Origin of the sequence: Aeromonas sp. QDB11 (assembly GCF_027705265.1) — a bacterium.
Taxonomy (GTDB): domain Bacteria; phylum Pseudomonadota; class Gammaproteobacteria; order Enterobacterales; family Aeromonadaceae; genus Aeromonas; species Aeromonas allosaccharophila.
Genome location: NZ_JAPDBM010000005.1, coordinates 1 through 109,750 on the forward strand (window position 1 = coordinate 1; position 109,750 = coordinate 109,750).

Genomic DNA, 109,750 nt, shown 5'->3' on the forward strand with positions numbered 1-109,750 from the left:
CACAGGCCTATAAGTATTTGTTTTGTAGGCAAAAAACTATTTTTAATTTTTAACAAAATGTTCACGATCTCGCCCTGGGTATTGTTGGGGGCTTGTATGGCCACCCTGTCTGGCTGTGGTGGCTCAGATGATAACAAATCAACCACAGCGACCAGCGTTGCTCCTGTTTCCCATGTTGCAACAACACTTAAAGCAGGCATTGCCCTACCGCAGCCAGGGGTTTACCAGACGACGCTGCTTACGCGCGATGATCCGCACCAGACATTGGTTAATTTCGCCGGTTTGGCAATCGTTTACCCACAGCGTGATGCGCAGCTGCGTTGGGATATCTGGGCCGATGATGGCGCCGTGGCTACCTGGTGGCTTGGTCAGGCCGGAATGCAGTCTGATAGCACAGAGCCATCGACGCTGACGTTGACGCGCATTAGCAGAAATAGAGTGGCAGACAGTGCTGTTTTGACGCGGGATGATTCAGGTACGCAGCTCGTGCCATCGAATTACCAGAGACAAAGCAGTGTCCCCAGTCAGGTCATTATCAAAACCATGCCCGTCATCAAGGCAGAGGGTGAGCGGGTCAGATATTCTGCATTTGACCTTTCGAGTACCGGAACCACGGTATATCACAATTGGAATGGCCAGGTTGGTATTACAGCAGTCAACACAACGAATATTAAGTCAGAGACATGGTTGAACGTAAATGGCTTGGCAACCGATATGTTAGGTAATACCGAGCTGACTAATAACGATGGTAAATTGACCATCGTTATGGAACTGCCATCAGCAGGTTGCACATTATTCGCTGAGGGCGAGAAAGAGCGCGATCACGCATTGAGTAAACTTACGTTTACCGGATTCGAGAAATGCAAATTTGTTGAATTTAATGATGCCAACTGGAGCCAGAGTGATTATAAAAACACGGCGGGTTTGGCACAGGTAAAAGACACGGCTACCGCATATATTGCCGAGTTTAACGATGCGAATAATAAGAACACAGTAGTTATTGGATTCCCCGAGCTGGATGGGGTCATATTTACTCTGAAAAAGGGATAAACATCCCGTCAGTCATATTCCATGGGGTGCAATAGCACCTCATGGGATTTTTTATCCGTTCTCTTGCCGATTGATAACGGTGTTTCTGTCGGGCATCAGGCTATCGGCACATCAGCGAGTCGTCAGATCCGTTGCCAGGGGCACTTTGTGTGAACAATCTTGTTGGTCAGAATGGCTGACGGATCAGCGGAAGTGATTACCCATATCGTTTATCCTGCCAAGAAAGATGTGATTCTTTCACTATCGGAGAGGTCGTATCTGTTGTTGAATGGGGCGAGAGTGGCCATTTGCCGTGCCACTGACTGCATGGCGAATGGGTCGCCCGGAGCAATCATGTCGCAAGAGGTTGTATGCGAACACTGAGTGAACTCGATTTGAACCTGCTGGTGGTGTTCAAATATCTGATGGCTGAACGCAGCGCCAAGGGTGCGGCTACGCTGCTCGGTGTCACGCCTTCCACTGTGAGCAAGTCGCTTGCCAAATTACGGCTCTGGTTTGGCGATCCGCTGTTTGTGCGGGGACGTAAAGAGTTGCAGCCCACCAATCTGGCCTTTGCCCTGGAAGAAGAGCTGAAACTCTGGTTTCCCCTTACCGAACGGATCGCGTCACTCAATAGCGAGGCGATCCCCGATGGCGCCCGTTTCAGTCTGGTGATGCAATCCCCGTTCTACAACAGCTTGCTCAGTGATTTGCCGATGGCCATCCATGAGAAGTACCCCAACTCTGTGGTCAAAATGCTGGGATGGAACCGCAACTCCCTCAATGACGTTGTCAACGGTGATGCGGATCTGGGGGTCTGTGTCCGCGAGAGTTATAGCCGTTCTCAGCTCAAGCTGAGTAATCTGCCCTATTACATCGATCATGAAGTGCTGTTTTGCGATCGGCCTGTGGTCTTCCTGCGCAAGGATCACCCCCTGCTTCAGCAGGAGTGGTCAATGGAGAATTTTCTCAATTGCCCTCATAGCAGCGTGGTGCTGGAGGTCAAGGAGACCTGGGGGCTGGATTTGCTGCTGGAGGATGAGGGACTGATCCGTAAAGTCCCGGTCATGGTCTCCAGCTTTGAGCAGTCATTGCACATCGCATCCCAGCCTGACAACAATCTGATCGCGGTCGCCCCCTCTTATTGCGCCGGACATGCAGCGAAATATCATCCCAATCTGATCACCAGACCACTGCCCCTGTCTGAAGCGCTTTATCAGCAACTGGAGCTCACCTTTATCCTGCTGTGGCATAAACGTCACAATCAGGATGCCAAGGTGTTGTGGTTGCTCAATGAGATACGACGACTCTATCACCGGGAGTCGATGCCCGTGGGCAGCCAATAATGGGAGCCGGAGCAAGATGCTCCGGCTTTTTTTGTTGCGTGGTGGCGTGATTGGTCGAGCGTTAACCTCATTTATTCAGAAGGTGCTCCATTCGGCGCCGCACATACACAAATGGGCATCAACTGCACGTCTCGTGTGAAGCTCTTTGCACGAAAAAAATTCATGTAGTTTCATTAGAAAACTTCACTTATTAACACTTTTAAAGTGTGATCAACCATTAAGTTCCTGTATTTCCAGTGATATAGCATGGCAACCTTCGATATGGCGGTGTTAAACAGAGCCCGCATGAGGAGATCCTCTGCGGAGCGGGTGAGCCAGCCTCACCGGTCGCCAGTGGTTGCGTTTGTGCCATGCCCCGGCTATCCGTCGTGTGCGTCGGATCAGAGGAGAGTAAGCATCAAGGTTGATGAACCGGCTTGAGTGAAGGGATGCAGCAAAGGTGAAGCCCGGAGCCCGTAACGGCACAGGGCGACGCCATTCACCCATCCCCCCGATAACCCGTGATTGCACCGGCTAGATGAAAATCACCTTTCATCGAACGGGGCGCGTGCGCCCGAAAATATCCAGATTGGCAGGCTGATTGCGCTTCCCGTTATGGCAATGACGGAAGGGAAAATAGTGCGGCAGCCACCACCAAATTAATAAAAATAAACCTCAATAAAGGCAGGTTAATATGCGTCCAGCAACAGCACCTACGGGGTTGTTACAACAACCCAAACCCTTCTTCATGATCTTTTTCGTCGAACTCTGGGAGCGATTCGGTTATTACGGCGTGCAGGGGATCCTGGCGGTCTTCTTCGTACAGCAACTGGGATTTTCCCAAGAGCAATCCTTTATTACCTTCGGTGCTTTCTCGGCGCTGGTATATGGCCTGATCTCGGTCGGTGGCTATGTCGGCGACCATGTGCTCGGCACCAAGCGCACCATGGTACTCGGGGCTATCGTGTTGGTAATCGGTTACTTCATGACCGGTCTCTCTATCTATAATCCCGACCTGATCTTCTACGCGTTGGGCACTATCGCGGTCGGTAACTGCCTGTTCAAGGCCAATCCGGCCAGCCTGTTGTCAAAATGCTACCAGCCAAAAGATCCGCGGCTGGATGGGGCTTTTACCCTGTTCTATATGTCGATCAATATCGGCTCCCTTATTTCCCTCTCGCTCGCGCCGGTGATTGCCGATCATTACGGCTATACCGTGACTTATAACCTGTGCGGGGTCGGCTTGATTATTGCGCTGCTCACCTTCTTTGCCTGCCGCAATATGGTCAAGGATATCGGCTCCGAGCCGGATCACCTGCCGCTCAATTACAGCAAGTTGCTGCTGGTAATCGCGGGCTCGGTGGCCATGGTGTTTTTCTGTGCCTGGCTGATGCACCACGTGGTGATCGCCAACATGGTGCTGATGACAGTGACTGTCGCCGTGGTGATCGTCTTTTTTCGCGAGGCGTTCAAGCTCGACAGCGTCGGCCGCAACAAGATGTATGTGGCCTTCGTACTGATGCTGGAGGCAGTGCTCTTCTACGTGCTGTACGCCCAGATGCCGACGTCTCTCAACTTCTTTGCCATCAACAACATGCATCACGAGATGCTGGGCATGAGCGTCAACCCCATCAGCTTCCAGGCGCTCAACCCCTTCTGGGTGGTGGTGGGCAGCCCGGTGCTGGCGCTGATCTATACCCGGATGGGCAGCAAGGGGCGGGATCTCACCATGCCGCTCAAGTTTACCCTCGGGATGTTCTTCTGCTCGCTGGGTTTCCTGACCGCGGCCGCCTCCGGCTGGTGGTTTGCTGATGAACAGGGGCTCACTTCCCCCTGGTTTATGGTGCTTATCTATCTGTTCCAGAGTATCGGTGAGCTGATGATCAGCGCCCTGGGGCTGGCCATGGTGGCCGCGCTGGTACCGCAACGGTTGATGGGTTTCATTCTCGGGATGTGGTTCCTGACCCAGGCGATGGCATCCCTGCTGGGGGGCTATGTGGCGACCTTTACCGCCATGCCGGAAGGGATGACGGATCCGCTGCAGACCCTGCCAATTTACACCGGTGTGTTTGGCAAGATCGGGATGGCGACCCTGCTGATTGCGGTCGTGATGGGGCTGATGGTGCCCTGGCTTAACCGGATGATGAATGCGACGCCGACAGAGGCCGAAGGGCTGGTGCCTGGTCAGTCACAGGCGTAATAGGAAGATAGTGCGAGACAAGGCAAGGGCGGCGACCCTTGCCTTGTTGTTGATGGCTTAGTTGTACTGCTCTTCCATCCAGGCTTCGACGATCAGTTGTGCCGATACCCCGTCCACACTGCCCTTTTCCAGCGCGCGATAGCCGCCCCGCTCAAACAACCGGGCACGGGCATCGGTGGTGGTGAGTCGCTCATCCTTGAACTCCACCGGCTTGCCGAAGCGGCCATGCAGCCGGTTGCCGAATTTGCGGGCCCGTACCGTGATCTCCTGATCGGTGCCATCCATGTTCAGCGGCAGGCCGACCACCAGCAGGTCCGGTTGCCACTCCTTGAGCAGCTTCTCAATCTCGTCCCAGTTGGGGATGCCGTCGTTGGCCTTGAGGGCGCGCAGAGGCTGGGCAGTGCCAGTCAGCTCCTGACCGATGGCGACGCCAATGCTCTTGGTGCCATAGTCAAAGCCCATGATGCTGCGTGATGACATGAAAAAAATCCTCGAAATGCAACGCCAGATGCGTTGCAGGGGTTAGCTGTGACCGATATCGCTGGAGAGGTGAACCGGGTTCACTCCTATGCTGGCGGCGGCTTGCTGCCAACGTTTGTGAATGGGGGTCTTGAACACCAGATCCGGATTGGGGGGGATCACCAGCCAGGCGCCATCGACCAGCTCCTGTTCCAGCTGACCGGCGCTCCAGCCCGCATAGCCAAGGGCTACCAGCCAATGGGTGGGTGCTTCGCTCGTGCCCAGGGTTTCCAGTATATCCTTGGATGTAGTCACCATCATTTCATCCCCCACCTGCAGGGTGGAGTTGAAACCGGGGCGGAAGCTGTGCAGCACGAAGCCGCGATCGGCGTGAACCGGCCCCCCCTGCAATACCGGTTGCTTGAGCTCCGGACTGGCGGGCGGGTTGAGTTTGAGCTGGGTCAGCATGGTTTCCAGCGACATCTCGACCGGAATGTTGACCACCAGCCCCATGGCGCCCTCTTCGTTGTGCTCGCACAGATAGACCAGCGAACGCTCGAAGTAGGGATCCGTCAGGCTTGGCATGGCAAGCAGGAAGTGATTTTGCAGTGTTTGCATAGAGGCCAAATAGTGCAAAGGTCGTTGGGAAGTGAATAGGGCAATTATGGCAGTTCATCACTTTGGGCAAAACCGCTTTTTATCGGGCGCGTCGTGCCCACTCACCAAAAGGTGTGGGAGAGAAGACCATGGAAGGTATTTCAATCAGGCAGAAGTTGATCCTGGGTTGTGTGGTGCCGCTGTTGGCACTGCTGGCGCTGTTGGTGGGCGCGAGTCAGGCGATGTCCCAGCTGATGACGGGGATGAACGCCATGTATCAGGGGGAGGTAGTACAGCTCAAGGAGCTCAAACAGATTGCCGATCTCTACGCGGTCAAGGTGATCGATGCGGCCAACAAGGCCAATGTGGGGGGGATTGCGCCCGCCCAGGCCAAGGCCGACATGCTGCAGGCGCAGCAGGAGATCGCCCGCATCTGGCAGCAATACAGCGGACAGGAGCGGAGCCCGTCCGAACAGCAGGAGGCTGCGCGGGTGCAGGCGCTGTTCGGCGCCGCGGATCAGCAGATTGCCGCCGTGGTGGCGGTGCTGGATCAGATGCAGGGGGCGGCGCGGGATCAGCTTTCGGCCCGCATCATGCCCCTCTACGGGGTGATCGATCCGGTTAGTGACGGGGTAAGCTCGCTGGTGGAGTTCCAGCTCAAAGAGGCGGAGCAGAACATCGGCGAGCTCAACGATCTCAGGCAGCAGCTGTTCCGGCTCTTTATCGTGCTGTTTCTGGTGGGGGCAGCCTGTGTACTCTTCTTCGGCGTCTGGGCCGGACGCAGCGTCAGCCAGCCGTTGGCGGCCATGGGGCAGGTGCTGCGCGGAATGCAGCGGGATCTCGACCTGAGCCAGCAGGCGCCGGTCTTGCGCAAGGACGAGATGGGGGCGCTGGCTCAATCGCTTAATCTGGTGATCAGCCACTTTCGCGGCTTGATTAACCAGATCAACGAGATGGCGGAGCACCTTGCCAAGGAGTCTGCTCGCCTGGCTCATATCGGGGTCGAGAGTCGTCAGCGCTTTGCCCGGCAACAGGGGGAGACCGATCAGACCGCCACCGCCATGAACCAGATGAGCGCAACGGTGGCCGAGGTGGCCAACAGCTCCTCCGGCGCGGCGGATGCGGCCCGTGTGGCGGACGAGAGTGCCCGCCACGGCCATCTGGTGGTGGAGGATGCCATCGCCCGGATGTCGGCGCTGTCGTCCCATATTCAAGACACGGCGGCGATGATCACCCAGCTGGCCGACGACAGTCGCGATATCAGCAGCGTGATGGATGCCATTCGCGGCATCGCCGAGCAGACCAACCTGCTGGCGCTCAATGCGGCGATAGAGGCAGCGCGGGCAGGGGATCAGGGGCGCGGGTTTGCGGTGGTGGCCGACGAGGTGCGTACCCTCTCCCAGCGAACCCAGCGCTCGACCGAAGAGATTGGCAAGACCATCGTCAAGTTGCAGCAGGGGGCCAATGATGCGGCCAGCAGCATGGTGCGCGGGCTGGATCAGGTGGAGGAGTCCAACCGTACCGTGCTCGCCTGCGGCAAGGCCCTTGGCGAAATTGTCAGTTCGGTGGAGGTGATCAACGAGATGAACACCCATATCGCCACCGCCGCAGAGGAGCAGAGCAAGGTGGCGGAGGAGATCACCCGCAACGTGGTCAATATCGCCCATATTGCTACCGAATCGACGGCGGCGGCCTCCGAACTGAACCAGAGTTGCCACGAGCTGGAGCAGCTATCGAGCGATCTCAAGCAGAAGGTGGGGCAGTTCCGCTGTTAAGCCTTCATACCAACGCACACAGCAGGAAACAGAAGAGGCGGCCCCGGGGCCGCCTCTTGTTATGAACCTCTAGCCGGTGCTGGTTCAGCCTTTCGCCAGTCGACGCTCGATGGCGTCCATCAGCATGCCGGTGATGTGCACGTCGAAAGCCGCTTCAATCTCGCGAATGCAGGTCGGGCTGGTGACGTTAATCTCGGTCAGGCGATCGCCGATGATGTCGAGACCGACGAAGATGAGACCCTTTGCTTTCAGGGCCGGGCCGACCGCACGGGCGATGGCCCAGTCGGCTTCACTCAGGGGGCGCGCCTCGCCACGGCCACCAGCCGCCAGATTGCCACGGGTCTCCCCCTGCGCCGGAATGCGCGCCAGGCAGTAAGGCACCGGTTCACCGTCCACCACCAGCACCCGCTTGTCGCCATCCTTGATGGCGGGCAGATAGGTCTGCGCCATGCAGTACTGGCTGCCGTGGGCGGTCAGGGTTTCGATAATCACGCCGACGTTGGCGTCATCTTCCTTCATGCGGAAGATGGAGGCGCCGCCCATGCCGTCCAGCGGCTTGAGGATCACGTCCTTGTGCTTCGCGTGGAAGGCGCGCAGCTTGTCGGCGCGGCGGGTCACCAGCGTGGTCGGGGTGTGCTCGGCAAACCAGGCGGTGTAGAGCTTCTCGTTGGCGTCACGCAGGCTCTGCGGCTTGTTGACGATGAGGCAACCCTCATCCTCGGCCCGCTCCAGCATGTAGGTGGCGTAGATAAATTCGGTGTCGAACGGCGGATCCTTGCGCATCAGGATCACATCGAGGTTGGAGAGGGGCTGATCCACCACCTCGCCCAGCGTGTACCAGTCGGCATAGTCATATTTGACGGTGAGCGGGCGCATGGTGCCAAAGGCGCGACCGGCTTCCATGTAGAGATCCTTCATCTCCAGATAGAACAGCTCATAGCCGCGCTTTTGCGCCTCTTCGAGCATGGCAAAGCTGGAATCTTTCTTGATGTTGATGGCCGAGATGGGGTCCATCACGATGCCGAGTTTAATGGTCATCCGAGTTTCCTTCTTGTGGCTCGATTGCGAGTGAGTTTCTTAAAACCTGTTCAAGGTCTGTCACGAGAGGTCGTCAGCAAGGTAAAGAGCAGCGCATGAGCCTTGATCACGACCTCGCAGTAAGACATTGGACTGGTTTCAAGCGAGATCGCCAAAACGGCACTGCAGCGCAGTGATCGCCGTCAGGGCGGCAGTCTCGGTGCGCAGCACCCGCGGCCCCAGCAGCATCTCTTTGAAATCTTCCTGCACGGTACGGGCGATCTCGTCGCTCGACAATCCCCCTTCCGGGCCAATCAGCAGGCGCACGCCGTGCTCGGGAACGGGCAGGGTGTTGATGCTGTACTCGGCGCGCGGGTGCAGGTTGAGCTTGAGCTCCCTGGTCTCTTCCGCCAGCCAGGCGTCCAGCTCCATCGGCATGCGCACCTCGGGCACCACGTTGCGGCCGCACTGTTCGCAGGCGCTGATCACCACCTTCTGCCACTGCTCGCGCTTCTTCTCCAGCCGATCGGCTGGCAGCTTGACGCCGCAGCGTTCGGAGAAGAGCGGGGTGATGCAGGTGACGCCCAGCTCCACCGATTTCTGGATGGTGAAGTCCATCTTGTCGCCACGGCTGATCACCTGACCGAGATGAATGGCGAAGGGGGACTCCACCGATTGGGCATCGCAGCGGTCGATGGTCACTTCAACCGACTTTTTGCCGACGCTGGCGATGGTGGCGGGATATTGATTGCCATCGCCGTTGAACAGCTCGAGCTGTTGGCCAGGCTGCATGCGCAGTACCCGGCCGATATGGTTGGCGCCGTCTTCCGACAGGGCGATGGTCTGGCCAACTTGCAGGGTGGCCGATTCATAGATACGTGGAATGCGCATGGCTGATTGTCAGTCTCTTGCTTGGAAACCCTTCATATCCTGCTGTGAGGCTGCGAGCAAGGCTCACGCGGCAGCGGGGAAGGGCTTCATGATAGGAGGGGCGATCCCCCTCCCTGGTCAAATGGGGTTATTGGCACTGCTTTTCAATAAAGGGATTGGTATTGCCCTGCAGCGTGCCGATGCGGCGGTTGCGCTCGCACTCCCAGCCTTCTGCCGGGTACTGCCTGTCCCAAGCTTCAAACAGTTTACGCTGTTGCGCCGCCAGACGCAGCCCATACTGCTGGCTCATGTAGAGGTAGGCGCGGGCGATCTGGCCCCGTACCGGCCCCTTGGGCGGTTGCACCCGACGATCCTTGAAATCCACCAGCATCTGGCACTGGCCGTACTGATCCGGCTTGCCGTTCCAGTCGGAGAAACGGTAGTTGGCCCGATCGCCGTTCACCTCGCCGATGGCGGGGAACAGGTTGTGCATGTCCCCCTCCATCTTGTTGAACTCGGGGCTCGCTTTTTCGCAGTTCTTGCGACCGCCATCCTGCCAGCACTGCAGCTGGTGGCCGAACTCCCAGGCGGGGACCACGTGCTCCCACTCGATGCGGGCGGCGCGCTTGGGCTGCTTGCGCGGCTCGTAGCCGCAGCTGGCGAGATCCGGGCTCATCTTCTTGCCCTGATAGTCGATATCGCAGCCGCAGTAGAAGGTAGTGACTGCTGGCTGGCTGCGATAGAGCTTCACCAGATCCTGTTTGGCTTCGCGAAAGGTCTGGGCGTGCAGGGTCGCGCTGAGCAGCGGTAAACCGGCCAGCAGGGTCAGGGCGAGGGAGGAGATGAAACGCATGGGATTCCTTGCAAACGGGATGATTGACGAACGATGGCGGGCACCCTACCACAGGGGTGCGACACACGCTGGCTTACTGCTCTGGCTCCGGCTGTTCCCGCTCCAGCGGCTGCTTGCAGCGGCGACAGTGATAGCGGGCCTCGCCACGCACCACCTTGTTGTGGCGGCGTATCGACAGCTGATGCTGCTGGCAGTGGCAGCGATAGGGCACGGTGCGCTGCGCCAATACCGCCAGATCGAAGCTGTGGGTGGTTCTGGGTTCAAGGCCGAACACCTCCCGCATCACCGACTGCCACTGCTTGCCGTGAGGCAACACCCGGTTTTTGCCACGCCCTTCACCGCTATGTTCACCCCAAAGGGCGTGAACCAGCAGATGGGCCACCTCGTGGGGCACCACCTCATCCAGAAACGCCTGTTGGTTGGCCTGATAGAGGGCAGGATTGAAGCGCAGCTCCCAGGTTTGCAGCCGCGCCGAACCCGCCGCCCGGCCCCGCATATTGCAGTAGATCCGCGGGCGGGGGAAGGTGCGGCCAAGGCGCGCCTCGGCCTGCACAAAACAGGCTTCTACGCGTTGTTGCAGCAGGGCGACAAGCTGGGCAGGGGTGGCAGACATCAACATCTCGTCAGGTAGCGGATAAGCAAAAGGGGAGCCAGGCTCCCCTTTTATCACAACAGCGAGCCTTACAGGCCAGCGGCGGAACGCAGCAGTTCGGCCTTGTCGGTCTGCTCCCACGGGAACTCGTCGCGACCGAAGTGACCGTAGGCAGCAGTGGCCTGGTAGATCGGGCGCTTCAGATCCAGCATCTGGATCAGGCCATACGGACGCAGCTCGAAGTGCTCGCGAACCAGCTTGACCAGCAGATCCTCGGCGACCTTGGCAGTGCCGAAGGTCTCGACGCTGATGGAGGTCGGCTCGGCCACGCCGATGGCGTAGGAGATCTGGATTTCACAGCGATCGGCCAGACCGGCGGCCACGATGTTTTTGGCAACGTAGCGGGCGGCGTAGGCAGCAGAGCGGTCAACCTTGGACGGATCCTTACCGGAGAAGGCGCCACCACCGTGACGAGCCATGCCGCCGTAGGTATCGACGATGATCTTGCGACCAGTCAGACCACAGTCACCCATCGGGCCGCCGATAACGAAACGGCCGGTCGGGTTGATGAAGTATTTGGTGTCCTTGTTGACCCACTCGGCCGGCAGCACCGGCTTGATGATCTCTTCGCGTACCGCTTCAACCAGATCTTTGTGGCTGATGGATTCGGCGTGCTGGGTAGAGAGCACCACGGCATCGACACCGATGATCTTGCCTGCGTCGTCGTAGGCGAAGGTCAGCTGGCTCTTGGCATCCGGACGCAGCCACGGCAGGGTGCCGTTCTTGCGCACTTCAGCCTGACGCTTCACCAGCAGGTGAGAGTAGGTGATGGGGGCGGGCATCAGCACGTCGGTTTCGTTGGTGGCGTAGCCGAACATCAGGCCCTGGTCGCCCGCGCCCTGTTCCAGCGGATCGCTGCGGTCAACACCCTGGTTGATATCCGGGGACTGCTTGCCGATGGCGTTCAGCACGGCGCAGGAGTCAGCGTCGAAGCCCATGTCGGAGTGGGTGTAGCCGATTTCACGCACGGTATCACGCACGATCTCTTCGATATCAACCCAGGCAGAGGTGGTTACTTCGCCGGCCACCATGACCATACCGGTCTTGACCAGGGTCTCACAGGCGACACGGGCCTTGGTATCTTGCTTGAGGATGGCGTCCAGTACCGCATCGGAGATCTGGTCCGCAATCTTGTCGGGATGGCCTTCGGAGACCGACTCGGAAGTAAACAGCTTTGCCATGATGGGAGTCTCAGCTTGTCTGGGTTATCGCCACAGCAATAACCGGGTGAATGGGATGGTGTAGAGGTATCTACATCTGGACGTCTATTTTAATTAGCGCCCCCCGCGATTGCCAGCACTATTTTGTCGTAGCATCGCAAGCCAGCTACTAATGGCTCCTTACTATCCCCAAGGGGGTGGAAATCAAACGTTTGCATCTATCCTCTTTGGTCAAAAGCAGCCAAGAAAAGCGATTGTCCTCCCAAAGCCACTTTATTCGTCCAGATAACATTTGCACGCCGCGCGCCCTGCTGGGACAATAACGCGCCTTAATCTTGGCCATCAAATGAAGCAATCGCAGGAGATTCAGATGCCTTCTCGTAAAGAGCTTGCCAATGCCATTCGTGCATTGAGTATGGATGCCGTTCAAAAAGCCAACTCCGGTCACCCGGGCGCCCCCATGGGAATGGCGGATATCGCCGAAGTGCTGTGGCGTAGCCACCTCAAACATAACCCGAACAACCCCAAGTGGGCAGACCGCGACCGTTTCATTCTCTCCAACGGCCACGGCTCCATGCTGCTGTACTCCCTGCTGCATCTCTCCGGTTATGACCTCTCCATCGACGATCTGAAAAACTTCCGCCAACTGCACTCTCGCACCCCGGGTCACCCGGAGTACGGTTATGCACCGGGCGTTGAAACCACCACTGGCCCGCTGGGTCAGGGCATCACCAACGCCGTTGGTATGGCGATCGCAGAAAAAGCCATGGCTGAGCAGTTCAACCAGCCGGGCCACGACATCGTTGACCACTACACCTACGCCTTTATGGGCGACGGCTGCCTGATGGAAGGTATCTCCCACGAAGCGTGCTCCCTGGCAGGTACCCTGCAACTGGGCAAGCTGATCGCGTTCTGGGATGACAACGGTATCTCCATCGACGGTCATGTTGAAGGCTGGTTCACCGACGACACCGTCAAGCGTTTCGAAGCCTACGGCTGGCACGTTATCCCGGCTGTTGACGGTCACAGCCCGGAAGCCATCAATGCCGCCATCGAAGCCGCCAAGGCCGAGACCGGCAAGCCGACCCTGATCTGCTGCCGCACCATCATCGGTTACGGTTCACCGAACAAATCCGGTTCTCACGACTGCCACGGCTCACCGCTGGGCAACGACGAGATCGCCGCTGCTCGCGCGTTCCTGAAGTGGGACCACGCACCGTTCGTTATCCCGGCCGACATCGCTGCCGAGTGGAACGGTCAGGAGAAGGGCGCCAAGCTGGAAGCCGACTGGGCTGCCAAGTTCGCTGCCTATGAAGCCGCTCACCCGACCCTGGCTGCCGAGTTCAAGCGCCGCACCACTGGCGAACTGCCTGCCAACTGGGCTGCCGAATCTGCCAAGATCATCGAAACCCTGCAAGCCAACCCGGCCAAGATCGCGACCCGTAAAGCATCCCAGAACTCTCTGGAAGCGTTCGGCAAGCTGCTGCCGGAGTTCATGGGTGGTTCTGCCGACCTGGCCCCGTCCAACCTGACCATGTGGTCCGGTTCCAAGTCCCTGACCAACGACGATGCCTCCGGCAACTACATCCACTACGGTGTACGCGAGTTCGGCATGTCCGCCATCATGAACGGTATCGCCCTGCACGGTGGTTTCATCCCCTACGGCGCCACCTTCATGATGTTCATGGAGTATGCCCGCAACGCCCTGCGCATGGCCGCCCTGATGAAGCAGCGCGTCATCTTCGTTTACACCCACGACTCCATCGGTCTGGGTGAAGATGGCCCGACTCACCAGCCGGTTGAGCAGATCGCGTCCCTGCGTCTGACCCCGAACATGAGCACCTGGCGTCCGTGTGACCAGGTTGAATCCGCGATCGCCTGGAAGCACGCCATCGAGCGTACCGACGGTCCGACTTCCCTGATCTTCTCCCGTCAGAACCTGGCCCAGATGGACCGTACTGCTCAGCAACTGGCCGACACCGCCAAGGGTGGCTACGTGCTGAAGGATTGCGCCGGTACCCCTGAGCTGATCCTGATCGCCACCGGTTCCGAAGTGGAGCTGGCCGTTGCCGCTTACGAGCAGCTGACTGCCAAGGGCCGTGCCGTGCGCGTGGTCTCTCTGCCTTGTACCGATGTGTTCGACGCTCAATCCGCCGAGTACAAAGAGTCCGTCCTGCCGTCTTCCGTCACCAAGCGCGTGGCCATCGAAGCCGGCATCGCTGACTACTGGTACAAGTACGTCGGTTTCGGCGGCAAGATCATCGGTATGACCACCTTCGGTGAGTCTGCACCGGCGGAGCTGCTGTTCAAGGAATTTGGCTTTACCGTGGAAAACGTGGTTGCGACCGCAGAGTCCCTGTAATCGCTGAATATTGGGCCACTTTGGCCCAATATCCGGAATAAGAAAACGCCCCCCATCGCAAGATAGGGGGCGTTTTTTTGTAGAGATATAGTTGGTGGCTTACGAGGTTGTAGGTAAGTTTTCAATATCTATTAGTTTTTTATTATCGAATGAATCAGCAACATAAGACGACTTTATGTGGAATCTAACTTGCCTGTCATTAATTTATAAAATATTGTGGGTGCCAAGTAGTAATCCAATATGCATGCAATGTGAATGTTAGGCGTCACTGTTTTGTGAGAAAATCATGGTGGATGAGTACAAAGGTAAGCAGATTCAACAAACAATTGTTGTCGCCGATCTTCTTAATGGTCGAACGGTGACAACTATGCAACAAGCATATCTGCTAACCGAAGCAGATTTTCTACGTTTGAAAGGTAGCCCACCTGTTACTGCCGCGATTGCAACAATAATATTTTCCGGTGTAATTGGTTATATTGTGAGTCTAGGCCCTAAAATAGCCAATATATTTAATGGGGGGGCATCAGAGCTCACATCTGGTGAAATAAATACAATTCTTGTTGGTACCACTATATCTATAGTTTTATATGCAGTAGGTTTTTTCTGTCCTAACGATAAGAAGAAGCTTATGAATAAAATATCGAAGCATTTTGATGATGCGAAACCATCCTCACATATTGTGGGAGAGCAGAAATGATTACTCGTACTACATTGCCTAAAACCTATAAACCGTATCAGAAACTAACGGTATGTAGCAATATTCTTCTGGGTGGCGGACATCTAGTTGTTATTGGTGAGGTGTTACCACTATTAGTCGGAAGTAGCAATGAAGGTCCTAAAGTATGGTTGCAAGCTCCTACTGACAAAAGTGGTAAACAGTATATTCCACTTGTTACGGCATCAGTTGCATCAAATTCAGCGGTTGGAATTGTCAGTAACAAGGATGGTCTATCTATTTCTATTGGTGGTGTACATGTAGTTAATATTAAACAAGTTAATGACAGCACAGCAGTGATTGACCAGTTAGATCTTCGTCCGATAGGGTTCAACATCTATGGAAAAAAATCTTCGCTTACCGCTGGTGGGATAAATCTATCGAGTAATACTTTTAGTGGTGGTGGTTCACTACTAGCCTTTGGAGATGGTTGATAATTAGCCTGTAGGTTCGATTAGCGAAGCGTAATCGGACGTTTGCGTTCTTTAAGACGATGCCATAAAAATAATGCCCCACATGTTACATAAAAAGAGACCGGCTATCAGCCGGTCTCTTTTTATTATTTAAAACAAATCTTACGCCTGCGGCGGGGTACTTTCGGCGTTGGACATCACCGCATCAATTTGCACCAGGGCACCGGCGGGCAGTTCACTGACCCCGAATACGGTGCGGGCAGGCAGATAGCCCGGGAAGTATTTGGTGTAGACGGCGTTGACCGCATCCAGATCGGCGATATTGCCGAGTTGGATATTCACCTTGACGATATCGTCCATCACATGGCCGATGCTCTCCACAATCGCCTTGATATTGCTCAGGCACTGGGCGGTCTGCTCTTTGACACAACCAGTCAGGATCTTGCCGGTGGTGGGGTCAATCGGCAGCTGCGCAGAGAGATGGTTGTAGTGAGAGAAGGCGACAGTCTGGCAATGGAGCGGGCTACGCGGTGCCTTGTCAGTATTGCGGGCGCTGATCACCAGATTGTGTCTGTCTTCCACCAGTTGCGGCGGGGTGCCGTCACCGTGGGAGATGACCGCATCCATCTGCACCCGTGCCCCCATGGGCAGGGCGGCGGCACTGACCACCGAGCGGGCGGGCAGATAGGCGACGGCGCGGGCGATGGCGGAGTCGGGGAAGAAGGTGGTGTAGATCTCGTTGACGCCCTCCAGATCGGCCAGGTCGGTCAGATAGACGGTGACCTTGACGATATCGTCAAACGGCACGTCGATGCTCTCCAGTACGTGCTTGATGTTGCGCAGGCACTGACCCGCCTGCTCCTTGATGCCACCGGCGACCAGCTGGCCCGAGGCGGCCTCGACCGGCAGTTGGGCGCCGATATTGTTGTAGTGGGAGAAGGCCACGGTATGGGTGGAGAGCGGATTGTGCGGCGCCTTGTCACTATTGCGGGCCAGCTTAATCAGCGGGCAGGGGGCTTGCGGGAAGGTGCCTTCGCCGTTGGAGATGATGGCATCGATCTGCACCAGCGCGCCCAGCGGCAGGGCGGCGACGGCGAGGGTGGTGCGGGTCGGCAGATAGCCCGGGAAGAATTCGCGATAGACGGCGTTGACCGCCTCCAGATCCGCCATCTCTTTCAGGAAGATGGTCGCTTTGACCATATCGTCCATCACATGGCCGATGCTCTCGATGATTGCCTTGAGGTTGCTCAGGCACTGTCTGGCCTGCGCAGTGACATCGCCACTCACCATCTTGCCGGTGGCCGGATCGACTGGCAGCTGGGCGGAGATATTGTTGTAATGGGAGAACGCCACCGTTTGGGTGCAGGGGCCCAGATCCTGGGGTGCATGGGGGGTATTTCTTGCCGACTTGATGATGGTGCCACTCATAGATATGCCTCTTTTTAATATTTGTTGTTAATTCAGGTACAGGTTGACCCCATCTTGTTGTGCGCCATGGCCACTGCGCCAGCGGCGGCATCCCCGGTTATTATTTGTGATCCACTCAATAGTTGAGAGGGATAAGAGAGGAAGAGACAGGGTAGATATTTCAGACAGGGCGATTCTATGAGTGGTTATCAGGGGTTGCAAACCACGGATTGCATTTCTATGAGATGGCTCAATGCTCGCAAATTTAATGTGATTGCTATTCAATTCACGCTGAATAGTCACCCGTTTGCCCGCCAATGGCCCTGCATCGAGCAGTAGCCCAGTCAGGGCGGGTGTTGGGGCGCAAGCCTTGGCAGAACAGGGCTGTGAATAAAGGGTTAACGCCATGCATCAGCCTGCCAGCAAACGGCATTGCGGTGCATAGATATGTACTTTGTGTTTTTTTAATCCTCTATCTTCAATCGTGAAAATATGCTAGCTGCCATTTATGTTGCAACGGCTAAAGATGTGGCTGGAATATAATTCAAATATTTGCATGAGCGGCAAATTGATAATTATCTGGCAGTCACAGTATGGCCGCAGATGTGAGGCGATTTTAGCTCGCGATATATAGCGAGATATTCCATAAGATTGCAGCGAAAAATATGGGCCTCATGGTGCATGATGGAAAGCACAGGAAAATGGCGGGGTTGTCATGGCGGGTTGTCATGGAGAGTTGGAGGGCAGGGTGAGCGAGCCATTCAGGCCGAGCTTTCACAAACCCGAGCGCAAAACCGACCCGAAAAAGCGCCGCCCCGATAAAGCAATAGCGCGCCATCCAACGCAACAGCCCCGAACTTGGTCAGATCGGGGCTGCTGTGGGTCTATGAGAGGGCGAACGACCGCGCTTGGCAGGGGTTATCCCACGGGATAGAGCGCCCCCAGCACGGCTGGACGGCTGGCGCCGGTCACGGCGGGCAGGTTGCCCGGCTTGCGATGGATAAAGCACATCGCCAGCCAGGCAAAGGCAGCGCCTTCCACCCAGTCGGGGGCCAATCCCAGCTCGGCAGTGCTGGCGATGCGCCATGCAGGCAGCAGGCTGGCCAGCTCTTTCAGTAGCTGTGCGTTATGGGCGCCGCCGCCGCAGACAAACAGCTCGGCTTTCGGCTGGCTGGCACCGACTGACTCTGGCCGAGCGGGCAGTTGGCGGGCGATGCTGTGGCAGGTGAGCGCCTGCAGGGTACGCTGCACATCCACGGGGGCGTAGTCTGTGCCTGCCAGCTCGCCATCGAGCCAATCGAGGGTGAACATCTCCCGTCCGGTGCTCTTGGGGGCGGGGGCGGCGAAATAGGGGTGAGCCAGCAGCGTGTCCAGCAGCGCCGGGACAGGCTTGCCGCTGGCTGCCCATTGGCCTCCGGCGTCATAGCTGCCGCCGTGCGGTTGATGGCGGCGATACCAGCCATCGAGCAGGGTGTTGGCCGGGCCGGTATCAAAACCATACACCCCGCCCGGATTGCCCGGCAGTACCGAGATATTGGCGATACCGCCGAGGTTCAGCACCACCCGAAGGGCGCCGGGCTTGGCAAACAGCGCCTGATGGAAGGCGGGCACCAGCGGCGCCCCCTGACCGCCGAGGGCCATATCCATGGTGCGAAAATCGGCGATCACATCGATGCCGGTCAGGGCGGCCAGCAGGGCTGCGTTGCCGATCTGCAGGGTAAAGCCAAGCTGGGGGCGGTGGCGGATGGTCTGGCCGTGGCTGCCGATGGCGCGAATATCGGCGGGCGTGAGGCTCGCCTTGGCCAGCAGCGCGTGGGTCGCTGCGGCAAACTCCTGTGCAATCAGATTGTCGGCCACCCCCATACGGTCGATTTCGTTGTCGCTCGGGGTGCAGAGGGCATGCAGCGTGCGGGCGGTCTCTTGCGGCCAGGGGTGACAAAGCGCGGCTTCGACCCGCAGTTCATCTCCGTCGATCATCACCAGTACGGCGTCGATACCGTCCATGCTGGTGCCTGACATCAATCCGATATAGCGTTCAGCCATTGGCTCTCCTCACTTGCTGGCCGGGATACTCCGGTTCTCGACACCCATCCGATATGGCGCTCAGCCATGCGCTCACTTCAATCGGTTTGCCAGGCGCGGGCTCAATAAAAGGGGGCTGGCAGGGCCTTCACCCTGCCAGCCCTGATGGCTCAGTTGCCGCGACTATCCCGCCTGTTCTGGGCCAGTTGCAGCTCGGGCTTGTCGAGTTTGGCCAGTTGCGGCATCGCCAGCTTCCTGAAGTTGGCCAGCTCGCGCCCGCTCAGGGTCTCTGCCTGCGGCAGGGTGAGGGTGCGCGGGTTCTTGTGAATGCCGCCCACCACAAATTCATAGTGCAGGTGCGGGCCGGTGACGCGGCCGGTGCCACCCAGGGTGCCGATGGTCTGCCCCTGCTTCACCCGCTGCCCCTTGTTGACGGTGCGTTTGGAGAGGTGCAGGTACTTGGTCACATAGTTGCCGGCATGCTTGATAAAGACATAGTTGCCGTTGAACTGGTTGTAACCGGCGGCCACCACGCTGCCGGAGCCCGCCGCCATGATGGGGGTGCCCACCGGCGCCACATAGTCGATGCCGTTGTGGGGGCGGATCTTGCCGGTCACCGGATGGAGGCGGCGCGGGTTGAAGTTGGAGCTGATGTATTTGAAGTTGACCGGCGCACGCAGGAAGCTCTTGCGCATCGCCTTCCCTTCCGGGGTGTAGTAGTTGCCATCTTCATTGAGCACGGCGCGGTAGGCGGTACCCTGGTTGACGAACTCGGCGGCCAGAATATCGCCAGAGGCAACCCGCTCGTCGTCGCGGAACTTGTCTTCGTAGACCACCCGGAAGCTGTCGCCCGGTTGCAAGTCCTGGGCAAAGTCGATGTCCCAGCCGAAGATGGCGGCGAGATCCATGATCTGGTCTTCGGTCATCCCCGCGTCCACCGCGGCGCCCCAGAAGCTGGAGCGGATCTCGCCCTTGCTCACCTGTTCGCGGGTGTCGAGGGCGATCTTGACGTTGCGGGCGACAAATTCCTCATCCTTACGGCTCACCTTGAGCGCCTGCTCCAGACTGTGGGGGTAATAGAGGCTGTTTAGCTCGCCATCTTCGGTGAGCTTGAAGGTGAGCTCCTGACCCGGTTGTAGCATCCGCAGGGGATCGCTGCCATCGAGCTGGTCGATCAGGTGCAGATCCGTGGTGCTCAGGCCAATGCGCTGGAAGATCACCCCCATGTTGTCGCCACGGCGCACCTTCACCTGCTTGGTGATGTAGCGCGGCTTGGGCGGGGGCACGGGCTGAGCGGCCTCGGCCGTCAGCTCGTCGTTCAGTGCGTTGTCGTTAGCCGGTTCCCGCAGGGCAATCTCGTTGCCGTTTTCATCGACCCGTGTTGCTACCGCCTGTTCGCTTGGCCAAGCAGCCAGCATCATGATCATGATGCTCAAAATCAGCACCATCTTGCGGTGCCAGTGGGGGAGGGAGTTGAAGGCGTGCCAAATAACCATGGAAAGTTGATGAAGTCGGGCAGAATGGACGGATTTTACAGCCTTTCCAATTGGCCCGCCATTCCAGTAATATGTTTGGCCCTGTGGAATCGTGATTGGAGAGTCAAAAAATGTCCCAGCTCGAGGTGGCGCTAGCCGAGATCAAGCGCGGAGCGGAAGAAATTCTGGTTGAAGAAGAACTTGTCGCCAAGTTGAAGGAAGGGCGCCCGCTGCGCATCAAGTTGGGCATGGACCCGACGGCCCCCGACATTCACCTGGGTCATACCGTGATCCTCAACAAGCTGAAGACCTTCCAGGATCTGGGCCACGAGATCATCCTGCTGATCGGCGATTTCACTGCCATGGTGGGTGACCCCTCCGGCAAGAACAGCACCCGTCCGCCGCTCTCCGAAGAGGCCATCAAGCATAACGCCCTCACCTATGCGGAGCAGGCGTTCAAGATCCTCGATCCCAAGAAGACCCGCATCGAGTACAACTCCAGCTGGCTGGGCGAGCTGGGCGCGACCGGCATGATCAAGCTGGCGGCCAAGCAGACCGTGGCCCGCATGATGGAGCGCGACGACTTCAAAAAGCGCTACACCGGCGGCCAATCCATCGCGATTCACGAATTCCTCTATCCGCTGCTGCAAGGCTATGACTCGGTCGCGCTGAAGGCGGACGTCGAGCTCGGCGGTACCGATCAGAAGTTCAACCTGCTGATGGGCCGCGAGCTGCAAAAAGATGCCGGCATGGCCGCCCAGTGCGTGCTGATGATGCCGCTGCTGGTGGGTCTGGATGGCGTCAAGAAGATGTCCAAATCCGCCGCCAACTACATCGGCGTACACGATGCCCCGGGCGAGATGTTCGGCAAGATCATGTCCATCACCGACGATCTGATGTGGAACTACTACGAGCTGCTCTCCTTCCGTCCGCTGGCTGAAATCGAAGGGTTCAAGGCGGGCATCGCTGCCGGCACCCTCAACCCGCGCGACGTGAAGATCTGGCTGGCCAAAGAGATCATCACCCGCTATCACGACGAAGCGGCGGCCGAAGCGGCCCACGAAGATTTCACCCAGCGTTTCTCCAAGAACGCCATTCCGGACGAAATGCCGGAAGTCGAGTTGGCACTGGAAGGCGAAGGGCTGGCCATTGCCAACCTGCTGAAAGAGGCCGATCTGGTGGCCACCACCTCCGAAGCGCTGCGGATGATCAAGCAGGGCGCGGTCAAGGTGGATGGCGAGAAGCTGGAAGATGGCAAGGCGCTGATTGGTGCCGGTACCGCCGTCTATCAGGTTGGCAAGCGCAAGTTTGCCCGCGTGACCGTCAAGTAAGCCCTGATCGCTCAGTTCGCGCTGACTGGTCATCCAGTCTGATGCGTTGCATAAGAGAAGCCTCCCTTGCGGAGGCTTCTCTGTATGTACGATATAGGCGGGAAGCGCAGATAACAAAACCGGCATCAGGGGATGCCGGTTTTTTTATTGTTTTGCGGGATTAGTGGCCTTAGCGGGCCAGCTGGACGGTGGCGCGCGCGTTGGCCGGTTGCGGACGGCGCCTGGCTTTTGGTGCGCAGGCCACTTTCAGGCGCAGCCACTCGCGCCACAGCAGCCAGCAGAGCGGCAGGGTGAGCAGCAGCACGGTGGCGGGCTGGGCCATCAGTACGCCGTCACGCCCCCACTGTTGCGGCAGCAGGAAGATCAGCGGTAGCAGCAGCACGGTTTTGGCGATGGAGATGAGCAGCGCCTGACGGGTGCGGGCCATGGATTGCAGCAGCACGATGCCAAACATGATGATCCCCTCCAGCGGAATGGCGCCGAGGTTGAGGGTCAGGCTGCTGATGGCGGCGGCCAGCAGTTCGGGATCCTTGTCGCCGGTATAGAGCATGGCGACCTGTCCCGGCAGCAGTTGGATGGTGAGCCACACCAGCATGCCGTAGATAAAGGTGAACTTGAGCCCCATCTCCATCAGGTACTTGAGGTTGCGATGGCGCTTGGCCCCCGCCGCCTTGCTGATGAGCGGCTGAATGCCGAACGCCAGCCCCTGCAGAATGACGATAAAGACCGCTTCGGTGTAACCGGCCACGGTAAAGCCCGCCAGATCCTTCACATTGCCATACACCATCAATTGGCTGTTGTGCAGCATCAGCAACAGGCCGAGGTTGAACTGGGCAATCAGGCTTGGCAGGCCGGTAAAGAGCAGGTTCGGCATGGCGGGGATATTGGGCACCAGATCCCGCCAGCTGAGGCGCAGCCGCGCCCAGGGGGTAAAGAAGTAGCCAAGGCCGATCAGGCTCACGGCGCCTTCTGCCATCAGGGTGGCTTGCGCGGTGCCGATCAATCCCAGCCCCAGCCGACCCACCATGATGTAGTTGAGGATGATGTTGAGCACGGCGCCGCTGCTCACCAGCACCATGGCCAGTTTCGGGCGGCCATCGTTGCGCAGCAGATAGGGGACCGCCAGATTGCTGGCCAGCAGCAGGGTGCCGCCGCCAATCCAGGTGAGGTAGTCACTCGCCTGTTTCCAGGTCTCGGTGCCCTGTTCAATCCCCAGCCCCAGCAGGATATCGGTGTGGGTGTAATAGAGCAGACCCGGCGCAATGATCCCGAGTCCGGCCAGCAGCCAGAGGGCGTTGACCAGTGCCTGACGGGCCAGCGTGTCGTTTTTCGCCCCTTGCTGGAAGGAGATGGCGGTGGCCGCCCCCATGCTGATCATGGCGGCCAGACCAATCAGCACCATGATGACCGGATAGACCAGATTGATCCCGGCGAGGCCAGCGGCACCGACATAGTGGCCGACGAAGATGCCGTCGACGAGGTAGTAGGCCCCCGAGACCAGCATGGCAAGAATGGAGGGGAGGGCATAAGCCCAGAAGCGACGGGTCATGGCCCGTTGCCGCAGTGTTAAATAGGCAGACATATCTGTTCTCTCGGGGAGCTCGAATATCGAACAGCTAGTCTAGATTAATACTTATTTGGTGATAATCAGGGTTTCACTTGATGAATTGCTGAGTGTCGCTCATTAATCCGGGATGTTGGTAGTGAGCCTTGAGCATGTCGATCAGGATGCGCAGGCCACTGCCCAGCTGGTGCCGACTGGGATAGAAGAGGTAGAAACCGGCAAAGGTGGGGCACCAGGGCTCCAGCACGGTGAGCAGTTTCCCCTCCGCGACCTTTTGACTCACCTCCTCTGCCAGACAGTAGGCCAGCCCCAGCCCCGCCTCGGCGGCACCGAGATAGAGTGCCGGGGTGCTGGTGGTGAGTGGCCCGGTCACCTCGATCTCCAGCATGTTGCCATCGGCGGCAAAGGCCCAGCGATAGTGATGGTGCGGGGTGAGGCGATAACCGATGCAGGCGTGGCGGCTCAGCTCGCTCGGGTGCTCCGGCGTACCGTGCTCGGCCAGATAGGCGGGGGAGCCCACCACCAGATAGCGCTGGGGCGAGCCAAGGGGAATCCCGATCATCTCCTTGGGCAGCAAGTCTCCGTAAAAGAGTGCCGCATCATACCCATCTTCAATCAGCCGGGGCATCAGCTCCTGCTCCACCACCTCCACCTGCATTCTGGGATAACGGCGTAGATAGTCGATCAGCACCGGAGCCAGCAGGCTGTCGATGGCGCCACGGGGGGCGCAGAGCTTGAGTCGACCCACCGGCTCGTCGCTGTTGCGGGCCAGCTCGCTGAGCGCCTCTTCCAGCGTATTGAGGGTGGGGAGCAGCTGCTTGAGCAGCCGCTGGCCCGCGTCGGTCGGCACCACGGCGCGGGTGCTGCGGTTGAGCAGCCGCACCCCCAGCCGCGCCTCCAGTCCTTTCAGGCTATGGCTGAGGGCCGAGGCGGAGACCCCGAGTTCGAGGGCGGCTTTGCTGAAACTGCGGTGGCGGGCGACGGCGGCAAACACCGCCAGTTCGGCGAGATCGGTACGGGTAATGGTCATCATCAATCAACAAAAAGGCGTGAATCCCAAGGGTACGCCATGGGCGTGCTGCACACAATCCGTGCGGAATGGATGGGTTGTTGCGTAAATGTAGCGGCTCGCAGGCCATTGATTCCAGTGAAACTAAGTTGAATTGTTAAAAAAAACTCACAATAAGGCGCTTCTAGTGTGATCTTGGTCGTCCGAAAGGCGACCCGAATCAAACTTTGGTTGATTAATTCAAAAAAACGCTGTGATTAATAGGGGCATTTAATTAAAGTCAGCCCATCAAGAGTGGTGCGCGTTAATCGGTTGTTAAGTGAGACGGGCGCCGACCCTCAGGGTCAAAATCTCGCACTGTTGTTTGTTGCGGTCTTGTTGTCACAAGGAGTGATGGCCAGGTTGCCGGGGTGCGAGAGGTTAATAACAAGGATGGACAGCAGGCGTTCCAGGGAGAGGGAACCGGGCCAAGGGCCCGAACAAACAAGAATCCCATTTTTCCTAGATGACAGGAACAACATATGTCTGACATGAATATTGCAGCTGATGGTCGTTTAGCCAGCAACACTTCCCGTGGCATCAACAAGGCCGATGTGGTCTGGATGCTGGGTCTGTACGGTACCGCGATCGGTGCCGGTGTGCTCTTCCTGCCAATCAACGCCGGTGTAGGTGGCCTGTGGCCGCTGGTTGCCATGTTGATCCTGGCCCTGCCGCTGACTTTCTTTGCTCACCGTGGTCTGGCCCGCTTCGTGCTGTCCGGCTCTACCCGTGATGGCGACATCACTGAAGTAGTAGAAGAGCACTTCGGCAAGACCGCAGGCAAATTCATCACCCTGCTCTACTTCTTTGCCATCTACCCGATCGTACTGATGTATTCAGTCGCCATCACCAACACCGTCGAGAGCGTGATTGTTCACCAGCTGGGCATGTCTGCACCTCCCCGTGCCGTCCTGTCACTGGCGCTGATCCTCGGTCTGATGGCAGTTGTTCGTCTGGGCGGCCAGGTTATCGTCAAAGCGATGAGCGTGCTGGTATTCCCGTTCGTGATCACCCTGATGGGCCTGGCGTTCTACCTGATCCCGCATTGGAATGGTGCCATCATCACTGAAGCTCCGGCTCTGTCCGACGCCTTCAACGGTGACTTCATCAAGACCCTGTGGCTGGCTATCCCGGTTATGGTGTTCTCCTTCAACCACTCCCCGATCATCTCCTCCTTCGCGGTGGATAACAAAGGTCGTTACGGTGAAGGTGCCGAGAAGAAGTGCAGCAACATCCTGCTGGGCGCTCACGTCATGATGGTAATGACCGTTATGTTCTTCGTATTCAGCTGCGTACTGAGCCTCTCCCCGGCTGACCTGGCTGCTGCCAAAGAACAGAACATCTCCATCCTGTCCTACCTGGCCAACCACTTCGACAACGCGGTTATCGCCACTGTGGCTCCGTTGATCGCCATGGTTGCCATCAGCAAATCCTTCCTGGGTCACTACCTGGGTGCGCAAGAAGGCATGAACGGCCTGATGGCCAAGGCGCTGCGTGAAAAGGGCAAGAACGTTGACACCAAGCAACTGAACAAAATCACTGCCGTGTTCATGATCCTGACCACCTGGGCCATCGCCACCATCAACCCGAGCATCCTCGGCATGATCGAAGACCTGGGCGGCCCGATCATCGCAATGCTGCTGTTCCTGATGCCGATGTACGCCATCGCCAAGGTTCCTGCCATGCGCAAATACGCTGGCAACATCAGCAACGGCTTCGTGACCCTGATTGGCCTGATCGCCATGTCCGGTATCATCTACAAGCTGATTGCCTGATAACTCCGGTTAATCCTTGTGAAAAAGCCGCCTCGTTCGAGGCGGCTTTTTTTATGGCCGGGATTCATGGCTGGGCGTTGTCGATATTCTCCGACTGCCAAAGGGCGTAACCCTTGCCGGAGGCCGTGGTGGCCAGGTCGATCTGCATCAGGTCATTGCCGATGACGAAGGTGCCGGTGTAGTGGGCACGCAGATCCTGCGCCAAATCCTTCACCGAGATCTGGCCGTTGAGGCCGATATGGCTGAACACGGTCAGCGCCGGTTTGGCTTCGTTCATTACCCGGGCCGCTTGCTCGGGGGAGGCGAGGTGACCGGCGATCGCCTTGTAGCCGGGGTTGGCCTTCATCCGGGCGGCGGAGGTCATGGAGACGCAGTGCACCAGCAGATCGGCCCCCTTGGCCTGCTTCACCACTTCGGGGCTGTAGCGGGTATCGCCAGAGAGCACCACGCTGTGGCCGTGGTAGTCGATGCGATAGCCGAACGATGGCTTGATGTTGACCCCGTGGTCGTTGTCAAAGGCGGTCACCTTGACCCCATCCTGGTCGTAGACCACCCCGGCGGTGACCTCGTGGCTATTGATCTCCACCCCGTCCAGCGGCGTTCCCTCATCTTTGACCCGGGTGGCGATGTCGGTGGCGTAGGCCTGCTGCAAGCCACGGGCGAGGGCGGTGATGCCTTTGGGGCCGTAGAGTTCCATTGGCGCGTGGCGCTGGCCATAGGCCGGTTGCAGCCAGCCGGTCAGCCAGAGATCCGCCAGCCCGTTGGTGTGGTCGGAGTGAAAGTGGGTGAGGAAGAAGGCGTTGACCCGGCCGATGGGGATATGCAGCTGCCACAGGCGAGTGGCGGAGTTGCGGCCAAAATCGAACACCAGCTTCTGGTTGCCCGCCTCGACGAGGGTGCTGTAGCCGCCGCGACTGATCTGGGGCACCGGGGTGCCGGTGCCGAGCAGGCTGACCCGGAAGATATCGGGCTGGGCCTTGCTCAGGGTTACGGTGGCAGGGGCGGGAGTCTGATCGTGGTCGTTGATAAAGCTGCTCTCGGCAGCCTGACTGACACCGGTGGCGAGCAGACCGACCAGTAGCGCGGCCAGATAGGTACTTTTCATGGAGAGTTATCCTGTGGGGAGGGAATGGCATCACTCTATTGGTAACTAAAAGATAGATAAATTGGCTAAAATCTATTTCTTAATAAACTTTTGGTTGTTAATAAGAGGCCTGGCAGCGGGCCGCATAGCCCTGAAAAGCGGGCAAAGGAGGGGTTTTGGACCGATTGACCAGTATGCGCATCTTCACCCGGGTGGTGGAGCTGGGTTCATACAGCGCGGTGGCGAGCGAGCAGGGGATCAGCCCCCAGATGGTGGGCAAGCATGTGCAGGGACTGGAGCAGTGGCTGGGGGGCAAGCTGTTTCACAAAACCACCCGCCAGCAAGCCCTCACCGAGCTGGGGCTGCTGTTTCTTGCCCGCTGCGAGCGGGTACTGGAGGAGCTGGCGCTGACCGAATCGCTCACCCAGAACCTGCTGACCGAGCCTGCCGGTCGACTGCGCATCGCCGCTCCCCTCAGCTTTGGTCACCACCGGCTGGTACCGCTGCTGCCTGCCTTCCTCGAGCGTTACCCCAAGCTGGATCTGGATCTGCAGCTTACCCCGCGCTGGGTCGATCTGGTGGAGGAAGGGTTCGACGCCGCCATCCGTACCCTGCGCCCGCAGGATGAGGCGCTCATTGCCCGCCCGCTGCTGACCCAGCACTACCGCCTCTGCGCGGCGCCAGACTACCTCAATCGCCACGGCGTGCCCCGTCATCCGGCCGATCTCGCCCGCCACCAGTGTCTGCATGGCAACTGGGGGGAGCACGAGCGTTGGCAGTTTGTCGGGGGCGATGGCCAGAGCGAGGAGGTGCGGGTCGCCTCGCGCCTGCGCATCAACCACTGGCCAGCGCTGCTGACGGCAGCGCTGGCAGGGGCCGGCATCACTTTGCAGCCAGCCGAACAGGTGCGTGACCATATCGTCGCGGGGCGTCTGCTGCCGCTGCTTGGCCGCTGCTTGGCCGCTATCAGAGCCCGGCCAAGACCCTCTACTTTATCTACCCGGCAGCGCGGCGGCAGGTGCTCAAGATCACCCTGCTGGGGGATTTTCTGGCCGAATCCCTGCAAGCTGAGTCCGAGCCTGAATAAAAGGCTGCATATTTTCGCCACCGCGCTTAACCATCGTACTTAACAAAGGGGCGGGACAGGCCTAACATGGCCCGACACTTGGCTATTAATCGGGACAAAGGGATATGTCTGCGTTGAAAAAGGATCTCGGGCTCTGGCAGGGGATGGGGCTGCTCGCCACTTCGCTGCTGGGCACCGGGATCTTCGTGGTGCCGGCGACCGCCGCCTCGCTGGCGGGCGGGGCCTCGCTGTGGGCCTGGTTGCTGCTGATTGCGCTGGTGCTGCCCATTGCCTTTACCTTCGCTCGCCTTGGCCGCCGCTATCCCCATGCGGGCGGCGCGCCGCACCTGATTGGCCTCGCCTTTGGCAACGGCGCCGAGCGCTTCTCCGCCTTCCTCTTTCTGGCGGTGTTACCGGTGGGGTTGCCCGCCGCCCTGATGATCGCCGCCGGTTTCTGGCACGCCCTGTTCGAGATGGGGGAGTGGACCCTGTGGGCCATCCAGCTGCTCACCCTGCTCGGGGTATTTTTGCTGGGGCTGCGCGGGGCGCGCTCCTCCGGCAACCTGCAACTGCTGATTGCGCTCGCCATTCTGGGGCTCACCCTGCTTATCTGGTTCAAGGGGGAAGTGAGCTGGCGCGACGCAGCCCGGCCCTTGCCGAGCGCGGACGAGTGGCCTGCCATGGCCACCGCGCTGGCAGTGATGTTCTGGTGTTTCGTCGGGCTCGAGGCCTTCGCCCACATGGGGGAGGAGTTCAAGCGGCCGGAGCGGGATTACCCCATCGCCCTGCTCGGCGGGGTGCTGCTGGCGGGGCTTATCTACTGGGTACACTCGCTGGTGGTGCTCAAATATGGCCTCTATGGCGATGAGGCGAAGAATGCCACTGCCATTCCCTCCCTGCTGGCGCTGCTGTTCGGCCCCACCGCCAAGTGGCTGGTGGCGGTGCTCGGTTACCTCTCCTGCTTTGCCAGCATCAACATCTACATTCAGGGCTTTGCGCGGCTGATCTGGAGCATGGCGCGGGAAGGCAAGCTGCCCCCCTCGCTTGCCGTGCTCACCGCGCGCGGCGCGCCGCTGCGGGCGCTCACTCTGGTGCTTGCCATCTGCCTGCTCTGCATCACCCTGATCATCTGGCTGCGACTGCCGCTCGATGAGCTGATCCGCTACGCCAACGGCAACTTCGTGCTGGTCTACCTGCTCTGTATGGCGGCGGGCTGGCGCCTGCTTGGTGGGGTCGGCAAGAGTCTGGCGGGGGTGAGCGTACTGCTGTGCGCCCTGGTGCTGGTGGCGCTCGCCACTCAGGTGCTCTATGCCGTCGTGCTGAGTCTGGCTTATGGCGGTTTCTCGTTGTGGCGGCGCAGACGCCGCCGCTCGGCGTCAGATGAGCGTGTTTGTGCCATCAAGTAACCCCGAAAAAAGCCCCGCAGTCTCCAAGTGCGGGGCTTTTTGTTGCAGGTCATAGGCTGGCGGGCAGGTCGCTGCGCAAGATGGCGTAGTGGCGCAGGGAGATGAAGCCATCCCCTTTGCGTTCGCACTCCCGCGCCGTGCCTTCATAGTAAAAGCCGGCCCGCTCGAGCAGGCGGGCGGAGGGGAGGTTGGGCTCCTCCACCACCGCCACCAGCCGGTGCAGCGCGCTGGTGCGGTAAGTAAGCGGCAGCCACAGCCGCAGCGCCGCACTCATCACCCCTTTGCCCCAATGCTCGGGATAGAGCCAGTAGCCCAGCTCGGCTCGCCCGTGAGTCGGGTCGGCATCGTTATAGCCGATGGCGCCGAGCGGCTCGCCCGTGTGCCGGTCGCGAACGAGGTGCCAGGCGCCGCGGCCGGTGCGGGTCAGCTCGGCATACCAGGCCATCTGGGCCTGGCACGCCGTCAGGCTGTCGTAGCTGACGCCGTAATAGGCGACGACCCGCGGATCCGACAGGCCGCGATAGATATGGGGCAGATCGGCATCCATCACAGGGTCTAGCTGGATGACGTCCCCTTGCAGTGTGTTCATTCTCTTCTCCTTTTGGGTGGCCAACGCTGGCCCCCCGTGTCAGTAAGCGGTTGTACAGAGGTATGGCGGTATGGATCAGCGATGGCTCAAGCCCAGCAAACCGGTTAGCTGCCGCAGTTCGTTACGCCACTGCTGTTGCAGGCGCGGAGTCTGGTGGCGCGGTTTGCGGGCCAGATCGGCGGTTAGCAGGGCGTCGAGCTCATACCAGCGTGCCAGCAGCATTTCTTCATCCTCCCCTTGGCAGGTAGATCGGAGGTGCGCGGCCGCTTGCGTATCGCTGGTCGGTTGCAGAGGCGAGACCTCGGCGTCCAGCAGCTCGGCATAGGCCCGCTCGGCGCTGTGAGCCTCCTGGATGCGCCCATCCCTGATCAGCCAGAAGCGGTTGCAGCTGCGCTCGATCAGCTCCCGGTCGTGGGAGACCAGCAGCACGCCCCCCGGGAAGGCTGCAATGGCGTCGGCCAGCTCCTCCTTGCCCGCCAGATCCAGGTGGTTGGTCGGCTCGTCGAGCCAGAGCATGTGGTGGCTGCCGAGCGACAGGGCGAGAAACAGCAGCCGTGCCCGCTCTCCCCCGCTCAAGGCACGCACCTGCTGGCTGTGACGGGCATAGGGGAAACCCGCCCGGATCAGCGCCTGACGCCGCGTGGTCTCCGGCAGAGGGGCCAGCGGGTAGAGGGCGTCGCTCAGGGTGGCGTCGTCAGACAGCTGCTGCAGGGACTGATCGTAATAGGCGATGCTGGCGCCGGGGTGGCAGTACCAGCCCGCTTGCGGGCTCTGCGCGGCCAGTTCGCGCCAGCACTGGCGAAGCAGGGAGGACTTGCCGGTGCCGTTGGCACCGAGCAGGGCGACCCTGTCCCCCGCCCGCAGCCAGAGCCCTTCGGCGCGCAGCAGCGGCGGCAATGCTGGCGCTGGTGATACGTCGAGGGTCTCCAGTCGCAGCAGGGTATCGGCAGGCAGGCTCACTCCGCGCAGCTCGAGCCGCCAGGGGGTCATCGCTGCCACTTGGCTCTGCTCCTCCTGCAGGCGGGCGATGCGCTTCTCCATGGACTTGGCCTGACGCACCAGCTTCTCGTTGTCATGCTCTCGCCCCCAGATGGCGAGGCGTTTGCTGCTGGCGCTCAGGCGGTCGATCTCTTTTTGCTCGTCAGCCCGGCGCAGGCGGGTCTGCTCATCCTCGGCGGCCAGCGCCGCCCGCGCCTGGCTGCAGGGCAGGGCGAAGCGGTGGAGCTGGCCACCCTGCAGGATCAGCGTCTGCTCGGTGACCCGGTCCAGCAGACGGCCATCGTGGGAGACCAGTACGAAGGCGCCGCGCCAGCCCAGCAGAAACTGCTCGAGCCAGAGCAGGGCGGGCAGATCCAGATGGTTGCTGGGCTCATCGAGCAGCAGCAGGTTGGGTTGGCGCAGCAAGGCGCGCCCGATCTGCAGCCGACTGTGCTGGCCGCCGCTCAGCGCACTGACCGGCAGTGCGCCCTGAGCCTCCAGCTGCAGCTCGGCCAGCAGCTTGTCCACCTGCCATTCGGCGGCGGAGTCGTTGGCCAAAGCGTCAAACAGCACAGCGCGGGTGCTGAGGGTTGAGAGCCCGGCGGGCAGTTGCTGGGCCACGAACTCGCAGCGGCAGGCTGCGGCTTGCACGATCCGGCCAGCCTGAGGCGTGCGCTCGCCCGCCAGCAGCGCCAGCAGGGTGCTCTTGCCGCAGCCGTTGGCGCCAATCAGGCCGAGCCTGTCGCCTGCGCGGATGCCGAGTTCGAGATTGTCAAATAACGGAAGGTGCCCCGCACTCATCTGCAGGGAATGGGTACTCATCAGGGTTGTCATGCTCTTGCTCTCTTAAATCGCGGGATCGAGGATCCCTGTCATCAGGAGCGCTGGCGACAACGGCAGAGTCGAGAAAGGTCTCGGTATGGGGGGAGTCGGCTTTGCTCGAACCCGCTATCGCAGCGCGATGGTATGCAGGCAAGAGCAGGCAAATGTGCCGAACAGGCGGGCCGAAATGATCGGGCACGCTTGGATAACCATGTTTTACCTCCTTGTGTTTCGTTATGGCACGGTGCAGCGATTATAAGAAGAGAGCCGGACCCAGTTCAACAATTCATCATGGTGGCGGGAGGTGTCATGGGAAGGTTGCCCATATGGGCCCGCTATTCTTTTATCCCTGGCCTCAAACCCCCAGTTGGATCAACTCAGCGGCGATTTATAGCCAAAAAAAGTGGGATCCAGCTCCCGTTTTGCTTAAAGTGCTCCTTTCCGATCCCGGTGGTCGGAATGCCCGCAAGGATGCCCTTCAGACGTAAACAGGATGGCCTGGCCAGACTGACTCACAGCGATATTCACTGTTCCGGTTCCCTTTTCTGCCGCGTCCCTGCTGGCAGCGCCCTGTTCCGTTCAGTCAGTCCGGGTCTTGCGTCACTCTCATCGTGCATTGTCTCCATCTGCAGCGAGTGAATCATGAGCGAATCGGTTTTTGAGATCCACGACTGAACCCTGAGCGTTGACGACAACATGTTGTGTCGTCCCGACCGCGAGGTCTACCTCGAACCCAGACTGGTCAATCTGTTGCGGTTTCTGGCGAGCAATGCTGGCACCGTGTTTGGCCGCGATACCCTGATCAACGAGGTGTGGGACGGCGCCGAGGTGACCGATCAGGTGGTGACCCAGTCCATCTTCGAACTGCGCAAGATCCTCAAAGATGGTCGCACCGATGCGACCGACTATATCGTCACCGTGCCCAAGCGCGGCTACAAGCTGGTGGCGCCGGTGCGGCCGCTGCAGGTAGTTTCCGTGGTGATGGCGGATGAGCAGCCCGCGGCCGCGGTCAATACCGCGCTCTCCGACAACCCGACCCTCTCCGATCTGAGCCCGCCCGCGGCTGATCACGATGATGATGCACAGCCCAATGTTGCCCCTTTTCCCGCCGGGCCGCTGACCCGCGCCATCTCCAACCATGCCAAGGATGCCCGCAGCCGCTGGAAGATGGTGAGTTTCGATATCTTCGTGGCCATCGTGCTGATCGCCATTGTCAGCATGCTCAGCTACCAGCACACCAGCCCTCAGGTACACACCATGCTGGATCCCAATCTGCTGGTGTTTCGCTTCCACTCCGGCATGGATGACAACAACGAGAACGTGCGTCTGGCCGATGGCATCACCCGCGCCCTGATGGGGGAGGTAGCGGTGGCCACGCCATTGCGGGTGCAGTATGGCGCCACCAATCTGATGGGGGGCATCCTGCCCGGCAAGGAGCTGAGCGTGCGGGTCACCCGCCAGCCCCGCGGCACCTATCTCGATCTGGAGTACCGCAATATCAACACCAACCGGGTGCTGTTCAGCCACCAATACCAGCTCAGCCGCCACAATGTGCACGGGGTGTTGCAGGCGAGCAGTCAGGATCTGCTGCGCGCCCTCGACCAGCCCGATGCCGAGCCGGGGATGGGCTGGCCCACCGACGATGCCTCGCTGATGGCGCTGATGGAGGCGCAGTACTACATCAACAGCCGGGATCCGGTCGCCCTCAAGCGGGGCATCGATCTGCTGGAGCAGGCGCTGATTGCCCATCCGGATCAGCCGCTGCTGCTGGCGGAGCGCTATCTGGCGGGCGAGGCGCTGGCCACCCTGGCGGGCAAATCCGAGAGCGAGCGGCTGCAGGGGATTGGCACCCATCTCGCCAGCGTGGTGCAAAACAGCGGCGCCCTGCCAGCCCGGGTGTGGGAGGCGTTGACCCTGCAGGCGATCCTCAACGGGCAGCAACAGCAGGCCAACTATCTGCTGGAGAAGGCGGCGAGTCGCGGCCGCTCGGTGCTCTACTACATACTGCAGGGCAAGCTGGCGGAGCTGGATGGTCGCCCCGAGGCGGCGGGTGATGCCTACAGTCAGGCCTTCCTGATGGAGGCGACCGAGCAGACCTATCTGCTCTGCCAGCAGCTCGGTTTCTACAGCAATATGGAGAGCCTCACCCCGGCCCTGTTCAATGCGCTGGGCCAGAGCAAGGTGAAGCTCTTCTAACTCCGCAGTGTTGGTTTCCCCCGGTCGGTGCGGTTGCCGCCCCCATCCACAGGCTGCCTTCGGGCAGCCTGTGCTGTTTCAATATCTCTCCATCCTGCTTGTTTGCCACCGGGGATAGCCAGTGTGGCGTTGTTGAGCTGTTGTGAGCATACAATGGGTTGGTGGAACGTAAATAGAGGTCTGCTATCCCATCGTGTTGTCTACTTGGCGGGGTGCATACCCCAGTCAATTTGCTTAAGTTTTAGTGTCTCTAGGTATTGAGCAATCCAGTTAATTTGTTTGATGAGCTTGGTTTTCAATGCGGTCTCTTTATCTATCTCGACAATCGTCTGATACCCATTCCAGCTATAAAATTTAGGGTTGAAGTTTCTCCCGACTACATCACGGCTTATGGCCTTGTGATAGTGGTTGAGATACTCGGTATAGAGAACGCCCTCATGTAAGACGAACAGCTTTGGCCATGTGTTGTGCTTCTTTTCCCCGTAGAAGAAGCGGATTTGGTCACTCATTCATTTCATCTCCCTAAATGGGGAAACATGATAGATAAGCGAAGCTGAATAGCGTTTGAATCCACATAAAGGCACTACCCATTCTGTATGAGAGAGCAACATGTTGAATTAACAATGTAACTGTTTTCATTGCTTGTTAGTTACAGCGCGTCGGTTTTGCTGCTGAACGTTGTCAGTGAGTCAGGTGTTGTTATTGCTGTGTTGATGGTCGAACAGAGGGGTGAGCCGCCATTCAGGGTCATGACCCAAAGGGCGTTCAGATGGTCGCAAGGGCAGGGGGCGTAATGGGAGCCGCTTTATCCCGGGTTTATCTGGCCAAAAATATCAAGGCGGCGAGATAAGGGGGTTATCAAGGGGCAAAAATGGGGCGGCCGGATATCAAGGTTTTATCAAGGTGACGGTGTGGCCTGATGTCAATTTACTGTTTTTAAATGGTTTTTAGCAAAAATACCGAGGCGGTGAAAAAAGTTGCCTCATATTTTTATCCGTTAGCTGGTCTTTATGTTTTCCGGGGATGAGAGGCCTAGTCTGTGCCCATTCTTTGGCGGGGCGTTCCGCCAAATGTGTATGTGACGACCCGACCTTTTATAGAACCGGAGATCTTATGTCCCTAGATACGAGCAAGAAGATTGGCCTTATCGCCTGTACAGGTGTGGTGGCCGGCAACATGATGGGGAGTGGCATCGCGCTGCTGCCTTCGGCACTGGCCACCATCGGCTCCATCTCTGTCTTTAGCTGGGCAATCTGTCTGGTAGGCGCCATGGGCCTCGCCTTCGTCTTCGCCCGCCTTGCTACCAAGAACCCGCAAGAGGGTGGCCCCATCGCTTACGCTGGCGAGATCTCTCCGGTGTTCGGTTTCCAGACCGGTGTGCTTTATTACCACGCCAACTGGATCGGTAACCTGGCCATCGCCATTACCGGCGTCTCCTACCTCTCGGTTTTCTTCCCCATTCTCAACAGCCCGATCCCGGCCGCCGCTGCCACTATCGCTGCCGTCTGGATCTTCACCTTCGTCAACCTGCTGGGCGGTAGCTGGGTGAGCCGACTCTGTACCCTGGGTCTGGTGCTGATCCTGCTGCCGGTTGTCGGTACTGCGGTGATGGGCTGGGGTCATTTTGATGCCACCGTCTACAGCCAGAACTGGAACACCACCAGCGGCAGCGACCTGCATGCGGTCATCAGCGCCGTGCTGATCTGCCTCTGGTCCTTCGTCGGTGTTGAATCCGCCGCCGTCTCTTCCGGCATGGTGAAGAACCCCAAGCGCACCGTACCGCTCGCCACCATGCTGGGTACCGGTATCGCGGGTGTTATCTACATCCTCTCTACCCAGGTGATCAGCGGCATGTTCCCGGCCGGTGAAGTGGCTGCCTCCGGTGCCCCGTTTGCCATGGCCTCCTCCGCCATCTTCGGTAGCTGGTCTGCGCCGTTTGTCTCTGCCTTTACTGCCCTGGCCTGCTTCACCTCGCTGGGCTCCTGGATGATGCTGGTGGGCGAGGCGGGCAAGCGTGCCGCCAACGACGGCAACTTCCCGAAAATCTACGGCGAAGTGGACAAGAACGGCGTGGCCAAGAAGGGTCTGATCCTCGGCTCCCTGAAGATGACTGCGCTGATGATCGGCCTGACCGCCTTCACCTCCCGGTCCGCTCACGCAGCCGATCTCTTCAACGTGCTGACCACAGATGCGGTGCTGCTGACCATGCTGCCCTACTTCTACTCCAGCATTAACCTCATTCGCTTCGAGGGCATGACCTCCCGCAGCATAGGCGCGATGATCTTCTCCGGTGTGGCCTGTGTCTTCTGTCTGGTGGCCCTGATGGGTGCCAAGGGTTCCAACCTCACCGCTACCTTCGTGGTGTCGCTCATCATCCTGATGTTCTACGCCAAAAAACAGGGTCTGCGTCAGCACGATGCCCTGCTGAGCGAACAGCCCAGCAACTGATTCCCCTTTTTATCTTCCGAGCGCTCTTCACTCACCATCCCTGATGGAGAGCGCCCCTTTACGTGTGGAGCATTACGATGAATATCATTGCCATCCTCAACCACCTGGGCGTTTTCTTTAAAGAAGAACCCATTCGCCAGCTGCAAGCCTCCCTCGAGCGCAAGGGTTTCGAGGTCGTTTATCCCGTCGACGTGGCCGATCTGCTGAAACTGATCGAGAAGAACCCCCGCGTTTGCGGCGCCATCTTCGACTGGGACAAATACTCCCTGGGCCTGTGCAAAGAGATCCACGATCGCAACGAGAAGCTGCCGATCTTCGCCTTCGCCAACGACCAGTCCACCCTGGACATTCACCTGACCGACCTGCGTCTGAACGTCCACTTCTTCGAGTACCGTCTCGGCATGGCCGACGACATCGCCCTCAAGATGGGTCAGGCCACTCAGGAGTATCAGGACGCCATCCTGCCGCCGTTCACCAAGGCGCTGTTCAAGTACGTGGAAGAGGGTAAATACACCTTCTGTACCCCGGGTCACATGGGCGGCACCGCCTTCCAGATGAGCCCGGCCGGCAGCATCTTCTATGACTTCTATGGCCCGAACGCGTTCAAGGCTGACGTCTCCATCTCCATGCCGGAGCTGGGTTCCCTGCTGGATCACTCGGGTCCGCACAAGGAAGCCGAAGAGTACATCGCCCGTACCTTCAACGCCGATCGCTCCTATATCGTTACCAACGGCACCTCCACTGCCAACAAGATCGTCGGCATGTACTCAGCGCCGGCCGGCAGCACTGTGCTGGTTGACCGCAACTGCCACAAGTCGCTCACTCACCTGATGATGATGAACGACGTGACGCCGATCTACTTCCGTCCGACCCGCAACGCCTACGGCATTCTGGGCGGTATCCCGCAGAGCGAATTCAGCCGTGAGACCATAGCTGCCAAGGTCGCTGCCACCCCGGGTGCCCAGGCTCCCCGTTATGCGGTGATCACCAACTCCACCTATGATGGCCTGCTCTACAACACCGGCTTCATCAAGGAGGCGCTGGATACCCCTTACATCCACTTTGACAGTGCCTGGGTGCCTTACACCAACTTCAGCCCGATCTATGAAGGCAAGTGCGGCATGAGCGGTGAAGCCATGCCGGGCAAGGTGTTCTACGAAACCCAGTCCACCCACAAACTGCTGGCGGCCTTCTCCCAGGCCTCGATGATCCACATCAAGGGTGACGTGGAGGAGGAGACCTTCAACGAAGCCTTCATGATGCACACCTCCACCTCGCCGCAGTACGGCATAGTGGCATCGACCGAGATCTCTGCCGCCATGATGCGTGGCAACACCGGCAAGCGGCTGATCAAGGACTCCATCGATCGCGCCGTCTCCTTCCGCAAAGAGATCAAGCGTCTGCGTGATCAGAGCGAAGGCTGGTTCTTCGATGTATGGCAGCCGGACAACATCGACACTGTCGAGTGCTGGAAGCTGGATCCGAAAGATGACTGGCACGGTTTCAACGGCATCGACGATGACCACATGTACCTCGACCCCATCAAGGTCACCCTGCTGACCCCGGGTATGGGTCGTGACGGCCAGCTGCTGGAGAAGGGTATCCCTGCTTCACTGGTCTCCAAGTTCCTGGACGAGCGCGGTATCGTGGTTGAGAAGACCGGCCCGTACAACATGCTGTTCCTCTTCTCCATCGGTATCGATCAGTCCAAGGCGATGCAGCTGCTGCGCGCCCTGACCGAGTTCAAGCGTGGCTATGACCTGAATCTGACCATCAAGAGCATCCTGCCGAGCCTCTATCGTGAAGACCCGAGCTTCTACGAAGGGATGCGCATTCAGGAGCTGGCGCAGCGGATTCATGACCTGACCAGCAAGTACCGTCTGCCGGAGCTGATGTTCAAGGCGTTTGACGTGCTGCCCGAAATGAAGATGACGCCACATGCTGCATGGCAGCAGGAGCTGGCTGGCAATCTGGAAGAGGTGCCGTTGCGTGACATGGTTGATCGCATCAGCGCCAACATGATCCTGCCGTACCCGCCGGGAGTACCGCTGGTACTGCCGGGTGAAATGGTGACCCAGGATTCTCTGCCGGTGCTCGAGTTCCTCGAGATGCTGTGCGAGATCGGTGCCCACTACCCGGGCTTCGAGACCGACATCCACGGCCTCTATCGTCAGGCCGATGGCAGCTACACCGTCAAGGTGCTGCGTTAATCGACAGTGACAACCATCGAAAGTGACAATCATCGAAAGTGACAACAACGGGCCGCAAGGCCCGTTTTTCCCTCCGGAATTCCTGTTCTTATTGCGTGAGTCGCCAACCATGAAGCGAGTGCTCTCCATTCAATCCCACGTAGTCTTTGGCTGTGCCGGCAACAGCGCCGCCGTTTTTCCCATGCGTCGCCTCGGGATCGAGGTGTGGCCGATGAACACGGTGCAGTTCTCCAACCACACCCAATACCGCGAAGGCTGGCAGGGGATGGTGATGCCCGGCGGCCATATCCGTCAGCTGGTGAACGGGCTGGCGGAGATCGGTGAGCTGGCACGGTGCGATGCGATCTTGAGCGGCTACCTCGGCTCGGCCGAACAGGGGGAGGAGATCCTGGCGGCGGTGGCCAGGCTCAAGGCGCTCAATCCGGCCGCCCTCTATTTTTGTGACCCCGTGATGGGTCACCCCGACAAGGGGTGCATAGTGGCACCCGGCGTCGCCGATTTTCTGAAACACCGGGCACTGGCCTGCGCCGATATGCTGGCCCCCAATCTGCTGGAGCTGGAACAGCTCACCGGCCGCGATATCCGCAATGTGCCGGATGCCATCGAGGCGTGCCAGCAGCTGCGGGCACAAGGGGTCAAGCTGGTGATGGTCAAGCATCTGGGCAAGGCTGGCTTTGCCATGGACCGCTTCGAGATGCTGCTGGTGTGCGAGGAGGGGACGTTTCACCTCTCCCGCCCGCTCTACCCTTTTGCCCGCCATCCTATCGGGGTGGGCGATCTGCTGAGCGCCACCATGCTGGCCAATCTGCTGGCCGGTTGCAGCCCGGTGGCGGCGTTCGAGCTTACCAACGCCAGCGTGGATGCGGTGCTGGCCCGGACCTGGCTGGCAGGAGCCTACGAGCTGCAACTGGTGGCGGCCCAGCACGAGATGGCGCTGCCGCAGGTCTCCATCCGGGCGACTCGTCTCTGATCTGCGAGATAGCAATGGGTTTATGGCGGGGAAGGGGACTAATCTGGTGACCAGTAGTGTCAACGTGAAGAGGCCACCGAAGCGAGCGGTTGATCTTCAGGGTGACAAGGCGGGAGTGACGGCCAGATAGCATTGACAGCCAACCCGCCATACTCATGTTTCCACGGTTGGAGAGATATCATGCATAGCTTCAATAGACGACTGCTCTTGGTGACAACGATCCTGACGCTGACCGGTTTTGCCGGTTTCGCAACCGGCCAGACATTGCTCCCGCTTAATGGACAAAACGCCGAGCAAATTAAATCTGATGATATGGCCTGCCAAAATCAGGCGACCAGTACGACCACTCCGGCGACTGAGCAGCCTCAGGGCGGGCGGCTCGCTGGCGCGGTGAAAGGGGGGCTCGTCGGGGCTGCCGCTGCGGAGGTGCGCGGTAACCAGTATGAGGCTTACGACAGGCTCGATGACGATGTGCAGCAGGAGTATCGACAGGAGAATGCCCGGGATGCGGCCGCAGTGGGGGCCGTGATAGGCGGTCGTCACCAACGAAAAGAGCGACGTGCCGAACAGGTGGCCGCACCCGTGGCGACCACCTCTTCACAGGCTTATATCAGTTGCATGCAGGGCAAGGGTTACAGCGTCACCCCATAAACGTCTGATGGCGTGATGCTGTCGGCAAGCTCAGGCCCCGCCGGGGCCTGAGTCACCGATTATTGCGTCAGTTCTAATGCCAAGGGGCTCAGTCCTGCGGGCTCCTGAGCGCCTTGATCACATCCTCTTTGGGTTCCAGCTCCTTGACCTGATTGAAGATCTCCAGCTCCCCCTGCGGGCTGACGGTGTAGGCATCGGCATCCTGATAGCTGCCGCTGCCGGCGCTTTCGATGATGACCACCAGCTCGGGCTGTTTGTCGCCATTCAAATCGACCAGCTTCAGCTCCCGGATAAAGCCGTTGCGGGCCATCACCTTGCCATCCAGAAACTCATCCAGTGGGAACTCGGCGTTCTGGCCCGAATAGAGTCGCACGTCATAGCTGCCGATGGAGGCGGGTTCACCGGCCCCCTGCGCCACCCGAATCACCTGCCCGGAGGGGAGGGTCAGTTGCTTGCTAAATCCCTCTTCGGCTTGTGTTTGTGCTTGTGCCGCCAGCGGCAGGGTCAGCAGCCCTGCGATTATCAATGCTCTGTTCATCTTGGAACCTCTTGCTGTCTGTTGAGCGCGGGCTCCCGGGGAGCCCGCCGTGATGCTGTTACCAGATCTTCACCCGCTTCTGGGGCGGCAGATAGAGCTTGTCTTCCGGCTGGATATTGAATGCCTCATAGAAGGCGGGAATGTTCGGCACCACGCCGTTGACCCGGTACTCGGGCGGCGAGTGGGGGTCGGAGCGCAGCAGCATCTGCATCAGCTCGGGGCGATACATCCCCTTCCACACCTGCGCCCAGCCGAGGAAGAAGCGCTGTTCGCCGGTAAAGCCATCCAGCACCGGCGCCTCCTTGCCATCGAGTGACAGCTCGTAGGCCTTGTGGGCGATGGTGAGACCGCCCAGATCGCCGATGTTCTCCCCCAGGGTGAACTGGCCGTTGACGAACTGGCCGTTGATGGGCTCGAAGCGGTTGTACTGGGCCACCAGACGGCTGGTACGGAAGCGGAACTCCTTGAGATCCTGCGGCGTCCACCAGTCGCGCATCATGCCGTCGCCGTCGGATTTGGCCCCCTGATCATCAAAACCGTGGCCCATCTCGTGGCCAATGACCCCGCCGATGGCGCCATAGTTGACCGCATCATCTGCCGTCATGTCGAAGAAGGGGGGCTGCAAAATGGCCGCCGGGAAGACGATCTCGTTGTTGCTCGGGTTGTAGTAGGCGTTCACCGTCTGGGGCGACATGTGCCACTCGTCCCGGTCCACCGGCTTGCCGAGGCGCGCCAGACTGTCTGCGTATTCAAAGGCTTGCGAGCGTTGCAGGTTGCCGACCAGATCATCCGGTTTGATGGCGATGGCGCTGTAATCCTTCCACTTGTCCGGATAGCCGATCTTGGGGCGGAACTTGGCCAGCTTCTCGAGCGCCTGCGCCTTGGTCTCCGGCGACATCCAGTCCAGCTCTTCAATGCTCTGGCGATAGGCGGTGCGCAGGTTCTCCACCAGCTGCTCCATCCGCTCCTTGGCCGCTGGCGGGAAGTAGCGGGCCACATAGAGCTGGCCGACCGCTTCGCCCAGATGATCGTTCAGAACCCCGAGCGCCCGCTCCCAGCTGGCGCGCTGCTTGGGTGTGCCGCTCAGGGTGGTGCCGTAGAAGGCGAAGTTGGCCCGGTCGGTCTCGCTGTCGAGATAGGGGGCGTAGTCGGTCAGCAGTTGCCACTTGAGGTAGGCCTGCCAGTCGGCGATGGGGGTCTGGGCCATCACCTGATCCAGCGCGCTCAGATAGGTCGGCTGGCCGATGATGAGCTCCAGCTGGCCAGCAATGCCCGCGGCGTTCAGATAGGCCTGCCAGTCGAGATGCGGGGCGAGCCGCGCCAGTTCGCTGGCGGGGCGCTTGTTGTAGTTCTTCTCCCGATCCCGCAGGGCCACGTTGTCCCACTGGATGGTGGCGAGCCGGGTTTCGAGGGCCAGAATCCGTTTGGCCTTGCCGCTCGGATCAGATTCGCCGAGGCGGCTCAGCATGGCGGCGATATGCTGCTGGTACTTCTGGCGCATCGCCTGACTGTCGGGATCCTGCTTGAGGTAGTAGTCCCGATCCGGCAGCCCCAAGCCCCCTTGGTAGAGGTAGACCGCATAGCGGTCGGGGGACTTGGCATCGGCGTCGATCCAGATGCCGAACGGTGCGCCGCCGCCCATGCGACCCGACTGGGCAAAGGCGCGGGCCAGCGCGGCCTGATCACCGATCCGATCGATATCGGCCAGCGCCGGTGCCAGCGGGGTGAGCCCCTTGGCGTCACGGCTTGCCTGATCCAGATAGCTGGCGTAGAGATCGCGGATCTGCTGGGTCGGCGTGCCGGTGGCAGCCTCCTGCTTGGCCAGCCCCTCGACCAGCACCCGCACATCGGCGAGGGATTTGTCCCGCAGCATGTAGAAGGCGCCATCGGCGGGGCGATCGTCGGGGATCTTGGCGGTGGCGAGCCACTTGCCATTGACGTAGCGGAAGAAGTCATCGCCGGGTTTGACCCGGGTGTCCATATTGGCCAGCGCCAGCCCGGAGTGTTTGGCGGATTCTTGCGGTGCCTGACTGCAGCCAGCCAGCAGGGCCAGTCCAATCAGGCCGGCCAGTAAGCTCTTCTTATTGTTCATCTTGTTTGATTCCAATTCGGGTTGTTTGCTTCCCTGCCCATCTTCCTTGCTCCAACCGGTTGTGCGACCGCCTTGCGGCCAGCCTGGTGGAGGGGGCGGGCGAGCCTCACTCTAGCAGCAGGGTTGCAGCTTGATAAGCCCGACTCTGCTAAGATCGGCCGGTCCGTTTTGGGGAAGCCTATGATTTCTCATCTTTATTCTCGCTTTTGTCTGACTATGCCAGCGCCGGAAGGTTCCACCGGTTTGCTGGTGGCCTTCAGTGGCGGTCTCGACTCCACCCTGCTGCTGGTGCTGGCGGCGCAGTATGCCCGCGAGCACGGCCTGCCACTTCGCGCCCTGCACGTGCACCACGGCCTCAGCCCCCATGCCGATGAGTGGGTCGCGCACTGTGAATCCGTGTGTCAGCAATTGGCGGTGGAGCTGCTGGTCGAGAGGGTGACTTTGACCCGTGGCAATGGCGAGAGTCTGGAGGCACAGGCCCGCACAGCCCGTTACCACCGGCTGACCGCCCGGATGCGAGAGGGGGAGTGGTTGCTCACCGCCCATCATCAGGACGATCAGCTGGAGACCCTGCTGCTGGCCCTCAAGCGCGGCGCCGGACTGCGCGGGCTGGCGGGCATCTTGCCAAGCCAGCCCTTTGCCGGCGGCCTGCTGCTGCGGCCGCTGCTCGATATCAGTCGCGCCGAGCTGGCCGAGGCGGCAGCGAGCCTCCCCTTTGGCTGGGTGGAGGATGAGAGCAATCAGGATGTGAGCTATGACCGCAATTTTTTGCGCCAGCAGTTGATCCCCCAGCTCAAGGCGCGCTGGCCCGCCATGGCCCAGACCGCGGCGCGCAGCATGGCCCTGTGCGCCGAGCAGGAGGCGCTGCTGGAGGAGCTGGCCGAGAGCGACTGGCAGCTGGCGGGCGAGGGGGAGGCGCTCCATATCGGCCCGCTGCACGCCCTCTCACCGACCCGGCGCAACAACCTGCTGCGCTACTGGATCCGCCGTCAGGGGGGCGAGATGCCATCCCGCGAGCAGCTTGCCCGGCTGTGGCAGGAGGTAGCGCTGGCGCGCGGCGATGCCAATCCCCAGCTCAACTGGGGGCGCCAGAGCTGCCGCCGTTTTCAGGAACGGCTCTATCTGGTGAGTCCTGACCTGCAACCCTGCCATCAGCATCTGTCGCTGATTGTGGGCGAGCCGCTGACCCTGCCGGACGGGCTGGGTGAGCTAGTGGTGCGCATGGCGGAGCACGGGGAGGGGCTGCTGCGTGTCCCTCGGCAAGATGAGCCACTTTCGGTGCGCTTTCAGGTGGCGCCGGGGATCCCCCTTAAACCGGTGGGACGGGGCGGCAGTCGGCGGATGAAGAAGCTGCTGCAGGAGTATGGCGTGCCCTCGTGGCAGCGGGGGCGCATCCCCATCCTCTACTATGGCGAGCAGGTGGCGGCGGTGGTGGGGCTCTTTGTCTGCGACGGTTTTATGGCACAGGGGGCCGGGCTGGTGTGCCACTGGCAGGGGAGCGGTGCGGCCCCCATCCTGCCCGAGCAGGATCTCGCCTGACTTGATATCTCTGTGAGCGGGGGCTAGCCCCAAAAAAAGAAGCTCCGGTCACATGGCGCGCATGTGCCGGAGCAAAGAAGAGTTCGGGATTATTCGAGAAGGCCGGCCTTGCCGGCTTTTTTACGGGCGTAGAGGTGACTGTCGGCTGCTTCATAGAGGCTCTGCACATCGACCCCGGATTGCCAGCTGGCGGCGCCAAGGCTGCAGCCGACCGAGAAGGTGCTGAGCTCCTTGTTGGTCATCAACATATGCTGCAGTCGCAGCCAGACCGGGCGCCACGCCTCGGGTTCGGCCGGTTGCAGCAGCAGGGCAAATTCATCCCCCCCGAGCCGGAAGGCTTGATCCGTACTGCGGATACACCCCTTGAGCAGCTGGGCGAAGCGGCTCAGCACCAGATCCCCCACCGGATGGCCCCAGGTGTCATTGATCTGCTTGAAGCGATCGAGATCCAGCAGCACCAGCACCAGACCGTGGGGCTCGCGGCTATGCTGCTCGATGGCGCGGCCGATGGCCTCGTCAAAGTAGGAGCGGTTGCCAAGGCCGGTCAGGTGATCGAGCCGGACCAGCTGATCCAGTTTTTCCAGCCGCAGATAGAGGGGCAGCAGCAGGCAGAGCAGCTGATGGTATTGCATCAGTACCCGTTGCTGGCTGCCGCTCAGCGGATGCTCCAGCTCGTAGTGGAGCTGGCCGAGCAACTGGCCGTGCTGGCCGCGCAGTTCGAACGGATAGTTGTGCAGGTTGAGGGTGGCCAGCGGCGGGTGCTGGATCAGCACATGGGGCTGGCCGCAATCGAGGTAGAGACCGTGGATCCTGACAATTCTTGCCGCACGATCGGCAAAAGTTGTCAGCAAACCGCCGAGATCGCTCTGCCCCAACAACTGCTCGAGCAACTGGTTGCGTTCAACGCTGGGCAACGGTGTGAGCCGCTCCATCTGGCGAACCCACTGCTCGATGCCATGGCTAAAGCCATTAAGTGACGACGTATTTTCCATGGTCTTCCACCTGTAACACCTGACTACTGTCTCCTCCCTGCAATTGGCATGCCCAATATATCTTTCCTGACCGCCAGTTCGGCTGACTAGACTTAAGTCGATAAAAGGAGAGGGAAATTTGTACACCGACCTGTTGATCCTGCTGTTCGCCGCCGTGCTGCTGGTGGCAACTTTCCGGCGCCTCGGCTTGCCGGTGATCCTCGCCTACCTGATTGCCGGCGTGTTGCTCGGCCCCCACGGGCTGGCGGTGATCACCGGCCAGTCGATCATGCAGACCATTGCCGAGCTCGGGATCGTCTTTCTGATGTTCTCGCTGGGGCTGGAGTTCTCCCTGCCGAAATTGCTGGCGATGCGCCGGTTGGTGCTGGGGGTAGGGATGTTGCAGGTGCTGCTCACGTCACTGCTCTTTTTCGCCATCGGCTGGTGGTGGGGGCTGGGTCTGGCCCAGTCGCTGGTGGTGGCGGGGACGCTGGCGCTCTCCTCCACGGCGGTGGTGATCAAGCAGCTCGGCGAGCAGAAGCAGCTCCATACCCGCCGGGCCCAGCTCGGGGTGAGCGTGCTGCTGTTTCAGGATCTGGCGGTGGTGCCCCTGCTGGTGATGATCCCGATCCTCGCCCAGCCGGAAGTACAGGGGAGCGCCCTGGCCGCCGAGATCGCCTGGGCCACCCTCAAGGGGTTGTTTGCCTTGCTCACCCTGCTGGCGGTGGGCAAGTGGTTGCTGCCGCTGCTGTTTCACGAGGTGGCGCGGGCCCGCTCCGATGAATTGTTTGTGCTGAGCGCCCTGTTGGTGGCGCTGCTCGCCGCGTTCATGACCCATTCGCTCGGGCTGTCGATGGCGTTGGGGGCGTTTCTGGCGGGGATGATGCTGGGGGAGTCCCACTACCGTCATCAGCTGGAAGTGGACATCAAGCCCTTTCGCGACGTGCTGATGGGGCTCTTTTTTATCACCATCGGCATGGCCATGGATTGGCAGCTGGTGGCGCGGGCATGGTGGCAGGTGCTGATCTGCGTGCTGTTGCTGGTGCTGTGCAAATCCCTGCTGGTGCTGCTGGCCGGGCGGCTGATGGGGGAGCGCAAGCGTGACAGCGTGGCCGCAGGCATCATGTTGAGTCAGGTCGGCGAGTTTGGCTTTGTGCTGCTGGCACTGGCGCTCCACCACGGCCTGCTGGATCAGCAGCAGGTCTCCCTGCTGATCGGCATCGGCATCATCTCTATTGCCATGACCCCCTGGCTGGTGACCCAGGCCCATTCGCTGGCCCGAAGCCTCACCGATCCGGCGCTGCTGACCCGCTCCGAGGTGGCCCAGTCAGGCCTGAGCAAAAACCAGCACGTCATCATCGCCGGTTTTGGTCGGGCCGGGCAGACCTGTGCCCGTTTTCTCAAGATCGAGGAGATCCCCTTTCTGGCCCTCGATCTGGACCCCGAGCGGGTGAGCGAGGCCAAGCAGGCAGGAGAGCAGGTGGCCTTCGGCGATGCCAGCCGCCGCGATATTCTGCTGGCCGCCGGGCTGTTGCGGGCGCGGCTGGTGATCATCACCTTCGATGATCGCAAGCGGGTGGAGGCGATGCTGGCGCTGATCCGCGCATTGGCGGGGGAGCTCAAGGTGCTGGTGCGTACCCGGGACGACAGTTTTCTGGAGCAGTACAAGCAGGCGGGGGCGTTTGAGGTGATCCCCGAATCCCAGGAGGGGGCCCTGATGCTGGTCTCTCACCTGCTGCTCAACTGCGATATTCCTCTCGGGCGAGTGATCCGCCGGATGGAGCACGAGCGCAGCAGCCAGTATCGCTTCTTGCACGGCTTCTACTGGGGGGATCAGAGCGCCAGCAATCTGGAGGCTGATCAGCTGCTTGAACGCCTCCATCCGCTGTTGCTGCACGATCAGGCGTGGGCGGTCGGCCATGAAGTGCGCGAGTTGCCGCTCGATGAGGTGCGGATCAAGGAGGTGCAGCGTGGGGATCTGAGTCTGGAGCCCAGACCCGAGCTGGTGCTGGCGGCTGGCGATCGGCTGATCCTGTTTGGTACCGTGGTGGCGATGGAGCAGGCGGAGCAGCGTCTGCTGGAGGGGCACTGAGTCCCCTCGCGCTCATCGATCACGCCCTCGTTTACTCCCGCTCTGTTGGTTGCCCCTCGATATCGAGAAAGGCGGCGACCCGCTCCCGCTCCTGGAGGGTATCCCGATAGCCCAGCTTGATCAGCTGCTGGCAGTAACCCGGATAGAACATCAAAAAGCTGGCCAGACTGCTGGTCTCATCCCCCTTCACGCCCAATACCCGCAACAGGCGGCGCAGTTGCAGTGGCAGCTTGCGCAGATAGGCCAGCGCCATGGTGTCGAGATCCTGACTCGGTTTCAGCACGCAGGTTTCCACCCGTTTCAGCTTCAGGCGGTTGCGCTCCCGCTCCGGGATCAGGTCCAGGGTCTGGTTGATGCGCCACAATCGCTCCAGATCGGAGTTGAGGGTGTCGGTAAAGACGGTATCGAGCAGATGGCTGGCGATATTGGAGCTGGTGAGGTGGCCGTGGTGATGAGTCGGTGCCGAGTGCTCGGGTGGATCCAGGGTGATCAGCAGGATCCGCTCCGCCCCCAGATGGATGGCGGGGCTGAGCGGGCTCAGCTGGTGGATGGAGCCGTCGCCGTAGAACTTCTCGCCGATCCGGGTGGCCGGAAAGACAAAGGGCAGCGCCGAGGAGGCGAGCAGATGTTCCGATGTAAGCACGGTGCGCACCCCGCGCCGTCTCGCCCGTTCCCACGGATGGTGCTCGGCCCGCCCCTGAAAGAAGGTGGTGGAGAGACCGTCATCGTAATCCGATGCCGTGATGGCCAGCGCCTCCAGACTGCCGTAGAGGATGTTGTCATCGATGCGGTGATAGTCGATAAGCTGATCCAGCAGGCGGTGCAGCGGCGCGTTGTCAAAGAGGTGAAAGGCGTGGTTGGTGTGGGGATTGATCAGCCCCGCCGAGCCTTCGTACATCAGCCGCCACAGTAGCCGACCGGGGTGAAAATCGAAGATGTGGTGGGTCTCGAAACGGCGCCAGACCCACTCCAGCTTGCGCACCCCCAGATGAAAGCAGGAGGCGTAGCAGGCCAGCGCGGTGACATTGATGGCCCCCGCCGAGGTGCCACACAGGATGGGAAAAGGGATGCCGAGATTGCGCGGGTAGAGCTCCGCAATCGCCTTGAGGGCGCCGACCTGATAGGCGGCGCGAGCACCGCCACCGGTGAGCAACAACGCTGTATTGGGTCTGGCCATATGCTGGCGCCTTATTGTTGGCCCGAGAGGGGCGTTCCCACTGACAAGTTAACTATAAGGCGCTGTATCAAATATAAAAACGGGCGCTCGCCCGTTTTTTTCATGGCCCCCGGTCAAAGAGCACGATGAGGATTTTCCGGCCGCGCCAGCTGATCGAAAGCGGCAAATACCGGGGCGCTGGCGAGGATGCGGCCGTGGCCCAGACCCCGGGTGCTCACCAGCCGGGTATGACCATCCTGACTGGCCCGCAGGGAGTCGTCGTGAGGGGCAAATCTGTCCTCCTCGTCGTGCACGATTATCGCCGCGCCGTTGCGGCTGGCGAGCCGACCCAGCGGATCGACCGTGCTCAAGGGGTGTTGGTACTCCTGTTCAATCTCCTTGACCACCGCATCGAACAACCGGATGGAGTAGCCGGAGCGCGCCACCATGCCGTAGAGCTGGGGCACATAGTCGAGCACCGGCGAAATCAACAGCAGCGGCAGGGCATCGATACCCGGCTGACGGCTGGATAGAGTGACGGCGCCCCCCATGCTGTGGGCGATGACCCCGTGCAGCGGGCCCACTTCGCTGGCCAACCTGGTCGCCAGCTCGTCGAAGGCGCGCACGAAGCGGGGCAGGTGGCCGGTGTTGCCTGCGCTCTGGCCGTGGGCCGGATGATCGTAGGCAATGGCGGTGAAACCCTGCGCGGCGATATGGCTCATCAGCGGATAGAACTGGCTGGCGCTGCCGGACCAGCCGTGCATCAGCAGCCACAGTGGCCCCTGACCGAGCCGATAGCTGATCAGCGTCCCTTCGCTGGTATGGACGGCCTGTTTCACCAGACCGGCAGGTTCGCTGCCATTCCGCTGGTTGCGCTGGGGGGTGAGCAGCAACTTGCTGGCGGTACGCTTGGCATGGCTGGGGGCTAATCTGTGGTGCAACCGGGTGCCGATCCCCAGCAGCCATTTGCTCGGGCTGAAGCGGCGGGTGTTGAAGTAGATCTTGCTGCTCATGGTCATCCTGTGGTTTTTATGTGCGAACGGTCGTGCTTTTTTATCGGTTTTTAAAAAGTCGTGTTGAACGGATGCCAAAACATCAGCGCCAGCTGCTCAGCAGAGCGTCCACTTCGGGCCAGAAGTGGCGGGCCGGATCCTGACACAGTTCGAGGTCGTTGAACACCTGATCCGCCAGATAGAGGCCATAGAGGCGGTAAACGGCGCGCCAGGGATCCATCTCCTGTCGCCACTCGCCTGCGGCCTGACCCTGCACCACCTGACGGGCCAGATAGTCGAGCCAGAAGCGCACCAGCTGACGGGCGGCTTGCTGCACCTGGCTCTCTTGCTCATGGCCATCCTGCGCCGAGGTCCAGGCGTCGAGGAACATGCAGCGACCGGCGAAGCAGTGGTTCCAAGCCTGCCAGGCGCGCAGCAGGGCGATCAGCTTGTCATGCTGGCTCTGGTGCTCCTGCTGGCGCACCGGCTGGATCACCCGCAGCCGGAACACCTCGGCGGCGTACTCCAGCACGGCGATCTGCAGATTGTCGCGGGATTGAAAGTGGGCAAACAGGCCGCTTTTCGACATCTCGCAGGCGCTGGCCAGCGAGCCTATGGTCAGGCTCTCCAGCCCTTGCTGGCTCGCCTGCTCAAAGGCAGTCTGCAAAATGTTTTCCCGGGTCAGGCGCCCCTTGCTCATCACTCTCTCCTCGTTGGCGCTGGCAGCATAAAGTACGATCGTGCTAATTGTCGAGCAACAAATAGCCAGCATGACTGGCTATGTCGTCTCGCTGCGCGCGGGTTTCAGCTCTCCTTGATATCGAGCTGTTGCAAGGCGATGACCGCCTGAGTGCGGTTTTTGACCCCGAGCTTGCGGAAGATGGCGGTGATATGGGCCTTGATGGTCGCTTCGGAGACGTTGAGTTCCCAAGCGATCTGTTTGTTGAGGCTACCATCACGCAGCATGATCAGCACCTTGTACTGCTGAGGGGTGAGGCTGGCCAGCTTGCTGGCGAAATCGGGCCCATCTTCCGATTCGGGATGAAGCGAGATGCCTTCTGGCACCCAGTTATCTCCCCCGATCACCGTATTGAGGGCGTTGACCAGCTCCTTCATCGGCACCGATTTGGGAATAAAGCCGAGCGCCCCGAGCCGCAGCACCTGCTGGATGATGGCCGCATCTTCCGAGGCGGAGACCACCACGATGGGCAGGTCGGGATACTGGCCGCGCAGGTGGGCCAGCCCCTCGAAGCCATTGGCTCCGGGCATCTTGAGATCGAGCAGCAACAGGTCCACCTCGGGGTGCTCGCCGAGCAGGCTGGTCAGGCTGTCGATGGAGTCCGCTTCCAGCAATTGAGCGTCGTTGATGGCCATGTGCACCGCTTGGTAAAGGGCGCCCCGAAACAGGGGGTGGTCATCTGCGATGACGATGGTAAATTGGCTGTCCATATTTCGGTTAATGGCTCACATTGTTGCTAACTGATTGTTTTGAAAAATCAAACTAGCATCGCTCACCAAGAGGGTCAAACCCGCCGGTGCGCAAATGTGAAGCGACCATCGGATGTGTTGCCATCAGGGCAGACCGATTGGTCGCAGGCAACTCATGCAGGAGGCAAGAGATGGGATCCTTGGTATTGACGGTGGGCACCGGCTCCACCTGGGCGATGCGGGCGGCACTGGTGCTCGCCATGAGCGGGCTGACGTGGCAGGAGCAGGTGTTCGATCTGGAGGATGCCAAGTCGCTGGCGCGACTCAAGCGGTTGGCACCGGCCGGTCTGGTGCCCTGGCTCGAACACGATGGCGTGCGGGTTCACGACTCGCTGGCCATCGCCGAATATGTTTACGAGCTCTGTCCCGACCGTCAGCTCTATCCGGTGTCACTGGCTGAGCGGGCACTGGCTCGCAGCCTCTGCGCCGAGCTGCACGCCGGATTTCGGCAGATCCGTTCTCTGCTCCCCTTTTTCCTTGGGGCGCCAACCCGTATCGATCCTCCGGTGGAGGCGGTCGGCGAGCTGGCCCGTTTGCAGGAGCTCTGGTCGCAGGCGCGGGGCCCCTTCTACTTTGGCGAGGCGGGCATTGTCGATGCCTTCTATGCGGTGATGGCCTATCGGCTGGCCAGCTACGGCATCCTGTTGCCCGGTCAGGCCGGAGTCTATCAGCAGGCGCTGCTGGCTTGGCCCCTGTGGCAGGAGACCCTGCTCAAGGCGCGGTTGCAGTGGCCGGTGGCGGCGCGCCAGTCACAGTGAGGCATGGCAGATGGATAAACGAGAGAGGGGAGCCAGTGGCTCCCCTCTCTGTTGCTGGTGAAGGTGGCTTCGGGGTTACTGCTGCCGACCGGCAAAGACCACGACTACCTTGTCATCCCCCTTCTCCCGTACGAAGGCGTAGGGAGCATCCGAGAGTTTCTGATGGCTGCCTGCAGCCACTGCCGGATGGGCGGCGCGGAACTGGCCCAGTTGCTGCCAGTGCGTGACCAGCTCAGCCTTGTCTCCGCTGGCCAGCTCCTGCCAGTTCATGTCGGAGCGCAATGCCTGATCGAACACGCCACCATCCTTGGCCAGCCCGCGGCCTGACTCATCGCCGTAGTAGAGCTGGATGCCGCCCGGCAGCAGCATAAAGCTGTTGGCGACTCTGCGTTGCAGCGGCACATCCTGATAGTCGCCGAAGAACAACTTGGTGTCGTGGGAGCTGATATAGCTCAGCACGTTGAACTCGGGATCCTGATTGATGCGGCTGGCGTAGCTGGCATAGGTGGGCTCGGCGCCCGCCATGCACTGGGCCTGGGGCAGGGCAAACTCGCGCTGATAGTCGAAGTTGATCAGCGAATCGAAGCCGTTCTGATACCAGAAATCCTTGGCGACCCCGTGATCCCACACCTCGCCCACCATGTAGAAGGGCAGAGCGTCGAGGGCCTTGTCCGGGTTGGCGGCCTTCCACTCCTTGAGCGCAGTGGTGCCCGCCTGTTTGAGCTTGGCCCATACCTCGGGCTCCAGATGTTTGACGGTGTCGGCTCGAAAACCGTCGATGCCAAAGCGGCGCACCCAGTCGGTGTGCCAGGCGATCAGGTAGTCGCTCACGGTAGCGTCGGGCAACGCCTTGGCCTTGGTATCTTTTTTCGCCGCCAGCAGCGGCGGCAGCCCTACCTGTTTGGTCGATTCAGTGAGAAAGTCCGGCAGCCCTGCCACCGAGCCGGTGACATCGTCGGTGCCGGGCTGCGGGTAGCCGGGCAGACCGGCACGCACCCAGTCACCACTCCACCACTTGTTCCACGCTGGCGATTGATAGTCGATGAACTGGTTGTAGCCATGCCAGTTGAGGCCGCCGCTCGGGCGCCACTGGTTCCAGACGGCCGGCAGCTTGCCGCTGTTCTGGGTCAGCTCGGTGAGCCCCAGATCCTGCAAGTCGGCGAGGGTAGCGTAACCGGCATGGTTCATCACCACGTCGAGGATGATCCGCATGCCGCGCTTGTGGGCCTCGTCCACCAGAGTTTTCAGGCTCTCTTCATCGCCATAGTTGGGATCGATCTTGGTGAAATCCAGTGCCCAGTAGCCGTGGTAGGCGTAGAAGGGGAAGTTGCCCTGCTCACCACCGCCGATAAAGCCGTGTACCTGCTCCACCATGGGGGTGATCCAGATGGCGTTCATGCCGAGGCTCTTGATGTAGTCGAGCTTGGCGGTCAGCCCCTTGAAGTCGCCGCCGTGCCAGGTGGCCACCTCGTCCTGACCATCCTTCTGGCGGCCGAAGCTGTGATCATTGGCGGGATCGCCGTTGTGGAAGCGGTCGGTCAGCAGGAAGTAGACGCTCGCCTGATCCCAGCTGAACGGCGCTGGTTTGGTTGCCTTGACCGGTTCGAGCAGCAGCAGGCCGCCGCTCTCCTTGCTCGGGGTCAGAGTGAGCTTGCCCTGTTTGACCACAGCCTCCTGTTTCGAGTAAGCATCCCGCAGTCGGGTGCCGTCGGGCCAGACCCCTTGCAGGGATACCGTGACCGGGCCGCCATCCCAGCTGATGCAGGGTTCTTGTGGTGGCTGGCGTTTGAACTCGCTCTTTTTGGTCGCCCGCAGCACCTTGAGGCTGGGGGTATCCGGGTTGAAGGTGAACTGATACTCCCCTGCCAGCATTACTCGCAGGGTAAAGCTCTGCTCCTTGCTGCATTTTTCCATCGGCTGGGCGGTGCCGAAGGGGAGTGGCTTGCTCTCGCTCGGGCCAAAGCTGGTGCCGCAACTGTTGCCTGCGTCGCTGATGCGGATCTGGTGGCTCCCCTTGGCAAGGGGATGGGTCAGCTCCACCGTGCCCTTGTCCAGCGCGATCGGGGTCGCTATCGGCTGACCATCCACATAGAGGTGAACCTCGGGGGCGGCCATCGCCTGTGGGGTGAACAGAGGGGCGGCCAGCAGGGCAAGCCAGAGAGAGGATAAGTTGGGAGCGCGACGCATAAGCCATTCCTTGAGCAGGGCAGTTCGGACAAGGGCCCATTCTAGGAGCAGCAAAGCGCGCCTTGGATCGGCAAAATGCCGATTTGTGACATCAGTTCAAATGGTTACGTTTTCAAGCCGAGGAAAGTGTGATGGGGGAGGAGGTGGGACGCACAGTCGATAAAGATAGCGGCTATAAAAAATGCCGGTCAGGTGACCGGCATTTGGTGTGTCAGGCATCGTCATCACATCAGACGGTGAAGAACTTGAAGTTGACGAAGGCCACCGCGATGAAGGAGGCAACCATGCCGCTGATGCAGAGCACCGCCGGGCGGATGGCGGGCCAGCGATGAGTCAGCAGAATGATGGCCAGCAGGGTCGGGTAGAGTCCGAACATGTAGCGCGGCATGGCGTTGAGGCCGGTCATCAGCGGAATGGTGCAGCAGATGAACATCAGGGTCGCCTCGGCCCAGCGCTTCTGGCTGAACAGGTAGCCGTTCAGACACCAGCCGAAGATCACCATGATGGAGAGGTAAGCCTTGCGACCGCCCAGCTCGAAACCGCTCAGCCACCAGTCCAGCGGGCTGTCCATATAGCGACCCCAGGCCACCTGAATGTGCTTGAAGGCCATCGCATCACCGGTCAGATGATAGAGGTAGAGCATGTAGGCAAACAGGCCGAACGGGATCATCCAGAGGGTGAACACCACCTTGAAGGCGCGCTCGGTGAAGCGGAAAAACTCCCGCCAGCCATAGGCTTGCAGTGCCAGGATCAGCACCGGGAACACCATCATCACCCCCAGGTTGCGGGTACCGGAGATACAAACCCCCAGCACGGCGACCATCAGCCACTGTTCCCGATAGGCGAACAGGAACATCCCCAGCATCAGCGCCATAAAGGTCGACTCGGTATAACCGGAGACGAAATAGGCAGAGAAAGGGGAGAAGGCGAGCAGCCAGACGCCGAAGCGGGCGGTATCGTCACCCAGCTTGAGCTGACGCAGCACCAGCAGCATCAGCGGCAGGCTGGCGAAGAAGGAGGCGTTGGCCACAATGATGAGGCCGATCAGGCTCTCGACATTGAACAGGTTGGAGATGGCACCGGAGACCATCGGGTAGAGCGGCATAAAGGCCCAGTTGGCCGCATTGCCCTTGCTCAACCAGCGCGGGTAGAGGTCGTAGCCGTTTTCGATGATGCGCTGGAACCAGACGCAGTCGAACTGGCAATAGGCCTGCAGCGGGCCGATATCGGGGGAGCCATAGAGCTGGACACCGAAGTAGCCCATGCCATACAGCGCTATCCGACTCAGCATGAAGGCGGCGATGATCATCAGCCAGTCACGGCCACTGATGCGCAGTGACGGGCGATAGGGCTGTGCAGCCCCGGTGAGCGGGGCAGTATTGGTCATATCATTCATCAGGCAAAAACCCAGACGCGAGAGAGAACGTAAGTGAGGACGGTAACGGTCAGGGTGGCGATGACCACCGGCAGCAGACCGGAGAGCCCCGCAAACAGCAGGCCGCTCAGGATCAGGTTACGCACCGCCAGCGAGAAGAGGGCGACCAGCAGAAACTTGCTGGCGGCTCCCTGCTTCTGGAAGGTGATGTAGCGGTGACCAAAGAAGGAGAACCAGAACGCGATGGCAAAGGCCAGCGTGGTAACCAGGTGCTCCGAGATGGTTGGCCAGGTATGAAACAGTGCGATGGAGGTGCCAAGGTCGACGAGGGTGGCCCCCCCGCCGACAAAACCGAAACGTACCAGCCGCCAGAATTCCTCGCGGGAGATCATTGCGGCGCTTGCTCCTGCTGCTCTTGGGGATTGCTTTCAGCGTTCTGCGGTTTGGCCGCATCCTGCTTGGCATACTGGCCATAGACCCCTTCAATGAGGTAGACCGGACGCTGTTTCACTTCCACGAACATGCGGCCGATGTACTCGCCGATGATGCCGAGCGACAACAGCTGGATACCGCCGAGGAACAGCACCACGGACATCAGGGAGGCGTAACCGGGCACGTCGATGCCGAAGAAGACCACCTGGGTCACGATCTTGAGGATATACAGGAAGGCGACGAAGGAGACGCCGACACCCACATAGCTCCAGACCCGCAGCGGCCAGCTGGAGAAGCTGAGCAGACCGTCGAGGGCGAAGTTCCACAGTTTCCAGTAGTTGAACTTGGTTTCACCGGCGTGACGGGCCGGGCGCTCGTAGGGGACGCCAACGGCACGGAAACCGGCCCAGGCAAACAGACCCTTCATGAAGCGGTTGCGCTCCGGCAGCAGCTTGATCGCTTCGACCACGCGACGGTCGATCAGGCGGAAGTCACCGGCGTTCTCCGGCAGCTTGGTGCTGGTGGAGAGGGCGTTGAAGAAGCGGTAGAAGCCACCGGCCGTCACGCGTTTCATCGGGGTATCGGCGCTGCGATCGACACGGATGCCGTAGACGGTGTCATAGTCACCGGTCTGCCACAGTTTGACGAATTCCAGGATCAGGGCGGGGGGATCTTGCAGATCCACGTCCATCGGCACGATGGCGTCCCCTTTGGCCTGATGTAGACCGGCGGTCAGGGCGGCTTCTTTACCGAAGTTGCGTGCCAGGTTGACCAAGGTCACGCGCGGGTCGCGGGCGATGGCCTGCTCAACCACTTCACGGGTGCGGTCACGGCTGCCATCGTTGACGAATACAATTTCAAGCTGGTCTTTCAGCGGGGCCAGTTCGTTGTCTATCGCGTTGATGAAGGCATCGATGCTCTCTTCCTCGTTGTAAACGGGAACGACCAGAGAGAGTCGAAAATCTGGATGCGACATAAGAACGTCCTTATTTGGGATAGTTGTTTTTATAAAATGGTATTCGGGGCAAGGATCATTGGGCTACGGTCAAACGTACCGACTGCACATTGATCGGGGTCGGGGCCGAGAGCGCCAGAAAATTGGGGTGCTTGGGGTCTGCCGTGAGCGAGTCACCGGGCAGACTGAGACGGATTTCGTTGATACCCGCCTTGGCCAGTTTCACCGTGGTGGTGAAGTCGTGACCCAGCGCCACCTTCAACAGGGCTCCGGCTTGCGGGCTGTTGATGCGGGCGTGTACGGTGAGCTGATCCGGATTGGCCGCCTGTTTGGGCAGCACGAAGTAGAGACCGCCCTGACCGCTGAGCAGGGTGCCTTCATCGCTCGGCTTCTTGGCCCAGCCTTCGCTGGAGAGGAAGCGGCTAGGCTTGGTCAGATTGAGCTCGTTACCCGGCTGATAGGTCATGCTGGAGTTGTGTTCCCAGAAGCGGGTTTTGCCTTCCAGATAATAGAGTTTGTAGGCCAGGCTCACGTTGGGGTGAGCAGCCAGATAGAGGGTGTAAAGATAAAAACCGCTTAACGCCAGAATGGCAGTCAAAAAACCGAACTTTTTGTACGTCATATCACTCTCTACGCCTGACAGAATTGGTAGGCCGATGTCGCGCATATGCTAATCCAATTGCAAAAAAAGCATAGTGGATCACAAAAAAATATTTGGTCACATATTAACCCTTTTTTCCCCCTGTTCCAAACGTTGCTGTTTGCTGGTCAAACAAGGCTGGCGGGGCGCAAGTCGCCAGTGGCAAAGGGCGCTCCGGCAGGGCGTTTGGCAGATAGAGATGCTTTGCTGCGTCATTTTCTAGCGGATGCGATAGTCAGCTGGCCTCTATCGCCATTTTGCAGGGGGCGATTTATGATGACTCACCTTTTCGTCAAGGATGACCTATGAAGTGGCTCTCGCTCTCTCTGCTGTTTGGATTATGGGCGCCAATGGCCTTTGCCAAGGCGCTTTGCCCCGAGCCCATTCAGGTCGGTTACGATAACTGGCCCCCCTACCATTACTATGAGTCCGACTCACCGCAACAGGTGCGCGGTTATGCCGTCGAGGTGCTGACGGCCGTGCTCACCGCCATGCATTGCAAGGTCAACTATGTGGAGCTGCCCTGGAAGCGGGTACTGCACGAGATGGCGTTCGGCGAGATAGATATGGCAATGGAGGCGAACATCAACGATGAGCGCGCCCGTTATGCCTGGTTTTCCGACGCCTATAACCCGGGACGCACCTTGCTGTGGGTCAGCAAGGGCAGCCACTATCCCGAGCAGGATCTGGCGAGCTGGCTGGCCAAGGGGTACTCCCTCGGCGTCACCAAAGAGTACTTTTATGGGGATGAGGTAATGTCGCTGCTCGGCCGTTATGCCAAGCAGGTGAGCGCGGTGAGCGACAAGCAGAATTACGAGAAGCTGGCCCGCGGGCGCATCGACGGTTTCCTTGGCGACATGCTGGCGACACCCAGCGCCCTTAACAAGGAGGGGCTGAGTAGTCAGTTTGTTGCTCATCCCATGGTGGTGTATGAATCGCCGAGCTTTTTCATGTTTAGCAAGCGCAGTTTTTCGCCGCAGTTCTTGCAACAATTCAACCAGAGGTTAGCCGCGTTCAAGGAGACGGATGCCTATGACATTATCTGGCAACGTTATGGCCCCGGGCGCTAGCAAAGTATTGGCCGTTCACGCATCATGAGCGGCCTGAGCATCGGGTCTGCCGGTCAGGCCTGACAGAGTGAACAAACCGTTTTGAGGTATTCATGGGGATGAAGTATTGGCTGGCTCTTGCCAATCTGGTGTGGCTGGGATGTTTGCCCGCCGGCGCGGTACATGCGACCGAAGCACAAGTAGTGGTGGCGGCCAGTGAAACCGGGCATGACTGGTATCAGGGCCGTCGGGCCGAACAGGCCCGTGTCGAGCTGGAGCAGCAGTTGCAAGAGGCTGTGCTGGCTCAGCTGCACCCCGATTTTTTCACCTTGTGGAAGCGCCTGCAGGCCGCCCCTGCCGCCAAGCGTGGCGCCATCTATGATGACATTTTTGCCAAGCTGAGCCGTTTCCAGCATGCCTGGCGGGGGATGGATCTGGTCTCTCGCGAGCAGATGAAGACCCTCAAGCTCGATTTGAATCGCCCTGTGGTGACCAAGCCCGGCAGTGGTGACCTGCTCACCCAGGTGAAATCCCTGCGCCCCCAGGTGGCGGAATACGAGGCGGTGCGGGCCAAAGTGCACAAGCTGCTGGCGATGCCGATGGCCAGCAAGTGGCCGACCCTTGATATGCCGACCCTGCGGGCCGGAGAGAGCGCCGCCGAGCTTGGCCAGATCCGCGCCATGCTCAACGAGCTGGGCGACAGTGCCCCGAGCCATGGTGATCTGATTTACGATGGCGATACCGAGCAGGCCATCAAACAGTTCCAGCGTCGTCACGGCCTCACCGCTGATGGCATCATCGGCCGTCAGACCCGTTCCTGGCTCAATACCGGCCCGCAAGTGCGCGCCAGCCTGCTGCTGCGCAACCTGTGGCGTCGTGATCTGGTGGATCAGCTTGCCGCTGGCCGCTACGTGCTGGTCAATATTCCCGACTACCGCCTGAGCGTGGTGGAGTCCGGCAACGAGGTGTTCACCAGCCGGGTCATCGTCGGCAAGGAGCAGCGGGCCACTCCCATTCTGGCCAGCGAAATTCGCTCCATCGTGCTCAACCCCTCCTGGCATGTGCCGCGCTCGATCCTGAGCAAGGACATTCTGCCCAAGCTGGGCCGTGATCCTGCCTATCTCAATCGCGAGCAGTTCGAGGTGATCGACAGCGAGGGCAACCCGGTGCAGTTCACCGAAGAGGGGTGGCATCAGGCGCTGGCTGCCGGTTTCCCCTATCGCCTGCGGCAAAAACCGGGTGATCACAATGCCCTGGGGCGCTACAAGTTCTACCTGCCCAACAATGACGCTATCTATCTGCACTCCACCCCGCGCAAGGCGCTGTTCGAGCAGGGGGCGCGCGCCTTCAGTTCGGGCTGCATCCGGGTGGAACATGCGGACGATCTGGCCGAGCTGTTGCTGGCCGATTCCCGCTATCAGCCGGACAAGGTGGCCAATATCCTCAAGGAGAGCCAGACCAAATGGTTGCCGCTCACCACGCCGATCCCGGTCTTTACCGTCTACTGGAGCAGCTGGATCGACGAAAATGGTCGCCAGCAACTGCGCAACGATATCTACGGATTTGATCGGGTCAGCTTCCAGAGCCGCCTGCTGTGATCCCAGCCACAGAGTGAAAAGCCCGGCCTGTGCCGGGCTTTTCTATGGGCGATTGAGGTTTGACAGGGCCCCCCGCCGGAGGGTAGTTTCAAGCGCCTGTATGACATTCACTCAGTGAGCTTATTCACCTTTTCGCTTGAATCTGCGATGGACGAACCCCTTATGCTGGAACAAGAGATAAGTCGACGTCGCCTGTTGTTGGGAGCCGGTTGCCTGCTGGGCAGCTCGCTGATCTCCTTCCCTGCACTGGCAAGCCGCAGTACCACCGGGCGTGAACTCAGTTTCTTCAATCTCAATACCGGCGAGCGGGTGCGCGCCAGCTATTGGGAGAACGGCCACTATCTGAGCGACGGATTGGCCGAGCTCAACCACATCTTCCGCGATTACCGGCGCAATGAAGTGTTCAACATCGACAAGAAGCTGTTTGATCAGCTGTTCCTGTTGCAGCACAAGCTGGGTCGGCGCAGCGAAATTCAGCTGATCTCCGGCTATCGCGCTCCGGCCACCAATCGCCAGAAGCGTCACAAGAGCCGCGGCGTGGCCAAGCACAGCTACCACACCCTGGGGCAGGCGGTGGATGTGCGGATCCCCGGCGTACAGCTGGCTCATCTGCGCAAGGCGGCCCTCAATCTCAAGGTGGGTGGCGTCGGCTACTATCCCCGTGACAACTTCGTTCACCTCGATACTGGCCCGGTTCGCAGCTGGTAAAGGGGTTGGCAAGCTGCCAAGCTCTTCCCACCAGTGAGGAGATAGCGATGAAAAAGATAGTGATTGGCGGCCTGATCGCCCTGTTGTTGACCGGTTGCAGCAAGCTCAACCGTGAAAATTACGACCAGTTGAAGATGGGGATGAGTTACGCCGAGGCCAGCACCATTCTGGGCAAGGCGGAGCGTTGTGATGATGCCTTGGGCACTACCAGCTGCCTCTGGGGCGGGGAAGGGAAGAACATCAAGATCCGCTTTATCGCCGACAAGGCGACCTTCTTCAGCTCGGAAGGGATTAACTGAGTTGCAGACCGTCCATGAAAAAAGCGCCGCTCGGGCGCTTTTTTGTTGCTCGCAATCCAACCTGCCTCGCCAGAAGCTGGCGTACTCAGTGGGTGGCGTACTGGTAGTTGAAGGTGGGCAATCCCCACTTGAAGCGAACCGCCAGCAGCCGCAGCACAAAGCCGATGCCGATGGCGCCGAAAGCCGCCCAGTCGTTGGGCAGGCCCTGATCCAGTGCCAGACAGTAGAGCGCGGCGGTGATCAGCGAAATGGCGGCATAGAGCTCGCGGCGAAACACCAGCGGAATGCGCTGGCAGAGCAGATCCCGCAGGACGCCGCCGAAGGCCCCCGTCACCACTGCCATGATGCAGGCAATACCGGCACCGTGGCCCATATCCAGCGCACGAGCCGCGCCGAAGATGGAGAAGACCACTAGCCCCAGCGCATCGAGCGCCATGAACAGCTTGCCGAGATAGCGCATCAGGGGGGCGGAAACCACCCCCGCCATCGCAGCGGCGGCAACCAGCAGCACATATTCCGGATGCTCAATCCAGAGCAGCGGATAGTGGCCCAGCAGCACATCGCGAATGGTACCGCCACCGATGGCCGTCGCCGAGGCGATGATCACCACCCCAAACAGATCCATCCGTCGCCGACCCGCGGCCAGCGCGCCGGTCATCCCTTCGGCCACCAGGCCCACCAAGAAGAGTGCATGTAACATGAGATATCCCAGGGAACGAGAAAGGCACGCATCCTACCAACTCGTGTCATATGGGACAAGCGTTCGAATACATGCATTAATTTAATTCATGCTAAATGCGAAAAAGGCACCGTTTCGGGTGCCTTTTTCTAATCAATGTTCAAGGATTAGCGGCCTAACTGCTGCTGCCGGTAGTGATCGACCCACATGGCGGTGGCGCCACAGATGGCAACCGGCATCACAAAGAGGTTCACCACCGGAATGGCGGAGAAGAGGGTGACCAGGGCGCCGAAGCTCAGGCACTTGCCACGGCGCTGCTTCAAGGCATCGCGCATGGTGATGAAGCTTATCTTGTGGTTGTCGAACGGATAGTCGATGTACTGGATCGCCATCATCCAGGCGCTGAACAGGAACCAGAGCACCGGCGCCAGGGTCTGGCCCACCACCGGGATCAGGAACAGGATCAGGCAGCCGATGGCCTTGGGCAGGTAATACTTCAGCTTGGTCCATTCGCGGCCGAAGGTGCGCGGCACATCCTTGACGATATCCAGCATGCCGCTGTCATTGGCGGGTTGGCCGGTGAGGATCTGCTCTACTTTCTCCGCCAGCAGGCCGTTGAAGGGGGCGGCTACCCAGTTGGCGACCGAGCTGAAGATAAAGGAGAACACCACCAGGATGGTGATGAGGGCGATGGGCCACAGCAGGTAATCCAGCCAGTCGAGCCAGGCGGGGATCTGCTGATGGAGCCAGGCGAACAGGCCGTCGAGCTGCAGCAGCAGGGCGTAGAAGGCCCCGGCGAACAGCACGAAGTTGACCAGCAGGGGGATCAGCACAAAGGTGCGGATGCCCGGTTGGCGAATAAGGGAAAACCCGCGCAGGAAGTAGTCTGCACCGCTGATTGAATCTTTGACCATATGGGGTGATTGGCTCATGTGAGCTCCATCTATGCATGGGAGAACTGCCAGCATATTACAAACAAGCCTTTGATTTGGTAAAGTCGCCGACTATTCCTTATTTCGTGCCGTGGCGACTGAAAATCGGGCATTGGATGGGGATGATGCCTGCATATTACAAACAAAGCCGGGTCTGGATTTGGTAAAATCCCCTGCCCGCCTCCTCTTTATTTAGCCACTGATACAGGTCGCCATGCGTCTGAAACTGATCAAACTCGCCGGCTTCAAGTCGTTCGTCGAGCCGACCCGCATCGAACTGTCGGCTGACATGACTGCCGTGGTGGGCCCCAATGGCTGTGGCAAATCCAACGTCATCGATGCGGTGCGCTGGGTGCTGGGGGAGAGCTCCGCCCGCCATCTGCGCGGCGAGAACATGACCGATGTCATCTTCAACGGCTCCATTAACCGCAGTGCGCACGGGCGCGCCTCGGTCGAGCTGGTGTTCGACAATCCCCACAACCGGGTGCCCGGCGAGTTCGGCCGCTTTACCGAGATCTCGGTGCGCCGCGAAGTGCTGCGTGACGGCACCAACCACTATCAAATCAACGGCCAGAAGTGCCGCCGCAAGGATGTCACCGACCTCTTCCTCGGCACCGGCCTTGGCCCCCGCAGCTACGCCATCATCGAGCAGGGCACCGTCAGCCGACTGGTGGAGTCACGCCCGGCCGACCTCAAACTCTTTATGGAAGAAGCGGCCGGGGTCTCCCGTTACAAGGAGCGGCGCCGCGAGACCGAGCAGCGCATTCGCCACACCCTGGAGAACCTGGAGCGGCTCGGCGATATTCGCGGCGAGCTGGGCTCGCGCCTTGACCACCTCAAAGCCCAGGCCGAGACCGCCGAGCGCTACAAACAGCTCAAGAGTCGTTCGCGCGCCGCCCGCGCCGAGCTGATTGGCTCCGAGTTGTGGGCGCTGGAGACGCGCCTTGGCGAGGCCAAAACCGAACTGGCGCAGGCCGAGCAGGCGCTGGCGGCGCTCGATGCCAAGCGCACCGCCGATGAGGGGCGCCACGTCACCCTGTCGGTCGCCAGACAAGAGGCGCAAGCCGAGCAGGCGAGCCGCCAGCAACAGATTTTTCTCGGCGGCCAGGCCATCGCCCGCCTCGAACAGCAACAGCTGCACCAGAGTGAACTGGGGCGTGACTGGCAGGCCCGTGCTCAGGCGCTGGGCGAGCGGATCGCTACCCGCAAGGCGCAGCTTGCCAGCCAGCAGGATCAGCTGGCCGAAGGGGTATTGCGCGCCGAGCAGGAGAGCGCCCGGCTGGAGCAGTGTGAGCAGTTGCTCACCGAGCAGCAGGAGGCCCGCCAGCAGGCCAGCGAGGGGCTGGAGCAGGCTCGCCTGCGCCAGCAGCAGTGGCAACAACAGTTGGCCGGGTTGCAGGGGCAGCTCAACCAGACCCGCACCCGCTTGGGTGGCCTGCAGGAGCTGCAAGCCAAGACCCGGCTGGCCCGTCTCAAGCTGGAAGATGAGCGAGCGGGCCCCCTCGGCGCAGAGGCCGACGATCTGCAACCGGCCCTCGATGATTTGAGCGGTCAGCTGGAGCTGACGCGGGCCGCCACTGGCGAGCTGACCGAGCAGCTGGCGCAGGCAGTCGATGCCCATGAACAACTCAAGCAGCAGCATGGCCAGCAGCTGAGCCTGCAGCGGGAGTTGGAGGCGCGGCTGGCGACCCTGGATCAGATCCTCGGGGAGCAGATGAAAGGGGCGACCCTGGCCGATCGGCTGCAGGTTGCCCCCGAGTGGGCAACGGCGCTCGATAAAGTGCTCGGCCGCTGGCTCATCGCGACCCCGGCGGACGAGTGCAATCTGGCGCAAGAGGGACTCTGGATTGGCCCGGCGCAACCGGCGGTTGCCGGTACCCTGGCGGCGCAACTGGGCGGCGAGCACATTCCCGCCTTTCTCAATGCCATCTGGCTGGTGGAGAGCCGGGAGGCGGCATTGGCCCGCCAGCCAAGCCTTGCGGCCGGTGAGTCGGTACTGACTCCTGCTGGCGACTGGCTGGGGCCAAACTGGGCAGATCTGGGGCAGGGCGCGGCGCTTGGCACCATGGCGCTGCTCGGTGAGCGTGAGCGGTTGCATACCGAGCAGGAGAAGGTTGCCGCGGGGCTGGCGCAGCTGAGTGAGCAACTTGTGGCTGCCGATGCCCGGCGTGCCCAGCTTGCCAGTGCGCAGGAGTTGTCGCAGCGAACCTTGCGCGAGCAAGAGCAGAAATGGCAACAACTGCGCGAAGCCTGGATCCTGCAACAGGGTCAGCGCCAGGAGCGGTTGCAGCGGCTCGGTCAGCTCGGCGAAGAGCTGATCCGGCTCGATCAGGAGCAGGCCGAAGAGGCACAGCGGCTGGCCAGCGCCCGTGAGCAACTGGAGCTCGATGAGGCGCGCCTTGCCGAGTTGCAGGAGCAGGGGGAGCCGCTGACACAAGCGCTGCAGGTCGCTCAGGATCAGCTGACCCGCTGCGAGCGGGCGGTCGACGAGGCCCGTGTGCGCCGCGAGCAGCAGCAAGCAGCCTGCCAGCGTTTGCAACTGGAGCTGGGCAATCTGCGCCAACTCATTACTCTGGGTGAAGAGGAACTGGCGAGGCTCGGACTGGAGCTGGCCGGGCTGAAAGGGCCGGATAGCGAGGCGGTGCCGGATCTGGCGCCCCTGCTGGCCGAGCAGCGCAATCTGGAGGCGCAGCAACTCGCCTGCCATCAACGGCTGACCGAGCTGGAGCGCCAATTGAGCGAGCTGGATCAGGCCAGAAGTGCCGATCACAAGCAGCTGGTCGTATTGCAGGAGAAGCTGGCAACCCTGCGCCTTGAGCGCGAACGCAACCTCACCCGTCGACAGGGACTGCACGAGCAGTTCGAAGAGCTGGGGGTGAGACTGGTGGATCTCGATCAGGCGGTGCTGATCGCCGCAGATCGCAGCAAGCTGCGCCAGGAGATCCAGACCCTGGAGGCGCAAGTGGAAGCGCTTGGCGCCATCAACCTGGCGGCGCTGGAGGAGTATGAAGAGGCGAAAACCCGGTCAACCTATCTCGAAAATCAGTGTCAGGATCTCGAGCAAGCACTGGAAACCTTGAGCCAAGCCATTAAAAGAATTGATAAAGAGACACAAATACGGTTCCGGGACACTTTCGATAAGGTCAACGAAGATTTAAAATCCCTGTTTCCAAAAGTGTTCGGTGGGGGCAGTGCCTGGCTTGAGTTGACCTCCGATGATCTTTTGGAGGCCGGAGTGAGCATCATGGCGAGACCTCCGGGTAAGAAGAATGCTACCATTGCCCTGCTTTCCGGGGGGGAGAAGGCGTTAACCGCGCTTGCGCTGGTTTTTGCCATCTTCAGACTCAACCCAGCACCTTTTTGTCTGCTGGATGAGGTGGATGCACCGCTCGATGAAGTGAACGTCGGTCGCTTCTGTTCTCTTGTCAAAGAGATGTCGAGCACAGTACAGTTCGTTTACATCAGTCATAATAAGGTCTCCATGGAGATGGCTGAGCAGCTGGTTGGCGTCACGATGCAAGAGCCCGGGGTTTCTCGCATTGTGTCGGTCGATATCGGTGAAGCCGTCGCTTTGGCTGAGCAAAACTAGAAAGAGAAGCAGCTAATGCAGGAATTGCGTTACATCTTGGTTGCCCTGGGCGGTATTGCTATTGCGGCATTGCTCATTCACGGGTTGTGGAGCAACAGAAAAAATCGTCAGGCACCGATCAAAGAGAAACCGATTGGACGGATGGACTCCAAGTCGCGGGATCGTGACAACGACGCCTTCGACAGCGATGGCATCGGCCAGGTGCGCGTGGTCAGTGGTGGCCGTCGTGCCGAGCCCAAGCTGCGTAGCGAAGAGAGCCGCCAGCCGGAACTCGCTCGTCGCCCCGCCGTCCCTGCCTTTGATGATGAAGATGACGAGGACGATCTGCCGCCGCCCGTAGTGCGCAAGCCTGCTGCCCGTCCGGTTCCGCCGCCTCCTGTCTATGAAGAAGAGGAAGCGTTCGACGAACCGCAGCCCGAGGAGATCGACGAGGCACCTGCCGCACCGGTGCGCAAGCCTGCACAGGTCAATCGTCGTACCCCGGTCTACCGTTCCCGTGCCCAGCGCGAGCCCATGATGCAGTCGTTGGACGACGAGCCGCTGGTCGAGCCCGCCTACGCGACCGCCCCGACCTTCGGTGCCCGTGCCGAGACAGCTCGTACCGCTGACACCGTTCGTGCCGAGCCGGTGCGCGCTCCCGAGCCGGAATATCAGCCGCAGCCCCGTCATGTGGCCCCCGAGCCTGTTTATGAAGAGCCGGTCTATGTGGCACCTGCTCCGGTGGTTGAAGAGCCGCGCATGGCGCCCCAACCGGTCGAGAAGATCTGGCAGGATGTCTATGTCATCAACCTGATGGGCCGTCCGGGTCACGACTTGCAAGGTGCAACCCTGCTCTCGTCCCTGATGGCGCTGGGCTTCAAGTTTGGCGAGATGGATATTTTCCACCGTCACGAAGATCCCAACGGCAAGGGTGAAGTGCTCTTCTCCATGATCAACATGGTCAAGCCGGGCACCTTCAACCCGTACCGGATGGAACAGTTCACCACACCGGGTGTTTCCCTGTTCATGCAGTTGCCGCTGCGCAGCAACGCCGCGTTTGCCTTCGAGGACATGCTGCAGGCTGCCGATCAGCTGGCCAGCGATCTCGATGCCATGCTGACAGATATGGATCGCAGCCCGTTGAGCGACGAGACCATTGCCCGTTACCGTCACGAGCTGGCTGCCTACGAGGCCAGTCGCGACTAATACGCCATGCGGGTCGAGTGAAGAAAAAGTGCGGTACCCTGGTACCGCATTTTTGTTTCTACCCCGGCCGGATGTTCAATCACACTTCGAGACTTTTTCATGAGCGACACCCTCTCCCGCCACCGTCAATTGTGTGAACTGCTTACCGAATATGGTCATCAGTACTATGTACTGGATAACCCCACAGTGCCGGATGCCGAATACGATCGCCTGATGCGCGAACTGATTGCGCTGGAAGCCGAGCACCCCGAGCTGAAAACCCCGGCGTCCCCCAGCGTGCGGGTCGGCGGCCAGCCGCTGACGGCGTTCAGTCAGGTGCGCCACGAGATCCCAATGCTCAGTCTGGATAACGTCTTTAGCAGCGAAGAGCTGCAGGCGTTCGAACAGCGGATGAGCGATCGCCTCAAGCGTGAGGTGCGTTTCACCTTCTGCTGCGAGCCCAAGCTCGATGGTCTGGCGGTGAGCCTGCTCTATGTTGATGGCCAGCTGGTGCAGGCGGCCACCCGTGGCGATGGCACCACCGGTGAGGAGATCACCGAGAACGTGCGCACCATCAAGGCCATTCCGCTCGCCCTGCGTGGCACCGGCTGGCCTGCCCGGCTTGAGGTGCGTGGCGAAGTCTTTATGCCCAAAGCCGGTTTCGAGGCGATGAACGCCAGGGCATTGGCCGCGGGCGAGAAGGTATTCGTCAACCCGCGCAACGCCGCCGCAGGCAGCCTGCGTCAGCTCGATTCACGCATCACCGCCAGCCGTCCTCTGAGCTTTTATGCCTATGGCGTGGGGGTGGGGGGCGAGCAGTTGGGTGATTCCCACTTTGGTCGCCTTCATCAGCTCAAGGAGTGGGGGCTGCCGCTCAGTCCCGAGGTGAAGCTCAAAGAGGGTGCCGCCGGTTGTCAGGCGTTCCACGACGACATTCTGGCTCGTCGTGGCGAGCTCCCTTACGAGATCGACGGCGTGGTCTACAAGGTGGATGCCATCGCCCTGCAGGAAGAGCTGGGCTTTGTGGCCCGCGCGCCGCGCTGGGCGACCGCTCACAAGTTCCCGGCTCAGGAGGAGATGACGGAGCTTGAAAATGTCGAGTTTCAGGTCGGCCGCACCGGCGCCGTGACTCCGGTAGCCAAGCTTAAACCGGTGTTTGTCGGCGGCGTCACCGTCTCCAACGCCACCTTGCACAATGCTGACGAGATTGAGCGCCTCGGTGTGATGATCGGCGATACCGTGATCGTGCGTCGGGCCGGTGACGTGATCCCGCAGATCGTCGCCGTGGTGGAGGCGCAGCGCCCAAGCGATGCCCGTGCGATCCTCTTTCCGACCGAGTGTCCGGTCTGTGGCTCTGCGGTCGAGCGGCTGGAAGGGGAGGCGGTTGCCCGCTGCTCCGGTGGCCTGTTCTGCGAGGCGCAGCGCAAGGAGGCGATCAAGCACTTCGCCGCCCGTCGCGCCATGGATGTGGATGGCCTTGGCGACAAGATAGTCGAGCAACTGGTGGACAAGGGACTGGTGAAGACCCCCGCCGACCTGTTCAGCCTCAACGCCATTCAGCTGGCCGGTCTTGAGCGGATGGGGCAAAAATCGGCCCTCAATCTGGTGGCTGCCATCGATGCGGCCCGCAGCACCACCCTGCCGCGCTTCCTGTTTGCCTTGGGGATCCGCGAAGTCGGGGAGGCGACCGCCTTGAACCTCGCCAACCACTTCCTCACGCTGGATGCCTTGCGCGCCGCCTCGGTGGAGCAACTGCTGACAGTCGCCGATGTGGGCGAGGTGGTGGCCAAGCATGTTTACTACTTCCTGCGTCAGCCGCACAACGTGGAGGTGCTGGAGGCCCTGCTTGCAGCCGGTATCCACTGGCCGGCCATCGAGAAGAAGGAAGCAAGCGATCAGCCTTTTGCCGGCAAGACCTTCGTGCTGACCGGTACGCTGACTACTTTGTCGCGCAACGATGCCAAGGCGGCGCTGCAGGCGCTGGGTGCCAAGGTGGCGGGGTCGGTATCTGCCAAGACCGATGTGCTGGTTGCGGGGGAAGCAGCGGGTTCCAAGCTGACCAAGGCGCAGGAGCTCGGCATCACCATCTGGACCGAAGAGGAGCTGCAACGGGCGTTGCAGGGCTGAATAGCCCTCACCAAGCCTGCTAACAGCAGCACCCGATAAAAGAGAACCCGGCATGGCCGGGTTCTCTTTTTGTTGTAGGGCAGTCACTCACTCGCGCCAGAGGATCTTGTGGCGCCATTTGTCGGGCACGGTGAGCTGCCAGCGGGCCAGTTCGCTCTTGCTGAAGACATACTCGCCGCGCAGGGCCGCGCGCGGGGAGAGGGTGCGGGGCAGGGTGCCTGCCAGTATGGTGTTGATCAGGGAAGCGGCTTGCAGCCCCTGATCGTGGCCGTCCAGCACCAGCCCGCCGATGGCCATACCCTTGCCGACGGTAAACTCCCAAAAGCAGAAAACGGGTACCGGACTGTTGGCACTGGTCCACTCCAGCACTGTCTGTTCGCTCACATGCTTGCCCTGCTCGTCGATGAGCGTGTGGTAGAGGCCGAGGAAGATCGCCTGATAGCCACTCTTCCTGGCGTTGAGCACCGCCTCCTGCCACAGGCCGTAGTCACCAAGCAACTGGCTGTTGACCCGGGTCTTGCCGACCCGCAGTTCGGTCTGGGTCTTGAATTCATCCTCGATGGCGGTGAGCGCCACGTTGCTGGAATCAAACAGCACCAGCGCTTTGTCGAGTCTCCCCATCAGCTGGCTCATCTCGCTGATGTTGCGTTTGAGCAGTGGCCGCTCCAGCACGCCGGTGATCTTGGGGTGGCCGACAAAGCCCTTGAGGCGCGGGTTCTCGTTCATGCCGAGAAACACCACCGGGGTGCCCAGCGAAGCGATCTCGTTGGCCAGATAGTTGATGGCATTGTCATCGCCCAGCACCACCAGATCCGGTTTGCTCTTGAGATAGAAGGCGATGGCCTGCTGGGCAATGTCGTCAAACTCCTCCCGCGGGTGACGCTTGGTATCCATATAGAAGTGGGAGATCTTGTGTTCCCCCTGCAAACCATTGAGCAGCCCTTCGTTGTAGCTTTGGTCCCACAGGTATTCGGGATGGTAGCTGCTGATCACCAGAATGTGGGCGGCCCGGAGCGGCAGGGCGAGGGTGGCAAGCAGTAGCAACAGCAGGGAGGTGCGCATGGGTTATCCCTTGTCGAGCGGAAGAGTGTACTTACTCAGTATGGGTGGTTTTGGTTGGCGCTGTCATCTCGAAACCGGTGTGGTGGGGGGCGATTTTTTTTCGGCTGGGCGGATCGGACGCCAGCCCGCACCACGCTTGAGATTGGATTTGATTGGGGCTTTTTATGGTTGGTCGTGAACTGTCCCGCTCGCTGAAAAACCTGTTCTGGATCAAGAAATGAGGCTGCGCTTTGGTGCCTAATAGACACCACATATAGGGATGCATTCGTTTTTAATCCCTATATGTTGTGTTATTAAGCTGTGTATAAGCTGTTCCCTTCCTATCTTCAGCCCAGGCTTGTCAAGCCTCGGCTGAATTTATTTGCGTCCAGGACGAGATGCCGGGAGGGGGGCCCAACAAGGGTGAGCCAGAGGCAAATGCCTGGCCTTTTAACGGGGAAAATCCATGAAACCGGTTGTGATCAAACGTGACGGATGTCGCGCACCATTCAATGCCCAGCTGATTGCAGAGGCGGTCAGCCGAGCGGCGGAAGCGGTCAATCAGGCCAATCCGGCGCTGGCACTGCGTATTTCAAGCGCGGTCAGCCAGGAGCTGGAAGGGCGTGGTGAAGTTGATATCCACGAGATCCAGAACCGGGTTGAAAACCACCTGATGGCTTCCGACGACAAGGCCATCGCCCGTGCCTATATCGAATATCGCCACGACAGGGATCAGGCTCGCGAGGCGCGTGGCCGTCTGGCGCAGGAGATCCGTGGTCTGGTCGAGCAGACCAATGCCGCCCTGCTCAACGAGAACGCCAACAAAGACTCCAAGGTGATCCCGACCCAGCGCGACCTGCTGGCCGGTATCGTCGCCAAGCACTATGCCACCAGCCACATGCTGCCCCGTGATGTGGTTCAGGCTCACGAGAGTGGTGATCTGCACTTCCACGATCTCGACTACTCCCCCTTCTTCCCGATGTTCAACTGCATGTTGATCGATCTGAAGGGGATGCTGACCCACGGTTTCAAGATGGGCAATGCAGAGATCGATACCCCGAAATCGATCAGCACCGCCACCGCCGTAACCGCCCAGATCATCGCCCAGGTGGCGAGCCACATCTATGGCGGCACCACTATCAACCGCATCGACGAAGTGCTGGCACCCTATGTGACTATCAGCTGGCAGAAGCACCGTGAAGTGGCCGAAGAGTGGGGCATTGCCAATGTGGAAGCCTACGCCATGGCTCGCACCGAGAAAGAGTGCTACGACGCCTTCCAGTCGCTGGAGTACGAAGTCAATACCCTGCACACCGCCAACGGCCAGACGCCGTTCGTCACCTTCGGCTTTGGTCTGGGGGACAGTTGGGAGTCGCGGATGATCCAGCGCGCCATCCTCAGCAATCGCATCGCTGGCCTTGGCAAGAACAAGAAGACCGCCGTGTTCCCGAAACTGGTGTTCGCCATCAAGGATGGCCTCAACCACAAGCAGGGCGATCCCAACTACGACATCAAACAGCTGGCGCTGGAGTGTGCCTCCAAGCGGATGTATCCGGACATCCTCAACTACGACCAGGTAGTGAAGGTGACCGGCTCCTTCAAGACCCCTATGGGTTGCCGCTCCTTCCTCGGTGCCTACGAGGAGAATGGCGAGCTGATCCACGAAGGTCGCAACAACCTGGGTGTGGTGAGCCTCAACCTGCCGCGCATCGCGCTGAAATCCCGTGATGAAGCGGATTTCTGGGATCGTCTGGATGCCTCCCTGCGGGTCGCCAAGAAGGCGCTGATGTACCGCATCAGCCGTCTGGACGGGGTGAAGGCACGGGTTGCACCGATCCTCTATATGGAAGGGGCCTGCGGCGTGCGCTTGAAGGCGGACGACAACGTCAGCGAGATCTTCAAGAACGGTCGTGCCTCCATTTCCCTCGGTTATATCGGGGTTCACGAGACCATCAACGCGCTGTTTGGTGACAAGGTGCACCTGTTTGACAGCGCCGAGCTGCAACAGAAGGCCATCGCCATCATCGCCCGTCTCAAGGCGGCCATCGACGAGTGGAAGGATGAGACTGGCTACGGTTTCAGCCTCTACTCCACCCCGAGCGAGAACCTCTGCACCCGTTTCTGCCGCATCGATGCCAAGGAGTTTGGCGTGGTATCCGGCGTGACCGACAAGGGTTACTACACCAACAGCTTCCACCTCGATGTGGAGAAGCAGGTCAACCCGTACGACAAGCTGGACTTCGAGGCGCCCTATCCGCCCATCGCCAGCGGCGGCTTCATCTGCTACGGCGAGTACCCCAATATCCAGCACAACCTGGAAGCGCTGGAGAACGTCTGGGATTACAGCTATGACAAGGTGCCCTACTACGGCACCAACACCCCCATCGACGAGTGCTACGACTGCGGCTTCACCGGCGAGTTCGAGTGTACCTCCAAGGGCTTTACCTGCCCGCGCTGCGGTAACCACGACCCCGCCAAGGTGTCGGTGACCCGCCGTGTCTGCGGCTACCTCGGCAGCCCGGATGCGCGCCCCTTCAATGCGGGCAAGCAGGAAGAAGTGAAGCGCCGCGTCAAACATATGTAAGCGCACAAGCGATGAAGAGCTGGCCCCTGACTCAAGGGGCCATTTTCATTGGAGGGCGGCAGTCATGCCGTATTCCCGTGAACGAGGCAGGAAACAAGTGATGCACTACCACCAATACTACCCGGTCGATGTGATCAACGGCCCCGGCACCCGCGCCACCCTGTTTGTCTCCGGTTGCGAGCACCAGTGCCCAGGTTGCTACAACCAGAGCACCTGGCGGCTCGATGGCGGCAAGCCGTTCGATCAGGCGATGAGCGATCGCGTCATTAGCGACCTCAACGACAGCCGGATCAAACGGCGAGGTCTGTCGCTCTCCGGCGGCGATCCGCTCCACCCGGCCAACGTACCCCACGTGCTGGCGCTGGTGAAACGGGTGCGCACCGAGTGTCCGGGCAAGGATATCTGGTGCTGGACCGGCTATTTGCTCGGCGAGCTCTCAGATGCCCAGCGCGAGCTGGTGGCCCTGCTGGATGTGCTGGTGGATGGCAAGTTTGAAAAGGAGCTGGCAGACCCGGGCCTGCTGTGGCGTGGCAGCAGCAATCAGCAGATCCACGACCTTAACGCCTGGCGTAATGCGGATGAGCGGATCCCCTGTCTGGTTTGCAGTTGAAGTCGGGGATGTTTATGGTTAGCCCATTCCAATCCTGACGACATTTTTGAAGAGGAGAGCCGAGATGAACAATCTGCTCAAGATCCTGCTGGCCATTTTTCTGCCCCCGGTGTGCGCTTTTATTCAGGTGGGTTTTAGCCTGCACTTTCTAATCAACATCGTGCTAACCCTGATGGGCGGTCTGCCGGGCATGGTGCATGCGCTCTGGCTGGTGGTGAGCGACAAGCGCGGCTGATGCCAGCGGCTGGTTAGTGAGCTCATTGACGATAAAAGGGCCAACCTCTCGGGGTTGGCCCTTTTGTTCATGTTCATACGAATACTTTTTCGTTAGGATGGGTGACTGACCAAGGGGGTGCGTGTTGAGTGCCCCGCAGTCCGGCAACAAGCACCGGCAGAGAACAAGGAGCGTTACATGAAGTGGAAAGTCGCAGTATGGTCAGGTCTGGCAGTGACACTGTTGCTGGGGTGCTCATCCCGTCAGGAGGTGGCGCACGAACGCGCTCCGATCGCTATCCCTCTCGAGCAGTTGTCCAGCTACTGGGTTCAGGAGACGCAGTGGTCATGGCTTGGCAATGACGAGCCCGCCCTGCCAGCTAAACCGGTCAAGGGGTATGTGGAAGTACGCTATCAAATCGACGCCAGCGGCACGCCGGTCAAACCGGAAGTGGTGGCGGCCGAGCCCCCCGGCGAGCTGGAGCAGAGCGCACTGGCGACCCTTTCGCGGATCCGCTACAGCCCGGCAGAGGGTAACCCGGATGCCATTCCGGTCGAGGTGATCAACCGCTTCGAGATCGAGATCAACTGATCCCCCGCCACTCTGATGCCAGAGAAACAGAGACCCCGGCCAGGCCGGGGTCACGTTTATTGTTGTTTGCAGTCGTTGTAGGCGGTCTGCCACTCGCCAGCCTGATCCCGCAGCTCGACAAAGCCCTCATCCCCCTTGTTCCACCAGACGGCCTCGTGCTCGTCTGTATAGCGGGCGCCGGAGGCCGAAATGGCCTGGGGCAGGGTGTAATCCTTGCCATCCGGCAGCGACAGCTTGATAAAGCTGAGGCTCTCGTCGGAGAGTGAGAAGTAGCGCACCTGCACCTTCTTGCCCTGCTCGCACTGGTAACTGACCGGTTCGCCACCGGTGACGGAGAGGGTATTGCCCTGATTGCAGCCGGCGAGCAGGCCGAGAGCCAGCGCACCAGCGGCCATCATATGTACTTTATTCATGATTACAGCTCCATTGGTGTCATACGGGCGTGAGCCTAACAGGTTGCCGTTATTGTGCAATCAGCGTGGCCATTCGGTGCGTCGCTGGCTGTCCGGCATACCGTCGCGGGGGTGAGGGGAGGGGCTCGGTGTTAGCAAGGCATCAGCCATCAGTGCAAGCCGAGTCGGGTTTCAAACTGGCGGATCAGAGTCTCATAGGTGCCGTTGTTCTTGATCTTCTGCAGTCCCTGCTCGAACTGTTTGGCCAGCGCCTCCCCTTGCGGATGGTGGCGGGAGAAGGCGAGCCAGAAGCCATCGGTGGAGAGTTTGCCAACCTTGACCACCTTGCCGGTCAGCTGCTTCTGCTGGATCTTCAGGTAGCCCGGCATGCCGTTCATCAGGATGTAGTCAACCCGACCGCGCACCAGCATCTCGAGGATCTGCGCATCAGATTTGGCCTGAAAGCGGGTGATCCTGGGGTTTTCCATAAAATCGGTAGGGTAGGTGTAGCCGAGCGTGATTCCCACCCGCTTGCCTTCCAGCGAGGTGAGCTTGAGATCCCGTTGTGGTTCGCTGGCGAGGGCGAAGATGGCGAGATCCTCCTCGAACATGGGGGTATCGTGCCAATGATACTGGTAGCGGTTCTCTTCGGTGATGGTGGCGTTGAAGCACCCCGCAAGTTTGCCGCTTTTCGCATCGTGCATGCAGCGGGCGAAGGGGAGGGTGCGAAACACAATCTCGATCCCTTCGGCGGCGAACACCGCCTTGACCAGCTCCGGCGCCAGCCCGCGAGGCTGGCCGCCCTCCTTGTCGCGCTCGCAATAGGGAGCCCAGTCATCCTCGGCGCCAATGATCAGCGGGGCGGCCCCGAGCGAACTGGTGGCCAGCAGCACCAGACAAACCAGCCATTTTTTTAACCACGGAACCATAGGTACACCTCATCGACAGCAGCCTTACAAGCATAGCCACACTTCTGCGCTGATCCGTGGCGGCAGGAGGACGGCAAACAAGAGAGACAAAAAAACGCCCCGGCAGGCGACGGGGCGAAAGAGAGCTCATCCATGGGCAGACAACAGTGTTTACAACAGGAAATCAGTAACCGAAGCGGGTTGCCTCGAAGCGGTTGAGCAACCGGTGGATGAGGTAGCAGGCCAGCAGGGTGGCTACGATGGCAAACAGGATGCTGCTGACCCGGTAGAGGGCGCTGAACACCAGATCGTTGCCCGGGGTGAGGTACTGGCCAAACAGGATGCCGAGGGTGGTGAGGGCGCCAAAGCCGACCCCCGAGCCGCCTGCCTCCTTGACGTGGGCATGGCTGAACAGCATGGCGCCGAGCCACAGCAGTGGAGCGACAAGCAGCAGTTGCCCTGACCAGTCATAGAGCACCAGCTGGCCGAGCAGGCCAAAGGTGACCCCCAGCAAGGTGCCCATCGCCCGTTTGCGGGCATAACTGAGGGCGCCGTTCCAGTGCATGGGGAACAGCACCAGCAGGGTGGTGGCCTGGGCCGACATGGAATCACGCAGATCAAACAGCTGAAAGGTCAGGAACGACAGGGTGGCCACGGTGGCCCCCAGCAGCGCCTCGTGGCGCATCCGGTGCGGCGCCTTGGGGGCGGGGGCCGGTTTCGGTCGTACCTCCAGGTCGGGGATCAGCGCCGTCATCAGATAGGCGATCAGCACCGACAGGATGTTCGCCCAGATATTATTGAAAATCAGATCGTTAAGATCGGTCTGTGGATAGCTGGCAAAGTGCAGCATGATGCTGAGGCTCAGCACCCCGTTGGCCCCGAACAGAAACAGGCTGCCGCGCGACATGGCAGCGAAGCGGTAGAGAAACAGCAGAAAGGCGATGGGGGTCATCAGCACCGGATGGCTGCCAAACAGCCCCCCCAGCAACCCGACTTCCACACCACAGACCACCGCCGAAGCGATAAGCTGGCGGGCGGCATGGCCATTCATCACCGGCACCATCCCCAGCAGCAGCACCGGGGTGACCGTGTAGAAGACCCCGTAACCCCAGCCAAACAGCTTGCAGAGCAGAAAGCCCGTGGTGCAGCCAAAGGCGATACGCAAACACTGACGCAGCTCGTTGCCGGTAAGGGGCCGATGCCAGAGGTGCGCGGCGTGATGAGCAGGCACGGTATTGGTAGCGACGGAGGTCGCTACGGGATTAGTAGATACCTGATTAATAGACATAATGCAGCAGGCTGAGCAGGTGGATCTGGCCCCGAGCCAGCATGGCGGTCAGGGCATTGTCCGGCAGCAGTTGCACCGTGGCCCGCGCCCCGGCTGGCAGATGGTCGGGTAACTGCTCCAGCTCGAGGTGCAGCCGCATCCGCTGGGCATCCCGAACCCAGCGATCCGACTCTACCGGCGCCGCCAGCCGACCGTTGGCATCAAACTGACCGGCACTCACCCCGGCATCCAGACTGCTCACCCGGGCAGGATAGAGCTGGCCCGGCTCGCCATCGAAGGCGACCAGTGCGCGGGTTTGCTCACCGACATGGCGCAGGCTCTTCTCGCGAAAATCGGCGATCACATCGACCTGCTCCGACACCAGCGCCAGCAGCGGGCTGCCCGCGCTGGCGATACTGCCCGGTTTGAGCTGCAGGTTGGTGATGGTGCCATCCTGATCCGCATGAACCCGGCTATAGGCGAGCGCCAGCTCCGCTTGCGCCAGCTTGTTGCGGGCTTGGCGCAGCAACAGATTGTCGTCACCGGTCACGCCACGGCTGGCCTTGATCTGGGCCAGTTTGGCCTGACTGGCGCGCAGGTTGGCCTGAGCGCTGCGCAGGGCGCTGTCCGCCTCATCTTTTTGTTGCACTGAGACCATGTGGCGCTGGAACAGCGCATCGGTCCGCTCCGCATCCCGCCATTTCTGGCTGGCCAGCGTCTCTTTGGCGCTGATATCGGCGGCGGCAGCGGTCAGTTCGGCATCCAGTTCACGGTTCTGTTGTTCGGCCTGAGCCAAGGCCAAACGGGCCTGCTCTACCGCCAGAGCGAAGGGTTCGGGATCCAGGGTAAACAGCAGGTCCCCTTTCTTGACTTGCTGGTTGTTGTGAACGGCAACCTCGACCACCTTGCCGCTCACTTGCGGGGCAAGCTTGGTGACCACCCGGGTCGCCATCGCCTGCGGTGTGAGGGGCATCAGCAGATCGGCTACCAGAAAATAGGCGAAGAGGGCGGCAAAGCCTGCCATGGACCATTTGATCCAGCGGGTAAATTGTTGATCCGGTGTCATCTTATTCTCTCTCTGTGCTGGCATCGGGAGGGCTTGTATCGCCTCCTGCCTGTCGGTCGTGGTGCTGTTCAATCTTGCTGAGGGCGTTGGCCGAGATCCGCTGCACCGTGGCTTCAAACAGTTGCAGGGTCTGTTCGTCGATGCCCCCCAGCAGCTCGCGGCGGATATTCATGATGCGGTCGGCGATCTGATCGAGCAGAGTCTGGCCAGCCGGGGTCACGCAGACGATACGGGCGCGCTTGTCCTGACTGCAGCAGTGGCGCTCAATCAGCCCCTGCTCTTCCAGCTGGCCCAGAGTGCGCATCAGGGAGGCGAGCTCTATCTCGAGGGCTTCGGCCAGGGTCTTCTGGCTGACATGGTTCCCCATGCGGGAGAGTTTCCACAGTGCGGTCCAGCGGGGATGGGTGAGGCCAAGGGGAGCCAACTCCAGATCGGCGGCAGTACGCCATAGCCGGTGCATCCGCGCTATCTGCTCGGCGAGCGACAGCTCGCGCAACCTTTCCAGATCCGTCATCTTTTCATCCTCAATGTACTTAGCCTGCTAAGCATCTTACTTATTTAGCAGGCTAAGTAAATAGTGTGATGGCGATCGTGTTTCTGGTCGGATCTTTCGTCGGGGTCGGATGAGTAGCATTCGGGCCGCTGATATTGTTTGCTGCACTGATCCACTCGGGGCTCTTTTACCGCTCCGGATAGGATGCCGTGAATGGAGGATATTAGGCGGATATTTTCATGAAATTTTCAGGTCCGGCGAGCGGCGCTTTTTTTATCCGCTAATATTGATGGGGTTATAAAACAAGGGGGAAACGGGTTGTGGATGGATATGACAGTGGATGTGTGTATCTGGCAATTGAAACTCTGTTGAGTGACGGGGAATATGGTGCAGAGTCACATCATGGCGTGAATCGGGATGGCGCTGTCAGAAGTGCCGATATCAGTCATGATTTTGACCCCGCCAATATTCCATTATTGTTGGCAGAATAGACCTGACCGTGTGTGATCCTTGTGAGTTCAAGCCAGTGCCCTGGTATTCGCTGGCTTGACTCATCACAATATCAACGCTCTTCCTTGCGCCTCTTCTCTCGCTATTTCTCATCTCTCTGGCTGCACAAATGTGCGTGCAATCCCTGATGCCGCCTGCCGTGACGACTGCGTTATCGGGATGACATTGCCCGCTGATTATCACTCACAGGATCTGTGAGGATAAATGGTCGCAGGGTTTGTCATCTGGCTCTGTTATTTCCCCAAAGGGGAGCGATCATCAGATTGCTATTACTGCTGATCACCCAAATAACCGCCATGCGTGTCGCTCGTTTTATCTTCTTGCTTCCTTGTCGGGCCGGGTATCGATGGCGTGGTGATCTATTGAGTCGCGCAGTTTGGCGACACCATGATGTTTAAGTTTTTAATGTTTTTATATGGCTTTGCAGTCTGGCTAACCGACAGGGGCGAGGGGGATCAATAAAGTAGCGGCCACAATCACACGCAGAGTACATAACAATGAAAAACCTCTCTACCCTACAAACCACACAAGAAAAGGCCGCCTTGATGGGCGGCCAACAAATTGCCGGTATGCCGCTCTTTATATTTCTGGGGCTGGCGACCTGTGTTCTCTTTTCTGGCTGGAACGGTTCGCTGCCGCTCGGCATGGTCGGTGCGCTGGCGCTGATGTTTGTCCTGGGCACCCTGCTGACCGAGCTGGGGGAGCGGATCATGCCGATCCGTGAATATCTGGGGGGTGGCACCATCCTCGCCATCTTTGGCGGCGCCGCCCTGTTCGAATACCAGCTGCTGCCGGTGCAGGCGGGGCAGGTCATCACCAATTTCATGAAGGAGGGAGGATTTCTCAACTTCTTTATCGCCAGTCTGGTGACCGGTTCGGTGTTTGGCATGAGCAGTGCGTTGCTGAAAAATGCCGCCATGCGCTATCTGCCGGTGATCCTCGGCGGCGTGGCGCTGGCACTGCTGAGCGTTGGCTTCGTCGGCTCCCTGATGGGTTACGGCTTCAAGAATGCGGTGCTGCTGATCGGCCTGCCCATCATGGGCGGTGGCATGGGCGCCGGTGCGGTGCCTCTGGTGGAGATCCTCTCCGGCCCGATGCAGATGTCCAGTGCGGATCTCTTGTCGCGCATGGTACCGGCGGTGGTGATCGCCAATACCCTGGCCATTCTGGTGGGCTCCCTGCTGGCGCGCCTCGGTCGCCGTTACCCCTCCCTGACTGGCAACGGCAAGCTGATGGTCAAGGAAAGTAGCCAGAGTATCGCCGAGGAGCAGGTTGAAGCACCGACCCTGCAGAGTCTGGGCATGGGGCTCTTTATCAGCTCCAGCATGTTTGTGCTGGGCTCTCTGCTCGGCAACTTTATCCCCATGCACCCCTTTGCCCTGATGATTCTGGCGGTCGCCTTTATCAAGGTGAGCGGCGTACTGCCGCGCCGTTATGAGCAGGCGGCGGCTGACTGGTATCAGTTTGTGGTGAGCAACCTGACCCCTTCCCTGCTGGTGGGGATCGGTGTCGCCTACACCAGTATTCCTGAGCTGATCAGCGCCTTCTCCATCAGCTATTTCGTGCTGGTCATGGTCACCGTGATCGGTGGCGCCCTCGGCGCGGCGCTGGTGGGGCGGATGATCGGTTTCTATCCCATCGAGGCGGCCATTACCGGCGGACTCTGCATGGCCAACATGGGCGGCACCGGCGACGTGGCCGTGCTCTCGGCGGCCCAGCGGATGAAGCTGATGCCCTTTGCCCAGATCTCCTCTCGCCTCGGCGGTGCCGTGATGCTGATCCTGGCCACCGCCCTAATCTCCCTGCTTGCCTGATACCGGATTGAGGAACACATAAGATGAACGACATCATGATGGGCACCAGCCTGCCCTATGCAGAACGCAAGCGTCAGGGCGTACGAGGCCGCATGCCCCACAAGGAGGAGTCACTCTCCCAGCAGCGGCGCCGGATCTACCGCTTGGTCAGCGCCATGCAGAGCCCGTTTGATCAGCATCTGCTGTTGCGCCAGTTGCAAGAGGACAACCCGGTGCTGTTCTACGATCTGGTGCGCCACCACCTGCCGGAGCTGCTGCCGATCATCTACACCCCGGTGGTGGGGGAGGCATGTCAGCGCCACAGCGATCTCTATCTGCGCAGCCACGGGCTCTATCTCTCCTGGCACGACCGGGACGATCTCGATGACATCCTCGAGTCAGTGGAGCAGGAGGTGGACGTGATCGTCATCTCCGATGGCGAGCGGGTGCTGGGGCTTGGCGATCTTGGTATCGGCGGCATGGGGATCTGCATCGGCAAGCTGGCGCTTTACTCCGCCGCTGGCGGCATCAACCCGGCGCGCACCCTGCCGCTCTGTGTCGATGTGGGCACCAACAACCCCGAACTGCTGGAGGATGACTCCTACCTCGGCTGGCAGGCCCAGCGGATCGATGGCGAGAGCTACTACCACTTCATGGACAAGGTGGTGGCTGCCATTCGCAAGCGCTGGCCGCAGGTGGTGCTGCAGTTTGAAGACTTTGCCGGCAAGCACGCCGCCAACCTGCTGACTCGCTATCGGGACGAGCTCTGCATGTTCAACGACGATATTCAGGGCACGGCGGCGGTCGCCTCCGCCTGCGTGCTGGCCGGTCTGCAGCAGGCGGGCACCGCCCTGTGCGATGCTCCGGTGCTGATCGTCGGCGCCGGTTCTGCCGGTTGCGGCATCGCCGCCATGCTGGCCCAGCTGGCGGGCGGCAGTGGGGGGGTCTGGCTGTTTGATCAGGATGGGGTGGTCTGCAGCGATCGCTCCACGCTGACTCGTGCCCAACAGCCGTTTGCCCGCGCCGTGAACGAGGGCAACAGTTCGCTGCTGGAGACCATCCGCCAGGTGCGCCCGGCGGTGTTGATCGGGGTGTGCGGGCAGGGTGGCCTCTTTACTGGCGAGGTGTTACAGGCGATGGGGGAGGTGTGCGAGCAGCCGGTGATCCTGCCGCTCTCCAACCCGACTCGCAGCGCCGAAGCAACACCCGAGCAGGTGTGGGCTGCCACGGGTGGCCGTGCCCTGCTGGCGACCGGCAGCCCGTTTGCGCCGGTGACGGTGGCCGGTGAGCGGCGGGTGGTCTCCCAGTGCAACAACGTCTATGTCTTCCCGGGGATTGGCCTGGGGGCCTGCGCGGTCAAGGCACGCCGCATCAGCGATGGCATGTTGCTCGCCGCGGTGCGGGCAGTCGGCGCCTATCCGCTGGTGGCGGGCCGACTGCTGCCCCCGATTGAACAGGTGGGAGAGGTGGCCCGCGCCGTGGCCAGAGCGGTGGCGCTCTGTGCCCGCGAGGAGGGCCTGGCCGATTTTGCCGGTGATCCTGCACCTTTGATTGACCAGACCTGGTGGCATCCGCACTATTGGGCTGCGTCCTGACGATTTAAGGTATGTGCATGAAACTTCGCCATCAGCTGGTCACCCTCTCTCTTGGGCTCTCCCTGCTGCTGATCCTCATTCTGGGCAGCCTGCTGGCCCTCTTTATCCGTCATCTGCTGGAGAGCAATCTGCAGGATAAGGGGAGCGAAATGGCACGGGTCATGGCGGCCGATACCCGGGTGGTCGAGGCCCTGCGTCAGGGCAGTGACCCTACCCTGCGCGACTACATGGAGGCGGTCTGCAATCGCACCGATGCCACCTATATGGTGGTGACCGACGAACATGGCCGCCGTCTCAGCCACCCCAACCCCGAGCTGGTGGGACAGAAGTTCCGTGGTGAGGATATCTGGCCCGCGCTGCAGGAGCGGCGCAGCTACTGCTCCAAGGATCGGGGTACCATGGGGCCGGCGATCCGCTGCTTCTCTCCGGTGGTGGGCAGTGACGGGCGCGTCATGGGGGCCGTGGTGGTGGGTTACCTGATGCAGCAGGTGGAGGGTATCTACATGGCGCGGGTGGCCCTGCTCGTCTGCGCTATCGTGGCGGTGCTGGGATGCGGCCTGCTGCTGGCGCTCTGGGTGCAATATCTGCTGCGCAAGACCCTGCTCGATCTGGAGCCGGAGGCGATCGTGCGCCGCTTCACCCTGCAGGATCTGGTGCTGGAGCACATCACCGAGGGGGTGATCGCGCTCGATAGCAGCGGCAACATCAACATGATCAACAGCACCGCCAGTTATCAGTTGCGGCTGCCAGGTACCGGGCGTCACGCCCTGCTGGGGCAGTCGCTGGCGGAGCTGGTGCCGCCGCTGCGCCCCTGTCTGGAGCAGGAGGCGGGGGAGGTGAGCTTCACCATTCAGGGGGAGTCCTTCGTCGGCCGCTGGCAGGCGGTGCAGGGCAAGGCGCCGGGGCGGCTGCTGATCTTCAGTCGTCCGGAGGTGGCCGCCAGTCTGGGAGTACAGGTGACTCATCTGCGCCAGTACGCCGAGATGCTGCGGATGCAGAGCCACGAGTTTGCCAACAAGCTGAGCAGCCTCTCCGGCCTGTTGCAGCTGGGTCACGTGGATCAGGCGGTGGAGTTGATCCAGCAGGAGAACGAAGCGTGCCAGACCATGTTGCAGGAGTTGCTGCGGCTGATCGACAACAAGCCGGTGGCGGGGCTGATCCTCGGCAAGTTCAGCCGGGCCCGCGAGCTGGGGGTGACCCTGGAGCTCGATCCCGACTCGGCGCTTGCGGAGTATCCGGCCTCGGTCTCTGCCGATCTCATCACGCTGATTGGCAACCTGCTGGATAACGGTTTGCAGGCGGCTTGGCGCAACCGCCAGCAGCGGCCGCCGCGGGTGCTGCTCTCTCTCTGTGATGTGGGGCGGCGACTGGTGATCGAGGTGGAGGATAGTGGCGAGGGGGTCGACGAAGCGCTGGCCGATCACCTGTTCGATTACGGGGTGAGTCGCCAGAGCGGCGATCACGGGGTCGGCCTGTTCCTGGTCAAGGAGACCGTGGCGCGGCGCGAGGGTGTGATAGAATGGCGGCGAACTGCCGAGCAGACCACACTGTTTGGTATCTACTTGAATAAAAACCAATTAATGTGAGCCATGGACCCAATAATCACGCTTGTTATTGAAGATGACGATCGGATCGGTGCCATCTTGTCAGAGCTGGTGGCGGCAACATCCGGTTTCTCCCTCCTGGGGCGGGCCGGCACCCTGGCCCAAGCCGATGCCATGATGGCTGGCGTGGTGCCCCAACTGCTGCTGGTGGATGTCTCTCTGCCCGATGGCTCGGGCCTCGAGTGGGTGAGCCGCCTGCGCAGCCACAATCGCGAGGCCTACGTCATCATGGTCACCGCCTCGCGCGATGTGGAGACCATCCAGCAGGCCCTCAATCTGGGGGTCCATGACTATGTCATCAAACCACTGAGGTTGTTTCGCATCCAGCAGAGTCTGGACGAGATCCTGCAACTGCACAGCAGGCTGTGCGAGCGGGGACGGCTGGAGCAGGACGATCTCGACAAGCTGCTGGGCAAGGGGGGTCGCTCCCAGATCAAGGAGATGCGCGTCACCCCCAAGGGGATCGACAGCATTACCCTGCGTCAGGTGCTGGATCTGCTGGCGGGTGAGCCGGAGAACGTCTTCTCTACCGACACGGTGGCGCTGCGCTTGTCGCTCAGTCGTACCACGGCGCGCCGTTATCTGGAGTATCTGGAGTCGGAAGACCGGGTCGATGTGGATCTCAACTACGGTCAGCGGGGGCGACCGGAGCGGCGCTATCGCTGGCGCCGGGCGGGGTGAGCCTCAGGTTGATGCCAACATGCACGTGAAAACAACAAGGGAGCCAGCGGCTCCCTTGTTGTTTCTGGACGTTGTTCGTTCTCACGCAGCTTCCCGTTCGACCACCGGCGCACGTCTCTTCAGTTGGGAGGCCATCACCCCGCCCAGGATGAGACCCCCGCCCAGCAGGTGATAGCCGTGGATCGGCTCCCCCAGACTGATGACGGCGATCAGCGCCGTACAGAGTGGCAGCAGGTTCATAAAGACCGAGGTGCGCTCGGCCCCCATGCAGGCGAGGCCGCGCATCCAGCAGTAGGCCGCCAGCAGGGACGACGCGAGCCCGGCGAACAGCACCAGCCCCCACCCTTCGGCGGGCACCGCCAGCGAATCGGCACTCAGAGCAACTGGCACCAGCAGCAATACTGCCAGCAGGATCTGCATATAGAGGTTGAGCCAGGGGCCGAACGGCAGTTGCCAGCGGCGGATCAGCAGCCCGTAGAGGGCATAGCTGACAGAGCCCAGCAGCATCATGCCATCACCGGGGTTGATGCCGTTCTGCAACAGCGCCAGCGGTTGGCCCTGGCTCAGCAGCCAGAACACCCCGAACAGCGAGATGCTCATGCCTGCCAGCGCCTGTTTACCGGGACGCTGACCGAAGAAGATGGCGCCGAGCAGCAGAGTCAGCATCGGGATCAGCGAGCCGATCACCCCCATGTTGGTGGCCGAGGTACTGTGGGCGGCGTAATAGGCCAGACACTGGAACAGCACCATGCCCAGCGCCGCCAGCACCAGCAGCTTGCCAAACCAGGGGCGGATCTCGCTGCGGCGTCGCCACAACTGGGGCAGGCAGAAGGGGGTCAGTGCCAGCGCGGCAATGACCCAGCGATAGAAGGAGATGGCTGCCGGATCGAGCACGCTGGCCGCTGCCTTGGAGACCACGGTATTGGTGGCCCAGATCAGCACCGCCATCAGCGGAAAGAGCAGGGGGGAAAAGATTCGCATCAGAGGCTCCTTATTGTCAGGCTGGCAAGTCTACCCTTGTCTTTCTATTGGCAAGTAGCGTAAAAAAGACAGATGATCCCGCAGAAAGGACAACCTGTCATGGTGGCTCACCACTACCATTCCACCGATAGCGAGCTGCCAGCCCCCAATCCGCTCTATTTTCGTTATCAGCAGTTGCGAGCCGACAGCATCACCTCGCTTCACTCCCATCCCTGGGGGCAGCTCAGCATGATCAGCCTGGGGGTGATGGAGATGGAGCTGGGGGCACAGCGGTTGGTGGCGCCCGCCGACTACCTAATCTGGGTGCCGGCGGATCTCGATCACACCGCCTACAACGAACAGGCCCTCGATTACACCTCGATCTACGTTAGCCACGAATGGTCGGCCAGATTGCCGCCAGAGCCGAGATTGCTGCTGATGACCCCGCTGATCCGCGCCCTGCTGAGCGATTTTTGCGAACGGCGGGTAGGTCATATGATGGATGAGTGGGATCAACGGCAGGCCGAACTACTGGTGGCGCGACTGGCGCGTACCCGCTGTCAGGAGAGCTACCTGCCGATGAGTCAGGACAAGCTGCTGGCCCCCATGCTGGCGGTGCTGCATCATGACCCGGCCGATCCCCGCACCTTGGCCCAGTGGGCCGGGCAACTTCATACCACCGAGCGCACCCTGGCACGCCGCTGCCTGCGGGAGCTGGGGATGAACTTTGGCCAGTGGCGGGCGCGGTTGCGGCTGCTCAAGGCGCTGGCCTGGCTCAAGGGCGACCTGCCCATTCAGGAGATCAGCTGGCGGCTCGGTTATGGCTCCACTTCGGCCTTTATCGCCATGTTCAACCGGGAGCTGGGCTGTTCCCCCCAGCGTTATCGCCAGCAGCTCGGGAGTAAAAAGGGGCTGTGATTCAAAATGATGAGGGCGCCTGCAGGCGCCCTGTAGATCCAACTATTGAGGAGTTTTCTGCCATGTCACAACACATAGGTGCATTGACCCTGCTGGTCGCCGATTACGATCAGGCCATTCGCTTTTTTACCGAGGGACTTGGCTTCGCGCTCTTGGAAGATACCCGGCTAGATGAACCGGGCAAACCGGGCAAGCGCTGGGTGCGGGTTGCCCCCAAAGGTGCCCCCGGTTCCGCGCTGCTGCTGGCGCAAGCGGCCAATGCGCAGCAGCAGGCCGCCATCGGCCAGCAGGGCGGCGGTCGGGTGTTCCTGTTTCTCGAGACCGATGACTTCTGGGGGGATTACCAGCGCATGCTGGCGTACGGTGTGCATTTTTGTGAACAGCCCCGCGACGAGCCTTACGGCACCGTTGTGGTGTTCGAGGACATCAGTGGCAACCGCTGGGACTTGCTGCAACGCGCTGCTGCCAACTGAATCTGAAAACGTTTATCATCCCGCCTGTCATAAAGTCATAAAAGTGTCACAGAAAGTTCTAATAATTGGCGCACCCATCTTCACAGAGGAGAGAGAAGGGAATGGCTAAGCGAATTCTGGTGGTCGAGGACGAAGCACCGATCCGCGAAATGCTCTGCTTCGTGCTGGAGCAGAAGGGATATGAGACGATTGAAGCGGAAGATTACGCCGATGGACTGGCGAAGGTGCGCGAACCCTACCCCGAACTCATCGTGCTGGACTGGATGATGCCGGGCGGCAGTGGCATCCAGTTTATCAAGCAGCTCAAGCAGGATGAGGTAACGCGCCAGATCCCGGTGGTGATGCTCACCGCCCGCGGTGAAGAGGAGGACAAGGTACGTGGTCTGGAGGCTGGTGCCGATGACTACATCACCAAGCCGTTCTCGCCCAAGGAGCTGACCGCTCGCCTCCATGCGGTGATGCGCCGCGTATCGCCCACCTCGGTGGATGAGGTGATCGAGGTGCAGGGGCTGAAACTCGATCCTGTCTCCCACCGGGTCAGTGCCGAAGAGAAGGCGCTCGACATGGGACCGACCGAATTCAAGCTGCTGCACTTCTTTATGACTCACCCCGAGCGGGTCTACAGCCGTGAACAGCTGCTCAACAATGTCTGGGGTACCAATGTGTACGTCGAGGACAGAACCGTGGATGTGCATATTCGCCGCCTGCGCAAGGCGATCGAAGAGACTGGGCACGACAGATTGATCCAGACGGTGCGTGGAGCCGGATACCGCTTCTCAACCCGTCTCTAGAGGCAGTTATGTTGCAACCTTACGCCTGGCGGCGACAGTTGTGTCGAATGGCGTTTTTCTATTTGCCTTTCGCTCTGTTCGGTTGGCTGATTGATCATCTCCCCCTCTGCCTGTTGGTGGCGGCTGTGTGTCATCTGGGCTGGCACTATCGCTTCCAGAAGCGGCTGTCGGACTGGCTGTGGCACGATCGCAGCCTGGTGCCCCCCAGCGGCAGTGGCAGCTGGGAGTACATCTTCAACGGTATCTACAAGTTGCAGCAGCGTCACCGGGCCCGCCGCCGCGAGCTGGCGGGGCTGATCCGCCGCTTTCGGGAGGGGGCCGAAGCGCTGCCCGATGCCGCTGTGGTGTTTCGCACCGACGGCAGTATCCTCTGGTGCAACCGGTTGGCGGAGCAGCTGCTCGGTTTTCGCTGGCCGGAGGATGCCGGTCAGCATATTGGCAACCTCATTCGCAATCCGGCCTTTAACGCCTATCTGGGCAAGGGGGCGTATGACGAGCCGCTGGAGATGAGCTCCCCGGTCAACGAGGAGAAGTTTCTCGAGTTTCGCATCATGCCCTACGCCTCGGATCAGGCGATGCTGGTGGTGCGGGATGTCACCCGCCTGCGCAGTCTCGAGAAGACCCGCAAACACTTCGTTTCCAACGTTTCCCACGAGCTGCGCACCCCGCTGACCGTGCTCAAGGGCTATCTGGAGATGACCGAAGAGCCGCCCCCGCCCGCCATGTGGGCCAAGGCGCACAAGGTGATGATGGAGCAGACCATCCGCATGGACAATCTGGTCAATCAGCTGCTCATCCTGTCGCGTATCGAGGCGGCCCCCTCGGTGGATCTTTCCCATCTGGTGGACATGCCCGCCATGCTGGGGTTGCTGGAGCAGGAGGCGCGGGCACTCTCGGGCGATCGGGCCCACCAGATCGAATTCATGGTGCAGCCTAACCTCTTGGTGCGTGGCGATCAGGAGCAGTTGCGTAGCGCGGTCTCCAATCTGGTCTACAACGCCATCCACTACACCCCGGCGGGGCGCAAGATCAGCGTGGAGTGGCGCAAGCAGGGGGCGATGGCGCTGTTTGCCGTGAGCGACGAGGGGGAGGGGATTGCCCCCGAGCATCTGGCGCGGCTGACCGAGCGGTTCTATCGGGTCGACAAGGCCCGTTCCCGCCACACCGGCGGCTCAGGGCTCGGCCTTGCCATCGTCAAGCATGCCCTCAGTCACCACGACTGCCAGCTCGATATCGAGAGCCGGGTCGGCCTTGGCAGCCGCTTCAGCTTTCTCATTCCAGCCCGCATGGTGGTGATTAAATAGTCTTTTATGGCAATGGGTTAGCGAAGGAGAGAGGGCGGCGACAGCGGCCCTCTTTTCATTTGGTCCATCGCCTCGCCATGTCATTAAAGTGTCACATTAAATCCATAAATTTGTCACTGCCAGGTCAGATACTGGCGCCGTCTTAAGAACGGACCTTCGGTAACTTTGACCAGATAACGCCACCGAGCGACGGCCAAAGTAACGGACTGCCAATTGACGATGACCTTTTGCCACAGTGGTGAGGGCATGGAATGTAACTCAACAAACTGGTCGGCGAGATCGGCGTTGAGCAAAGTTAACACCGTGTTTATGGACTGCGTTCTGCAACCTTGGAGAGATTGGATGAAACTCAACAAACTGGCTGGTGTAATCGGATTTACCGCAGCGACTCTGTTTTCCGCCAGCACCCTGGCTTATGGCCTTGACAAGAATCTGCCAGATTACACCCCGACCAGCGGCATTTCGGGCAACCTGTCCTCTGTCGGCTCGGACACCCTGGCCAACATGATGACCTTGTGGGCCGAAGAATTTAAGCGCATGTACCCCAACGTCAACGTGCAGATCCAGGCCGCCGGTTCTTCTACCGCGCCGACTGCTCTGACCGAAGGTGTTGCCCAGTTTGGCCCGATGAGCCGCGCCATGAAGGCCGGTGAAGAGGAAGCATTCGAGAAGCGTTACGGCTACAAGCCGACTGCCATTCGCGTTGCAGTCGATGCGCTGGCGGTGTTCGTCAATAAGGACAACCCCATCAAGGGGCTGACCATGCCGCAGATCGACGCCATCTTCTCCAGCACCCTCAAGTGCGGCGAAGCCAAGGCGGCCACCAAGTGGTCTGATCTGGGTCTGGACGGCAACTGGTCCGCTAAGGATCTGCAACTGTTCGGTCGCAACTCGGTATCCGGCACCTACGGTTACTTCAAGGAGCACGCCCTGTGTAACGGCGACTTCAAGAGCGGCGTGAACGAGCAGCCGGGTTCTGCCTCCGTGGTGCAGTCTGTCTCTGCCTCCCTGAACGGCATCGGCTACTCCGGTATCGGTTATGTCACCTCCGGCGTGCGTGCCGTTCCGCTCTCCAAGGATGGCAAGACCTTCATCGAAGCCAATGCCGACAACGCCATCACCGGCAAGTATCCGCTGTCGCGCTTCCTGTATGTTTACGTGAACAAGCATCCGAACAAGCCGCTCTCCCCGATGGAGCAAGAGTTCGTCAAGATGATGCTCTCCAAAGCGGGTCAAAGCATCGTTGCCAAAGATGGCTACGTGCCGGTGCCGGCCAAGGTAGTACAGGCTGACCTGAAAAAGCTGGGTATCATATAACTGCCTGCAGTCAGTATGCCCTGATAAAACGAGCCCAAGCGGGCTCGTTTTGTTTTTGGCGGCTGTCCGTTTTGTTAATAGCGCAGGATGGATATTTTTCCGCCAGCCGGGCGCTGGCTCCCTTGCGTCGCAGGGCGGCATTTCCGAGAATAGGGCAACGTCACGGCAAAGGATCCCTTCATGATTGCGTCTCTCACCAAGTTTGGCCTGGTAGCCCTCTGCAGTTCCCTGCTGGTCGCCTGCGCCCAGTCACCGACCGGCCGCAGCCAGATGCTGCTCTACTCTCCCCAGCAGATGAGTCAGCTGGGCGCCGACTCCTTCGAGCAGATGAAGAAGCAGGAGAAGGTGAGCCAGGATGCCAAACTCAACGCCTATGTCTCCTGTGTCGCCAAGGCGGTAACCGCTCAGGTGCCGGCCAGCTATGGCATCACCAACTGGGAAGTGGTGGTGTTTGACTCCAAACAGGTCAACGCCTTCGCCCTGCCCGGTGGTAAGATCGGGGTATACAGCGGCCTGCTCAAGGTGGCCAAGAATCAGGATCAGCTGGCGACCGTCATCGGTCACGAGCTGACTCACGTGCTGGCCCAGCACTCCAACGAGCGACTCTCGCGCAGCCAGCTGGCAGGGATCGGTCTGGCGGCCGCCGACATCGCCATGGGCACCAGCGAGTATCGCGGCGCCACCATGGCGGCCCTTGGCCTCGGGGTCGAGGTCGGGGTGATGCTGCCCTATGGCCGCACCCAAGAGAGCGAAGCGGACAGACTGGGACTGGAGCTGATGGCGCGCGCCGGTTTCAATCCGGCCGAAGCCGTTCCCCTGTGGCAAAACATGAGTGCCGCCGCCGGTGGCAACACCCCGCCGCAATTGCTCTCTACCCACCCCAGCAACGAGAACCGGATTGCCGAGTTGCAGGCGCAACAGGCGCAAGTGCTGCCGCTCTATGAGCAGGCCCGCGCCAACGGTCTGGTGCCCCAATGCAAGGCATAAGCCTGCGCATGGCGCGCAGCGACGATGCCGCCGCCATGACGGTGATGCAGCGAGCCAGCTGGCTCGCTGCCTATGGCCAGGTGCTCGGTGCCGACATGCTGGCACAGCTCGATGTCACCGCCCATCTGCAGATCTGGCAGAGCCGTCTGGCCGAAGCGGGCCCAAGGCCCATGCTGCTTTGCCTTGATGAGGTGGTGATCGGCCTGCTCTACTGGCAACCCCAGCAGGAAGCGGGGCAGAGCAGCGCCCTGATCCGCGCGTTTTATCTCCATCCCGATCACTGGCGACAAGGCTATGGCAAACGGCTGTGGCAGGCGGTGGCGATGCAGATGCGCCGCGCCGGTTGCCATAGCGTCAAATTGTGGCTGCTCGATGGCAACCACATTGGCGAGGGGTTTTATCTGCGCCGCGGCTTCGTCTTTGACGGCGAGGAGCGCACCCTGATAAGCCTCGGGCAGCCCTGCCTGCAGCGACAAATGAGCCGTTTGCTCTGATCACTCTCCCGTTTTTCGCCTCCGGTCACTTTATTTTTTTTGCGAATTAATACAATGTCCCCCCAGAACAGAGTGGAATAAACACGGGCTGACAAGGGAGTGCGGGCATGTATTACGGCTTTGATATCGGTGGTACCAAGATCGCCTTCGCGGTCTATGACGGTGCATTGAACCTCTGCCATGAGGAGCGCATGAGCACCCCCGGCAACGATTACGAGGGGTTGCAGCAGTTGATCCGCTCCCGGGTTGAGCAGGCAGATGCCCGCTTCGGCGCACGGGGCTCGGTCGGCATCGGTTTCCCCGGCGTCATCAACAGCCACGATCACAGCATAGTGGCGGCCAACCTGCCCTCCATCAATGGTCGCCATCTGGGCGCCGATCTGGCCGAGCTGCTGGAACGGCCGGTCAAGGTGGATAACGACGCCAACTGCTTCCTCTGGTCCGAAGTGCATCAGGGCGCCGCCGACGGCGCAGGCAGTGCGCTCGGCGTCACCATCGGCACCGGTATCGGCGGCGCCGTCTATCTGGCGGGCAAGCTTATTCAGGGGCGTAACTGGCTGGCTGGCGAGATTGGTCACTACCCCTTGCCTGCGACCATGCTGATGAAGTACCCCGAGTTGCCCCGTCCCCGTTGCGGCTGCGGCCGTCTGGTCTGTTTTGAAACCTATGCATCCGGCACCGGTCTGGAGCGTCTCTATCACCATTTCCATGGCCAGCGCGCCACGGGTCACCAGATTGTGGGACGCTTCGAGGCCCATGAGCCCCACGCAGTCGAGACCGTCGACTGCTGGCTGGAGATCATGGCTGCCGGGCTTGCTACTGCCATTTCGGTGATTGATCCCGAGGTGGTGGTGTTGGGGGGCGGCCTGAGCGGCCTGCCCGCCCTCTATGAACAGTTGCCGCTGCGTCTGCCCGGTCACTTGCTGCCCGGGGTCGCCCTGCCCGAGATCCGTCAGGCCCGCTTCGGCGGCGCCGGTGGTGTGCGCGGCGCAGCCTTGCTCAATCTATGAGATCAGATGTGGGGTCTGATCTCCCCGAAAAAGGAGTCCTCATGACCCGTCTTGAAATCTGTATCGACAACCTGGAATCCCTCTTCACCGCCCAGCAATCCGGGGCGGATCGCATCGAGCTCTGCTCTGCGCTGGGTCTGGGTGGCCTGACCCCCTCCTATGGCTTTATGCAGCTGGCTGCCCGCCACGCCACTGTGCCGGTGTACGCCATGATCCGCCCGCGCGCCGGAGATTTTTGCTTCAACGACGGCGAGTTCGAGATGATGCTGCTGGATATCGCCGCGGCGCGCGCTGCGGGCCTGCAAGGGGTGGTGGTCGGTTTGTTGGATGAGGAGGGGCGGGTGCCTGCCGCCAAGCTCAAACAGCTGGTGGATGCAGCCGGCCCGTTGGGGGTCACCTTCCATCGCGCCATCGACCTCTCCTCCGACTGGCGCCTCGATCTGGAGACCATAGTCGCCGCCGGTTGCGAGCGCATTCTGAGTTCCGGTCATGCGGCCACTGCGCTGGCCGGGCTGGAAACCCTGCAGGAGATGCATCAGGTGTTGGCGGGCCGTGCCAGCCTGATGCCGGGCGCCGGGGTCAATGCCGACAACGTGCGCACCATCATCGAGTTCACCGGAGTGAGCGAAGTGCATATGTCCGGCATGGGCTGGCGCGGGGGCATGGTGCCCCATGGTGTCAATATGGGCACCTCGGACGATGGCCGGGTCAATATCACCGAGGGTGCCAAAGTGGCCGCGGTGCGTGCTTTGCTCGACAAGGCGTGAGGAACGCAGCGCGGTTGCATGGTGTCCCTCCGTATGGCGTCAACATGGGCACCTCGGACGACGGTCGGGTCAATATCACCGATGGCGCCAAGGTCGCAGCTGTCAGAGCCTTGCTGGATCGCGGTTAAGCAGTTCGCCGCCGTTGGGCGGCGTTCATCCGCTTCTTGTGTGAAGTTCCTCCCACTGACGGGGAAATCAGGGGGGCCTCCGGCAGCACCCCGGCCAAAAGTCTGATATTATCCCGCCTCTTTACTACATGGATCTGGAGCAACATCTCAATGTCCCAATACGACTCTATCGAACAGAAGGCCAGCTATGGCATCGGCCGCAACATGGGTGATCAGCTGGCGCAGCAAGCTTTCGCCGGTCTGGATATCCCGGCCCTGCAACAAGGCCTGGCAGATGCCCTGAATGGTCTGGAGTTCGCGGTCAGCCGTGACGATATCAATGATGCCTTCCAGGTGATCACTGCGCGTATGCAAGAAGAGCAGGAAGCCGTTGCCAAGGCCGCAGCTGCTGACGGCGAAGCCTTCCTGGCTGACAACGCCAAGCGCGACGACGTAAACGTGACCGATTCCGGTCTGCAGTACGAAGTGCTGGTCGAAGGCAACGGTGCCGTTCCGGTAGCCGGTCAGTCAGTTCGCGTGCACTACCACGGTACCTTCACCCACGGTGGTGTATTCGACAGCTCCGTCGCCCGTGGCCAGCCGGCCGAGTTCCCGGTAACCGGCGTGATCGCTGGTTGGGTTGAAGCACTGCAGATGATGCCGGTTGGTTCCAAGTGGAAGCTCTACATCCCCCACGATCTGGCCTACGGTGCTCGTGGCGCGGGTTCCATCCCGCCTTACTCTGCACTGGTATTTGAAGTCGAGCTGCTGGACATCCTGTGATCCTGCTGGTTTGATGCAAACGGCGACCCTCGGGTCGCCGTTTGTTTTTGGTGCGATCTGATAGCCAGTATGTGTCGCAGCCAACGGGCTGTGGAGCAGAAAATGGCGACTCTTTTGCGCCATTGACTGGTTTATTCAGCAACGGGAACAGGCATACTGCGACTCATGCGACCGGAGAGGAGAACCCGATGAGCAAGAAGATGAATAAGGTAGCGGGGCTGGCCCTGTTGCTGCTGAGCATTCCGGCCAGTGCCGATGCCATGCGCTGCAAGAATGCGCTTATTACCGAGGGCGACACCACCGCCGAGATGCTGCTCAAGTGCGGTGAGCCTATGCTGCGCGAAGAGCTCAACCGCAACGAGGAGAACCAGTTTGGCAACCTGGTGCAGGTCAAATATGGCGAACGCTGGACCTACAACTTCGGCAAGAACGAGTTCATGCGCTTCGTCACGGTGCGCAACGGTATCATCACCGACATCGAAAACGGCCCGCGCGGCGACTAGCCGGCGGGCAAAGCATGGATGCACAACAGACAGTAGGGCAAGACCCTTTGACTCACATGTCCGGCAAGGGTTCGTTGTGACGAAGCTGGCTGACGGCCTGATTGATCTGGCGGGCCAGCCTCAGCCGCTGGCGGCAGGTCAAGCCATGGAGGCTGATCCTGCCTGCGTTGAATTCAAATGTCCCCAGCGACTCGATGGCAAAATAGCCTCGGTGAAAGCTCTTGATGTAGCGAGCGATCTGTCGTGGGGATAACTGCTTGAACACCTTCATCACATGGTTTCCTGATTGCCGGGACAGGGCACACTATGGTGTCGGTCGATGACACCGAGATGACGGTTTATAAAGATTTGCATGAATCCTCATTCTGGCGAAGGGCACCATAAAAAGGGCCGCCACGGCAGAAAAAGTAGTGCCATGACAACGAGCAGCACCGATATACTGCGGGCTTGAATGGAACAAACGAAAGGGCCTGGGCGTGGAATGGGTTGATGTGGTGGACGGGAATAACCGGGTGATTGGCGTGGCCGAGCGAGCCAAGGTGCGGCGGGAGAATCTCTGCCATCGCGCCAGCTATATTCTGGTGCTCGACGACGCGGATCGGATCCTGGTGCAGCGACGCACCCTCAGCAAGGATTTCTGCCCTGGCATGCTGGATGCCTGCGCCGGTGGTGTGGTCACCACCGGTGAGGAGATGGAGCCCTCCGCCCGCCGCGAGCTGGCCGAGGAGTTGGGCATTGCCGATGTCCCCCTGCAGGGCTTTGGCAGCTTTTATGCCGAAGGGGAGGGCTATCGGGTCTGGGGCGGTCTCTTCAGTTGCCGCTATCAGGGGCCGCTGCAGTTGCAGGCCGAAGAGGTGAGCGCGGTACACTGGATGAGCCTTGCCGAGATTGCCGAGCGCGCCAGCGAATTTACCCCCGATTCCCTGCTCGCCATCGCCACCTGGCAGGCGAGACGCTGACAAGCGTCAGACATTTTTCTCGCCAGAGACAAAACGGGCAGCCTGATGGCTGCCCGTTTGCATTTGTACATTTGTGCATTTGTCTAGGTGGCTACACCAGCTTGAGGCGCCGGTTGGTGCGTCCGCACGCGCTGTGCTTGGCGAGCCAGTGACCTTGCCAGTCGGTGACCAGCCGCAGCAGCGGATACTCCAGATCGAGCCGGGTCACCACCAGCTGGCCTGTTTCATCGCCACTCACGGGATTGCCGCTGGCGGGATCGATGATTTCGACGATGCAGCTCTCGTTGACGATAAAACCCTGACCGGGCTGGCTCTCGTAGGCCACTACCCCCACATCCTGCCACACCAGACAGTTGAGGGCCGCAATGCCGTGAACGGCGCGCAGTGGTGCGGTTTCAGGATGGGTGGCTTCGCACAGCAGGGCGCGGCGCAGCGAGTCGGTGGGGATCTCCGCCGCCTCGGCAGCTTCCAGCAGGTCGAGCAGGGTCACCAACGGACCAACGTAGCCGGTAGGTTGATAGCGCAGCAGCGCCTCCAGCTGGCGCTGGGTATCGTGTGGCCCGCAGGGCACCACGGGGGCGCCCAGCTGGCGGGCGCCGTTATCGAAGATAAAGGCGGTGGGGCCGGCGTGATAGTCGTGGCCGTTGAGCATCACTTCCCCTGCCTTGAAACCGGCGGCAAACAGCGCCCGGGCGGCGCCCCACCAGTCTGCCCCGGCATACTCGGGGATGGCCAGCTGGCCCGGACAGGAGAAGACCCGCAGCGCCTGACTGGCCGGACGGCCGGTGAGACCGGCGAAGGGGGGGTGAGCCTGCTGGGCAGCAAACAGCTCTGTGGTGTCGAGCAGCGGCAGGGTGGCCAGCTCTGACAGATCCTCGAGGTGACATTGGCGATAGGCGCTGGAGTAACCGGCGCAGTATTGACTGACATGGGTAAGCTGATGATTGAGCTGGTCCAGTTGCTGTTGTTCGCGCAGGGCGGGGGGACGAATTTCCAGACCATCGTAGTAGTGTTGCATGGGGCCTCCTGGCGCCGTGAAACCTGCTCAAGAGTAGTCTGCCCGAGCGGAAAATGCCCGTCCGCCATCGGTGATCCGGCTCACGGTTCCGGTTGGGATGGCTCATCACATCGGGTTAAACTGGCGACTTTCCACCACGACTCAGGATGAGAAGCCATGATTGCTGTCGGACAACCCCTGCCTGCGGGCGAATTTACCTTTATTACCCCGGAGGGCAAGCAGCTGCGGGATAGCCACACGCTGTTCGCTGGTAAAAAAGTGGTGCTGTTTGCGGTGCCTGGCGCTTTTACTCCCACCTGTTCCAATGCCCATCTGCCTGGTTACGTGGTGCTGGCCGATCAGTTCATGGCCAAAGGGGTGGATGCCATCTGCTGTCTGTCGGTCAACGACGCCTTCGTGATGCGGGCCTGGCAGACGGCCCAGAATGCTGAGGCCATCACCATGCTGGCGGATGGTGATGGCCGCTGGAGCCAGGCGCTGGGTCTGGCCAAGGATACCGGCGCCTTTGGCGGCATCCGCGCCCAGCGCTTTGCGTTGATCGCCAACGATGGCGTGGTCGAGCAGCTGTTTGTGGAGGTGCCCGGCAAGTTCGAAGTCTCCGATGCCGCGAGCCTGCTGGCCGCGTTGTGAAATGTTAATCACGGTTTGATTTCCCCTTGAATTGGGAAATGGCATCGCTACACTGGGCGCCACTTTCCCATGGTGCCGGCAGGGTTTGCTGGCGCTCCTGTTTGCTGACGAAGAGATGAAGATCCTATGACCCTGGCTTTTGTTGCCCTGATTGCCGGACTGGCGCTGCTGGTCTGGAGTGCTGACAAGTTTGTCGATGGTGCCGCCGCCACCGCCCGTTATGCGGGGATGCCGCCGCTGCTGATCGGCATGGTGATCATCGGTTTTGGCACGTCGGCACCGGAGATGGTGGTCTCGGCGCTGGCGGCCTCCCAGGGCAATCCCGGCTTGGCGCTCGGCAACGCCTATGGCTCCAACATCACCAATATCGCGCTGATCCTGGGTCTGACCGCCCTGATTAGCCCTATCGCGGTGGCCTCTCAGGTGGTGCGCAAGGAGATCCCGATCCTGCTCGGCATTACCCTGCTCTCCGGCGCCCTGCTGATGGATGGTCATCTGGGTCGGATGGATGCGGCTATTCTCGGCGTCGTCTTCGTTGCCCTGATGGGCTGGTCCATCCGGGCTGGCATGAATGGCAAGGGAGATGCGCTGGATAGCGAGACCGCCGAGGATATCGAGAGTGAGGGGATGTCCCTCAAGAGCGCCATTATCTGGTTGGTTGTCGGGCTGGTGTTGCTGATCGGCGCATCCCGCTTGCTGGTGTGGGGGGCGGTGACCATCGCTCAGGCGCTCGGCATCAGCGATCTGGTGATTGGCCTCACCATTGTGGCGGTCGGGACCTCGCTGCCTGAGCTGGCGTCATCGCTGATCGCGATTCGCAAGAATGAGCATGATCTGGCGCTCGGCAACGTGATTGGCTCCAACCTGTTCAACACCCTGGCGGTGGTGGGGATTGCGGCAGCGATTCACCCGCTCGACGTGGCGTCCGAGGTGCTCACCCGTGACTGGAGCATCATGATGGGGCTGACCCTGTTGCTGCTGGTAATGTGTCTGGGCCGCAAGGGGCGGGGGCGGATCAACCGGCTGGAGGGGGGCGTGCTGCTGGCCTGCTTCGTCGCCTATACCGGTTGGTTGCTGACCAGCCAGTTTATCTGAATTGGCGTTGGTGAAATGAGAGAGGGGGAAGCTTGAGCTTCCCCCTCTTGTTTTTGCTCCGTGAGCCTGTTGGCTGGTGAGCGGTGTGCTCAGGCCACTGCCACCAGCTTTTGCCCCTTCTGGCTGCTGTCCAGAATGAGGATGCTCGCCTTGGGGAAGAAGTTGAAGGTGGAGGCCGAGGCCCAGGTGTAGGCCCCCATCACCTTGCCCACCACCAGCTCGCCGATAGCCAGATCCGGCAGCATGATCCCTTCGCGGATTACGTCCACGCTGTCGCAGGTGGGGCCGGAGAGCACCGAGTTATGCTGCTCGCCGCTGGCATAGGGGGTGCTCACCGGATAGGTGACGTGGTCATAGAGTTGGCCGTTGTAGCTGCCGTAGAGGCCGTCATCCAGGTAGTACCAGATCTTGTCGCCACGGTGGGCCTTGCCCATCACGCTGGCGACCGAGGTCATGGCCGGTGCGCTGATAAAGCGGCCCGGTTCGGCAATTTTCTGCACGGTGGCGGGCAACTTGGCCAGCGCCTCGCGGATCGGCGCGCAGAAGCCGTCGATATCGAACTCGCCGCCCTCATAGTCGACCGGGAAACCGCCGCCGATATCCAGCACCCAGGGCTTGAGCCCAAGCGCCCAGGCCTGCTCCATGATCTCGCGGCAGGCGTCGATGGCTTGCACATGGCGGCGGGCGTGCGGCACCTGGGAGCCGACGTGGAACGACAGCCCCATTACCTTGATCCCCTTGGCGTGCGCCAGTTGCAGCAGCGGCAGCGCCTGCTCCGGGGTGCAGCCGAATTTCTTGGAGAGATCGACCTTGGTCTCGGGGTTCGGGAAGCTGACCCGCAGCAGCAGTTTCACTTCGTCCTTGTAGGGAATGAACTTCTCCAGCTCCAGCGGGTTGTCATAGACAAACACAGTGCAGCCGAACTCCAGCGCATAGCGGATATCGCTGTCGCGCTTGATGGGATGGGTATGAATGCAACGTCCCGGGCGAACCCCCTGACTGCGCACCAGATCCACTTCGCCATTGGTGGCCAGATCGAAACAGGCCCCCTCTTCCTTCAAGACAGAGACCACGGCCTCGTGGGGCAGGGGCTTGAGTGCATAGTGCAATCGTACATCGGGCAGGGCGGCGGCCAGCGCCCGATACTGTTTGCGGACGGCTGCCTTGTCGAGCAGCAGCAGGGGGGAGCCGAATTGTTCAACCAGCTGACGGTAATCTTGTGCGACCACATCTTTTGCAACCAGGGTCTCGTTCATTCTCTTTTGGTCATCCTTAGGGGGCGTGATATGCCCAAGCCATATGCGATTGAACCGGCGACGGCCGGGTCAGGCGAGCGGTCCGGTGGGACCAACCGAACACAGTGCATAAATTGATGGCAAAGTGCTTGGTTATGCGCCGGATTATCGGCTTATTGATTCTGTGTGCAAGCATTTTGATTGGATATGTTGGCAAGAATTTCTTGGCGAAACGAGAGGGAGCACTGTTCTCTATCCGGTACTTTTTCCGTTTGGGCCGCATGTCATCTGCGAGCGCCTAACTTGTTGATAGTTAACTAACATTTAACATCATCACCGATGTTCCGGTGGCAACAAAAAAAGTACAAACGGGGATGGCCAAGTGCGAGACAGCTCACATTTTTTGGATTAACATGCCAGCTTCCTAATCCAAACTAGTTCGGATGAAGGTAGCAGGAGAGCGATGGGGGACCATCCACCGAAGAAGTGAATCTTTCAGGTACCGGGCAACCGGTGTGGACTGCTACTGGACGATACTCTGGAGAGACCCGTTAAATCGGGCGCCGAAGGAGCAAGGCACCATGACGACCCGCAAGGGCAGGCTGGCGCCGGAAACTCTCAGGCAAAAGGACAGAGGGGATGGGATGGTTGTACCTGAGCTTGGAACTGTTCACGATCTGTAACGAGAGGTCGTCAGCAAGGTAAAGAGCAGCGCAAGAACCGGAGTGTATGTAAATACATGAGGCTTCCGAGCAGCGCATGAGCCTTGATCACGGCCTCGCAGTAAGAGTGTGAACACGTTCTTGGCCTGCATCCGATCGCCTCTGGCCGATCGCGACACCTATGGGAAGATCATCCTTCTCCTCCTTAATCTTTGTTTTTTAAGGAGGATGCATGTCATCAATTCAATCGGCGTTAACCGCCATCGATAGTTTTATCTGGGGTCCACCCCTGCTGATCCTGCTGGTCGGGACCGGTATCTATCTCACCCTGCGTCTGGGTCTGCTGCAGATTGTGCGCTTGCCGCTCGCCCTGAGGCTGGTCTTCGGTCGCGATCAGGGGCATGGCAAGCAGGGGGATGTCTCCAGCTTCGGTGCCCTCTGCACCGCCCTCTCTGCCACCATTGGTACCGGCAACATCGTCGGGGTTGCCACCGCCATCAAGCTCGGCGGCCCCGGTGCCCTGTTCTGGATGTGGATGGCGGCGCTGTTCGGCATGGCCACCAAGTACGCCGAGTGCCTGCTGGCGGTCAAATACCGCGAGCAGGATGCCAACGGCCAGATGGCTGGTGGCCCCATGTACTATCTGGAGAAGGGGCTCGGTTCCAAGCCGCTCGCCAAGCTGTTTGCCCTGTTCGGTATCGGCGTGGCCTTCTTCGGCATCGGTACCTTCCCACAGGTCAATGCCATCTCCGACGCCATGAGCCTCTCCTTCTCGGTGCCCCGTGAAGCGACCGCCGTGGTGCTGACCCTGATCGTGGCGCTGGTGACTCTGGGGGGGATCAAGTCCATCTCCAGCGTGTCGAGCAAAGTCGTGCCCTTCATGGCCATCTTCTACATCGTCGCCTGCCTCGGCGTGCTGGTGAACAACGCCAGCGCCCTGCCCGATGCCGTTATGCTGGTGATCGAGAGTGCCTTTACTGGCCATGCGGCGACCGGCGGCTTCGTCGGTGCCAGCATCATGTTGGCCATTCAGTCCGGGGTGGCGCGCGGTGTCTTCTCCAACGAGTCAGGGTTGGGCTCTGCACCCATCGCGGCGGCGGCGGCCAAAACCGATTCGTGCGTGGAGCAGGGGCTGGTCTCCATGACAGGTACCTTCATCGACACCATCATCATCTGCACCATGACCGGCCTGACCCTGGTGGTCACAGGCGTGTGGAGCGGCGATGCAAGCGGTGCGGCCATGACCAGTCTGGCCTTTGCCCAGGGGCTCGATGCTCATGTCGGCCAGTATCTGGTGAGCATTGGCCTGCTGTTCTTCGCCTTTACCACCATCCTTGGCTGGAACTACTACGGCGAGCGCTGCACCGAATATCTGTTCGGGGTGAAGGCAATCAAGCCCTATCGTCTGGTCTATCTGGCGCTGGTGGCGAGCGGTGCTTTCCTCCATCTGGACATGATTTGGCTCCTGGCCGATATCGTTAACGGCCTGATGGCGGTGCCCAACCTCATCGGCCTGATTGGCCTGCGCCATGTGGTGATCGCCGAGACCCGCGCCTACTTTAGCCGGGATCTGGATAGCGAAGCCGAGCCGGAGCCGCAGACGGCTTGAGCGCCTCAACCCGTTTCACGTGTCCATTGAAAAGAACAAGCCACGACTCCGGTCGTGGCTTTTTTTGTGCGCCGTGTCTATGGATGGTTACTTTCCCTCTCCCTTCGGGATAAGGTCAGGATGAGGAGGATAGCCCCTCGCTCAGCAGGCTATCCAGACGTGCTCGCACTTTCTCTACCAGTGCCTGATCGCTACCGCGCCAATCGATGCAGCTTGCCAGCGTGGTGGAGGTTCCCGTCATAAAGCGCAGTTCGCCGCCCGCCAGTTCGTAGAAGCGGCTCGCCATCTTGGTACCTTCATCCACATCACCGGCCACCAGCAGCATGGCTTGTGCCAGCACGGCACCCTGGTGATCCTGCCCCGGCGCCAGCCAGCGCTGGGCGGTGCCGGTGATCTTGCGTCCCCCGATCACCAGATTGTACTGGCCATCGCAAAAGGAGCCGGGCACGAAGTCGTAGCTTCCCGCAAGACCGTATTCCGCCAACAGGGTCAGTAGCGGCGCCCCCAGCAGCCGGTAGTAGTGGGCGAGATCTGTGGTGGTGCGGGGCAGTAGCAGGGAGAGGTTGAGAATGCCCGCACCGTGGGGCACGGCGGTGCCACCGCTATCGCGCACATGCACCGGCCAACCTTCAGCGGCTAGCTGCTTGCAGGCGGCTTCGTAATGGGGGAGCCGGGTATCCTTGCGAGTGACAATCAGGCATTGGGGTGCCTGCCAGAGGTGAGCGCGGGGCTGGCCGTCATGGGCACAGTCGCGCAGCCAGCACTGCTCTTGCGCCAGTATCTGTGCGGGTGAAGCGGTATCGGGGAGGGGGGAGAGCAGGCGGTAGGGCATGGCAGCATCCTCAAAAAGGCTGCCCAGCACACTACCCGTGGCGACTGACAAGGTAAAGCCCCGCAGTGCGGGGCTTGGATTTGCTGGCGGTGGGCGATGTCTCAGGAGTGACGCGCTTCGCGCTTTGGCAGCAGCAGGTTGAGCACGATGGCGGTGATGCCACCGGTGGCGACGCCGTAGGAGAGTACGCTTCTGGCCAGCTCCGGCAGGTGTTGCAGCACTTCCGGCACCTGTGCGACCCCCAGTCCCATGGCGAGCGATACCGCCAGGATCATCAGGGCGCGGCGATCCAGTTCCTCGCGGGCGATGATGCGCACCCCGGCGGCGGCGATGGTGCCGAACATCACGATAGTGGCGCCGCCCAGCACGGGCTCGGGGATCTGCTGTACCAGACTGGCGACCGCCGGGAATAGGCCGAGCAGCGCCAGCATGGCGGCGATAAAGAGCCCGACGTGACGGCTGGCGACGCCGGTCAGCTGAATGACGCCGTTGTTCTGGGCGAAGGTGGACATGGGGAAGGTGGAGAAGACCGCCGCCAGCATGGAGTTGGCACCATCGGCCAGCACGCCACCCTTGATCCGTTCCATATAGACAGGCCCTTCCAGCGGCTCGCCGGAGATATCCGAGGTGGCGGTCATGTCGCCGATCGCTTCGAGCGCCGTCACCACGAAGATGATGGCGAGCGGCACGAACAGCTGCCAGTCAAAGCCGAGACCGTAGTGGAGCGGAATGGGCACCATCACCAGCGGACCATCGAAGGTGGGGGGGCTCACTTTGCCCAGCAGCAGCGCCGCGGCATAGCCTGCCAGCATGGCGATCATGATGGCGGAGAGGCGCAGCCAGGGGTTGCGGCTGCGTTGCAGCAACACTATGAGGCCGAGCACCAGCAGGGAGAGGAAGAGGTTGGTGTGGCTGGCGAAGCTGCCATCAGAGAGGGCCGCATAACCGCCGCCCATGCTGATCAGCCCCACCTTGATCAGGGTCAGGCCGATCAACAGCACCACGATGCCGGTGACCAGCGGGGTGATGATCCGTTTCACCAGATGGAGGAAGCGACTCATCACTACGATGGTCAGAGCGGCGGCCAGCATGGTGCCGAACAGGGTGCCCAGCAGATCCTCGGTGGGCATGGCAGCCTGTTTGAGGGCGAGACCGGAGGCGATGATGGGGCCGAGGAAGTTGAAGCTGGTGCCCTGTACCGAGAGCAGGCCGGAACCGATGGGGCCGAAGCGGCGGGTCTGGATGAAGGAGGCGATGCCGGACATGACCAGCGACATGGAGACGATATAACGGGTGTCGGCGGCAGGGAGGCCGAGGGCATTGGCGATAATCAGGGGCGGGGTAATGATGGCGACAAACATGGCGAGCATATGCTGCAGGGCGGCGAACAGGGTTTGGGGCAGGGGCGGTACATCGTCTATGCCGTAGACCAGTTCGCTATGGGCTCGCCTGGGGGGATGTGCCTCCGGGGTGATGCGTTTGGCAGCAGCCTGTTCCATAAGTACCTCGAATTGTGTGGGGAGGGGGGAGAAAATTGGGCGCTATTGTAGAGATTGAAATGGCGCTGACCAGCGCTAATTATGCGAAAAAAGGTTTATTTTTTGATGGGTTGAAACGTTTGCGCGTGGCGATTATCATCTGTCGGTTTGTGTGACCTGTCTCACGGTTTAATTTCCCCTTGCCCCCCCCCGCCTCGGTGTAGAATGAGCCCTCTGTAGTTGTGTGGAGATTCTGGTGCTGAAATTGGCGGAGTTCTGGAGTGCCAAGGTTCACTCCGAAGACTTTACTCGTACCCGCATGGGATTTATGACGGTGCGTTTGCGCCTGCTTACCTGTCTGTTGATGATCGGTTTGCCGGCCTGGGCGGTGGTGGATTGGGTCACCTTGCCCGCCATCCATTTCGAGCAGCTGTTCCAGGCCAGGATCTTCTGCACTCTGGCGTTGTCGCCGCTCATTCCGCTCTCTTATCTTATTCATTTCAAACGGGAACGGATGAAGCTGGCCCTGGGCTACCTGATGGCCGTGATGATGCTCTTCTCCCTCTTCTGCCTGCACAGCTTTGGCGCAGAGCAGGAGCTGCAGGCGGGCTATGTGGCCTTTCCCTATCTGCTGATCACCCTGTTTGCCATCTTCCCCATCCCCCTCTCCCTCGGTTTGCAACTGGCAGGTGTGGTGCTGGTGACCATGCTGCTGGGCCACTGGCTGTTGGTGGGCCAGAGTATCTGGAGTCAGGCCACCCTGAATCAGGTGTGGGTGCTCGGCATGTTTACCATGGCCAGCTGCTGGGTGCAGTGCGGCCAGCTCAACATGCTGCTGCGGCTCTATCGGGAATCCACTACCGACGAGCTGACCGGCATGATGAACCGCCGCTTGCTGATGAAGCAGCTGGAGCAGGCCAGAGAGAAGCTGAAAGCCAAAAAGAAGCCCTTTGCTGTTATGTTGCTGGATCTCGATCGCTTCAAGCGGATCAACGATATCTACGGCCATCTGGCGGGGGATGCGGTGCTCAAGGAGGTGGCTACCACCCTGGGCGAGCAGCTGGAGCCTGACATGGTGCTGGGGCGTTATGGCGGCGAAGAGTTTGCCATCCTGATGCACAACTGCGGTGATCCGGTACAGGCGAGTCGGGTGGCGGAACGGCTGCGGATTGCGGTCGAGGCCCGGCTGGTGAAGAGCCCCACCTCGGATGAACTGCTGGAGGTGACGGTGAGTATCGGCATTGCCATGGCCCGTGCCGGAGACACCATCGATATTCTGATCAACCGCGCCGACGAGTGTCTCTATCAGGCCAAGATGGCGGGACGCAACTGCGTGGTGGTCGAGGGGCAGAACAGCGGAAAGACAGATGCCGCCTGAGGGCGGCATCCTGTTGGCAAGGTGCTGGTGACATCAGGCCAGCTTGTACTTGCCGGAGAGCTGCTGGGCCAGCAACTTGAACATGTTGAAGACCGCCATGGTCTTGCCGGTCGGGGTGCCATCTTCGGCCAGGAAATATTCCCCCTTGAACACCAGAATATCCCCCTTCTGCTCCACCGAATCGGCGCGCATACCGTGGATGAAGTCTTCGTGGCTCTTGATGATCTTGTTGGCCATCTCAAGCAGGGCAGTCTCGGTGATCAGCTCTTTTTGTGGTTGCATGCTCGTCTCCTTAAACGACTACTGGACAGGGAAACCGTGGATCCCTGCCTCTGATTGAAGAGGCGCCCAGCATACTGCAAACAGGGTTTTTCTGTCATTGATATGACCCCGATTTGTGGCTGTTTATCCGATCACCAGATTCTTCAGCCAGCGGCGCTGGCGAATGCGGCGCTGCACCAGCAGCACCTTGCTGAACTCCTCCAGCAGCACCACCGCCACCACCCAGGAGAGGGGCCAGCCGAGCACAGTAACGGCCACCCAGGCGAGCGGGATGCCGATGCACCACATGCCGACGATATCGATGAAGATGCTGTAGTTCACATCGCCGCCGGAGCGCAGCACCCCGATGATCCCCACCATGTTGAACACCTTGAGCAGCATCCCCAGACACATGATGCCGAGCACCTGTCCCGCTTCTGTCATCAGCTCGGGGGGCAGGTTGCCGACCCATTGCAGCAGGTTGGCTTGCAGCAGCCAGACCGCAATCCCCACCAGCAGCGCGCCAATCGGTGCCAGCAGCAGGAACAGCTGGGAGTGCTGCCAGGCTACCTCGTACTCCTCGGCCCCGAGCCGGTGGCCGAGCAGGGTGGAGCAGGCCACCGCCAGCCCGAAGAAGAGGGAGATAAGGATGCTCTCCAGGGTGCCGAGGGTGGTCATGATGGCCAGCGAATCGGTGCCAAGATGGGCGTAGAGAAAGCCGTAAATCAGCATGCCGAAGGCCCAGAGCCCGTCATGGAACAGCAGCGGCAGGGCGATCAGGGTAAAGCGCACCACCTCCTTGCGTTTGAAGGCGGCCAGCCAGTCATTTTTTCGCGGGATCAGGCGCGCCTCGTAGCGTCTCACGTAGATCAGCAGCAGGGTCGTTTGCAACAGCCGTGAAAGGGTGGTGCCCCAGGCCGAGCCAGCCACCCCCATCGCCTCGAAGCCGAAGTGACCGAAGATGAGGGCGTAGTTGAGGATGACGTTGGCGATGATGGCGATAATGCCGATGCGGGTTGGTGCGGCGGCATTGCCGACCGAGCGCAGGGCTGACTCCAGCGGCACCACGATGGCGGTGCAGAGGATGGTGGCGCCGGTGATCATCAAGAATTGATCCGCCAGTGCCCGCAGTGCCGGATCCTGACTGGCAAAACCCAGCACGCTGCCCGGTGATAACACATAGATGAAGGCAAAGGGCAGGGTGACCAGCAGGGCGCCCACTATGGCCAGCGCCAGGGAGCGGCGCACCCCGGCCATCTCCCCGCGCCCGAAGTATTGTGCTGCCAATACCGAGACCCCGCCCGCGAGGCCCGCTATCACCAGCAGATTGAAAAAGAAGACCCGGTTACCCAAGCCGACCGCCGCCACTGCCGTGGTGCCAAGCTGGCTCACCATCATGATATCGATGAGGCCGAGCAGGGAGAACATCATGGACTGCAGCGAGACAGGCAGGGCCAGTCGCCACAGTCGGGTCATGAACTCGCGATCGGTGGTTTGTTTTAAAATCGCTTGCCAATAATTCATTAGTGTTAACCGGGTTTGAGAAAAGCAAGGTTTGTCATGGGTATGATAGGGGCATGTCGGGGCGTTCTCACTGTGAGTGCCTCTCGGTTTTCTTGTGCAAAACTATCCTGTTGAGGTGTTATGCCATTTGCCAGCGAGTGTCTGGAGATAGCACCAGCCTGTGAAGAGCAGATGCTGGGACGTGAAGGGCTGCCCCTGCTCGGCGAGGCGGGGATCTTCCTTAGCGGGCTTTCGAAGATCCGCGATCACTACCTGATCCGCCGCAATCGCCCCGAGTTTCACATCCTGATGGTGAGTCATGACGAAGGGGGAGCGCTGCTCACCGACGAGGGGGAGCAAGCCATTCCGGCCGGGTCGCTGATTTTCCTGCCCGCCGCCGTGCCCGGCGGTCTCAAGCTGATTGGTGAGCGCTGGCAGATCAGCTGGATTTTGCTCGATGATGTGCCGCGCTGGCAGCATCTGCACCGCCTCGGTCACCGTATCTGGCAAGGGGATGGTGGCGATCAGCTCTACCACCTGCTCAGCCTGATGCAGGGGGAGGGGGTTCGCTCCCCGCTGCAGCCCCAACTGCTCAGCCTGTTGCTGGCGTTGCTGGAGCGCACCCTGCAAGGGGAGGTGCGCGGCACCCCTGAACTCAGATTGCAGGCGCTGTTTCGCCGGGTGGAGGCGCGCCTGGACGAACCCTGGAGTGTCGCCCTGCTGGCTCAGCAGATGGCCTGCTCCGTGCCCCATCTGCACCGGCTCTGTCAGCAGGCGTTTGGCATGGGGCCCATGGCCAAGGTAACCGAGCTCAGAATGAACAAGGCGCGCCAGCTGCTGCTCTATACCAACTGGCCACTTGGCGAGCTGGCGGCCCGGGTCGGTTACAGCGATGGGGCCAACTTTGCCAACCGCTTTCGTCGTCTGACTGGTCAGACCCCGGGGGCATTTCGTCGACTCGGTCGCAAACCTTTTGCAACGGATATGCAAACTCTTTGAAATTAATGACACAAGCCCCTAGGATCGGCGGGTTCCTGCGTCTAGCTAACCGTTTAGGTACCAAGATCCATCAGGGCGAGAGCGTGAACATATTGTTAAATTGACTTCAATTCAGCCAGCCCTGCATCCAATACCTTTTCCAGATATGGGCTGCTCATGCCCGCAAATTGCTGCTTCTTCCGCAAGCTTGCCTTACGGCTGGTTTCGGCTCGCAGCATGTTTTGCGCCATGTGTCGTGCACAGGCCAATATTTGAGGGGCATCACCTCGATATATCTGGCAGGCATCCTCATTCATCACGACATCCAGAACCCAGTGCAGGCTATTTTCAATTGCCCAGTGCCCTCGTACCGCTGAAGCAAACTGCTCTGGTGTCAGTTCAGCCGAGCTGATGTAGTAGCGATACTCCATCGAAAATTTTTCCATATTTTCAATTCGATAGGATATTGCGACACCGACAGTCTTCAGCGATTTCCACTCTGGAAATTGCTCTGATAGTG

Annotated in this window: 97 protein-coding genes and 1 riboswitch; of the genes, 52 read left to right on the forward strand and 45 right to left on the reverse strand. The window is 60.4% G+C overall.

The genetic code is table 11. The annotated features are described in order from the left end of the window. The 3 genes from OKC40_RS02585 to dtpB form a co-directional block, all read left to right on the forward strand. Positions 1 to 1,050 (forward strand): hypothetical protein (locus OKC40_RS02585; protein WP_270794018.1); only part of this gene is annotated, 1,050 nt, incomplete at its 5' end. A gap of 350 nt (positions 1,051 to 1,400) precedes the next feature. Continuing rightward, positions 1,401 to 2,375, forward strand: coding sequence for an HTH-type transcriptional regulator YidZ (gene yidZ, locus OKC40_RS02590; protein WP_270794019.1), 975 nt, complete (start codon positions 1,401 to 1,403; stop codon positions 2,373 to 2,375). 673 nt (positions 2,376 to 3,048) lie between these two features. Next, a complete protein-coding gene (gene dtpB / locus OKC40_RS02595) occupies positions 3,049 to 4,554 on the forward strand; it encodes a dipeptide/tripeptide permease DtpB (protein WP_075113425.1) in 1,506 nt (501 codons plus the stop codon). 57 nt (positions 4,555 to 4,611) lie between these two features. On the opposite strand, the gene ruvX is transcribed toward dtpB, so the two are convergent. Together ruvX and OKC40_RS02605 are read right to left on the reverse strand one after the other, a co-directional pair. Beyond that, entirely contained in the window at positions 4,612 to 5,034 is a 423-nt protein-coding gene (gene ruvX, locus OKC40_RS02600) for a Holliday junction resolvase RuvX (RefSeq protein ID WP_005343821.1), read from the reverse strand. Positions 5,035 to 5,076: 42 nt separating this feature from the next. Beyond that, positions 5,077 to 5,631: a YqgE/AlgH family protein gene (locus tag OKC40_RS02605; protein ID WP_270794020.1), complete on the reverse strand. Its 555-nt coding sequence runs from the start codon at positions 5,629 to 5,631 to the stop codon at positions 5,077 to 5,079. Between the two features lie 128 nt (positions 5,632 to 5,759). On the opposite strand from OKC40_RS02605, the gene OKC40_RS02610 reads away from it, so the two are divergent. Next, a complete protein-coding gene (locus tag OKC40_RS02610) occupies positions 5,760 to 7,385 on the forward strand; it encodes a methyl-accepting chemotaxis protein (protein ID WP_042657965.1) in 1,626 nt (541 codons plus the stop codon). 84 nt (positions 7,386 to 7,469) lie between these two features. Here OKC40_RS02610 and gshB read toward each other — a convergent pair whose 3' ends face one another. The 5 genes from gshB to metK all read right to left on the reverse strand — a co-directional run bounded on the left by gshB (position 7,470) and on the right by metK (position 11,958). Continuing rightward, the gene (gene gshB, locus OKC40_RS02615) at positions 7,470 to 8,423 is read right to left on the reverse strand and encodes a glutathione synthase (protein ID WP_270794021.1); all 954 of its coding nucleotides are present in this window, start codon (positions 8,421 to 8,423) and stop codon (positions 7,470 to 7,472) included. A gap of 138 nt (positions 8,424 to 8,561) precedes the next feature. Then, on the reverse strand, positions 8,562 to 9,293 hold the full coding sequence (rsmE, locus tag OKC40_RS02620) for a 16S rRNA (uracil(1498)-N(3))-methyltransferase (protein ID WP_270794022.1): 732 nt from the start codon (positions 9,291 to 9,293) through the stop codon (positions 8,562 to 8,564). Between the two features lie 127 nt (positions 9,294 to 9,420). Continuing rightward, complete coding sequence (locus tag OKC40_RS02625) at positions 9,421 to 10,125, reverse strand: endonuclease (RefSeq protein ID WP_270794023.1); 705 nt, start codon at positions 10,123 to 10,125, stop codon at positions 9,421 to 9,423. Between the two features lie 73 nt (positions 10,126 to 10,198). After that, complete coding sequence (locus OKC40_RS02630; RefSeq protein ID WP_075114136.1) at positions 10,199 to 10,738, reverse strand: SprT family zinc-dependent metalloprotease; 540 nt, start codon at positions 10,736 to 10,738, stop codon at positions 10,199 to 10,201. Positions 10,739 to 10,806: 68 nt separating this feature from the next. Then, complete coding sequence (gene metK / locus OKC40_RS02635) at positions 10,807 to 11,958, reverse strand: methionine adenosyltransferase (RefSeq protein ID WP_042058491.1); 1,152 nt, start codon at positions 11,956 to 11,958, stop codon at positions 10,807 to 10,809. A gap of 349 nt (positions 11,959 to 12,307) precedes the next feature. Here metK and tkt point away from each other — a divergent pair, with 349 nt between their 5' ends. The 3 genes from tkt to OKC40_RS02650 all read left to right on the forward strand — a co-directional run bounded on the left by tkt (position 12,308) and on the right by OKC40_RS02650 (position 15,448). After that, positions 12,308 to 14,299, forward strand: a complete 1,992-nt coding sequence (gene tkt, locus OKC40_RS02640; RefSeq protein ID WP_075114137.1) for a transketolase — start codon at positions 12,308 to 12,310, stop codon at positions 14,297 to 14,299. A 286-nt stretch (positions 14,300 to 14,585) separates the two neighbouring features. Next, positions 14,586 to 14,996 (forward strand): hypothetical protein, encoded by a 411-nt coding sequence (locus OKC40_RS02645; RefSeq protein WP_270794024.1) that lies wholly within the window; start codon positions 14,586 to 14,588, stop codon positions 14,994 to 14,996. Continuing rightward, positions 14,993 to 15,448, forward strand: coding sequence for a hypothetical protein (locus OKC40_RS02650; RefSeq protein ID WP_270794025.1), 456 nt, complete (start codon positions 14,993 to 14,995; stop codon positions 15,446 to 15,448). Before OKC40_RS02645 ends, OKC40_RS02650 begins: the two co-directional genes overlap by 4 nt. Before the next feature lie 141 nt (positions 15,449 to 15,589). Here OKC40_RS02650 and OKC40_RS02655 read toward each other — a convergent pair whose 3' ends face one another. The 3 genes from OKC40_RS02655 to OKC40_RS02665 form a co-directional block, all read right to left on the reverse strand. After that, a complete protein-coding gene (locus tag OKC40_RS02655; protein ID WP_270794026.1) occupies positions 15,590 to 16,855 on the reverse strand; it encodes a RidA family protein in 1,266 nt (421 codons plus the stop codon). A gap of 897 nt (positions 16,856 to 17,752) precedes the next feature. Next, positions 17,753 to 18,877 carry an anhydro-N-acetylmuramic acid kinase gene (locus OKC40_RS02660; RefSeq protein WP_270794027.1) on the reverse strand — a complete coding sequence of 375 codons (1,125 nt, stop codon included), beginning with the start codon at positions 18,875 to 18,877 and terminating at the stop codon, positions 17,753 to 17,755. A gap of 149 nt (positions 18,878 to 19,026) precedes the next feature. After that, positions 19,027 to 20,352, reverse strand: coding sequence for a peptidoglycan DD-metalloendopeptidase family protein (locus OKC40_RS02665; RefSeq protein WP_270794028.1), 1,326 nt, complete (start codon positions 20,350 to 20,352; stop codon positions 19,027 to 19,029). 110 nt (positions 20,353 to 20,462) lie between these two features. On the opposite strand from OKC40_RS02665, the gene tyrS reads away from it, so the two are divergent. Further along, on the forward strand, positions 20,463 to 21,662 hold the full coding sequence (gene tyrS / locus OKC40_RS02670; protein ID WP_075114142.1) for a tyrosine--tRNA ligase: 1,200 nt from the start codon (positions 20,463 to 20,465) through the stop codon (positions 21,660 to 21,662). Between the two features lie 169 nt (positions 21,663 to 21,831). Here tyrS and OKC40_RS02675 read toward each other — a convergent pair whose 3' ends face one another. Both OKC40_RS02675 and OKC40_RS02680 read right to left on the reverse strand, forming a co-directional pair. Further along, positions 21,832 to 23,244, reverse strand: a complete 1,413-nt coding sequence (locus tag OKC40_RS02675; protein ID WP_270794029.1) for an MATE family efflux transporter — start codon at positions 23,242 to 23,244, stop codon at positions 21,832 to 21,834. A gap of 73 nt (positions 23,245 to 23,317) precedes the next feature. Next, complete coding sequence (locus OKC40_RS02680) at positions 23,318 to 24,256, reverse strand: LysR family transcriptional regulator (RefSeq protein ID WP_270794050.1); 939 nt, start codon at positions 24,254 to 24,256, stop codon at positions 23,318 to 23,320. A 500-nt stretch (positions 24,257 to 24,756) separates the two neighbouring features. On the opposite strand from OKC40_RS02680, the gene OKC40_RS02685 reads away from it, so the two are divergent. Then, complete coding sequence (locus tag OKC40_RS02685) at positions 24,757 to 26,049, forward strand: HAAAP family serine/threonine permease (protein WP_042058614.1); 1,293 nt, start codon at positions 24,757 to 24,759, stop codon at positions 26,047 to 26,049. A 64-nt stretch (positions 26,050 to 26,113) separates the two neighbouring features. Here the strand turns inward: OKC40_RS02685 and OKC40_RS02690 are convergent, their stop codons facing one another. Next, complete coding sequence (locus OKC40_RS02690; protein WP_270794030.1) at positions 26,114 to 27,154, reverse strand: MBL fold metallo-hydrolase; 1,041 nt, start codon at positions 27,152 to 27,154, stop codon at positions 26,114 to 26,116. A 155-nt stretch (positions 27,155 to 27,309) separates the two neighbouring features. Between OKC40_RS02690 and OKC40_RS02695 the strand changes: the two genes are divergently transcribed. Together OKC40_RS02695 and yjeH are read left to right on the forward strand one after the other, a co-directional pair. Next, on the forward strand, positions 27,310 to 28,263 hold the full coding sequence (locus OKC40_RS02695) for a LysR substrate-binding domain-containing protein (RefSeq protein WP_270794031.1): 954 nt from the start codon (positions 27,310 to 27,312) through the stop codon (positions 28,261 to 28,263). Between the two features lie 61 nt (positions 28,264 to 28,324). Further along, positions 28,325 to 29,605 (forward strand): L-methionine/branched-chain amino acid transporter, encoded by a 1,281-nt coding sequence (gene yjeH, locus OKC40_RS02700; protein WP_270794032.1) that lies wholly within the window; start codon positions 28,325 to 28,327, stop codon positions 29,603 to 29,605. Positions 29,606 to 29,654: 49 nt separating this feature from the next. On the opposite strand, the gene OKC40_RS02705 is transcribed toward yjeH, so the two are convergent. After that, on the reverse strand, positions 29,655 to 30,194 hold the full coding sequence (locus tag OKC40_RS02705) for a GNAT family N-acetyltransferase (RefSeq protein ID WP_270794033.1): 540 nt from the start codon (positions 30,192 to 30,194) through the stop codon (positions 29,655 to 29,657). Positions 30,195 to 30,269: 75 nt separating this feature from the next. Further along, entirely contained in the window at positions 30,270 to 32,006 is a 1,737-nt protein-coding gene (locus tag OKC40_RS02710; protein ID WP_270794034.1) for an ABC-F family ATP-binding cassette domain-containing protein, read from the reverse strand. 684 nt (positions 32,007 to 32,690) lie between these two features. On the opposite strand from OKC40_RS02710, the gene cadC reads away from it, so the two are divergent. After that, positions 32,691 to 34,190: a lysine decarboxylation/transport transcriptional activator CadC gene (cadC, locus tag OKC40_RS02715; protein WP_442865883.1), complete on the forward strand. Its 1,500-nt coding sequence runs from the start codon at positions 32,691 to 32,693 to the stop codon at positions 34,188 to 34,190. A gap of 200 nt (positions 34,191 to 34,390) precedes the next feature. Here cadC and OKC40_RS02720 read toward each other — a convergent pair whose 3' ends face one another. Further along, positions 34,391 to 34,699 (reverse strand): hypothetical protein, encoded by a 309-nt coding sequence (locus OKC40_RS02720; RefSeq protein ID WP_182932798.1) that lies wholly within the window; start codon positions 34,697 to 34,699, stop codon positions 34,391 to 34,393. Positions 34,700 to 35,303: 604 nt separating this feature from the next. Between OKC40_RS02720 and cadB the strand changes: the two genes are divergently transcribed. The 4 genes from cadB (at position 35,304) to OKC40_RS02740 (ending at position 40,469) form a co-directional block, all read left to right on the forward strand. Then, positions 35,304 to 36,638 carry a cadaverine/lysine antiporter gene (cadB, locus tag OKC40_RS02725; protein ID WP_042657978.1) on the forward strand — a complete coding sequence of 445 codons (1,335 nt, stop codon included), beginning with the start codon at positions 35,304 to 35,306 and terminating at the stop codon, positions 36,636 to 36,638. 77 nt (positions 36,639 to 36,715) lie between these two features. After that, entirely contained in the window at positions 36,716 to 38,848 is a 2,133-nt protein-coding gene (locus OKC40_RS02730) for a lysine decarboxylase CadA (protein ID WP_270794035.1), read from the forward strand. Positions 38,849 to 38,957: 109 nt separating this feature from the next. Next, complete coding sequence (gene pdxY / locus OKC40_RS02735) at positions 38,958 to 39,818, forward strand: pyridoxal kinase PdxY (RefSeq protein ID WP_270794036.1); 861 nt, start codon at positions 38,958 to 38,960, stop codon at positions 39,816 to 39,818. Between the two features lie 180 nt (positions 39,819 to 39,998). Then, positions 39,999 to 40,469 (forward strand): hypothetical protein, encoded by a 471-nt coding sequence (locus OKC40_RS02740; RefSeq protein WP_270794037.1) that lies wholly within the window; start codon positions 39,999 to 40,001, stop codon positions 40,467 to 40,469. An 88-nt stretch (positions 40,470 to 40,557) separates the two neighbouring features. On the opposite strand, the gene OKC40_RS02745 is transcribed toward OKC40_RS02740, so the two are convergent. Both OKC40_RS02745 and OKC40_RS02750 read right to left on the reverse strand, forming a co-directional pair. Continuing rightward, positions 40,558 to 41,007, reverse strand: a complete 450-nt coding sequence (locus tag OKC40_RS02745) for a PliI family lysozyme inhibitor of I-type lysozyme (RefSeq protein WP_270794038.1) — start codon at positions 41,005 to 41,007, stop codon at positions 40,558 to 40,560. Positions 41,008 to 41,065: 58 nt separating this feature from the next. Further along, positions 41,066 to 43,099 carry a M13 family metallopeptidase gene (locus OKC40_RS02750; protein ID WP_270794039.1) on the reverse strand — a complete coding sequence of 678 codons (2,034 nt, stop codon included), beginning with the start codon at positions 43,097 to 43,099 and terminating at the stop codon, positions 41,066 to 41,068. 180 nt (positions 43,100 to 43,279) lie between these two features. Between OKC40_RS02750 and tilS the strand changes: the two genes are divergently transcribed. Next, positions 43,280 to 44,638, forward strand: a complete 1,359-nt coding sequence (gene tilS / locus OKC40_RS02755) for a tRNA lysidine(34) synthetase TilS (protein WP_270794040.1) — start codon at positions 43,280 to 43,282, stop codon at positions 44,636 to 44,638. 89 nt (positions 44,639 to 44,727) lie between these two features. Here tilS and OKC40_RS02760 read toward each other — a convergent pair whose 3' ends face one another. Next, positions 44,728 to 45,630 (reverse strand): diguanylate cyclase domain-containing protein, encoded by a 903-nt coding sequence (locus OKC40_RS02760; protein ID WP_111809220.1) that lies wholly within the window; start codon positions 45,628 to 45,630, stop codon positions 44,728 to 44,730. A 118-nt stretch (positions 45,631 to 45,748) separates the two neighbouring features. Between OKC40_RS02760 and OKC40_RS02765 the strand changes: the two genes are divergently transcribed. Continuing rightward, positions 45,749 to 47,701, forward strand: a complete 1,953-nt coding sequence (locus OKC40_RS02765) for a monovalent cation:proton antiporter family protein (RefSeq protein ID WP_270794041.1) — start codon at positions 45,749 to 45,751, stop codon at positions 47,699 to 47,701. A 31-nt stretch (positions 47,702 to 47,732) separates the two neighbouring features. On the opposite strand, the gene OKC40_RS02770 is transcribed toward OKC40_RS02765, so the two are convergent. From OKC40_RS02770 to OKC40_RS02785, 4 genes are all read right to left on the reverse strand, one after another. Then, positions 47,733 to 48,878 (reverse strand): patatin-like phospholipase family protein, encoded by a 1,146-nt coding sequence (locus OKC40_RS02770; protein ID WP_075114155.1) that lies wholly within the window; start codon positions 48,876 to 48,878, stop codon positions 47,733 to 47,735. A 113-nt stretch (positions 48,879 to 48,991) separates the two neighbouring features. Further along, positions 48,992 to 49,870 carry an alpha/beta hydrolase gene (locus OKC40_RS02775; RefSeq protein ID WP_270794042.1) on the reverse strand — a complete coding sequence of 293 codons (879 nt, stop codon included), beginning with the start codon at positions 49,868 to 49,870 and terminating at the stop codon, positions 48,992 to 48,994. 82 nt (positions 49,871 to 49,952) lie between these two features. Continuing rightward, positions 49,953 to 50,549, reverse strand: a complete 597-nt coding sequence (locus OKC40_RS02780) for a TetR/AcrR family transcriptional regulator (RefSeq protein WP_058052753.1) — start codon at positions 50,547 to 50,549, stop codon at positions 49,953 to 49,955. Positions 50,550 to 50,653: 104 nt separating this feature from the next. After that, positions 50,654 to 51,298, reverse strand: a complete 645-nt coding sequence (locus OKC40_RS02785; RefSeq protein WP_005338467.1) for a response regulator — start codon at positions 51,296 to 51,298, stop codon at positions 50,654 to 50,656. A gap of 170 nt (positions 51,299 to 51,468) precedes the next feature. On the opposite strand from OKC40_RS02785, the gene OKC40_RS02790 reads away from it, so the two are divergent. Then, positions 51,469 to 52,095 carry a glutathione S-transferase gene (locus OKC40_RS02790; protein WP_270794043.1) on the forward strand — a complete coding sequence of 209 codons (627 nt, stop codon included), beginning with the start codon at positions 51,469 to 51,471 and terminating at the stop codon, positions 52,093 to 52,095. A gap of 75 nt (positions 52,096 to 52,170) precedes the next feature. Here the strand turns inward: OKC40_RS02790 and OKC40_RS02795 are convergent, their stop codons facing one another. The 5 genes from OKC40_RS02795 to OKC40_RS02815 form a co-directional block, all read right to left on the reverse strand. Next, positions 52,171 to 54,282: an alpha-amylase gene (locus tag OKC40_RS02795; RefSeq protein WP_270794044.1), complete on the reverse strand. Its 2,112-nt coding sequence runs from the start codon at positions 54,280 to 54,282 to the stop codon at positions 52,171 to 52,173. Positions 54,283 to 54,511: 229 nt separating this feature from the next. Further along, the gene (locus OKC40_RS02800; protein ID WP_139708682.1) at positions 54,512 to 55,678 is read right to left on the reverse strand and encodes a hypothetical protein; all 1,167 of its coding nucleotides are present in this window, start codon (positions 55,676 to 55,678) and stop codon (positions 54,512 to 54,514) included. Continuing rightward, a complete protein-coding gene (locus OKC40_RS02805) occupies positions 55,678 to 56,049 on the reverse strand; it encodes a GtrA family protein (protein WP_005338463.1) in 372 nt (123 codons plus the stop codon). The genes OKC40_RS02800 and OKC40_RS02805 overlap by 1 nt, the downstream gene beginning before the upstream one ends. Continuing rightward, a complete protein-coding gene (locus OKC40_RS02810; protein ID WP_042657992.1) occupies positions 56,046 to 57,065 on the reverse strand; it encodes a glycosyltransferase family 2 protein in 1,020 nt (339 codons plus the stop codon). The genes OKC40_RS02805 and OKC40_RS02810 overlap by 4 nt, the downstream gene beginning before the upstream one ends. 55 nt (positions 57,066 to 57,120) lie before the next feature. Then, positions 57,121 to 57,666, reverse strand: coding sequence for a hypothetical protein (locus OKC40_RS02815; protein ID WP_042058565.1), 546 nt, complete (start codon positions 57,664 to 57,666; stop codon positions 57,121 to 57,123). A gap of 323 nt (positions 57,667 to 57,989) precedes the next feature. On the opposite strand from OKC40_RS02815, the gene OKC40_RS02820 reads away from it, so the two are divergent. From OKC40_RS02820 to OKC40_RS02835, 4 genes are all read left to right on the forward strand, one after another. Beyond that, on the forward strand, positions 57,990 to 58,754 hold the full coding sequence (locus tag OKC40_RS02820; RefSeq protein ID WP_270794045.1) for a substrate-binding periplasmic protein: 765 nt from the start codon (positions 57,990 to 57,992) through the stop codon (positions 58,752 to 58,754). Between the two features lie 92 nt (positions 58,755 to 58,846). Beyond that, positions 58,847 to 60,331, forward strand: a complete 1,485-nt coding sequence (locus tag OKC40_RS02825) for a L,D-transpeptidase family protein (RefSeq protein ID WP_182939107.1) — start codon at positions 58,847 to 58,849, stop codon at positions 60,329 to 60,331. Between the two features lie 162 nt (positions 60,332 to 60,493). Further along, entirely contained in the window at positions 60,494 to 61,039 is a 546-nt protein-coding gene (locus OKC40_RS02830; protein WP_033136140.1) for a DUF882 domain-containing protein, read from the forward strand. Positions 61,040 to 61,086: 47 nt separating this feature from the next. Then, complete coding sequence (locus OKC40_RS02835; protein WP_005338457.1) at positions 61,087 to 61,338, forward strand: lipoprotein; 252 nt, start codon at positions 61,087 to 61,089, stop codon at positions 61,336 to 61,338. Between the two features lie 85 nt (positions 61,339 to 61,423). Here OKC40_RS02835 and OKC40_RS02840 read toward each other — a convergent pair whose 3' ends face one another. Continuing rightward, complete coding sequence (locus tag OKC40_RS02840; protein ID WP_042058557.1) at positions 61,424 to 62,038, reverse strand: trimeric intracellular cation channel family protein; 615 nt, start codon at positions 62,036 to 62,038, stop codon at positions 61,424 to 61,426. Positions 62,039 to 62,184: 146 nt separating this feature from the next. Further along, positions 62,185 to 62,949, reverse strand: coding sequence for a sulfate transporter CysZ (gene cysZ / locus OKC40_RS02845; RefSeq protein ID WP_042657995.1), 765 nt, complete (start codon positions 62,947 to 62,949; stop codon positions 62,185 to 62,187). A gap of 214 nt (positions 62,950 to 63,163) precedes the next feature. On the opposite strand from cysZ, the gene OKC40_RS02850 reads away from it, so the two are divergent. The 3 genes from OKC40_RS02850 (at position 63,164) to ligA (ending at position 69,829) form a co-directional block, all read left to right on the forward strand. Then, positions 63,164 to 66,538: an AAA family ATPase gene (locus OKC40_RS02850; protein WP_270794046.1), complete on the forward strand. Its 3,375-nt coding sequence runs from the start codon at positions 63,164 to 63,166 to the stop codon at positions 66,536 to 66,538. Between the two features lie 15 nt (positions 66,539 to 66,553). Beyond that, positions 66,554 to 67,723 carry a cell division protein ZipA gene (gene zipA, locus OKC40_RS02855; protein ID WP_163129402.1) on the forward strand — a complete coding sequence of 390 codons (1,170 nt, stop codon included), beginning with the start codon at positions 66,554 to 66,556 and terminating at the stop codon, positions 67,721 to 67,723. A gap of 99 nt (positions 67,724 to 67,822) precedes the next feature. Then, entirely contained in the window at positions 67,823 to 69,829 is a 2,007-nt protein-coding gene (gene ligA, locus OKC40_RS02860; protein WP_270794047.1) for an NAD-dependent DNA ligase LigA, read from the forward strand. Positions 69,830 to 69,916: 87 nt separating this feature from the next. On the opposite strand, the gene OKC40_RS02865 is transcribed toward ligA, so the two are convergent. Then, positions 69,917 to 70,891: an ABC transporter substrate-binding protein gene (locus tag OKC40_RS02865; RefSeq protein WP_111809206.1), complete on the reverse strand. Its 975-nt coding sequence runs from the start codon at positions 70,889 to 70,891 to the stop codon at positions 69,917 to 69,919. Between the two features lie 445 nt (positions 70,892 to 71,336). Here OKC40_RS02865 and nrdD point away from each other — a divergent pair, with 445 nt between their 5' ends. The 4 genes from nrdD (at position 71,337) to OKC40_RS02885 (ending at position 74,869) form a co-directional block, all read left to right on the forward strand. Further along, entirely contained in the window at positions 71,337 to 73,454 is a 2,118-nt protein-coding gene (gene nrdD / locus OKC40_RS02870) for an anaerobic ribonucleoside-triphosphate reductase (protein WP_234601490.1), read from the forward strand. A 100-nt stretch (positions 73,455 to 73,554) separates the two neighbouring features. Next, entirely contained in the window at positions 73,555 to 74,064 is a 510-nt protein-coding gene (gene nrdG, locus OKC40_RS02875) for an anaerobic ribonucleoside-triphosphate reductase-activating protein (RefSeq protein WP_234601489.1), read from the forward strand. A 64-nt stretch (positions 74,065 to 74,128) separates the two neighbouring features. Beyond that, positions 74,129 to 74,299: a YqaE/Pmp3 family membrane protein gene (locus tag OKC40_RS02880; protein ID WP_005338440.1), complete on the forward strand. Its 171-nt coding sequence runs from the start codon at positions 74,129 to 74,131 to the stop codon at positions 74,297 to 74,299. Positions 74,300 to 74,476: 177 nt separating this feature from the next. Then, positions 74,477 to 74,869, forward strand: coding sequence for an energy transducer TonB (locus tag OKC40_RS02885; protein WP_234601488.1), 393 nt, complete (start codon positions 74,477 to 74,479; stop codon positions 74,867 to 74,869). A 56-nt stretch (positions 74,870 to 74,925) separates the two neighbouring features. On the opposite strand, the gene OKC40_RS02890 is transcribed toward OKC40_RS02885, so the two are convergent. The 5 genes from OKC40_RS02890 to OKC40_RS02910 all read right to left on the reverse strand — a co-directional run bounded on the left by OKC40_RS02890 (position 74,926) and on the right by OKC40_RS02910 (position 79,016). Beyond that, the gene (locus tag OKC40_RS02890; RefSeq protein ID WP_234601487.1) at positions 74,926 to 75,282 is read right to left on the reverse strand and encodes an MliC family protein; all 357 of its coding nucleotides are present in this window, start codon (positions 75,280 to 75,282) and stop codon (positions 74,926 to 74,928) included. 149 nt (positions 75,283 to 75,431) lie between these two features. Next, positions 75,432 to 76,190 carry a substrate-binding periplasmic protein gene (locus tag OKC40_RS02895; RefSeq protein WP_234601486.1) on the reverse strand — a complete coding sequence of 253 codons (759 nt, stop codon included), beginning with the start codon at positions 76,188 to 76,190 and terminating at the stop codon, positions 75,432 to 75,434. A gap of 163 nt (positions 76,191 to 76,353) precedes the next feature. Continuing rightward, positions 76,354 to 77,457, reverse strand: coding sequence for a DUF2955 domain-containing protein (locus OKC40_RS02900; protein WP_234601485.1), 1,104 nt, complete (start codon positions 77,455 to 77,457; stop codon positions 76,354 to 76,356). Next, complete coding sequence (locus OKC40_RS02905; RefSeq protein ID WP_201932589.1) at positions 77,447 to 78,502, reverse strand: HlyD family secretion protein; 1,056 nt, start codon at positions 78,500 to 78,502, stop codon at positions 77,447 to 77,449. The genes OKC40_RS02900 and OKC40_RS02905 overlap by 11 nt, the downstream gene beginning before the upstream one ends. 1 nt (position 78,503) lies before the next feature. Continuing rightward, positions 78,504 to 79,016 carry a MarR family transcriptional regulator gene (locus tag OKC40_RS02910; RefSeq protein WP_058052768.1) on the reverse strand — a complete coding sequence of 171 codons (513 nt, stop codon included), beginning with the start codon at positions 79,014 to 79,016 and terminating at the stop codon, positions 78,504 to 78,506. A gap of 986 nt (positions 79,017 to 80,002) precedes the next feature. Between OKC40_RS02910 and OKC40_RS02915 the strand changes: the two genes are divergently transcribed. The 4 genes from OKC40_RS02915 to OKC40_RS02930 are packed head-to-tail and all read left to right on the forward strand — an operon-like array spanning position 80,003 to position 85,178. Then, positions 80,003 to 81,319, forward strand: coding sequence for a 2-hydroxycarboxylate transporter family protein (locus tag OKC40_RS02915; protein WP_058052769.1), 1,317 nt, complete (start codon positions 80,003 to 80,005; stop codon positions 81,317 to 81,319). A 23-nt stretch (positions 81,320 to 81,342) separates the two neighbouring features. Further along, the gene (gene maeA / locus OKC40_RS02920) at positions 81,343 to 82,893 is read left to right on the forward strand and encodes an oxaloacetate-decarboxylating malate dehydrogenase (RefSeq protein ID WP_201932587.1); all 1,551 of its coding nucleotides are present in this window, start codon (positions 81,343 to 81,345) and stop codon (positions 82,891 to 82,893) included. Positions 82,894 to 82,910: 17 nt separating this feature from the next. Further along, positions 82,911 to 84,479: an ATP-binding protein gene (locus OKC40_RS02925; RefSeq protein ID WP_270794048.1), complete on the forward strand. Its 1,569-nt coding sequence runs from the start codon at positions 82,911 to 82,913 to the stop codon at positions 84,477 to 84,479. 3 nt (positions 84,480 to 84,482) lie between these two features. Then, the gene (locus tag OKC40_RS02930) at positions 84,483 to 85,178 is read left to right on the forward strand and encodes a response regulator (protein ID WP_042058521.1); all 696 of its coding nucleotides are present in this window, start codon (positions 84,483 to 84,485) and stop codon (positions 85,176 to 85,178) included. A gap of 81 nt (positions 85,179 to 85,259) precedes the next feature. Here OKC40_RS02930 and OKC40_RS02935 read toward each other — a convergent pair whose 3' ends face one another. Beyond that, positions 85,260 to 86,159, reverse strand: a complete 900-nt coding sequence (locus OKC40_RS02935) for a DMT family transporter (protein WP_234601483.1) — start codon at positions 86,157 to 86,159, stop codon at positions 85,260 to 85,262. Positions 86,160 to 86,258: 99 nt separating this feature from the next. Here OKC40_RS02935 and OKC40_RS02940 point away from each other — a divergent pair, with 99 nt between their 5' ends. The 12 genes from OKC40_RS02940 (at position 86,259) to OKC40_RS02995 (ending at position 95,592) form a co-directional block, all read left to right on the forward strand. Continuing rightward, on the forward strand, positions 86,259 to 87,056 hold the full coding sequence (locus tag OKC40_RS02940) for an AraC family transcriptional regulator (protein ID WP_182969532.1): 798 nt from the start codon (positions 86,259 to 86,261) through the stop codon (positions 87,054 to 87,056). Positions 87,057 to 87,118: 62 nt separating this feature from the next. Beyond that, complete coding sequence (locus OKC40_RS02945; RefSeq protein ID WP_182969531.1) at positions 87,119 to 87,529, forward strand: VOC family protein; 411 nt, start codon at positions 87,119 to 87,121, stop codon at positions 87,527 to 87,529. Between the two features lie 101 nt (positions 87,530 to 87,630). Next, positions 87,631 to 88,320, forward strand: a complete 690-nt coding sequence (gene phoB, locus OKC40_RS02950; protein WP_005338414.1) for a phosphate regulon transcriptional regulator PhoB — start codon at positions 87,631 to 87,633, stop codon at positions 88,318 to 88,320. An 8-nt stretch (positions 88,321 to 88,328) separates the two neighbouring features. Further along, positions 88,329 to 89,624, forward strand: coding sequence for a phosphate regulon sensor histidine kinase PhoR (phoR, locus tag OKC40_RS02955; RefSeq protein WP_234601482.1), 1,296 nt, complete (start codon positions 88,329 to 88,331; stop codon positions 89,622 to 89,624). 342 nt (positions 89,625 to 89,966) lie between these two features. After that, positions 89,967 to 90,941, forward strand: coding sequence for a PstS family phosphate ABC transporter substrate-binding protein (locus OKC40_RS02960; RefSeq protein WP_075113414.1), 975 nt, complete (start codon positions 89,967 to 89,969; stop codon positions 90,939 to 90,941). A gap of 180 nt (positions 90,942 to 91,121) precedes the next feature. Then, positions 91,122 to 91,928, forward strand: a complete 807-nt coding sequence (locus tag OKC40_RS02965) for a M48 family metallopeptidase (RefSeq protein ID WP_234601481.1) — start codon at positions 91,122 to 91,124, stop codon at positions 91,926 to 91,928. Next, positions 91,916 to 92,422: a GNAT family N-acetyltransferase gene (locus tag OKC40_RS02970; RefSeq protein ID WP_234601480.1), complete on the forward strand. Its 507-nt coding sequence runs from the start codon at positions 91,916 to 91,918 to the stop codon at positions 92,420 to 92,422. The genes OKC40_RS02965 and OKC40_RS02970 overlap by 13 nt, the downstream gene beginning before the upstream one ends. A gap of 107 nt (positions 92,423 to 92,529) precedes the next feature. Then, positions 92,530 to 93,432 (forward strand): ROK family protein, encoded by a 903-nt coding sequence (locus tag OKC40_RS02975; protein ID WP_005338407.1) that lies wholly within the window; start codon positions 92,530 to 92,532, stop codon positions 93,430 to 93,432. A gap of 41 nt (positions 93,433 to 93,473) precedes the next feature. After that, entirely contained in the window at positions 93,474 to 94,199 is a 726-nt protein-coding gene (locus OKC40_RS02980) for a copper homeostasis protein CutC (RefSeq protein ID WP_075113412.1), read from the forward strand. 14 nt (positions 94,200 to 94,213) lie between these two features. Next, positions 94,214 to 94,327: a copper homeostasis protein CutC gene (locus OKC40_RS02985; RefSeq protein WP_442865884.1), complete on the forward strand. Its 114-nt coding sequence runs from the start codon at positions 94,214 to 94,216 to the stop codon at positions 94,325 to 94,327. Positions 94,328 to 94,477: 150 nt separating this feature from the next. After that, complete coding sequence (locus OKC40_RS02990) at positions 94,478 to 95,089, forward strand: FKBP-type peptidyl-prolyl cis-trans isomerase (protein ID WP_139708705.1); 612 nt, start codon at positions 94,478 to 94,480, stop codon at positions 95,087 to 95,089. A gap of 188 nt (positions 95,090 to 95,277) precedes the next feature. After that, positions 95,278 to 95,592: a DUF2845 domain-containing protein gene (locus tag OKC40_RS02995; RefSeq protein WP_005343911.1), complete on the forward strand. Its 315-nt coding sequence runs from the start codon at positions 95,278 to 95,280 to the stop codon at positions 95,590 to 95,592. Between the two features lie 52 nt (positions 95,593 to 95,644). Here the strand turns inward: OKC40_RS02995 and OKC40_RS03000 are convergent, their stop codons facing one another. Next, complete coding sequence (locus OKC40_RS03000) at positions 95,645 to 95,863, reverse strand: DUF1107 family protein (RefSeq protein WP_111805429.1); 219 nt, start codon at positions 95,861 to 95,863, stop codon at positions 95,645 to 95,647. Between the two features lie 205 nt (positions 95,864 to 96,068). Here OKC40_RS03000 and yfcD point away from each other — a divergent pair, with 205 nt between their 5' ends. Next, positions 96,069 to 96,551 (forward strand): NUDIX hydrolase YfcD, encoded by a 483-nt coding sequence (yfcD, locus tag OKC40_RS03005; protein ID WP_075113410.1) that lies wholly within the window; start codon positions 96,069 to 96,071, stop codon positions 96,549 to 96,551. Positions 96,552 to 96,642: 91 nt separating this feature from the next. Here the strand turns inward: yfcD and OKC40_RS03010 are convergent, their stop codons facing one another. Continuing rightward, a complete protein-coding gene (locus tag OKC40_RS03010; RefSeq protein WP_197929161.1) occupies positions 96,643 to 97,569 on the reverse strand; it encodes a phenylacetate--CoA ligase family protein in 927 nt (308 codons plus the stop codon). 156 nt (positions 97,570 to 97,725) lie between these two features. Between OKC40_RS03010 and OKC40_RS03015 the strand changes: the two genes are divergently transcribed. Beyond that, positions 97,726 to 98,199 carry a peroxiredoxin gene (locus OKC40_RS03015; RefSeq protein WP_201932565.1) on the forward strand — a complete coding sequence of 158 codons (474 nt, stop codon included), beginning with the start codon at positions 97,726 to 97,728 and terminating at the stop codon, positions 98,197 to 98,199. Positions 98,200 to 98,325: 126 nt separating this feature from the next. Then, entirely contained in the window at positions 98,326 to 99,294 is a 969-nt protein-coding gene (locus OKC40_RS03020; protein ID WP_042058886.1) for a calcium/sodium antiporter, read from the forward strand. Between the two features lie 89 nt (positions 99,295 to 99,383). On the opposite strand, the gene OKC40_RS03025 is transcribed toward OKC40_RS03020, so the two are convergent. Continuing rightward, positions 99,384 to 100,550 (reverse strand): type III PLP-dependent enzyme, encoded by a 1,167-nt coding sequence (locus tag OKC40_RS03025; protein ID WP_058052784.1) that lies wholly within the window; start codon positions 100,548 to 100,550, stop codon positions 99,384 to 99,386. Between the two features lie 507 nt (positions 100,551 to 101,057). Next, positions 101,058 to 101,173: riboswitch (glycine riboswitch) on the forward strand. Between the two features lie 250 nt (positions 101,174 to 101,423). Here OKC40_RS03025 and OKC40_RS03030 point away from each other — a divergent pair. Next, positions 101,424 to 102,800, forward strand: coding sequence for an alanine/glycine:cation symporter family protein (locus OKC40_RS03030; protein ID WP_201932562.1), 1,377 nt, complete (start codon positions 101,424 to 101,426; stop codon positions 102,798 to 102,800). Between the two features lie 115 nt (positions 102,801 to 102,915). Here the strand turns inward: OKC40_RS03030 and OKC40_RS03035 are convergent, their stop codons facing one another. Next, on the reverse strand, positions 102,916 to 103,632 hold the full coding sequence (locus OKC40_RS03035; RefSeq protein ID WP_201932559.1) for a lipoyl protein ligase domain-containing protein: 717 nt from the start codon (positions 103,630 to 103,632) through the stop codon (positions 102,916 to 102,918). Positions 103,633 to 103,733: 101 nt separating this feature from the next. Continuing rightward, positions 103,734 to 105,131: a nucleobase:cation symporter-2 family protein gene (locus tag OKC40_RS03040; RefSeq protein WP_234602003.1), complete on the reverse strand. Its 1,398-nt coding sequence runs from the start codon at positions 105,129 to 105,131 to the stop codon at positions 103,734 to 103,736. 235 nt (positions 105,132 to 105,366) lie between these two features. Between OKC40_RS03040 and OKC40_RS03045 the strand changes: the two genes are divergently transcribed. Then, a complete protein-coding gene (locus OKC40_RS03045) occupies positions 105,367 to 106,488 on the forward strand; it encodes a GGDEF domain-containing protein (protein ID WP_201932553.1) in 1,122 nt (373 codons plus the stop codon). Positions 106,489 to 106,521: 33 nt separating this feature from the next. Here the strand turns inward: OKC40_RS03045 and OKC40_RS03050 are convergent, their stop codons facing one another. Together OKC40_RS03050 and OKC40_RS03055 are read right to left on the reverse strand one after the other, a co-directional pair. Continuing rightward, complete coding sequence (locus OKC40_RS03050; protein WP_042058875.1) at positions 106,522 to 106,770, reverse strand: YciN family protein; 249 nt, start codon at positions 106,768 to 106,770, stop codon at positions 106,522 to 106,524. 123 nt (positions 106,771 to 106,893) lie between these two features. Continuing rightward, complete coding sequence (locus OKC40_RS03055) at positions 106,894 to 108,273, reverse strand: MATE family efflux transporter (protein WP_042058872.1); 1,380 nt, start codon at positions 108,271 to 108,273, stop codon at positions 106,894 to 106,896. A gap of 120 nt (positions 108,274 to 108,393) precedes the next feature. On the opposite strand from OKC40_RS03055, the gene OKC40_RS03060 reads away from it, so the two are divergent. After that, positions 108,394 to 109,251, forward strand: a complete 858-nt coding sequence (locus OKC40_RS03060) for a helix-turn-helix transcriptional regulator (RefSeq protein ID WP_201932550.1) — start codon at positions 108,394 to 108,396, stop codon at positions 109,249 to 109,251. Between the two features lie 95 nt (positions 109,252 to 109,346). Here OKC40_RS03060 and OKC40_RS03065 read toward each other — a convergent pair. After that, a partial coding sequence (locus tag OKC40_RS03065) for an ISAs1 family transposase (RefSeq protein WP_270794049.1) occupies positions 109,347 to 109,750 on the reverse strand: 404 nt, incomplete at its 5' end.

What these genes read in the sequence shown, in the direction of transcription:
- tilS (WP_270794040.1), top strand. Translation starts at nt 43,280, where the DNA reads ATGATTTCTCATCTTTATTCTCGCTTTTGTCTGACTATGCCAGCGCCG.
- OKC40_RS02880 (WP_005338440.1), top strand. Translation starts at nt 74,129, where the DNA reads ATGAACAATCTGCTCAAGATCCTGCTGGCCATTTTTCTGCCCCCGGTG.
- OKC40_RS02760 (WP_111809220.1), bottom strand. Translation starts at nt 45,630, where the DNA reads ATGGAAAATACGTCGTCACTTAATGGCTTTAGCCATGGCATCGAGCAG.
- OKC40_RS02785 (WP_005338467.1), bottom strand. Translation starts at nt 51,298, where the DNA reads ATGGACAGCCAATTTACCATCGTCATCGCAGATGACCACCCCCTGTTT.
- OKC40_RS02990 (WP_139708705.1), top strand. Translation starts at nt 94,478, where the DNA reads ATGTCCCAATACGACTCTATCGAACAGAAGGCCAGCTATGGCATCGGC.
- OKC40_RS03060 (WP_201932550.1), top strand. Translation starts at nt 108,394, where the DNA reads ATGCCATTTGCCAGCGAGTGTCTGGAGATAGCACCAGCCTGTGAAGAG.
- OKC40_RS02840 (WP_042058557.1), bottom strand. Translation starts at nt 62,038, where the DNA reads ATGTTACATGCACTCTTCTTGGTGGGCCTGGTGGCCGAAGGGATGACC.
- dtpB (WP_075113425.1), top strand. Translation starts at nt 3,049, where the DNA reads ATGCGTCCAGCAACAGCACCTACGGGGTTGTTACAACAACCCAAACCC.
- OKC40_RS02850 (WP_270794046.1), top strand. Translation starts at nt 63,164, where the DNA reads ATGCGTCTGAAACTGATCAAACTCGCCGGCTTCAAGTCGTTCGTCGAG.
- OKC40_RS02865 (WP_111809206.1), bottom strand. Translation starts at nt 70,891, where the DNA reads ATGCGCACCTCCCTGCTGTTGCTACTGCTTGCCACCCTCGCCCTGCCG.
- OKC40_RS02960 (WP_075113414.1), top strand. Translation starts at nt 89,967, where the DNA reads ATGAAACTCAACAAACTGGCTGGTGTAATCGGATTTACCGCAGCGACT.
- OKC40_RS02930 (WP_042058521.1), top strand. Translation starts at nt 84,483, where the DNA reads ATGGACCCAATAATCACGCTTGTTATTGAAGATGACGATCGGATCGGT.
- OKC40_RS02705 (WP_270794033.1), bottom strand. Translation starts at nt 30,194, where the DNA reads ATGAACACACTGCAAGGGGACGTCATCCAGCTAGACCCTGTGATGGAT.
- OKC40_RS02690 (WP_270794030.1), bottom strand. Translation starts at nt 27,154, where the DNA reads ATGAAAAGTACCTATCTGGCCGCGCTACTGGTCGGTCTGCTCGCCACC.
- phoB (WP_005338414.1), top strand. Translation starts at nt 87,631, where the DNA reads ATGGCTAAGCGAATTCTGGTGGTCGAGGACGAAGCACCGATCCGCGAA.
- OKC40_RS02905 (WP_201932589.1), bottom strand. Translation starts at nt 78,502, where the DNA reads ATGACACCGGATCAACAATTTACCCGCTGGATCAAATGGTCCATGGCA.
- OKC40_RS02885 (WP_234601488.1), top strand. Translation starts at nt 74,477, where the DNA reads ATGAAGTGGAAAGTCGCAGTATGGTCAGGTCTGGCAGTGACACTGTTG.
- tkt (WP_075114137.1), top strand. Translation starts at nt 12,308, where the DNA reads ATGCCTTCTCGTAAAGAGCTTGCCAATGCCATTCGTGCATTGAGTATG.
- OKC40_RS02680 (WP_270794050.1), bottom strand. Translation starts at nt 24,256, where the DNA reads ATGACCATTACCCGTACCGATCTCGCCGAACTGGCGGTGTTTGCCGCC.
- OKC40_RS02665 (WP_270794028.1), bottom strand. Translation starts at nt 20,352, where the DNA reads ATGGTTATTTGGCACGCCTTCAACTCCCTCCCCCACTGGCACCGCAAG.
- OKC40_RS03000 (WP_111805429.1), bottom strand. Translation starts at nt 95,863, where the DNA reads ATGAAGGTGTTCAAGCAGTTATCCCCACGACAGATCGCTCGCTACATC.
- OKC40_RS03035 (WP_201932559.1), bottom strand. Translation starts at nt 103,632, where the DNA reads ATGCCCTACCGCCTGCTCTCCCCCCTCCCCGATACCGCTTCACCCGCA.
- OKC40_RS02795 (WP_270794044.1), bottom strand. Translation starts at nt 54,282, where the DNA reads ATGCGTCGCGCTCCCAACTTATCCTCTCTCTGGCTTGCCCTGCTGGCC.
- pdxY (WP_270794036.1), top strand. Translation starts at nt 38,958, where the DNA reads ATGAAGCGAGTGCTCTCCATTCAATCCCACGTAGTCTTTGGCTGTGCC.
- OKC40_RS02710 (WP_270794034.1), bottom strand. Translation starts at nt 32,006, where the DNA reads ATGACAACCCTGATGAGTACCCATTCCCTGCAGATGAGTGCGGGGCAC.
- cadB (WP_042657978.1), top strand. Translation starts at nt 35,304, where the DNA reads ATGTCCCTAGATACGAGCAAGAAGATTGGCCTTATCGCCTGTACAGGT.
- ruvX (WP_005343821.1), bottom strand. Translation starts at nt 5,034, where the DNA reads ATGTCATCACGCAGCATCATGGGCTTTGACTATGGCACCAAGAGCATT.
- OKC40_RS02825 (WP_182939107.1), top strand. Translation starts at nt 58,847, where the DNA reads ATGGGGATGAAGTATTGGCTGGCTCTTGCCAATCTGGTGTGGCTGGGA.
- zipA (WP_163129402.1), top strand. Translation starts at nt 66,554, where the DNA reads ATGCAGGAATTGCGTTACATCTTGGTTGCCCTGGGCGGTATTGCTATT.
- OKC40_RS02660 (WP_270794027.1), bottom strand. Translation starts at nt 18,877, where the DNA reads ATGGCTGAACGCTATATCGGATTGATGTCAGGCACCAGCATGGACGGT.
- OKC40_RS03055 (WP_042058872.1), bottom strand. Translation starts at nt 108,273, where the DNA reads ATGAATTATTGGCAAGCGATTTTAAAACAAACCACCGATCGCGAGTTC.
- OKC40_RS03015 (WP_201932565.1), top strand. Translation starts at nt 97,726, where the DNA reads ATGATTGCTGTCGGACAACCCCTGCCTGCGGGCGAATTTACCTTTATT.
- OKC40_RS02995 (WP_005343911.1), top strand. Translation starts at nt 95,278, where the DNA reads ATGAGCAAGAAGATGAATAAGGTAGCGGGGCTGGCCCTGTTGCTGCTG.
- OKC40_RS02835 (WP_005338457.1), top strand. Translation starts at nt 61,087, where the DNA reads ATGAAAAAGATAGTGATTGGCGGCCTGATCGCCCTGTTGTTGACCGGT.
- OKC40_RS03050 (WP_042058875.1), bottom strand. Translation starts at nt 106,770, where the DNA reads ATGCAACCACAAAAAGAGCTGATCACCGAGACTGCCCTGCTTGAGATG.
- phoR (WP_234601482.1), top strand. Translation starts at nt 88,329, where the DNA reads ATGTTGCAACCTTACGCCTGGCGGCGACAGTTGTGTCGAATGGCGTTT.
- OKC40_RS02805 (WP_005338463.1), bottom strand. Translation starts at nt 56,049, where the DNA reads ATGATCTCCCGCGAGGAATTCTGGCGGCTGGTACGTTTCGGTTTTGTC.
- OKC40_RS02685 (WP_042058614.1), top strand. Translation starts at nt 24,757, where the DNA reads ATGTCTGACATGAATATTGCAGCTGATGGTCGTTTAGCCAGCAACACT.
- OKC40_RS03040 (WP_234602003.1), bottom strand. Translation starts at nt 105,131, where the DNA reads ATGGAACAGGCTGCTGCCAAACGCATCACCCCGGAGGCACATCCCCCC.
- ligA (WP_270794047.1), top strand. Translation starts at nt 67,823, where the DNA reads ATGAGCGACACCCTCTCCCGCCACCGTCAATTGTGTGAACTGCTTACC.
- cysZ (WP_042657995.1), bottom strand. Translation starts at nt 62,949, where the DNA reads ATGAGCCAATCACCCCATATGGTCAAAGATTCAATCAGCGGTGCAGAC.
- OKC40_RS02675 (WP_270794029.1), bottom strand. Translation starts at nt 23,244, where the DNA reads ATGTCTGCCTATTTAACACTGCGGCAACGGGCCATGACCCGTCGCTTC.
- OKC40_RS02770 (WP_075114155.1), bottom strand. Translation starts at nt 48,878, where the DNA reads ATGGCCAGACCCAATACAGCGTTGTTGCTCACCGGTGGCGGTGCTCGC.
- OKC40_RS02925 (WP_270794048.1), top strand. Translation starts at nt 82,911, where the DNA reads ATGAAACTTCGCCATCAGCTGGTCACCCTCTCTCTTGGGCTCTCCCTG.
- OKC40_RS02650 (WP_270794025.1), top strand. Translation starts at nt 14,993, where the DNA reads ATGATTACTCGTACTACATTGCCTAAAACCTATAAACCGTATCAGAAA.
- OKC40_RS02915 (WP_058052769.1), top strand. Translation starts at nt 80,003, where the DNA reads ATGAAAAACCTCTCTACCCTACAAACCACACAAGAAAAGGCCGCCTTG.
- OKC40_RS02800 (WP_139708682.1), bottom strand. Translation starts at nt 55,678, where the DNA reads ATGAATGATATGACCAATACTGCCCCGCTCACCGGGGCTGCACAGCCC.
- OKC40_RS02740 (WP_270794037.1), top strand. Translation starts at nt 39,999, where the DNA reads ATGCATAGCTTCAATAGACGACTGCTCTTGGTGACAACGATCCTGACG.
- nrdG (WP_234601489.1), top strand. Translation starts at nt 73,555, where the DNA reads ATGCACTACCACCAATACTACCCGGTCGATGTGATCAACGGCCCCGGC.
- rsmE (WP_270794022.1), bottom strand. Translation starts at nt 9,293, where the DNA reads ATGCGCATTCCACGTATCTATGAATCGGCCACCCTGCAAGTTGGCCAG.
- OKC40_RS02975 (WP_005338407.1), top strand. Translation starts at nt 92,530, where the DNA reads ATGTATTACGGCTTTGATATCGGTGGTACCAAGATCGCCTTCGCGGTC.
- OKC40_RS02610 (WP_042657965.1), top strand. Translation starts at nt 5,760, where the DNA reads ATGGAAGGTATTTCAATCAGGCAGAAGTTGATCCTGGGTTGTGTGGTG.
- OKC40_RS03020 (WP_042058886.1), top strand. Translation starts at nt 98,326, where the DNA reads ATGACCCTGGCTTTTGTTGCCCTGATTGCCGGACTGGCGCTGCTGGTC.
- OKC40_RS02895 (WP_234601486.1), bottom strand. Translation starts at nt 76,190, where the DNA reads ATGGTTCCGTGGTTAAAAAAATGGCTGGTTTGTCTGGTGCTGCTGGCC.
- OKC40_RS02900 (WP_234601485.1), bottom strand. Translation starts at nt 77,457, where the DNA reads ATGTCTATTAATCAGGTATCTACTAATCCCGTAGCGACCTCCGTCGCT.
- OKC40_RS02965 (WP_234601481.1), top strand. Translation starts at nt 91,122, where the DNA reads ATGATTGCGTCTCTCACCAAGTTTGGCCTGGTAGCCCTCTGCAGTTCC.
- OKC40_RS02970 (WP_234601480.1), top strand. Translation starts at nt 91,916, where the DNA reads ATGCAAGGCATAAGCCTGCGCATGGCGCGCAGCGACGATGCCGCCGCC.
- yidZ (WP_270794019.1), top strand. Translation starts at nt 1,401, where the DNA reads ATGCGAACACTGAGTGAACTCGATTTGAACCTGCTGGTGGTGTTCAAA.
- OKC40_RS02980 (WP_075113412.1), top strand. Translation starts at nt 93,474, where the DNA reads ATGACCCGTCTTGAAATCTGTATCGACAACCTGGAATCCCTCTTCACC.
- OKC40_RS02625 (WP_270794023.1), bottom strand. Translation starts at nt 10,125, where the DNA reads ATGCGTTTCATCTCCTCCCTCGCCCTGACCCTGCTGGCCGGTTTACCG.
- OKC40_RS02630 (WP_075114136.1), bottom strand. Translation starts at nt 10,738, where the DNA reads ATGTCTGCCACCCCTGCCCAGCTTGTCGCCCTGCTGCAACAACGCGTA.
- gshB (WP_270794021.1), bottom strand. Translation starts at nt 8,423, where the DNA reads ATGACCATTAAACTCGGCATCGTGATGGACCCCATCTCGGCCATCAAC.
- OKC40_RS02745 (WP_270794038.1), bottom strand. Translation starts at nt 41,007, where the DNA reads ATGAACAGAGCATTGATAATCGCAGGGCTGCTGACCCTGCCGCTGGCG.
- OKC40_RS02730 (WP_270794035.1), top strand. Translation starts at nt 36,716, where the DNA reads ATGAATATCATTGCCATCCTCAACCACCTGGGCGTTTTCTTTAAAGAA.
- OKC40_RS02940 (WP_182969532.1), top strand. Translation starts at nt 86,259, where the DNA reads ATGGTGGCTCACCACTACCATTCCACCGATAGCGAGCTGCCAGCCCCC.
- OKC40_RS02645 (WP_270794024.1), top strand. Translation starts at nt 14,586, where the DNA reads ATGGTGGATGAGTACAAAGGTAAGCAGATTCAACAAACAATTGTTGTC.
- OKC40_RS02790 (WP_270794043.1), top strand. Translation starts at nt 51,469, where the DNA reads ATGGGATCCTTGGTATTGACGGTGGGCACCGGCTCCACCTGGGCGATG.
- OKC40_RS03025 (WP_058052784.1), bottom strand. Translation starts at nt 100,550, where the DNA reads ATGAACGAGACCCTGGTTGCAAAAGATGTGGTCGCACAAGATTACCGT.
- OKC40_RS02605 (WP_270794020.1), bottom strand. Translation starts at nt 5,631, where the DNA reads ATGCAAACACTGCAAAATCACTTCCTGCTTGCCATGCCAAGCCTGACG.
- OKC40_RS03010 (WP_197929161.1), bottom strand. Translation starts at nt 97,569, where the DNA reads ATGCAACACTACTACGATGGTCTGGAAATTCGTCCCCCCGCCCTGCGC.
- maeA (WP_201932587.1), top strand. Translation starts at nt 81,343, where the DNA reads ATGAACGACATCATGATGGGCACCAGCCTGCCCTATGCAGAACGCAAG.
- OKC40_RS02810 (WP_042657992.1), bottom strand. Translation starts at nt 57,065, where the DNA reads ATGTCGCATCCAGATTTTCGACTCTCTCTGGTCGTTCCCGTTTACAAC.
- metK (WP_042058491.1), bottom strand. Translation starts at nt 11,958, where the DNA reads ATGGCAAAGCTGTTTACTTCCGAGTCGGTCTCCGAAGGCCATCCCGAC.
- OKC40_RS02655 (WP_270794026.1), bottom strand. Translation starts at nt 16,855, where the DNA reads ATGAGTGGCACCATCATCAAGTCGGCAAGAAATACCCCCCATGCACCC.
- OKC40_RS02820 (WP_270794045.1), top strand. Translation starts at nt 57,990, where the DNA reads ATGAAGTGGCTCTCGCTCTCTCTGCTGTTTGGATTATGGGCGCCAATG.
- OKC40_RS02780 (WP_058052753.1), bottom strand. Translation starts at nt 50,549, where the DNA reads ATGAGCAAGGGGCGCCTGACCCGGGAAAACATTTTGCAGACTGCCTTT.
- OKC40_RS02945 (WP_182969531.1), top strand. Translation starts at nt 87,119, where the DNA reads ATGTCACAACACATAGGTGCATTGACCCTGCTGGTCGCCGATTACGAT.
- OKC40_RS02720 (WP_182932798.1), bottom strand. Translation starts at nt 34,699, where the DNA reads ATGAGTGACCAAATCCGCTTCTTCTACGGGGAAAAGAAGCACAACACA.
- OKC40_RS02815 (WP_042058565.1), bottom strand. Translation starts at nt 57,666, where the DNA reads ATGACGTACAAAAAGTTCGGTTTTTTGACTGCCATTCTGGCGTTAAGC.
- OKC40_RS02830 (WP_033136140.1), top strand. Translation starts at nt 60,494, where the DNA reads ATGCTGGAACAAGAGATAAGTCGACGTCGCCTGTTGTTGGGAGCCGGT.
- OKC40_RS02750 (WP_270794039.1), bottom strand. Translation starts at nt 43,099, where the DNA reads ATGAACAATAAGAAGAGCTTACTGGCCGGCCTGATTGGACTGGCCCTG.
- OKC40_RS03030 (WP_201932562.1), top strand. Translation starts at nt 101,424, where the DNA reads ATGTCATCAATTCAATCGGCGTTAACCGCCATCGATAGTTTTATCTGG.
- nrdD (WP_234601490.1), top strand. Translation starts at nt 71,337, where the DNA reads ATGAAACCGGTTGTGATCAAACGTGACGGATGTCGCGCACCATTCAAT.
- tyrS (WP_075114142.1), top strand. Translation starts at nt 20,463, where the DNA reads ATGTCCCAGCTCGAGGTGGCGCTAGCCGAGATCAAGCGCGGAGCGGAA.
- yjeH (WP_270794032.1), top strand. Translation starts at nt 28,325, where the DNA reads ATGTCTGCGTTGAAAAAGGATCTCGGGCTCTGGCAGGGGATGGGGCTG.
- OKC40_RS02775 (WP_270794042.1), bottom strand. Translation starts at nt 49,870, where the DNA reads ATGAGCAGCAAGATCTACTTCAACACCCGCCGCTTCAGCCCGAGCAAA.
- OKC40_RS02890 (WP_234601487.1), bottom strand. Translation starts at nt 75,282, where the DNA reads ATGAATAAAGTACATATGATGGCCGCTGGTGCGCTGGCTCTCGGCCTG.
- OKC40_RS02910 (WP_058052768.1), bottom strand. Translation starts at nt 79,016, where the DNA reads ATGACGGATCTGGAAAGGTTGCGCGAGCTGTCGCTCGCCGAGCAGATA.
- OKC40_RS02935 (WP_234601483.1), bottom strand. Translation starts at nt 86,159, where the DNA reads ATGCGAATCTTTTCCCCCCTGCTCTTTCCGCTGATGGCGGTGCTGATC.
- cadC (WP_442865883.1), top strand. Translation starts at nt 32,691, where the DNA reads ATGTTGTGTCGTCCCGACCGCGAGGTCTACCTCGAACCCAGACTGGTC.